Consider the following 115343-nt stretch of genomic DNA (forward strand, 5'->3'; position numbering starts at 1 on the left):
CCCTGGGGGGGGGTCATGTGTTGGGCCCCCGGCCCCCCCCGTTCCCCCTCCCCCCGCTCCCCGGGGGCCCCCCCGGGGGGGGGGGGGGGGCGCCCCGCCCGCCCCCCCCCCCCCCCCCCCGCCCCGCCGAACGTGGGCCGTTCCCCGTACCCGGCCCGGATCAGTAGCCGCGTGCCGGGTCCACGGCGAGGGCCGGGACGCGGCCCGCCGCGAGGTCGCGCAGGCAGGACGTGAAGTCCGTGACCACGTCCTCGTCCGCCGTGATGCCCGCCGAGTGCGAGGTGACGACCGTACGGGGCAGCCGCCAGCAGGGGGCGTCCGGTGCGGCGGGCTCGTCCGCCAGTACGTCGAGCACCGCCCGCCCCACCGTCCCCGCGTGCAGCGCGGCCTCCAGCGCCGCCAGGTCCACCGTCGCGCCCCTGCCCACGTTGATGAACGAGGCGCCGCCCATCGCCGCGAACCGGTCCGCCCCGAAGTAGCCCCGCGTCGCCCCGGTCAGCGGAAGCGCGGCGATCACCCAGCGGGCGTCCACCGGCTCGTCCGGTCCGGCCAGTGCGTCGAAGCCGGGCGGCAGCTCGCGCGGGGTGCGGGCCACGCCCACCGTCCGGATGCCACAGGCCCGGAGCAGCCCGGCGACGGCCGAGCCGATCCGGCCGGTGCCGTGGATCAACGCGGTCTGCCCGGAGATGAGTTCGGAGGGGATACGGCGCCACTCGGCCCGCTCGTGCTGCGCGGCGAACTCCGGAACGGACTGGCATTCGGCCAGCACCCAGGCCAGCACGTACTGCGCGATCCGCTCGCCCATCCGGCCCACCGTCCGGGTGAGCAGCACCCCCGGCGGCCACGGCCCGGCGTCCAGCAGGGCGTCGGTGCCGGCGTTCACGCTGTGGAACCAGAGCAGCCCGTCCCCGCGCAGGGCCTCGGGCAGCGTGGCCCCCACGTATACGCGGGGGCCGCCGCCGTTGGCCGCGACACGCTCCACGGGACGCCCGGCGGCCCGCGCCAGGGCGTCCGCCGCGGCGTCTGCCACCTCGGGCCCGGCCACCAGCCGGGCACGGGCCAGCTCGTCGGGCCGGGGCGGGGGGACGACGGTCACGGGATCAGGCCTCCGGGGCGAGACGCGCGGGGAAGCCGCCCGTGGCGACCGGGCTCCACCGCTCGGGGGTGATCCGGATGATGGACTTGCCCTGCTCGACCATCGCCGCCCGGTACTCGTCCCAGTCGGGGTGCTCGCCGGAGATGTTGCGGAAGTACTCGACGAGCGGCTCGACCGAATCCGGTGAGTCGATCACCTCGGCCGAGCCGTCGACCTGTACCCAGGGCCCGTTCCACTCGTCGGACAGCACGATCACGCTCACCCGCTCGTCCCGCTTGGCGTTGCGGGTCTTGGCGCGTTCGGGATACGTCGAGACGACGATCCGGCCCGCGTCGTCGACGCCGCAGGTGAGCGGGGAGCCCTGGGGACGGCCGTCGGACCGGGTGGTCAGCAGGATCGCCCGGTGCCGGGGCCGTACGAAGGCCAGCAGTTCGTCGAGTTCCACGGCGGTGTTGGTCGCGATGTTGGATGCCATGGAACAGACCCTACGGCCGTGAGGAGTCAGGCGGCCGGAACGGAATCGCCCTGCACGGCCTGGATGTCGAGCTCCACCCGCAGCGTCGTGCCGATCGCGGAGATCCCGGCCTGGACCACCTGGTTGTAGTTCATCGCGAAGTCGTCGCGGCGCAGTTCGGCCGTCGCCCGGAACGCCGCGCGCACGCCGCCCCACGGGTCGGGGCCGGTGCCGAGGTAGCTCAGGTCGAGGTCGATGGGGCGCGCGACCCCGTGCAGCGACAGCTCGCCGTGCACGGTCCACCGGTCGGGTCCCGCCGGGGTCAGCCCGCTGGAGCGGTAGGTGATCTCCGGGAACCGGTCCGTGTCGAGGAAGTCCGGCGACCGCAGGTGCTTGTCCCGCATGCCGTTGCCGGTGTCGATGCTGGTCGCGCTGATGACCGCGTCCACCCGGGACCGCTGTACGTCCTCCGCGATCTCGATCCGGCCGCCGAACTCGGTGAACCGGCCGTGCACGCTGGAGATGCCCAGGTGCTGGGCGACCGCGCCCACGGAGGAGTGCGCCGGGTCCAGCGACCAGACGCCCGGCGGCGGCAGTTCCACCCCGCCCTGGCGGGCCAGCACCACTGTCCCGGCCTCGACCCGGCCGCTCGCGGTGACGAGGGCGGTCGAGGCGGCGGGAGCGTACCCGACCGCCGTCACGATGACCGTGTACGCGCCCGCGGACAGCGGTTCCTCCGCCCGCACGGCCCCGTCCTCGTCGGCGGCGGCCCGCAGCACCTGCGTACCGGTCATGTCGGTGACCGTCACGACGGCGTGCTGGACGGCCCAGCCGTCCCGCGTCCGTACCTGTGCGCGAAGTCCCATCCCGTTTTCTCTCCTTGCCCGTTGCTCAGTGGCCCATCCGCTTTGACCGAACGGGTCACTCAATGAGTCGGGCCCCGGGGCGGGGACGGCAGGCCGTCCCCTGCCTGCCGTCCCCTGCCTCCGGGGCCCATTTCCACTGCCCGGACAGCCTCTCCGCTCGAAGCGCTGTCCCGCCAGGGGTCTTGACTACTCGCCCGGGTGGGCGAGCTCGATGTCGTGGCCGTCGACCCCGTGACCGGCCACGGTCAGGGCGCCCGCCACCGGGGGGTAGCCGGTCGCGATGACCGAGTACTCGCCCGCGTCCAGGTCGGTGAAGGCGTACGCCCCGTCCTCCCCGGTCGTCGAATTGGCGACCACGTTGCCCGCCGCGTCGATCAGCGTGACGCGGGCGTCCGGCAGCGGCCGCAGGGCCGAACCGGCCCGCACGATGCCCTGGACCAGCGCACCGGCCCGCAGCGCGGCGTCGACCCGGGTGACACCCTGGCCGCCGACCTCCACGGGCAGCGCCATCGGGCGGAACCCGGCCGCGTTCACCGCGACGGTCACCGAACCGGGGACCAGCTCACCGAAGGTGAACTCGCCCGCCTCGCCGGACTTGCCGGTGGCCAGCACGTCGCCGCGGACATCGGTCACGATGATCATGGCGCCCTCGACCGGCGTACCGCCCTCGGCGGCCCGCACGGTTCCGGCCAGCCCGCTCGTACCGGCGAGCAGGATGTCGTACGCGAGCGGCTCGTCGCCGACGACCACGGTGGACGCCTGCGGCTGGAAGCCGTCGGCGGACGCGATCAGTACGTACGAGCCGGCGCCCGGGGCGTCCAGACCGTAGGAGCCGTCGGCCTGCGCGGCCGAGATGCCCAGCTGCCGGCCGCCCAGCGAGATCAGCGTGACGGCGGCGTGCCCGACGGGCGCGCCCTCCGCGCCGCGCACCACACCGCGTACCGCGGTGCCCTGCACGGTCGCCGCCGGAGCGGCCTGGAGGGTGTCGACCGAGGTGACCCCGGCCGCTCCCTCCGAGACCTCGGAGACCAGTGCGGCGGAACCGGACGGGACACCGGCGAGGACCGCCGCGTCGACCGGGGCCGCTGCCTGTGCCGGGACCGTCTCGGCCGGTGCCGTCTCGGCCTCGGCCGGGGCGTCGTTCGCCGCCTTCGTCCGGAGCGCGACCTCCTTGATGAAGATCGTGATCAGGAAGGCGAGCAGTGCGGCCGGGGCCGCGTACAGGAAGACGTCACCGACGCCGTGCCCGTAGGCGGACTCGACGACCGTACGGAACGGCGCGGGGAGCTTGTCCAGGTCGGGGATGCCCCCGCCGCCGGTGCCCATGGACGCGCCCTGGGGACCGAGGTCGGTGAGGCCGTCCTTGACGTAGTGGGTGACGCGGTTCGCCAGGACGGCGCCCAGTGCCGAGACACCGATGGCACCACCGAGGGAACGGAAGAACGTGACGACGGAGCTGGCCGAACCGAGGTCCTTGGGGTCGACCTGGTTCTGGGTGGCGAGCACCAGGTTCTGCATCATCATGCCGATGCCGAGACCCATCACGAACATGAAGATCGCGATGTGCCAGTACGTGGTGTCGTACCGGATGGTGCCGAGCATGCCGAGTCCCGCGGTGAGCAGGAAGCCGCCGCTGACCAGCCAGGCCTTCCAGCGGCCCGTCTTGGTGATGATCTGGCCCGAGAGGGTCGAGGAGAGGAACAGACCCGCGATCATCGGGATCGTCATCACACCGGACATCGTCGGCGACTTGCCGCGCGCCAGCTGGAAGTACTGGCTGAAGAAGACGGTGCCCGCGAACATCCCGATACCGACGAACAGCGACGCCAGCGAGGCGAGCGTGATGGTGCGGTTGCGGAACAGCCGCAGCGGGATGATCGGCTCACTGGCCCGGGACTCGGTGAAGACGAAGAGCAGCGCGAGGACCAGGGAACCGGCCAGCATCACGCCGGTCTGCCAGGACATCCAGTCGTACTTGTCGCCCGCGAAGGTCACCCAGAGGAGCAGCAGCGAGACCGCGGCGCTGATGAAGAAGGCACCGGTCCAGTCGACCTTGACCTCGCGCTTGACGACGGGGAGCTTCAGGGTCTTCTGGAGCACGATGAGGGCGATGATCGCGAACGGCACGCCGACGTAGAAGCACCAGCGCCAGCCCATCCAGCTGGTGTCGGTGATGACACCGCCGAGCAGCGGACCGCCGACGGTGGCGACGGCGAAGACCGCGCCGAGGTAGCCGCTGTAGCGACCGCGCTCACGCGGGGCGATCATCGCGGCCATCACGATCTGGGCGAGGGCGGAGAGACCGCCGACGCCGATGCCCTGGACCACACGGCAGGCGATCAGCATGCCGCTGCTGGTCGACAGACCGGCGACGACCGAGCCGAGGACGTAGATGATCAGTGCTATCTGGACCAGCAGCTTCTTGCTGAACAGGTCGGAGAGCTTGCCCCACAGGGGGGTGGTCGCCGTCATGGCCAGCAGCGAGGCCGTGACGACCCACGTGTACGAGCTCTGGCTGCCGCCGAGGTCGGAGATGATCTCCGGCAGGGCGTTGGAGACGACGGTGGACGACAGAATCGCGACGAACATGCCGAGCAGCAGCCCGGTGAGTGCTTCCATGATCTGCCGGTGTGTCATCGGCGTGCCGTCGGAGGAATCGTTCCCTCCGTGCTTGGCGTGGCCGCCCCGCACACCGGTTGGTGTGGTCGTAGCCATTTAAATCCTTGTCTTTGCTTCTGTTACACGGGTGTACGGGTGTACGAGCCGTCGTCGCTGTCGGCCGGCCGGGTGCGGCATTCGCCGCTGTGCCGTCCGGGGGAGCACCCACCGGCTCCGCGGCAGGAGAAACTGTCGCGCAGCCGGGCCAACAACGTGTTGAGCTGTCCGACCTCTTCGTCGGACCAATCCTGGAGATGGTGGGCGAACATTTCGGTGGTCCGGCAGTTCAGGTCCGAGAGCACGTCCTCGCCCGCGGGGGTCAGCCGCAGGATCCGGGAACGCTTGTCCGCCGGGTCCGGGGACCGTTCGATCCAGCCGCGCTCCGCTACGTGGGCGACATGCCGGCTGGTAACCGACATATCGACGTCGAGCAGTTCGGCCAGACTGCTGATCCGCATCTCGCCGTGCCGGCTCAGCAGAGCCAGTACGGCCGCGGAGCCCGCAGGGCATTCGGCCGGCAGGATGCGCGCGAGCCCTCGTTTCACGGCGCCGATGGCGCTCAGCTGCCGGGCCAGTTCTTCGTACTGACTCCGCGCGGCCACGGGACCCCCAGACATCATCACACCGGTCATCTTGTTGCTTAGGGCAACCATAGAAGCCGTTGGTTGCTGCAGGCAAACGAAATGGGGCTTGCATAAGTAAAGGAACGCAAAAGGCTCGGTAGGGGTGAAGTCAAAGCCCCAGCGTCTGCGGTGTGTAAGTGGTCGATGTGTCTCCTGCCACACTTGAGGCATCCACGAGGAGGTCCGGAGCCCGGCTTTCCGCCGGACGTCTCCAGCCCGCGTCCATGCCGCCCTGTCCGCGCTCGGTGTGTGATCGCCCCTCGCGCGTATATACGGGAGGACGGGCTGACGGCAGCGGCAGTGATCCCCAAGTGGCCAGGAGAGCAACGGTGTTGTGCGTCGGCCTGGGAGCCGGGACCGGTGCGGGGCCCTGGCCGGGGCCTCGCGGCCCGGCGGATTCCGCACCGCACACCCATGCGGTCCCCGTCCCCCGCCCGGTCCTCCACCGACGCTCTCGCACCGTTTGCCCCGCTGCGCCCTCCCGCCTTCAGTGCCCCGGGGGTTGGGCGCCTGCGCCGAGTTCGCTAGGGTCCTGCGACATGGCACACAACCCCCACGCCCCGCAGGGTCCCGAGGGCACAAGCGACCCGGCAGGCAACACGCAGATGTTCCGCGCCTTCGTCGACGAGGGCGAGCCGCAGCGCCGGCAGCAGCCCGCGGCCGTGTCCTCCGGCCCGAGGACCGGACTGATCGCCGCGGTCGTCGCGGTGATCGTCGTCCTCGGTGCGGTCGCCTGGCTCGCGCTCGGCTGACCGGACCGGGCCAACCCGTCCCCGTCCCCGCCCCTGTCCCTGTCCGACGATTTCAGTCCGTCACTTCCGCTCCGTCACTTCCAGACGGCGGTGACGTCCCGGGTCTCGACGTGCATGCCCAGGGGCACTCGCCAGTCGTCCACACAGACGGTGTACGTCTTCTTCCGCGCCGCTCCCGCGTCGATCGGCGCGGGCAGCGGCGCTGTCGATTCCCGGGTCGCCCAGTCGATGCCCAGCCCGCCGATGATGTGCGTGGCGAAGGTGACGGTTCCCGAACGCACCGGTGATCCACCGGTGTTGCGGAACTCCACGGTGACCTTCTCGCACCAGCGCTTGTCCGCCGCCGCCCGGCCGGGCGCGCCCACCTTCAGCACGGCCGGCCCTGCGGGGGCGGTGGAGCCGGGCGCGGACGGGGTCGCGGGGGCGGTGGAGCCTCCTGAGCCTCCCGTAGCGCCTGAGCCTCCCGAACCGCCTGAGCCGCCGGAATCACTGCCTCCGGAGCCGTTGGTGCCGCTTGAGGGGGCGCGGCCCGCAGGGTGGGCGCCTCCGCCGCTGCTGCCGTCCGCCGTGTGGCCGGGCGTACCGGGCCGCCCGCCGCCCGCGCCACCGACGCCCCCCGTACCGCGCGCCGCAGCCGAGGAGCCAGGCGAGGCCGAGGCCGAGTCCGGGTTCGAGGCGCCCCCGGCTCTCCCGGCTCCGTCGCCGTCGCCGCCCCCGCGCCTGTCGCTGTCCCCGTCCCCGCCCTCGTTCCCGTCCAGGGGGACCAGCGTGACCTTCCCCGAGGGCGCCACCGCCCCCGAGGGGGTCCTGCCGGGGTCCGCCCGTGCCGCGCCGACCGCCGTGTAGCCGTCACCGCCGCCCGTACCGCAGCCTGCCAGGGTTCCGCCCAGGCACAGCACGGCCGCCGAGGCGGCGATCATGGTGCCCCGGCGGCCGTGCGGGCCGAATGTCTGACGTCGCATGGCGCCAGTGTGGCTGACGGTCCGTCAAATCGGAACCCGTGCGCGGCTGCACGCGGATCAGTCCGCGATGAGCCCCTCCCTGAGCTGGGCGAGCGTACGGGTCAGCAGGCGCGAGACGTGCATCTGCGAGATGCCGACCTCTTCGCCGATCTGCGACTGGGTCATGTTGGCGAAGAACCGCAGCATGATGATCTGCCGCTCCCGGGGCGGGAGTTTGGCCAGCAGCGGCTTGAGGGACTCGCGGTACTCGACGCCTTCGAGCGCCGAGTCCTCGTATCCCAGCCGGTCGGCCAGCGAGCCCTCGCCGCCGTCGTCCTCCGGTGAGGGCGAGTCCAGCGAGGAGGCGGTGTAGGCGTTGCCGACGGCCAGGCCGTCGACGACATCCTCCTCGGAGACTCCGAGCGCCTTGGCCAGCTCCGGCACGGTCGGCGAGCGGTCGAGCTTCTGGGCGAGCTCGTCGCTGGTCTTGGTGAGGGCGAGGCGCAGCTCCTGGAGCCGGCGGGGCACCCGCACGGACCAGGAGGTGTCCCGGAAGAAGCGCTTGATCTCGCCCACGACGGTGGGCATCGCGAACGTCGGGAACTCCACGCCGCGTTCGCAGTCGAACCGGTCGATCGCCTTGATCAGGCCGATCGTGCCGACCTGGACGATGTCCTCCATGGGTTCGTTGCGGCTGCGGAACCGTGCCGCGGCGTAACGCACCAGCGGCAGGTTGAGCTCGATGAGTGTGTCCCGCACATAGGCCCGCTCCGGGCTGTCCGTTCCATCCGGCCCCGGTGCGGGGCCGAGTGCGGCGAGCCGCACGAACAGTGAGCGGGACAGCGTGCGGGTGTCGATGGCTTCCGACGAGCTGGTGAGCACAACGGGTGCGGGTGCGCTCTTGGTGAGCGTGAGCACCTTCGAGCTGCCCTGTTCTGCGGACATGCCACCCCCTTGAGGTCGCGGACGGTCGCGGTGGCCGCGACCATCGGAGGAACGCAGCCTCCACCTGAATACCGGAAGCGAGGCGGCGGCAAACGCGGTTCCCGCAGAATGTCACATGTCGGCAACGCGCTGTAGTGACTTGTCGACAAGTCTTGGGTGAGTCTGTGCAGTTAACAAGCGGTATGCGGCATGTCATCCGGCGGAAATCCTCAAGGGGCGTTCTACCCGTTCCGGTTACGCCTCGATCCTGTTTGCGGATCGCAGTCGGGCGAAACTTCTGGCGAGAAGCCTTGACACGTGCATCTGCGAGACGCCCAGCTCCGCGCTGATCTGTGACTGCGTCAGATTGCTGTAGTAGCGCAGCAGCAGGATCCGCTGCTCGCGCTCGGGCAGCTGTACGAGCAGGTGCCGGACCAGATCGCGGTGCTCGACACCGGCCAGGGCCGGGTCCTCGTAGCCGAGCCGGTCCAGCAGTCCGGGCAGCCCGTCGCCCTCCTGGGCCGCTTCCAGTGAGGTCGCGTGGTACGAGCGCCCCGCCTCGATGCAGGCCAGCACCTCGTCCTCGGAGATCTTCAGCCGGGCGGCGATCTCCGCGGTGGTGGGCGAGCGGCCGTGAGCGGTCGTCAGGTCCTCGGTGGCGCCGGTGACCTGGACCCAGAGCTCGTGCAGCCGGCGGGGTACGTGGACGGTCCGCACGTTGTCCCGGAAGTACCGTTTGATCTCACCGACCACGGTCGGCATCGCGAAGGTCGGGAACTGGACACCCCGTTCGGGGTCGAACCGGTCGATGGCGTTGATCAGGCCGATCGTGCCGACCTGGACGACGTCCTCCATCGGCTCGTTGCGGCTGCGGAACCGCGCCGCGGCGTACCGCACGAGGGGGAGGTTCGCCTCGATCAGTGCCGCCCGGACCCGGCCGTGTTCCGCGGTGCCCGGCTCCAGCCCCTTGAGCTGCCCGAAGAGGACCTGGGTGAGCGCCCTGGTGTCCGCGCCGCGGGTCCTGGCGGGGCCGGCGGTGTCGTCGGGCGTCTCGGTCTCGATCGTCTGCACGGCTTGCTGCGGCCCTTGCTGCGGCCCTTGCTGTGGCGCTTGCTGCGGTGCCTGCTGCACGGCCTGGTGCGGTGTCTGCTGCGGCGGCTGGGCGGTCTGGGGAGGCACTTGAGGCGCTGTACTGGCCGGCACGATGACGCCACCCCTTTGCGGTCAACTTCGGTCAACTCATCCGTCAAAAGCGGTCATAGCATCACAAGACATGTCCACTATGTGCAAGCACCCTATTGCGCCGTGTTGACCGTGTTGACGTCGAATCGGTTTAAACACAAAGAAAAGCCCCTCACCGCTGTGGTGAGGGGCTCGCAGGGCCGAAGGGGTCAGAACGGGTAGTCGGCGATCACCCAGGTGGCGAATTCACGCCACTGACCGGCGGCCGCCTGGTGGGCCGGATGCTCGATGTAGCTCTTCAGCGCGGCCTCGTCGGCGACGGCGGAGTTGATGGCGAAGTCGTACGCGATCGGCCGGTCCGTGATGTTCCAGGCGCACTCCCAGAACTCCAGCCCGGGAACCTTGTCCGCCAGCTCCTGGAAGGCCCTGGCCCCGGCGACGACCCGCGGTTCGTCGCGCTCGACGCCATCGTTCAGCTTGAACAGGACCAGATGGCGGATCATGGGGATACTCCTAGTTCACGAGCTCGGACATGAAGTCACCGACGCTCTGCGCGGCACTCGAAACGCCCTCGAAGCCTACTTGGACGAGATCCGCGGCTCGGGCCGGGGACGTGATGATCGTGTAGAGCACGAAGACGACTATCAAGTAGAGAGCGATCTTCTTCGCTTGCACCATCGGCCCCTGACTCCCCTTCGATCCCCTGCGCGGTCGGGCGAGTCTATCCGCACGAATGGCCGTATCCACCTGGTGTTTCCGATCACTCATCCGGACTTTAGGGACCAAGGACCCGGCGAACCGGGCCCTTCGTCCGTCCGTGCGGTCCCCGGCGCGAGGCAGCATGGAGGGTGAGCCCGGCGGATGTGGCAGAAGATCCGCAGGGCGAGGAACAGGACCCCTCTGTGGGGTTCTCGCCGCGACATACCCCCCGATCGCGGCGAGGACCGTAAGGCCCTGTTCTCATCGGGGGGAGCGGCTTGTCCCCCCGATGCCGCTCCCCCCGACCCGACTCCTCTTCCACCCGCCGCTCAGCGCAGCGTGCCGGCGGTCTCCGGCGGCAGGTCCTCCGGGAGCAGCAGACGCAGGTCGTCCAGGTCCGGTGCGGGCATCCCACCGATCCGGCCGGCCTGCCGGGTCATCATCGTCTCCAGGATCTGCCGGGCCGCGCGGGCGTTGCCGAAGGCCTGGTCGCGGGGGATGCCGTCCAGGTAGCCGCGCAGCGCGGTGAGCGCCTCCGGGGCGCAGTCGTAGCCGTAGCCGGTGGCCTGCTTCGAAAGGATCTCCAGCAGCTCGTCCGTGGAGTAGTTCTCGAACTCCACCGTGCGCGAGAAGCGCGAGGCCAGACCCGTGTTCGAGTCGAGGAAGCGGCGCATCTCGCGCGTGTAGCCGGCGGCGATGACGACGACCTCGTCGCGGTGGTCCTCCATCAGTTTCAGCAGTGTGTCGACGGCCTCCCGGCCGAAGTCGGAGGTCGCGCCCTCCGGGGTGAGCGTGTACGCCTCGTCGATGAACAGCACACCGCCCAGCGCGCTCTCGAACGCCTCCTTGGTGAGCTGGGCCGTGTGTCCGACGTAGCGGCCCACCAGATCGGCGCGGGCCACCTCGACGAGCTGGCCCTTGGGCAGGACGCCCAGGGAGCGCAGCAGGTCGGCGTAGAGGCGGGCGATCGTGGTCTTACCGGTGCCGGGCGGGCCGGAGAAGATGAGGTGCTGGCTGATCTTCGGCGTGGGCAGTCCGGCGGCCCTGCGCTGCCTGGTCGCACTGAGCAGGTTGACCAGGGCGGTCACCTCGTTCTTGACCGCCGTCAGACCGATCATCGCGTGGAGCTGGGCCAGCAGTTCCTCCGAGCCCGGCCCGGTGTCCGCCGGGGCCCCGGCGTCCTGCCCCACGTCGTCGGGGAGCAGAAGGGTCAGGTCGCTCTCCGCCGGATTCTTCATGGAGCTCAGCCGCAGCGCCTGCCGGTCCACCATCTCCTCGAACACACGGCGCGCGGCGCGGCCGTTGCCGAAGGACGCGTCGCGCGGCATCCGCTCGTAGTGCGAGGCGAGGGTGTCCAGGGTCTGCGGGTCGAGGGAGTAGCGGTGGGCCGCGCACAGGTTCTCGGTGATCGTCACCAGCTCGCCGACCTCGTAGTTGGCGAATTCGATGGTGCGGGTGAAGCGGGAGGCCAGTCCCGGGTTGGAGGAGAGGAAGTCGGCCATCTCGCCCGTGTAGCCGGCGGCGATGACGGCCACCTCGTCGCGGTGGTCCTCCATCAGTTTCAGCAGCGTGTCGACGGCCTCCCGGCCGAAGTCGGCCCCTGAGCCCTTGCTGTCGGAGAGGAGCGTGTACGCCTCGTCGATGAACAGGACCCCGCCGATGGCCTCGTTGAACGCCTCGGTCGTCTTGATGGCCGTACCGCCGATGACCTGCGCGACGAGATCGGCCCGGGAGACCTCCACCAGGTGTCCGGAGCGCAGGACGCCCAGATCCGCCAGGATCCCGCCGTACAGCCGGGCCACCGTCGTCTTGCCGGTGCCGGGCGGGCCGGAGAAGACCAGATGGCGGCTCAGCTGCGGTACCGGCATGCCTAGTTGGGCGCGCCGCTCGTTGAGCTGGGTGAGGTTCATGAGCGTGCGCACCTGGCTCTTGACCTCGGCGAGGCCGACCAGTGACTCCAGCTCCTCCAGCGGGCCCTTGGGCTCCTTCGCCGACTCACCGGCCCCGCCGCTCGCGGCGTCCGGCGGGAGGGTGTCGCCCCAGGCGTCCGGGGCCACGTTGCCCGCGCTGTTGAGGTCCTCCACCGTGAGCCGCTCGTTCACCCTCGTCTGCCTGAGGCCGGCGCCCCGGTTGTCGCGGACGGTGCAGCCGGTGACGGTGATGGCCTCCGCGCTGTCGATCCGGATGCCGTCGCCGACGCTGCCGATGATCTGGGAGGAGGTGAGCGTGGCGCGCGAGCCGTTGGAGAGCATGACGCCGTGGGCGCCGCAGTCGGTGATGTGGGCGCGCACCACGGTGAGTTCGCCGCCGGAGTCCACCGTGACGCCGCCGGCCGCGGCGGACTCGATCCGGCAGTCCCGCAGGGCGCCCAGGCCCTCCGGGCCGACGGACACGGTGGTGTCGGTCGCGGCCCGCATGACGGTGTCGCGGATCTCGGGGTTGCCGCCGGAGGCGATCCGTACCGCGGAGCCGCCCGCCCGGTCGATCTCGCAGTGCTCAAGGCGGCCGCGCCCGTCCTCGGTGACCTCGACGCCGTTGCCGCCCGGCGAGGTGACCCGGGCGCGGCGCAGCAGCGGGTTGGCGCCGGTGAGTATCCGGATGCCGGCCCCGGCCGCGTCGGCGACCAGCAGGTCCTCGAACTCCGCGGTGGAGTCCTCCTCCAGCAGCACGGCGCCGCTCGTATCGGCGCAGTCACGTACCGCGCAGCCGGTCAGGGTGGGCGCGCTGGAATTGATCACCCGGATCGCGGGGGCGGCCGCGGAGTCGAACTCGCAGTCCTGGAAGGTGCCCCGGGAGCGTTCGGTGACGGCGAGACCGCTGCCGCTGGTGCGGGAGGTGCGGCAGTTCAGGAACTCGGGGTCGGCGCTCGCGGCCAGCATGATGCCGGGGCCCGAGGTGCTGGACACCGCGACGTGCTCCAGGACCGGGCGGGCGGAGCTGGTGATGTAGACGCCGACGGAGGTGTCGTGCACCGAGGTGCGCGTGACCCTGGTGCCGCTGCTGCCCTCCAGCGCGATGGACGGCTTGTCCGTGCCGGAGATGTCGCAGTCCTCCACCACGCCCTGCGCCTCGTCCGAGGTCAGCACGCCGTTGGCGCGGGCGTCCCGGATCCGGCAGTCGCGTACGGTCGTCCGCGCCTCGGCGCCGATGACGACACCGGAGGTACCGAGGTTCTCGATGAGGCAGCCGGCGATGACGCTGCCGGTGGGCGCGGAGTCCACCACCCCGGCACCCTTCGGGTTGCTGACCCGGCAGTCGCGCATCGCGAGCGAGCCCTCCTCACGGGCCAGGACGGCCGTCCAGCCGGAGCCGATGACGGTGCAGCCGTCCATCGCGACCTGGCCGCGCGGCACGTCGACCACCGGCAGGTCTTCGCTCCCGCCGCGCAGGGTCAGGTCGGTGAGCATGACGGCGTCGGCGACGAGGACCACGGCGGTGCCCCGGCGCGGGCAGATCTCGACGCTGCCCGGATCGCCGTCGGCGACGATGGTGACCCGCGTCCTGACGACGAGGTTCTCCGGGTAGCGGCCGGGGTGGACCCGGATCACCGCACCCGTGCGCGCCTTGTCCAGGGCATCACCGATCGTCCGGAAGCCGTCCGGCTGTTCCGACCCGACCCTGAGCAACTGCCGTGACACGCTCGGTCCTCCTCGCTGTGGGTGCCGCCGCCGCGTGCCTCTCCCACCCAGGGGACCGGCCGGGGACTGGTTCGCGTCCGGGGTACGTACGGCTGTGCGCACGCGGTGAAGGCTACGGGAATCGTGGCGCGATGTTCCAGGAGGGACGGGCCCGTTCGGACCGGACGCGCCGGTACCGGACCCGGCCCGCGCACCCGGTGGACGGCCGTTCGTCATGTCCCGCTCCGCGTGACGTGCTGTCAGGCGCCTATCATGCGCGCCATGCCCCCTGCCCGAGTTCGCCGCCGCCACCCCCGCGCATCGGCCGTGGCCGCCACCTTGCTGATGACCGTGATCCCGGCCGCGCTCGGCGTCGTCGGTGTCGTGCCGGCCGTGCCTGCCTCGGCCGACTCGGTGGGGCTGCCCGTCGTGCGGTCCGTCCTGGCGGACGACGACACCTGCGCGGTCGCCTCCGCCAAGAAGGCCGAGGCCGAGCCCTGGACGATGGGGGTCCTGGGCGCGTCCCGCGCCCGGCCGCTCTCCCAGGGCGCGGGGACGACGGTCGCGGTGGTGGACACGGGCGTCGCAGAGGCGGCGCCGGCGCTGGCGGGGCGGGTGAGCGCGCTCGGGGCGGCCGGTGAGGACTGCGTCGGGCACGGCACCTTCGCGGCCGGTCTGATCGCCGCGAAGCCCCACGGGGCCGGCGGCCCGGCGGGGCTCGCGCCGAAGGCCCGGATCCTGGCCGTGCGGGGCACGGACGAGCGCGGCGCCACCACGGCCGCCCAGGTCGCAGAGGCGATACGCCGGGCGGCGGACGAGGGCGTGTCCGTGATCTACGTGGCCGTGGCCCTGGACGGCGGCAAGGCGCAGCTGACGGACGCCGTCGCGTACGCCAGTGGCAAGGACGCGCTGGTAGTGGCCCCGGCGGCGCCGGACGCGCTGCCGAGGAACACGGAGCCGGCGCCCTGGTACTGGCCGGCGGCGGCGCCCGGCGCGCTGTCGGTGACGGACTTCGGCCCGGACGGGGGACGGCCCACCAACGCGCCGGTGGTGAGCGGGGTGGACCTGGCGGCGCCCGGCGACGTGGTGGTGAGCATCGGGCCGAAGGGCTCGGGCCATTTCATCGGCTCGGGCGCCTCGTTCGCCGCCGCGCACGTCGCGGGCGCGGCGGCACAGGTACGCGCCCGCTACCCGGAGCTGACGGCCGCCCAGGTCTCGCGACGGCTGACCGAGGCGGCCTATCCGGCGTTGCCGCCCCGGCTCGACCCGTACGCCGCGCTGACGTCCGTACTGACCGATGCCAGGGGCACGGCGCCCAAGCAGCAGCGGGCGGTCGTCCCGCCCCCGCCGCCCGCCCAGCCCCGCACCCGGGCCCTGGTCGTCGCGGGGGTGGGCGGCGGTCTGGTGCTCCTGGTGGCGGCCGGCGCGGTGGTCATCCCGCGCGGTCGGGCCCGCAACTGGCGCCCGGCGGGCAGCTGACGGGGCCGGCCGGGTGGCCGGCCCCGCGCTCGCGGGCCCGCTATGACGCGGTGTCGTCCTCCAGCAACGCCGTCTGCACCTGGATCTGCTTGCGCCGCGTCACCCGCGTACCCCGGCCGGGGGGCAGGTTGCGGCCCTTGACGCTGCCCATGATGAAACCCTCCGACGGGGGGCACGACAGCAGCAGTGTCGGGGTGTTGACCTCCTGCATGCGGCGCAGCATCTGTTCGCTCAGGCCCCGGCCCGCCCCGGCGGCGGAGCGGGCGACGACCAGGTGCAGGCCGACCTCGTACCCGAGGGCGAGGTGGTTCAGCAGCGGGTCGAAGGGGGCGTTCATCGCGCTGGTGCCCAGCATGTCGTAGTCGTCCACGAGGATGAACAGCCGTGGCCCGTCCCACCAGTCGCAGGTGCGCATCCGGGCCGGCTTGATCTCCGGCCCCGGCACCCGGGCCGCGACCGCGCGGGCGGCCCCCGCGATCAGATCCTTCAGGGCGTCCATCGACACCGCGTGGCCCAGGCGGTACTCGTCCGGGATCGCCTCCACCAGCTCGCGGCGGTAGTCCACGACCATGATCCGGGCCTCGGCCGGGCTGTACCGGTCCATGATGGCCTTGGCCGTCAGCCGCAGCATGTTGGTCTTGCCGCTCTCGGTGTCGCCGACCACGATCATGTGCGGGGTCTCGGAGAAGTCGTGCCACACCGTGGACAGCCGCTCCTCCTCCAGGCCGATGGGCATCTTGAAGTCGCCCTTGGGCGCCGGGAGGTCGGCCAGCTTGAGCTTGGTCGGCAGCATCCGCACCGGCGGGGCCGGCGGGCCCTGCCAGCTCTCCCGGACCGCCGCCACCAGGGCCGCCACGCCGTCGGACAGGTCGTCCGCCGACTCCGCGCCGTCGATTCTCGGCAGCGCGGTGAGGTAGTGCAGCTTGGCCTCCCGGGTCAGGCCCCGGCCCGGCAGCCTCGGCACGGTCGCGGCGCGCCGCATGTCGATCTCGGAGTCCATGGGGTCACCCATCCGCAGCTCCAGGTGCGTGGCGGCCTGGTCCCGGATGGACGAGGTCAGCTCCACCCAGCGGGCGGTGGTGACGATCAGGTGGATGCCGTAGTTGAGACCCCGGGCGGCGATCGCGCCGAACGTCTGGATGTAGCGGTCGAAGTCCTGGCGCACGGTCGACCAGCCGTCGATCACGAGGAACACGTCGCCGTGCCGCTGCTCGGGGAACTCCCCGGCGTCCCGGCGGCGCCGGAAGTTCGCCATCGAGTCGATGCCGTTGTCCAGGAAGAACCGCTCACGCTCCGCGAGGAGCGTGGTGACCTCGGCGATCGTACGGCCGACCCGCTCGGTGTCCAGGCGCGCCGCGACCCCGCTGACATGCGGCAGTCCGGCCAGCCCGGCGAGCGTGCCACCGCCGAAGTCGAGGCAGTAGAACTGCACCTCGCGGGGGGTGTGGGTGAGCGCCAGCGAGGCCATGATCGTGCGCACCATGGTGCTCTTGCCGCTCTGCGGGCCGCCCGCGACGGCGATGTGACCGCCCGCGCCCGAGAGGTCGAGGGTCAGCAGATCCCGGAGCTGGTCGAAGGGGCGGTCGATGATGCCGATGGGGATGGTGAGCCGGCCCCGGTTCGGTGATCCGGCGCAGGTCAGACCGAGTTCGGGGTCCGGGGTGAGCGGCGGCAGCACCTGGTCCAGGGTGGCGGGCAGATCCAGTGGCGGCAGCCACACCTGGTGGGCGGGCGGTCCGGCGGTCAGCAGCCGTTCGACGGCGACGGACAGCAGGGTGTCGGTGGTCTCCTCCTGGTCGGGGGCGGGCTCCGGCTCCGGGGCGTCCGGCAACTGGCGCGGCACGACGTAGCCGCTGGTCCACGGGACGGTCTGGCTGGCCACCCGCGCCTGGTTGGCGCTGCCCAGGCGCTGCTGGTAGGAGCCCGAGACGTACGCGGCCCGGAAGCGGGTCAGCGCCTCCACGCCCGACTTCAGATAGCCGCTGCCGGGCTGCGGCGGGAGCTGGTAGGCGTCCGGCACCCCGAGGACGCCGCGGCTCTCCATGGCGGAGAACGTGCGCAGCCCGATCCGGTACGAGAGATGGCTCTCCAGCTGGTGCATCCGGCCCTCGTCCAGGCGCTGCGAGGCGAGCAGCAGGTGCACTCCGAGGGACCGGCCCAGGCGGCCGATCATCACGAACAGTTCCATGAACTCGCGGTGTGCGGCGAGCAGCTCGCTGAACTCGTCGACGACGACGAACAGGCTGGGCAGCGGTTCGAGCGGCACGCCCGAGGCGCGGGCCTTCTCGTAGTCGAGCGCCGAGGTGTAGTTGCCCGCCGACCGCAGCAGTTCCTGGCGGCGCATCAGCTCACCGTGCAGGGCGTCCTGCATCCGGGAGACGAGCGCGGCCTCACCGGCCAGGTTGGTGATGACGGCAGAGGTGTGCGGGAGTTCGTCCAGCCCCAGGAAGGTCGCACCGCCCTTGAAGTCCACGAGGACGAAGTTGAGCGTTTCCGAGGAGTTCGTCAGGGCGAGCGAGAGGACCAGGGTGCGCAGCAGTTCGCTCTTGCCGGAGCCGGTGGCGCCGATCAGCATGCCGTGCGGTCCGGTGCCGCCCTGGGCGGACTCCTTGATATCCAGCTCCACCGGCTCGCCGTCCGCGCCGACCGCGATCGGCACCTTCAGCCGGGAGGTGCCGGTGTGCTGCTGCCACAGCGTCTCCGGTTCGTGGCGGTGCAGGTCGGGGATGTTGAGCAGGGTGGTCAGCTCGACGTTGGCGGACAGCGGTTCGGACGAGTCGGAGGCGGTGCCCAGGCCCATGCGGTACGGGGCGAGGCGCCGTGCGAGCGAGGCGGCGCCCGCCAGTCCGAGGCTGTCGGGGCTGCCGAGCGTGGTGGTCTGCTCCTTGCGCTCGCGGTCGGTGCGCACCAGGCCCAGGTCGTCCTCGGCGACGGTGAAGCGGAGCGTGCTGCGGCCGGGGCGCCAGGTGAGCGCGCCGCCCAGGTCCAGTACGACGGTGTTGCGGAAGCCGGCACCGTCCGCGCGGTGACCGGCCGGGACGGTGCCGCCGTCCACCACGATCACGGTGAACGGCTCCTCGCGCCCGGGTACGGCGTCCGGGTCGAACGGGGGCCGCTCCATGAACTCCGGGCCGAGCAGGTCCTCCAGCTCGCCCAGGGCGGATACCGTCATCCGGGTCGGGCCCGCTCCGTCCGTGTCGTGCGGGTGGAGGCTGTGCGGGAGCCACTTCGTCCACTCCCAGTCCGGGCGCCGCTCGTCGGAGACGCACAGCACGATCCACACGTCGTCCGGCGAGTGGAAGGTGGCCAGCTGGGCGACCAGGGACCGGGCCACGGACCGGGTCCGCTCCTCGTCGCCCCGGAACAGCACCCGGGCCCAGGCCCGCAGGTAGATCGCGATGGGCTGCTCGGGGACCGTCGAGTAGGCGCGGATGAAGCTGCGCAGGGCGTGCGCGCTGAGCGGCTCCAGGTCCTCGACGGGGTTGGTGGAGTTGGGGTTCAGCTTCAGGCCGAGCTTCTGCTCGCCGACCGCGACCCGGACCTCGCCGAAGTCCTCGTCGCGCGGGCGTCGTTCCCACAGCCGGGTGGTGCCGACCATCGACCACAGGGCGGCCGGCTCGGGGTGGCGCCAGGCCAGGGCCCGCTGCTGGTCCACGACGGCGCCGCGCACCTTGCGCCGGATCTGGGTGAGGTAGCGCAGGTAGTCCCGGCGCTCGCCCTTCAGCTTCTGTTTGCGTTCGCCGGCCTTGCGCATGAACTGGCCGATGAACATCGCGGCGGCGCCGAGCACCATCGTGCCCAGGGCGATGTAGATGAACCCGCCGCTGCCCCGCGTCATACCGGGCCGCATGAACATGAACATCATGGAGACCGACATCATCGCCATGGGGAGGTACGTCCACACCGCGGAGGTGTCGGGCACCGTCTCGGGGAGGACCGGCGGTTCCTGGAGATTCAGCTCCCCGCCGGGCATCTCCGGGCCCCGGCGTCGGGCAGGTCGGCGGAACAGGACCACACTCAAGGAACCGTCTCCTCACGGGGCAGGGGTGGAGCCGTCGTATCGGCGCGGCGCTCTGTCACAGTCTCGCCGCGACCCGTCCGGGCCGGACCACGGCCCCGCCGGGTCGCACGGCCACCGGCCGGCAGGCCCGCGCCACGTCGTACCGAGGGGCGCGGCACCGTCCGGACCACGCGGATTTCCGTGCCACGCGGCGAAATTGTCACGCGGCCTCCCGTGCCATGTCGCCTCGCCGAATTCAGCGTCGGACATCCGGTGCGCCGACGCTCACCTCACATTCGGTGCCACGGGCCACATCGCCCACAACAGGCGGCTGATACTACGATCATTGCGGCGACCGCCAATAACCGGCCCTTTCCCGGGAGTTTGGGACGCGTCCGGCACCAAGGAACAACGGCGGTCGGCCAGTCCGCGTTCCCCTGTCCGTTCTCAGCAGTAACCGGAGAAGCGTGAGCCATCCCGATGACTGACACTCAGGCCGCCGAGCTGTGCCGTCTGACGGTACGAGCCCCGGCCAGGAGCATCGATCTCGCCGTCCCCGCCGACGTACCCGTGTCGGACCTCCTGCCGGCGGTGCTCGGATACGCCGGCGACAACCTCGAAGAGGCCGGCATCGACCACGGCGGCTGGGTACTCCAGCGGCTCGGCGGCGAACCCCTGGACGAGGAACGCACCCTCGACTCCTACGGTCTGCGCGACGGCGACACCCTCTACCTCAGGCCGCGTACCGACGCCCTGCCCGAAGTGCATCTGGACGACCTGGTCGACGGCATCTCCACCACGATGCGGGACCACCCCTACGGCTGGGCCCCCAAGGTCAGCCGCTGGGTCCTGCTCGGCATCGCGGTCGCGGTGCTCGTCGGCGGCATGGTGGTGATCGCCTGGCCCGGCGGCTCCGCGCTGCCCCGGGCCGTGTTCGCCGTCGCGGCGGGCCTGCTGCTACTCGCGGGCGCCGGCGCGGCGAGCCGGGCGGTCGGGGACGCCGGCGCCGGTGCCGCACTGGGCTTCATGGTGGCGCCCTACCTGGCGCTGGCCGGCTGGCTGCTGCCGGGCGGCCAACTCAGCGGGCCGCACGCGTACGAGACGCTGGGCGCGCGGCTGCTCGCCGCGGGCGCCGCGGCGGCGGGCGGGGCGGTCCTCGCCCTCGCCGTCGTGGCCGCGTTCGCCGCGCTCTTCCTGGGCGTAGCGGTCGTCTCGGTGTTCGCGTCCCTCGTCGCCGTGCTGCTCATCGTGACGGACCTGGCACCCGTGCACGCCGCCGGCATCGTCGCCGTCCTGGCGGTCATCCTCGGCGCCTTCGTGCCCTCACTGGCGTTCCGGATGTCCGGGATGCGGATGCCACCGCTGCCGACCAACGCCCAGCAGCTCCAGGAGGGCATCGAGCCGCACGCCACGTCCGTGGTCTCGGCCCGCGCCGTCCTCGCCGACGGCTGGATGACCTCGCTGTACGGGGCGGTGGGCGTCGTCGGCCTCGGCTGCGTCGTCGTACTGGGCCGGGAGGACGGACTCGCCGAGATCATCATGACGGTGGCCCTGTCGCTGCTGCTCATCCTGCACGCGCGGGGACTGGGCAACATCTGGCAGCGCATGTCGCTGGTGGTCCCGGGCGTGACCGGGCTGATCCTGCTGGTGCTGGTCGCCGCCCCGGCCGCCTCGCCCGCCAACCGGCTGGTGACGGCCGCGGGGCTGCTCGCCGTCACGGCGGCGGTCGCGATCGCCGCCTGGACGGTACCCGGGCGCCGGCTCGTGCCGTACTGGGGCCGTGCCGGGGAGCTGCTGCACTCGGCGCTCGCGATCAGCATGCTGCCGCTCGCGCTCTGGGTGCTCGGCGTGTACAGCGCCCTGCGGTCCATCAACGGCTGACCGGAAGGGAGACACGCTGCGATGCAGTCCAAACGCGACCAGGTCCAGGCGCACATGTTCGTCATGGGCCGGCTGACCTCCGGCATGCTGCGCGCGGATCCGGACGCCCCGGAGAGCCCGCAGGGCCGGACGAACCGGGGCGTGGTGATCGGCATCGTGATCGCCGTCCTGCTGTCGGCGGGGTCGTTCATCCTCGGTCTGCTCAAGCCCGGCAGCTCGGACTCCTGGCGCACGCCCGGGACCCTCGTCGTGAACAAGGACACCGGCTCCCGCTACCTCTACCTGGACGGCCGGCTGCGCCCGGTGCGCAACTACGCCTCCGCGCGGCTGCTCGGGGGCGCCGACATGAAGGCGAAGTCCGTCGGCAGCGGCTCCCTGAGCGGTACGCCGCACGGGGCGCCGATCGGAATCAGCGGGGCGCCGGACGCGCTGCCCGCGAGCACGGACCTGGACACCGGTCCGTGGCAGGTCTGCTCGGGCGGTGCGACCGCCTCGACGGCCACCACCGTCGCGGTGGGCGTGGCGGCCGATGCCGCGGGGCTGCCCACCGACCGGGCGATGCTGGTGACGGGCCCGGACAAGGCCGGCTATCTGGTGTGGCGGGGCAGCAAGCTCCGGCTCGACCGGGAGAGCCGCGCCCGCGAGGCCCTCGGCTACGGCACCACTCCGATGATCCCCGTCTCTGCGCCCTTCCTCAACGCCCTGCCCTCCGGGCCCGACCTGAGCGCGCCCGACGTGCCCGGCAAGGGGCAGGACGGGCCCTCGCTGGGTGGCCGGAAGACCCGCGTCGGCGAGGTGTTCCGGGTCACCGTGCCCGGCTCCGCCGACCGCTACTACCTGCTCCGCAAGGAGGGCCTGAGCCCCCTCACCGCGACCGGCGCCGCGCTCGTGCTCGGCGACCCGGAGACCCGGCAGAAGGTGTACGGGGGCGGCGCGGCGAAGGTGACCGCGCTGGGCGCGGACGTGCTGAGCGGCCGGCTGGCCCCGGGCGCGGGCGAGCGCGCACAGGACCCGGACCTGCCCGCGGCGCCGCCGGAAGCGGTGGCCCTCGGCGAGGACCGCACCGTCTGCGTACGGGTCGAGCCCGGTGAGCGCGGCCCCCGGATCAGTGTGGCCATGACCGCTACGGGCACCCTGGGCCCGGCCTCGCAGGCACCGCCCGAGGGGCTCACCCCGGCGTGCATGCCGGTCGGCACGGTCACCGTGCGGCCCGGTGCCGGATCCCTGGTGCGCGCGCTCGGGGCGGGCGGGAGCCCGCTCGGCACCACGGTCTACCTGGTGACGGACACCGGGATGAAGTACCGGGTGGGGACGGCGGACGCGCTCACGGCGCTCGGCTACTCGCAGGCCCAGGCGCGCGGACTGCCCGCACCGCTGCTGGCGATGCTGCCGACGGGCCCGGACCTGACGAAGGAGGACGCCGCCATGGGCCGGAGCGCGAACACGACACCCCGCTGCGAGCGGAAGTGAGCACCCGGAAACGGGAACGTCGCACGGAGCACCGCACCGTGACGCGCGAGTGGCACATCGTGGAGGCGGGGGAGATGAACTCTGTGTGAAGGGAGAGAAAGTCCCCGCGGTGGTGAAACGGGACGTGCGCGAAGGGCGTCCTGGTAAGTGAAACCACAACTACGCCTATGTATAGGGACACCGCTGACGGCGAGGCCGAATCTCTCGCACGAATCGGGCGGAACACCGAGTTGGAGCAGAAAGGTGACTCAAGCCATTGAGCTGTCAACTCACCTTTCCTTAGGCTCCCTTTGTCCATCCCGTCCGGACGCCGGTCCTCCGGCCGCGTCCGTACACGCATCGCGCCGCCCGGATCCCACGATCGGCGGCGCGACACTCCAGGAGGCACAGGCATATGGCAGGTACAGGCGGACAGCAGTCACTGGCGTCAGCGACACAGAACGGTGTCACGGCTCTGGACATGGCCTTCAACGGCGTCCAGAACTGCCGTCAGGACGTGGAGAACATGAAGCACAACCTGTCATCCGGTTACGCGGGCAGTGACGGTGGCGCGTTCCAGAACCTGCTCGACCGGTGGGACTCGCAGGCGGAGATCATCTCCAAGAACCTCCGCGACATGATCGGAACGCTGGAGGAGACGATGCGCGCGCAGGGCATCCAGCAGTCCACCGCGAACGAGTCCATCCAGCAGGCGCACAGCCGCGCCGAGGAGATCTTCAACGCCCTGGCCGGCTCCACGGCCGGCAGCTGACGACCGCCCCCGCACCGGGCGTTGTGAACGGCACCCGGGCTCGGCAGGACCCCTTCCCCGAAGCAACCGCCGCGAGACGAGGACGATTATGACCCCCCCGCTTGATTTCACCGACGGCCAGATCTACGTCGACTACTCCCACATGCAGAACGCCGCCGACGACATGGTCCACCAGACCAAGGCGATCGACAGCATCCTCACCAACCTGGAGGCGGAGCTCCAGGAGCTCCAGCGCACCTGGGAAGGTGAGGACAAGGCGGTGTACGGCCAGAAGCAGGCGGCCTGGGACCACGCGGTCCAGGAGATGAAGCGCATCCTCGCCGAGAACTCGGCGTTGCTGAACGACGTATCCGACACCTACCAGTACAGCGAGAAGTCCCTGACCTCGCTGTGGGAGAGCGTGCGCATCGGCAGCTGACCGCCGGACAGGCCCCAGGGCCTGCCGTAGGGCGACACGCCCCCTGTGTCACTTCGGGCGGCCGCCCGCGTGTGCGTCACGCGAGCGGCCGCCCGCTTCCGTGGAGCGGCGCGCCGATGCCCCGCATAGAGCCGCGAACCGTCCCGAAGCCGGTGGAAACCCAAGGAAAACAGGAGTAGTGCGCAATGGCCGACAAACCCCCAGTCAATCTCAACAAGGCCTGGATGCAGAGCTTTCTCGACGATGACGTCGTTCCGTTCCTCGCCGCGGTCAAGAAGATGAGGCAGGACGGGAAGGCCCCGGACGGGACGCTGGTTCCGGGAATGCCCAATCTCCAGGCCGGGGACGACGGCGCCGACAAGGCGCCGGGTTTCCACGACGGGCAGAAGGTGCCGCTCGCGATCGGCGTGATGGCGGGGGACAAGGACGGCCGGACCAACGGCGGATACCTGATCAAGTCCCTGAACAAGATGGTCGACCAGATCGACGGCATCCTCAAGCTGCAGGTCGACCTCTTCGAGGAGATCGAGGACAACCTGCAGGACACCATCGACGAGATGTTCAAGACCCAGGGCGACAATCTGGAGAAGATCGACGGGAAGAAGTTCGTCGACTTCTTCGACGGTGTCGACGATGTGCTCTCCGAGGCCGGCGGCGGATCGGACGGCGGGGGATCGGACGGCGGCGGGGGCGACGACGACGACTGAGTCCGCGCGGCCGCCGGCCCTCCCGTGCCCGCCGCGGATGCTCCGCGCGGGCGCCGCGACCGGGTGATGCCCGGGGGCATCGCGGCGTAACGCCGTAAGGCGGAATCGCCCGGCCCGTTCTCCTCATCATCCGCCCTGACCGAAAAGGCATCCTGGCATGGCCCTCGACTCCAGCAAGATCACCAACAAACTCACCAGCAGCAACGACAAGTGGGCCGAGGCCGCCCACTTCTTCACCGGATACAAGCCACCGGCCAGGAGTGACCTTTTCGACACCCTGGTCGGCAACGAGGGCATTCCGATGATGAAGGTGGAGATATCCGACGTCGGCTACGTCGACTATGTCGATACCGAGGACATGGACTGGCTGACGGACAATGCCGGTTACAAGATCAACAGCACTGACTTCGTCATCCCCTTCTACCATTCCTCGGGTGGTGAGGGCGCCGATGTGACGATGCACAAGGCGCGGATCACGATGCTCGGCAACTCGGGCGACGGGAAGAGCCCGAGCCAGGGGTACTACGAGGGCGGGCAGTTCTCCAGCCATATCGACGGGCACCTGGGCATGGACGGCAAGCCCACCTGGGACACGGCACCGCTCACCCAGTACGCCTTCGGCGCCGGACTGGCGCTGGAGAAGCTGCGCAACGACGAGGCGGTGGGCACCTACGGCTTCGAGTGGGGCGGCATTCCCGTCGATGACAACGCCTCCGTCACCCTGGGCAACTTCGACGTGGTGGCCGGCAGCTTCGACCGGGTCGCCAAATTCTTCTCGGACCAGCAGAAGCTGGTCGAGGAGTGGCAGAGCAGGGTCGGCACGGAGAAGAACGATGCCTGGCGCGGCAAGGCCGCAGGCGTCTTCTGGGATCTCATCAACAAGGTGAACAAGCAGTACTCGGACTATGCGGACGACATGCATGCGGGTACCGGCTATTCGAAGCAGGGCAACGAGATCATGGCGGCGAAGAAGGACTTCAAGGACGCGGTGGGAGATCTCCATGACGCGTGGATGAAGTGGGAGTGGAGGTACGGGAACCCGCTGATCGTACTGAACCAGCTGCTCACCGCGGTGATGAACTATGTGTGGAAGCACAACATTACGAAGATCACTTATGAGATCGAGGGCGCTGGGGAGTCCTACTACACCAACTACATCGCCGAGACCGGGTTCGAGAACAAGGCCGCCAACGATGAGGTCTCTTCCTATGACGGGGAAATGGTCATTCCGAAGGGCGAGTTCGGTGATCTCAAAGAGCTCGGGACCTGGCTGAACATCGGCAACAAGGCTGTCGAGATGTGGCAGCAGACGGTCATCGACCAGCTCGACAAGGCCGCGATCGCCGCGATGGAGAAGGTGCGCAACGGCTGGAGCAACAGCGAATTCGATCTGGGAGACGTGAAGTCCCGGGGTACCAACGGCACCCTTGAGTCGGACTACAAGGACGACAAGGCCGATGTCGCGGCGGACAAGGCGGACAAGGACGCGGCCGATGCCAAGGCCGCCGCCGATGACGCCGCGGCCAAGCAGGCGGCGTTCATCCAGTGGCAGAAGGACCAGGCCGCGAAGGCGGAGGCGCAGCGGCTGAAGGACAAGGCCGATCAGGAGGCCAAGGAAGCCAAGGCCAAGGCCGAGCAGGAGGCCAAGGAGAAGGCCGCCAAGGAGGAGCAGGAGCGCAAGGAGAAGGAGGCCGAAGCCAAGGAGGCCGCGGCCAAGGCCGAGCAGGAGGCGAAGGAGAAGGCCGCCAAGGCCGAGCAGGAGGCCAAGGAGAAGGAGGCCGAGCAGAAGGCGGCCCAGCAGGAGGCCAAGCAGGAGGCCAAGGAGGAAGCGGCCAAGGCGGAGCAGGACGCCAAGGAGAAGGAGGCCGAGGCCAAGCAGGAGGCCAAGGAGAAGGAGCAGGAGGCCAAGCAGGCCGAGCAGGAGAAGAAGCAGGAGGAGATCCGCAAGGAGCAGGAGGCCAAGCAGGCCGCGGCGCAGGCTCGTTCGGAGAACATGCAGATTCTCCAGATGAAGCAGGCCAAGGCCGAACAGGAGAAGGCGAAGAAGGAGCAGGACGCCAAGGAGGCCCAGGCCAAGGCGGAGCAGGAGGCGAAGGAGAAGGAGCAGGAGAAGAAGGCGGCCGAGGCGGAGGCCAAGCAGGAGGCGAAGCAGGCCGAGCAGGAGGCCAAGCAGGAGGCGAAGGAGAAGGAGGCCGAGCAGAAGCAGGCCGAGGCGGAGAAGAAGCAGGACCGCATCCGCACCGAGCAGGAGCACCGCCAGGAGCAGCAGCAGGAGGAACAGGAGAAGAAGCAGGCGGAACAGGAGGCCAAGCAGGAGGCGAAGGAGAAGGAGGCCGAGCAGAAGCAGGCCGAGGCCCAGGCCAAGCAGGAGGCCAAGCAGGAGGAGCAGGAGGCCAAGCAGGACCAGATCCGCAAGGAGCAGGAGGCCAAGGAGGACCAGTACCGGTCCGAGCAGGAGCAGCGGCAGAAGGAGGCCGAGGCCAAGCAGGACGAGGTCCGGCAGGAGCAGGAGAAGAAGCAGGCCGAGGCGGAGGCCAAGTACGACAACACCCGCCGGGAAGCCCTGAACGGCGGCGATCTGCCCGATCTGTCGCCCACCCACATCTCCGGCCCCGTCAACGACGGCGCGCTGGACATTCCCGGCGGCGGCGAGTCGCACATCGACTCCAGTGGCCGGGTGATCACCGAGTTCCCGGACGGCTCCACCACCACCATCGACCCGGTCACCCACTCCTCGACCGTGACGGCCCCCGACGGTTCGACCAGCTCGGGACCGCTCAACACCGGTGACCTGCTGTCCAACCCCGGCGGCAGCACCACGCACCTGGACGCGGGTGGCAACGTGGTCACGGACTATCCGGACGGCTCCACCCAGACGATCAACCCGGACACCGGTACCACCACGGTCACCCACCCGGACGGCTCGACGACCTCCGGATACCTCGACGACGCCGGCTCGTCCTTCGGCTCGGGCCACCTCAACAACGGCTCGCTCGACTTCACGGCCCCCTCGTACGACTCCCACTCCTACGAGGAGGAGCTGTTCGACGAGAATCCCTACGAATCGCCCCTGGGCGGCGGCGGGAGCGCGGACGGGCCGGTCGCACCGAGCCACAACCGCCCGTTCCTGAACAGCGGCCCGTTCCCGGGTCCCACCTCCGACGGCATGGGCGGCGCGGGTGCGGCGGCCGGCGGCACGGGCGCGGCCGGCTCGCCGACGGGCGGCGGTGGCGGCGGCATGGGTGGCGGCATGGGCGGCGGAATGGGCGGCATGGGCGGCAAGGGAGGCGGCCAGTCCGAATCCGGCGAGCGCGTCCGTAACGTGATCGACGGCGAAGTGGTCAACAACCGCCGTCCCCGCCCCGGCGTTCCCGGCGGCGGCCGGTACGCGGACGACGAGGTGCGGGTGGCGGCGGGCGGCCCCACCGCGGGCCGCACCCCCTTCCTCGCGCCGATGGGCGGTGGCGCCGGAGCCGGTGGCGACTCCTGCCGGCCCCAGACCGAGAGCGGTGAGCGTGCCCGTGACTCGTGGGTACCTGAGGACGAGGACGTATGGGGCACGGACGAGGGCGGCGCTCCCGCGGTGATCGGACGATGACCGCTACGGGGGCGGGCCCCCGGCGCGCCCGTATCCGCAGGAGCATGAGGAGGGGTGTCCGTTGAGCGAGTCGATGGAAGCGAAGCTGGCCCAGGCCATGGCCGAACTGACGGCCGTGCAGGAGGCCGTCGTACGGGCCGAGGGCGAACTCGGCGAGGCCTCGGCCACCATCCGGTCACGGGACCGCGCGGTCGAGGTCACCGTGGGCCCGCAGGGTGAGCTGACGGCGCTGAAGTTCCCGGACAACAAGTATCTGAACATGACGGGGCCTCAACTGGCCTCCTCGGTAATGGAGGCGCTCCAGGAGGGGCGCTCCCGGATGGCCCGTAGAGTGATCGAGGTCTTCGAGCCGTTGACGCGGGCGAGCGGCGGCGCGAGCGGCATCAGGGGCATCGACATCGACTGGGGCCGGGCCTTCGGCTCGGCGCTGGACGATCCGGCCGGCGGGCGGAGGCGCTCCACGTCCCGACTGCACGACGAGATCCACGAAGACACCGACTGACTCCAGAAAGCGAACCAGGGAGGTACTCATGGCAACGGGCAAGTACGTGGCGAACCCCGGCGGTCTGCGACGGAGCGGCGAGATGATGGAGTCGCTGCCGGAGCGGACGAAGAGGATGGGGGAGAACTTCATCCGAGACGCACACTACTTCCGGGATTTCGCCGGAAAGACGGATGACTTCGCCCGCGGTGTCCTGCCGAAGTTCGACGCGAACAACGACTCGTGCCTGGAGATGGTCAGGGCCCTGGGTTCCGCGTTCGTAGGGCTCCAGGAGGCGGTGTGGGCCAACGGGCAGCACATCGAGGGCGTCCAGTCCTACGCGAAGGAACAGATCGGGCGCCAGACGTCCAGCCTGGACGGTCCGGGCGAGGACTCCGACGGGGGCGGCAAGCATTAGGGCCTCTCGTTTGGATCATGCTGGGCTCGCGGGGTCCGGCGCCGCACCTCGCCGCGTTGTCGTCAATCACCAACGCTCCGCGTTGCCTCAATCCTCCGCCTTGCGATGCACGACACCGGACCCCGCTCCCTGATCCAGCCTGATCCAAACGAAAGACCCTAAGTGGACGAGATCGACTTTCCACCTGACGTCCGGACGATGCTCTGGATCCTGCTGGGCGAGATGCCCCTGCAGGCCAGGGAGAATCTGGCGTGGGAAAGCCGTCATCTCTACCTTGCCCTGCAGAAGGGGCTGATGGACCTGCGCTCGGCCGCGCGGGAGACCATCCAGCTGGTCGAGGAGTCGTTGCCGCCGGAGGTGGCCCAGCCGTACATCGACAGCGTGCGCATGCTCACCGATGAGCCCGGCGGCACCGACCCCGTCCAGAAACTGCTCTTCCAGCTGGACGAGCTCGCCAACGGCCAGGTCAACTACTCGCAGTCGATCCAGGGATCGAAATGGGAGATCATCTCCGAGATCATCATGCTGCTCGCCGAACTGGCGCTGCTGGCGGCACTGATGGCGTTCACCGGCGGTGCGTCGGTCTCGCAGATGTTCCTGGCCAGGGCCCGCAGCAAGCTCGCCGTTCTGATGATCATCGACCGGCTGCTGCGGATGACGCACATCGCGCCGACCCTGAGCGAGGCGATCGAGGAGGCCATCCAGACGCTGGCGGTCCGCCTCGCCCAGATCGGCCTGAACACCGGTGGCCGCAGGCCCGGCGGTATCGACTGGAAGGACGTCGGGGTCGCGGGTGCGTTCGGTGCGCTCACCGGGGCCTTCATGGGGCTCTTCGACAAGTTCCTGAAGCCGTTCACGAACTACTTCAAGAACCTGCTCGACGACGTGTTCAACAAGTTCAAGTTCAAGCCGGACAGCCTGCTGTTCAAGGGGCTGGTGAACGGTCCGCCGACCGTCGTCACCGTCTTCGTGGTCTCGGGCGCCGCCGAGGGCACGGCCGAGGTCATCATCAACGGCGCCTTCTACAACAACTGGAACTTCAAGTGGGAGACCTTCGTCGGGTCGGGCACCAGTGGCCTGTTCGACGTGGGTGCGGGGCTTGCCATCGGCGGCGGGGCCGCGATCGTCTTCAACAAGTACTTCAACAACAACAACCAGTTCACCGATCTCAACAACCCGCCCGCACCTGACAGTCCGCTGGGCGGCGGCGGTTCGGGCCCCTCCGGGACCACGGGTCCCCAGGCGCGGTCGGCCGCCGGTCCGGGCCCGGGGGTCAACGGCCCGTCGACGGTGCGGAGCGTCGTCCCGTTCACCCCCGGTCCGGCGGTCCCGCCCAACACGACCGTCCCGTCCGTCTTCCCGGGCGGGATCGGCAGCGGAATCAACCTGCCACCGTCGCCGTCGTACAAGGCTCCGCCCCCACTGAACCCGACACCCACCGGGAGCTCCGGCAGCACCACGCGGTCGCCGGGCTCCACGAGCACCACGGGCGGCCCCGGCGGCTTCAACAGTCCTGGTGTCCTCGACGGCGTGACCGGCGTGACGGGCGTGACCGGCGTGACCGGCGTGACCGGCGTGACCGGTACGACGGGGTCGCAGGTGCCGTATCTGCCGACGCCCACCCCGTCCAGCTCCCCGTCGACACACTCTCCCTCCACCATCCCGTCCGCGTCCCAGCCCGACAGCACATCGCTGCCGCCCGGGTCGACGGCCGGGCCCACGTCGGGGCGCACGTCCGGGTCCCCGAACGGCACGGACACCGACCTCACGACGCCCGAGCTGACCCCCGACCTGTCGCCGGAGCAGACGCCGGACCTGTCGCCCGACCTCGCGCCCGGTACGACACCCGACGGGACTTCGGACGCGCCGGGTTCTCAGGGTGACCTCCCGCAGGGACTCACGACGCCGAAGGGTGCGCCCGCGCCGGAGGGCGCACCGTCGTCCTCCGACGCCGATGCCGATACCGATGCCGACGTGGATGCCGACGAGGGCGCCGCCCCGCAGGTGACGCCCGTGGGTACGCCCGCCGGTTCGAGCGCGCCCGCGCCCGGAGCCTCGCAGGGCACGTCCGGTACGGGTAACCCGTCGCAGCGGTCGTCCGGTCCGGCGGACCAGAACGGTCAGCAGCGCGGAACGGACCTGACGGAGCAGGACGGCAGCACGGAGCAGGAGGGCAGCACCGAGCGGGACGCCGGTACCGAGCAGGACGGCCGGAGGGGCCTCGCCGACGGTTCCGAGCAGCCGGGCACACCGCCGCAGACCGGTGCGGAAACGCTCTCCACCGATGCCGACGGTGACGCGGCCACCGCGCCCGGAGCGTCCGTGCCGACGCCGCTGCCCGCGGGGCCGGGCGGGTTCCGCACCTCCTCCGACGATCCTTCGCCGGCCACCGGACCGGCCGCACCCGCGGCGGCCGCGCCGCCCCCGCCCGCGACGGCGGCTCCGAACGCCCAGACGCCCGCCGCCGCGCAGCCGCCGTCGCCGTCGCCGGCCCGAGCCGGTGCCGACGCCGGTCCCGGGCGGGCCGACCGTCCGGCCCGGGGTGTCCCGGACGCACCCGGTCGGATCGCGCCGCCCGTCCCGGTCCGGACGACCTCGGGCACGGACGTCCCGTCGGTGACCGGTCAGGACGAAGGGCGGCCGGAGACATCCTCGTCACCGGCCCCTGAAGAGACCGTTACCGAGACCGAGACCGAGACCGAGACCGAGACCGCGACCAAGGGTGAGACCGAGTCCGCTCAGGCCCAGGAGTCCGGCCCCAAGGACAAGGGCAAGGGCGTTGACCGGGGCACGGTCCTCACCGGCGATCAAACCCCCGACGGCATCAGCGACATCTTCCCGGTCGCCCTCGCCATCGACGAGGCGCGCCGGGACCACGACGACGCGCTCACCGCCTTCAACCGGGCCGCCCGGAACGTGGACCGGCTCGCGCGACGGGTCGGCAGCGGCCGGGGCGGCAACAACGACGTGGTGAGGTTCCACGAGGCCCGGCAGGACGTCGAGCGGGCCCGGCGGCGGCTCGACGCGGCCGTGGACCGGCTGCGTGACCTCGGCGCGGACGCCGCCGCCGACGCCGCGCTCGCCGCGATCGTGCCCAGGGTCCCCCGTACCGACGCCGAACGGCGGAGCACCGCGGCGCTGATCACCACCGACGACCTGACCGCGGAGGCGCCCGGGCTGCCGTCCGACGGCACCGTCACCACCGCGGAGCTGGCCGCCGTCGGGGTGACGCTGGGCGAGGGCCCCGCACTCCAGGCCACCCTGAACGGATCCGTGCGGGTCCAGGACAGCGGCCTCGACCCCGTGGGCCATGTCCGGGTGCTGATGAACCGGCCCGGCCCCTGGAGCGGGGCGCTCGACGCCGTCGCGGCCCGCGCCGCGCGCCGTACCTGGGGCGCCGCCTACGAGGACTTCGCGCGGGCGACGTCCCGGGCGCCCGGGGTGCCGACCGGCACCGACCCGGCCGACGCCTGGCACCGCGCGGTGTCGCTGGTGCTGCCGCTGGAGCTGCACCCGGTACTCGCCGACTCCCGCCACGCGGACGCCGGACTGCGCGCTGCCGTGCGGCAGGTGGCCGAACACCTCGCCGTACACGGCACGGACGCCGTCTCGGGCGCGGACCTGGCGAGCCGGACACGGCGCAAGCTGGGGCTCGCGCCCCGGCTGCCCGGCGGCGCGCCCGGGTTCTCCCCGGCGGCGCCGGACCACTCCCGGGCCGCCGCCGAGCTGGAGCGGCTGGCGCTGCTGGACGATCCGAGCGGTGAGTTCGACGCGGACGGCCTGGTCCGGCGGGTGCTGCACGTCCCGGCTGGTGCCGAGGTGTCCGCCGGTCTCCACGCCGAGCTGTTCGCGCTGGTGGAGAACGCGATGGCGGCCGGATGGTCCTCCAGCGTGGATTCGTTGGGCGCCTACCACCTGGCGGCCGGGGGCGCCCTGGACCACGGGCGGCACATCGTCCTGGCGGACGGCTCGTACCAGGGTCTGAACCTGACGGACCAGGCGGTGGGCGTCGTGGACACCTCGCGGGTGTGGCAGCGGCGCGACGGCCGGTTCCAGGGCCCCATCGACCCGTTGTGGGACGCCGATTCGGGTGCGTACGTGATCGCGGCGAAGGGTGATCACGAGCAGGTGCTGATCCCCTGGGGCCAGGGTGAGCTGTCGGTCCCGTGGGGCGAGTTCGTCGAGCTGGTGGCCCGTGATCCGGGCCTTGCCGGGCTGCCGCCGGGCGTTCCGGTGGTGCTGGTGCTGGACCGCGGCGGTGACCAGGGACTTGTCATGCCGAGGACGTTGGCGTTCAGGACCGGCCGGAACGGGATCTGGGCGCACAGCGGTCAGGTCGCACTGGTCCACGACGCCGAGACCGGGTTCAGCAGGATCGTCGTCGAGAACCAGCGGGCGCGGAACGTGCCGCTGGGCGGCTGGTTCGGCAGTGACGCGGACGACCTCGGCCCCGACGGCATCGTGGACGAGGGCTTTGTGACCGCCCTGGACGGGACCGTGATCCCGGATCGTGCGGTCAAGTCGCGGACGATCGCCTACGAGGGCCGGCCGGTGGGCCGCGTCACGATGTCGGATGCCGACCTCGTGGTCAACGAGCCGGTCCTCGAAGCCCTCGACGAGGTCTCCGGGTTCTCGCAGTTCGATCCGGTCACCGCACGGGAGATCGGCAGCGCCGTGCCGCTCCTGGAGGACGGGCGGCCGGTCTACCGCTTCTCGCAGCACGGCATGCCGATGCGGGGCCTCATGGAGGTGACGGACGGCCGTCCGCCCGTCCAGGTGGACGGCGAGGAGACGGGCCGCTTCATCAGCCGCCGCCCGAGCATGCGCAAGCTCGGCGCCGGCGCGGTCATCGATCTCGGCTCGTGCTGGGCCGACGCGCAGGCGGAGGACCTGCCGTACCTGACGGACGCGGCGACACCGCCCTACGTCTTCGATGTGCTGGGCACGACGTCGTACGCCCAGGGCGTGGCGAACGGCAGCACCGCCGGCGTGCTGGCGGTGGACCGTGTCCACGCGTACCAGCGGACCGCCGCGGGCCCGAAGGCGGGCGTGATGGCCGGGCCCTCGGGTGAGCAGGGGACGCAGGTGCTGCTGCCCCCGGAGCCCCGGGGGGCCGATCTGGCGCAGACGGCGCGCTGGGCGGGACTGCACTCCGGGACGGGACCCCTGTCGCCGCAGGACACGGACGCGACGACGCGGCTGGTGCGGGCGCTGCGCAGGTCGTTCGGCGGGGAGGTGGCGGCGGACCCGGAGTTCCGGACGCTGCTGCGGGGCGCGGGCGCGCTGGAGAACATGCGCCGGGCCGATCGGCACCTTCGGGTGGCGGGCCCGTTCACCCTGCACCATCTCCACCTGGTGGTGCACGCGCGCCATCAGCGCACCGGCAACGACGCGCCGACACCCGACGAGATCCGTGCCGTGCTCCACGACGCGGCCGGCAGGGCGGACGAGGCCGCGGCCGGGCGGCTGACGTTGCACGGGTACACCCAACTGCCCTCGTTCGACTGGGCCCTGAGGCGGCTGAGCGGGCAGGACCTCTCCGCCCTCGCCGCCGACGTGCTGCGGCTGCCTCCCGGGCAGGCCGTGACGCAGGCGGACGTGAGCCGGCTGGTGTGGGGCACGGTCAAGGGCGCGGAGGCGCTGCGCGGTGTGCCGGACCCGGTGGCGTACGCGAGGAAGGTGCTGCACCTGCCGGCGTCGGCCGAGCTGTCGGCGGACGAGGCCGGGGACCGGCTGCTGTGGCTGATGGCGGGGGCGGCCGTCACGGGGTTCGACACCTCGGACCCGGCGGATCTGGCCGCGTGGGACCTCGTGCGCCAGGGCATGCTGGACGACGGCACCCGCCTCATGACGCACGATGTGCCGATGGGCCGCAACTGGACCCGCCGGCCGGTCGGCGGCGACGTCTCCACCCGGGGCTATGTGGTCTCGCCGGACGGTTCGGTGCACAACGGCACCGCGTACGAACCGGGTTGGCCGGGCGCCCCGTCCGGTTCCCCGGCAGCCGCGTACGTGATCTACGCGGACAGCACGAACGGCTACGTGTCGATGCCGTTCCCCGACGGTTCGAACCGGTGGGTGCCGGGCAGCGAGATCGCCGCGCTGCTGCGTCACGACCGGGTGCACCGGCAGCTCGCGCTGGCCGTCCCGCTGCTCATGGTCGGTACCCACACCAATCCCGTCGGGCTGGCCCGGCACGTCGCGGGCCGGTCGGGAACGGCGCGCACGACGGTGCTCTCCGAGCTCCCGAGCGCCCCGGTCCTCGACCCGGTGCGCAACGAGCACGTCATCGTCCTGGCGGGCGACCCGGCGCAGCCGGCGGCGCACTGGCAGACCGGCCGGCCCGCTCTCCTGCCCGGCACCTCCGCCGAACACGGCACCATGCACACCTTCTCGGGCCGGGCGCCGGTGCCCGCTGTCGTCGCCGAGGGCTCGCGCACCGCCGGGACGGTCGCGCCCGCGCCGGCGGTGGCAGCGCCGGCCGAGGTGAACGCGGACCGTGAGCTGTCGCCGTACCTGCGCGCGCACGGCACCCGGCACGACGGGCACATCGGTCTCGTCATCCACGAGCCGACCCCGGACGCCGTCCTGGACGGCCTGCACCGGCAGGTCGTCCGGGCTCTCGGGGCCGACCCGGACAGCGCGGCCGGCCGGGAGCTGCTGACCGGGCTGAGCGATGTGCTGAGCGCCGAGGAGGTCGAGCTGAACCGGCCCTATCTGCGCAGCCGGCAGGGCCACCGGATCACCGTCCGGCACAACGGCCGTGACCGCTCTGTGGACGTACGGCTCGCCTACTCCGGTGCCAGGCGGTCGGCGAAGTACGGGCAGAGCGACGACCAGCTCCCCGCGACGCTGCCCAGCATGCAGGTCGAGTTCCGGGCCTCGGGCGGACAGACGTCAACGGACGCGGAGGGCTCGGGCACCGTGCGTACCGGCTCGATCCCCTGGACCGCGGTCCTGCCGACCAACGGGACCGGACCGCTGCGCTGGCTGGACGGCACCTTCAGCCTGACCGCGACGCACAACCAGCTGGCCGAGTCCGTCACCGTCGGCGAGACGTTGCTCGTCCTGAACAAGCAGCAGGCCGAGGATCCGGCCCACCCGATCGACGTCGACGGGCGGTGGCAGGTCCAGGTGGGCACGGACCGCGAGGACGCGGTCGGCAACTGGCAGCCCGAGCAGTCGCACGGCGCCCTCACCATCTGGTTCCACGAGCACCTCGCGTTCGACGGCTCCGACACCGGCGACCTTCCGGAGCCCGGGGACTTGGGCGACCTGCCGCTGTGGGGTGTCGACAGCGTCGCCGAACCGCGCCGGCTGCTGACCGAGGTCCTGGCCGACGACAACTTCGCCGAGCTGCGCGACCTGCCCGCGGACTCCGAGCGGGCGCTGGAGAACTTCCTGCACGAGCAGATGCTGCGCGGCGCTCCGCAGCTCCAGATCGACGAAGGGGTGTACTCCTCGGCGTTTCTGGACAAGGACGGCAACGCGATCGGCATGCTCCAGCTCACCGCGCGGATCGAACCGGGTGAGCCGCTGCGCAAGAGCCCCGAGGGCAAGGCCCTGCTGGAGACGTGGATCACGCACACCTCCACCCTGGACCGGTCGGCGAAGTTCACCTCGGGCCTGGGGGCCGAGATCTCGGGCGGGCCGATGTTCACCGCCGACCAAGGCGCTGGACACCCCCGTGCCACGGAGTCGTTCGGCGGGAACTTCCTCGGCAGGGCCGGGGTCGCCTGGCAGGTGAACGAGGCGCTCAACACCGTCGAGAGCACGACGATGACGCACGGGCTGCGCTCCAAGAGCAGTCATGTGCTCACCTCGGGCCGCGTCACCTACTACGTGACGCTGCACCGGGCCGGCGGCGGGCGGGTCACCGGCACGTTCGGGCCGTGGGACGACGGCCTGCGGCTGCGGATCGCCCAGCGGACGACGATGCGCGGAACCGTGCCGTCGGCCGACGAACTCCGGGAACCTCCCGAGCACCTGGAGAACCTGGAGAACCTCGGATACGCCGAGACGCCCCTGAGGGTCGAGGGGGAGGATCAGATGTTCGCGCGGGCGGAGGCCTGGCTGCGCCAGGAAGGGTTCCTGCCGCCCGCCGAACCCCGCAGCAGGGCGAACCCGTTCCGGCTGGACGAGCCGCTGGTCCTGGCGCAGCTGGAGAACGTGCGGCGGCTGGCGCAGATGCGTTCACGGTTCGGCCTGGCCTCGGCGCTGGCGGACGCGGTGGACGGCGGGCATCCGGTGTGGTTCGAGCGGCCGAACGCGCTGACCGGCACCCGGCGGGTGCAGCTGCGGTTCTCCGCCACCGGGGACACCGCCCGCCCCTCGGTCCACGAGCGCAGGCTGTCCGAGGTCCACCACGTCGGAATCACTTCGCACGAGGCGTCCGGCGGGCGGCAGCGCGGCACCGCGCTGAGCGGCTCCCTGGGCGGCGGCGGAGCGCTCGGCATCCCCGTGGCGGACGGTGCCTGGGCGCTGAACCCGGGCCCGGAGTACCTGGGTACCAAGCAGCTCACGGACGCGTCGAACACCGGTGACTCGGTCGCGTACGACCAGTTCATCCTCACCAGTGCGAACGGCAGCGAACTCTTCCGAATACCGGCCAGGCTCGCCCTCGACCTGTACGAGGGCCCGAGCGACGACCCGCTCGTCCGCTTCGCCGACGACGGCGCCGACGCCGACGCCGATGCCGACGCCGCGGACGTGGAGGACGGCGCGGAGGGCATCGTGCTGCGTGCCCCGGGCGCCGTCCCGCACACCGTGCCGGGCACCGTCACCGTGCTGGTCCCGAACTACCGCACCCGCGTCCCGGCCCCGGCCCCCCTGCCCGCCGTGCCAAGGGCGGGACACGTGATCCGGCAACCGGTCACCGACGGCGGGGCGAGCGACGACTTCCGCCGCCTGGACCGGGTCGACAACGAGGGACACCCGCTGCCGGGGCTGACCAAGCTGCCGGTGGGCGCGCTCGTCGACACCTTCCGGGGCACCGCCGCCCTGACCGAGGCGCTGGGGCAGATCATCGCGGGGACCTACCCGGGCCACCCCGAACAGGGGCCGGTGGGGCGTGCGGTACGGCGTGCCTCCGTGCAGCTGAACGACCTCGCCACGGAGACCGCCAGGCGGGGATCGGCGGTCAAGGAGGCGCTGCCCGCGAGCCTGACCGGTGCCGTCAACCGGGTCGGGGCGGCGGTCGGCTGGGCCGCGACGCCGGTGACCTGGGCGGCCAAGACCTCCGCCGACGGGGCGGTGGCGACCTACAAGTGGACGTCCGTCGCCTTGGCGGGAGCCTCGCTGAACGACCAGGGCACCCTGGCGACCGAGGCCCGGCAGGGCGCGATCCGGCCGTCCCAGCTCATCGCCCGCGCCACGCAGATCCTGGACGGCGTGCAGGTGGTGGAGGGCCTGACCCTGCCGGGCATGGCGGCGAACCGGACCATGACGCTGGAGATCATGGGCTATCTGACCAACCCCCGGGTGCTGGGCTCCGGGTCGCTCTACTCCGAGCAGGACGTCAACTCCGGTGACACCGCCGGCCGGCAGCGCGCCGTCGGGCGCGTCCACCAGGGAACCTTCCAGGTCACCGCGGTGCAGGCGCCGCCTCCGCCGCCCCAGCAGCTGGTCCACCAGGCCAACCCGATCGGCCGCTACGCCTACTCCCGCCGGGCCGACGAGACCAGCACGGTGAGTTCCACCACGAAGGTCACGCACGCCGTGGAGGAGACGGGCGACAAGCTGTGGATCGTCAACGACGTGACGCTGCTGGTGACGGTCAAGTGGGGCGTGCGCAACGTGGCCGGGAACGCCGTGGGCCTGGGCAGCTTCGCCCCGGTGACGGTCGCGATCGACCTCGCCCGCGGCGTGACGTACGTGGCTCCCGCGCAGAGCGTGGCCCGCGCGGCGCAGTGGTTCCAGGGCATGGCGGGCATCCCGGCCCTGACGCCGCCGGGGCCCGGCGTCCCCCTGCCCAACCGCTTTGTCCGGAGCCGGCAGCTGGGCAAGGCGGGCGTGCTCTCCGTGACCCAGCTCGACGACACGACGAACCGCAGGGAGCGGCGCGACCGGCTGGGCCGGGAGCTGACCGTGCTGGCGGAAGAAGAGGCGTCGGGCTCCCTCCAGCCGGGACACAGCGCCCACCTGCCCGGTGTGCAGAGCCAGATCGCCCGCCGCACCGGTCCCGTGGGGCTGAGCGCCCTGTTCGGACGCGGCCCCGGCGGCCACTCGCGCCTGCACTTCCTGCACAGCGCGTTCGGCGGGCTGCGGCTGGTCGAGGTGACCCTGCGCTCCGAGCCGATCCTGCAGACGCCCGCCCTGCGCGCCGTACGCGGCCGGCCGGCCGGTGAGGGCGGCGGCCTGGAGCAGGTCGACACGCACATCCCGCAGGCGAGGTCCACGACCTCGGCCGTCACCAAGACACATCAGGTCGCGGTCAACATCAACTCCCGCTACCCGAGGCCCGGCACCACCGGGCGCACCGACCGCGAGGGCCCGGCCGTCGCACTGACCAACGTCAGGGCCCGCACCGCCCGGAACGATACGGCGACGGAGGACCGGTACTGGACGCGTACGGCACTCGGCGCCGACTTCGACCTCGACTACCGCGCCATCGGGACGGTCCGCTCCGAGCTCGTGAAGGCGTGGCCGGCCAACATCCCCGGCGGCATCTTCCAGGGCGGGCTCCTGAACCTGTCCGGCCTCGAAGGCGATGTGGCCCAGCGGGTGCGCACCTGGATCGACCGGCTGCTGAACGGCCGGCCGGAGCGCACGGTCACGGTTCCGGTCGCGATCGAGGTACGGTTCGTCGGCTCCGAGGCCACGGCGCCGCGTGAGCACGCCGGGCCGCGGCCGCCGGCCCTGCTCACGCGCCACCCGCTGGGGCTGACGGCGGCCGACGCCGCCGCTCTGGGCACCCTGCCGTTCGCGGGCGACGCGCTCCTGCTGCCGACCGGGCTGACGCCGGTGCACGAGGCCAACGCCGTACCGCAGCTGATGCAGGCGCTGCACCAGGTCGCCCCGCACCTGGCCGCCTCCTGGGGCCTGCCCGCGAGCGCCTCGGCGGAGGCCGTCGCCGTCCGCCTGGGCGAGCTGATCCAGACCGGGGAGGTCACCCTGGACCCGGCGCGCACGGCGGCCGGCCTGACCACGACGATGCCCGGCAGCTGGCCGCTGCAGGCGCCCGTCACCGCGCCGTCCCTGGGGATCGCCCTGTACAACCCGCGCTCGGCATCGGACTCGGGCGACGGCGCCGTCGACCGGGTCCGCAGGCAGGTCCGCACCTCCGGGACGAACTCGTCGGCCGGCAGCTCCTTCGCCCTGAACCTGAACCACCAGAGCAACTTCGGCCTGCCGAGCGGCAACTCCCAGTTGGTCGGCCTGAACTTGCCGCTGCTGGCGCAGCAGCCCCACACCAACACCTCCGGCGGCAACGCCTCCTCCTCCCGGTTCACCAGCGTGCGGACCGGCACCGCCGCGGCACCCGCCGACGGGCGTGGCACGCAAGCCCACGAGACGCTGGTCGACACCGTCATCACGGTGACCGGCCCCGAGGGCACCCGGTACGTGACCGGGAGCCTCACCGTGCGGCTGTGGGAACGCGATGTGCTGGGCTTCGGTGTCACCCGGCCGAGGCCGGGCCCCCGGATCTACGACGTGCCCGCGATGCTCGCCGACCAGGACGCGGACGATCTGCGGGACTGGTCGCGGCATCCGGTCAACGAGCTGCCCGGGGTGCTGGCGGACGGCATCGACGAGCAGGACACGACGGCGGAGCTGTGGCTCGCGCTCGGCCCCGATCCGGACGGCACCCGGCTGGCCCGCGCCCTGTTCGTCGGCTCCCGCACGGCCGCGCTGTCCGGGCGGCCGGTCGAACTGGTCGTCCGTACGGAACAGGGGCTGCGGCACTGGCCGTTCGCCGCCGACGGCTCCCTCGCCGACGCGACCGACGCCACCCGGGATGTCTGGGAGGAGATACAGGACAACGTCGGCGGCTACCTGGACGCGGTGCGGGTCGAGGCGACGGCACGGTACCGGGAAACCGTGGCAGCGGCACGGCGGCCCGGTGCGCTGCGGGCCCTGGAGTCCGTCGGCCGTACCGTGCACACCGCCACCACCGCGCACGGGGCCGCCGAACTGGCCGACGCAGACGCCGTCCGGACCGCTGAGGCCGCCCGCGCGGAGCTCGACGGCGTCCGGGCCCGGATCGCCGAAGCGCGGACGGAGATCGCGCGGCTTGAGCAGGCCGGGCGCGACGCGCGGACACTGCACGACGCCGCCGACGAGGAGGAGCGGGGGCTGCGGGAGCCGTGGCGGCGGGCGCTGGCCGAGGTGGAGCGCCTTGAGGGGCTCGACGAGACCTCCCCGGTGACCGGCCAGGCCGCCGCCGACCGGGAGAGCGCCCTGGCAGCGGCCGAGGAGCGCGCCGACGCCATCCGGGAGCAGGGGATCGCCGCCCGAGATCAGCGCCTGCGGTACGAGCGCGAGTTCACCGCCGCCCGCGAGGCTGCCGCCGAGGCCGAGGTCGCCCTCGACGCAGCCCGCGAGGAGGAGGGCCCCCTGGTATCGGAGCTCGCCCGCGCCGACGAGGACGTGGCCCGGACGGGGCATGCGCTGCTGCGGGCGGACGCCGCCCTGCGGAAGGCGACCGCGGCTCGCGAATCGATCCGGACCCAGGTCGGAGGCATCAGGCAGGACCTGACCGAGGCCCGGCAGGACCTGGCCGAGCAGGCGCGCCGTCACACCCAGGCCTGGCAGCGGCTGCCCGGCCTGGTGAGCACCCTGGAGGCCGGCCGCCGCGCGGAGGGCAGCGGCACGGAGCCGTCGCTGCTCAGCTCCATGTCCTCGGCGCCCGCCCGGCCGACCCGCTCCGGCCGGTTCAGTGGGCAGCCGCTGCCCGCGCCGCCGCCGCAGGAGCGGACGGCGGCCGCTGCCGCCGCGCCCGCCGTGACGCCGCCGCCCCCGTCCGGGACGACGGCGCGGCCCTCGCTGCCGGCGGCGGAACTGGCCGCCCTGGCCGGTCTGCTGCCCACGATGGCCGGGCCGGACCGGACGGCCCGGCTGCTGCCGCTGTCGCAGCGGGACCGCGAGGCCCTGGCCGCCGACCGGGAGCTGGTCGCGGAACTGCGCCGGGGCCTGCCCGCCGACGAGTTCGCGCGCACGGCCGCGCTGCTGATGGTAGATGTCCCGGCCGGTGCCGAGCTGAACGTCTCGGCGGGGATCGAGGCGCGGGCGCAGGTGGCGCGGATGCTGCGCTCCCCCGCGGCGGCGGAGCGGATGCTGAACGAGGGCGCGCGGATGATCGTGGTCCCGAAGGACGCGGCCCTGACCTCGCTGGAGGCGTTCCGCACCCTCCGGGGGGAGTCGACCGAGGACGCGCGCCCCTTCGACACCGAACGCGGTGTCCAGCTCGACGGGCGGGTCGCGGCCGCGGAGGAGAACCTGCTGGGAGGCACCACGAGCGTGCCGGGCGCGGGCCCGCACCACGGTGGCTACTCCACGACGACGCACGAGTTCGCGCACGCCGTCCACCGCTACGGGCTGACCGACAGCCAGCGGCGGCTGATCACAGAGGCGTTCGGCGAGAAGGTGCGAAAGGGCAGCTTCACGGAATGGCCCGACGGCTCGCTGTACGACGAATCCGGCACGCGACGCAACTACTCCTCCCGCGACGAGTACGAGTACTTCGCCCAGCTCACCAACGTCTACCTGTCGACGAACGCCGGGACGGACCCGTACACCGGCCTGCCCCGCAACAACGGGACCAAGTGGGTCCGCACGCACGAGCCGAAGCTGCTGCCGCTGCTGCGGGAGCTGTACGGCCCCGACCCGAAGGGCTTCCACCCCTGGCAGTCCAACCCCCGGCAGGAGGAGGACGTCTGGGCGGGCTTCCGGGCGATGTGGGACGCGGCCGAGGACGCGCTCGTGCCGCAGCCCCACGCCCCTGCCCCGGCGCCCGGCCACCCGGCCGGGCCCGCCGCCGCGACGGCGAGTGCCGAGGCACGGGAGCGTGCCCGCGCGGCCCTGACGGCTCCCCTCGTGCCCCTTCCGGTGCTCAGCCGTGCGGAGCTGACGCGGAAGGTGCGCGAGGTGGCGAGGCGGGAGCCGGCGGGACGCATGTCCTTCGAACGGTGCCTGACGCTGCTCGGGGACCTGCGGGACAGCCTGTATCCGCGGGGTGTGCGCCCGGCTGTCACGCTGGACGACTCGGCGATCCGCCCCGGTGCGGCGTCCTCGCTGGTGGCCGGGCCCGGATGGCGCGGGGTGCGGGCCTGGGGCGAGGTGGCGGACGCGGTCCGCGCGGCCGGGCCGGGGGCCGTGGGCCTCGTCCTGGCGCGCGGTCAGGGCGAGGTGCCGGGCCACGCGTGGGCGGCGTACCACCTCGGCGGGACGGACGGTGTGGTGTGGGTGGACGTGTCGGCCCGCGCCGACCGCCAGGTGTCGGCCTTCCCGCCCAGGGTGGTGCCCTCCGACGGGCAGGCGCTGGTGATCGACCCCGCCGGGAAGGTCGTGGAGGACGCGCTGCCGGTGTTCGCGCAGTCGTCGTCGACGGCGGCCGCGATGCTCGACCCGGCAGTCGAACGTCGTTACGGAGCCATCGGCCTGGAGGTCGAGAGGCGTCAGGTGTTCCTCATCGAGGAGGGCGGTGACCTGCCCGCCAAGCTGGTGCTGGCCACTGCCCCCGGCTTCAAGATCGTTACTGATCACGGCGGGGTCTGGCGGACCGCCGACGGGCGGCTGCACCTCACGTACCCCGCGCTGCCGCCGGGAGCGCCGATGCCCACCCAGACCTCCTATCTCATCGGCGAGATCGTCACCGAGCCGATGGCGGTGCTGCCGGGCGAGCGGAGGCAGCCCCAGGAGAGCGCGCTGGCGAAGCTGGGAAGGATGGAGCGGGCGCTGGACGCCAGGGACGATCCCGGCGCGCCCGAACAGATCCCCCTGGCCGATCTCTTCCCCGACGGCGACGGCTGGACCACCACAGAGCTGGGTGACCGCATCCTGGTCGGCCGGACGCCGGTCAGGTCCAACCTCGCCTACGTCCAGCCCACCACGGGACAGCCCGCCCTGGGCCTGAACATGCTCCAGGACCATGCGGCGGACCGGCTGCCGCCGGGACCCTTCGGGTCGGTGGACGCGGCGAGCCGGGAATTCGCGATGAAGACCCTCTCGGAGGTCCTGCGCACCTTCACCGGCCGCGCCGACGTGCCAGATGTGGCCGTTCCCGTCCTCGCGGCGATACCGGACGTCGAGGACATGTGGGGCTATCTGCGGTTCGGCTTCGTCCACACCGTGGCCAGGCCGACCGGCGTCATCCTCAACCGGGGCCCGGTCCCGTTCATGGTCAAGAACGCCTTGGCGGTGGCGTCCCGGCCCTCGCTGGACCGCGTCCTGCGGGCTCTGCGGCCCCGCAGCCGGCAATTCCTCGACCAGCACCACGACAACATCAGCGGAGGTCTCGCCGCCACCCTCGGCCGGCTCCTTGAGCTCTACCAGAAGGCCATCATGCCGGGGGAGCCGGTCTTCCCGGGGTTCTTCGACGCGAGCATCGGCGACGTGCCCTCCCCTCGCGAGCACCTGACCTCCGTACTGACGGGACGCACCTCCGAGGGACGGATCGTCACGCAGAAGCAGATGGTCGACATGGACGACGACCAGTACCCGACCCTGGACACCAACGACGGCTGGCTGGCGATCCCGCTGGTCCTCACGGAACTGCGGCACTTCGCCTACGAAGGTCAGCTGATGACGCCCGAGGACATCCGGCGTGCCGTCGCCGAGCTGTCGCGGCTCAACCGGGAGGCCTATCTGCGGGCGCAGACGTACGCGGCCCCGCTGCCCGAGGACGTCCTGCTCGAATCCATCGGGCGGATCGTGGACAACCCGGTGGTGCGGGGTCTGGCGGCCTTCGTGCAGATGGCCCTGATGATGGGTCTGCCGCGGCCGAGCGGCGGCGGAGCCAGGAGGCTGATGTCCATCGAGGACAGCCAGCGGACCGCCCGCGCGCTGGGCGCCTACGCCCTGGGCACCCCGCTGCCCGCCGACGACCCCGTGCACCGGGCGCTCCGGGAGGCCGTCGACGAGGCGTCCGACGCCATCGACGGCATGCCGCCGATGCATCAGCCGAGGCTTCGGAGCATGATCGACGCGGCCCGGGGCGCCCTCGCCATCCTGGCCGATCCCGAACAGACACCGCCGGTCCTGGAGTGGAGGGCGGAGCTTGTCGCGCTCGACGGGACCCGGGTCCTGCTGGAACGCGTGCTGACGGTCACCCACCGGGACGCGGACGGGCGATCGGTGGGGCTGTCCTCCCGCCCGGCGCAGGACTGGCAGGACGCTCACCGGCACGCCTACGGGGCGATGCCGGGAGCGGCCGGGTTCACGCTGGTGCGGCGGGAGCCGGAGCCCATGGAGAGCCCGCTGCAGCCGTTGCCGTTCGGCAAGGCGCGTCTGGTGGGCCTTCGCGGCGACGCCCGGGGCGCGGTGCTGGCGCTGTCGGACGGCAGCGACGCGACCTTCGACTACGCGCGGATCGTGGACCTCCTGTTCGCCGTGGACGGCGATCTGACGGCGGCCCTGCCCGAGACCGCGGTGGTGGTGGCGGGGGCCGATCTGGCGGGTCCGCCGGTGGCCGATCCGCTGGAGGTCCCGCTCCCGGGCCAGACGCTCTCCAACGGCTTCGACCGGTGGGTGTGGGGGACGGGAAGCGGGGCGGAGCCGGTCTTCGTCCCGGGTGAGGGAGGTGCGCCGGGGCGGTGGCAGCTGGCGGAGGGGGACTGGTGGGTCGGCTTCCGCCGCGAGCCGTCCACCGCCGAGCTGGCCCGCCTCGCGGAGCGGGTGACCGGCGACCGAGGGCGCGCTCCGGCGGTACGGCGCTGGGTGCGGGCGATCCGGCTCGTCTACGGTCCGCTGCTGGAGGACGACCGGGCGGCGTTCGAGGCGCTGCTGGGCGGGTTCTGGGCGCTGGACCGGGCACGGGCGGCCAATGGCTCGGAGTCCCTGCTGACCTGGGGCGCCCTGCGGGCGGCGGTCGGCTCGTACTTCGCCGACCTCGGGCAGCCGACGCCTCCGTTGTCGGTGGCGCTGCAGTTCCTGCTGGTCGGGGCGGCGGGTTCGGTGGGCGCCGATCTGGAGCTGTCCGGACTCCAGCTGACTCCCCGGTACCAGAGCGTGCGGGCCTGGGACGGAGCCGCCACCCCCGACGCTGTCGGCGGGGCGGCGCCTGACGCGGGGATGACCCTCTTCGGGCCGTCGCCGGAGCAATCCACGACGCAGGCCGCTCCGGCGGCCCCCGCCGAGTCCGCCGCCACTGCCGCGCCCACCGCGCCCGCCGCGACCGCCGAGTCCGCCGCTCCCGCCGCCGTGACGGGAGGCTTCACCGGGCCGGACGACGACATCCTCTCGGCGGGGACGATGATCGCCGGGCCTTCGCGGGGCCGCAGCTGGAAGAAGGCGTCCGTGCACCGGGTGCTGCCGGAGGTGCGGGTCATCGAGACCCGGGCCGGCGTGGTCCCCAAGATGGTGTCGACTGAGGCGGCACCGTGGCCGCAGGACGCGTACGTGGTGTCGGCGGACGGTGAGAGCGGGCGGGTGCGCCTGCCGGACAGCCGGGTGCTGGACGCCGAGGGGCTGGCCGACGCGCTGGAGGCCGACCCCGAGCTGACGAAGCTGGCGAAGAACGTGCCGGTGGTGCTGGCCGTGCCGTACGCGGGGGCGCAGTACCAGCGGACGCTGCGGGCGGTGGCCGACCGGCTGGGGCGGGAGGTGTGGGGTCCCAGCGGTGATGGGCGCCTGATCCCCGACGGTTCGGGGGACGCGCACGTCGTGGTGATGGTCGACCGCGACCCGGACGCGCCCGTCGGGTTGTGGATCTCGGTCGCCCCGTCCGGGAACACGTCGTACGAGGACCGTCAGTGGACCGCGATGGACGGGACGGTGTTCCGCGACAGCGACGTGGACACGCGGCCGCTGGCGGACGACAGCCATCGGCGGTACGGCCGGCAGGCGGTCGCCAGGGGGGACGCGCTGCGGTCCCGGGAGGAGCGCTTCCGGATCTTCCGGAAGATGAGCCGCCTGGTGCACCGGACACACGTCGACACCGGTTACCAGGACACCGGTACGGAGCCGGTGTCGATGGCTTCGGCGGTGTATCTCTTCGCCGCGCACGGCTATCCGGGCCGGATGCGGCTTCCGCTGCTCGACGGCCGGACGGTGCTGCTGGAGAAGCGGGACGCGGCCGCGTACATCGCGGGCCTGCGCGAGGTGCGGGAGCTGCCGCCGGGGCACCGGATGCATCTGGAGGTCTGCTGGAGCGCGACGGACGGCGACCCTCGGCAGCTGCAGAACTCGTACGCGCCCGCACCGCATATCGACGATCCGCTGGACGACCTCCCGCTCATCGGCCTCGTCGCGAATCTGAGCCGGATGGAGACGGAGGGCAGCACCAGGCAGACCGGCATGGACAACACCATGCGGGTGGCCCTGGAGGGCGCCGACGGCGAACGCGGCCGCCGGGTCGTCACCCGTCCCGAGCCGCTGGCCCCCGAGCTGGACCAGCTGGCGCGGGTGGCGGGACTGCACCAGGGTCCTGGTGAGGCCTCGCCGGAGGTCCGGGCCACGATGCTGCGGCTGGTCCGAGCGCTGCGGGCGGTGTTCACCACCGGGATCGAGGATCACCGCGGCGTGGGCGGCCGGTACGAGCGGGTGCTGAAGGGGATCGGCGCACTGGAGCGGATGCGGGCGAACGACCCGGCGATCAGCGCTCTCACGCCGTTCCGCCTGGACATGTGGGCCTTCTTCGTCCAGGAGCACAGCGGGAAGGCGCCGGCCCCGGCCGGGTACGTGGCGCTGCTCGACTTCGCCGCGGTCCGGATCGCGGCCGATCCGGACGCGAAGCTGACGGAGGAGATACCCGCGCCGCCCCTCGACCTCACCCTCCAGCACATGGGTGAGAACGGCATGGAGAAGATGCGGTACGTGCAGTCGCTGCCGCCCGGCGCGCCGTTCGTCCCGAGGCAAACGGCGTCCACGCTCTGGGCCATGACCCGGGTGGCCCAGATCTTCCGGTCGATGCCGCCCGCCGACCGGGAGGCGATGGGCCGCAAGGTTCTCCACCTGGATGTGGCCGCCGTGTGGGACCGGGCCGGGCAGGAGACCCTGTGGAAGCTGATGGCCAAGGCGATCGCGGAGGGCGCGGACGCCTCCGACCACGACCTGCTGGCCGCGCGTCATCTGAAGGAGGTCGGCGCCTTCGCCCCGGCTGCTCTGCTGCGGCAGGGCCCGAACGTCCAGGGTGTGAACTGGTCGGGTACGCCGGCGCCCGCCGGGATCGACTGGGGCCGGGTGCGGCGGATCGCGCAAGGGCCCAACGGGACGGTCACCCAGCCGGTCCAGCCGGTCTGGACCGGTCCGGACCGCCCCATGCCGCTGCTGAGCGTGGTCGAGGTCGACTGGGCCGGTTCCATCGTGGTGCATCTGCCGGGCCGGGCTCCCGCCGAGGTCTCGGAGGGAGAGTTCCTGGCGCTGATGGCGATGGACCCGGCGTTGGGTACGGTCCCGCTGAACATCCCGGTGCTGTTCCTGACCACCGGCCCCGGGGTGCTGCCGCCAGGGCTGTTCCAGCGGTTCTCCCAGCTCACCGGACGTCCGGCCTACGGCTACAACGCGCCGATGATGCTGAACGCGCCCGATGCCGAGACTCCTCGCGCGATCCTCGCTCTCCTCGACCCGGCGACCAAGGCCCCGGGCCGGTGGACCGGGACCGTCCGGCAGTTCGCCTCCCCCGGCATCACCACGGACGCCGCGCTCACCCTCTTCGGCACCGCGCCGGGCAGCTCCGCCCCGCAGGACGCCGGGCCGCTGCCGGGCCCCGAGGGCGCTGCCCCGGACCCGGCCTGGCCGGCGCCGCAGGCCCGGCGGTCCGGCGCCGGTACGTTCCACTTCGCTCCCGGAACCGTTCCGGGCGCCGCCGCCCGCACGGGCACCGGCCCCGGTGAGCGGGACGAACGGTCCGGTCTCGGCCACCCGTCCGCCGCCCGGATCAACGCCACTCCGGTGTCCCCGGCCGCCCCCGAAATCGCCCCGGAGACGGACTCCGGGACCGACCCCGGCTGGGCGGTGCGGTCCTGGCGGCCCGCCGGATCGCCGGGCGCGGTGCGGTTCGCGGGCATGTACCGGGACCGTGAGTGGCGTGGTCGCAGCGTGGCCCTGGAGCTCGCGTTCGCCGGGCACCTGGGCCGGACCGCCGGGCTCACCGAGACCGTCCGTGACGCGGTGCGCCGGATGTACGGGGAACTCGCCGAGCGCCACGGCGAGACCGCGGCCCGGCGGGCCTTCTCCGCCCCGGACACGGTCGCCGGGGACCCGGCCGCCGAGCTGGAGCGGCTGCTCGCGCTGCCCCCGGGACCGCTCGCCGTCGACGAGCTGATGAGCGCGCTCACGTACGCCTCGTACGCGGGCCCGGGGCTGCCGAGCGAGGTGGCGGAAGCCCTGTCCCGGCCGGTCGGCCGGCGTGCGCGCTTCGCGCCGGGCAGCGCGTACCGGGAGGTGCACGACAGCCGTGGCCTGCGTCGGGTGAGCGGGGACCGGGGGCCCGCGCTGCGGCTGTTGCGGACCTACGCCGCGCTCGGCGCCTCGCCCGCACAGCTGCTCGCGTTCCGCGACGCGGTCGTCGCCTGGGCGGTCCCGGCCGACCTGCAGTCGCTGCCCGAGATCCTGAGCGCCTCCCACCGGCTCGGCCTGGGAAGCGGCGGGGAACGCGACCTCGCGCTGCGCGACGGCGCCGCACTCCACAACTGGGCCGCGGACACCGCGGCGGCGACCGTCGCGCCCCTCACGGACCCGGACACCCCGCCCGCCGAGCCCCTCGTACCGCCGCATCGCGCCCTGTACGCCGAGCGGATGACGTTCGGCCGGGACATCACACGCAGCAGGCTCGACCTCCCCGGCGGCCTCGTGGCCCTGACCGGCGCCGCGCTCGCCGGGGACCCGCTCCCCGACACCGACCGGGGCCGGGCGCTCGGGACCTGGCTGAACCGGTACGGGGACGAGGGCCGGAAGGCTCTGGAGCGGCTGCACCCGGCCCATCTGACGGCCGTACACCTCTACAGCGGCGCCGACTACCGGCAGATGAAGGCGTTCCTCAACGGCGAGCGGTTCGGCCCCGGCATGGGGCGCCGGCTGGTGCGCCTCAACACCTGGACGATGACCCGGAAGATGGCCGAGGTCGGCGCCGCCGACCTGCTGCCGATGACCCTCCGCAAGCAGCCCGGCTTCACCGCCCTGTTCGACGCGATGTGGGACGTGGACGACCTCCAGGACCCGACCCCGGAGGTGGCCGGCCTGCGGCGACGCCTGGACGCGATGGCCGACGCGCTCTACGAGGACCTGCCGCTGCACGTCGACATGGCGATCGAGGCGCTGGAACTGCTGCCCCCGCTGAACCGGGACGTCTGGTGGGGCGACCGGGGGATGCCGGGCCCACTGGGCGGGCCCCCGGCGGACGGACCGGTGTACGGCAGGGACGGGATCACGATGCCGTTCTTCCGCAGCACGGCGCTGGTACGCGAGGAAGCACTCGGCTTCATGCACCGCAGCAAGGGCGTTCCCGGGGACGCGCACCGGGGGCTGGTGCACGTGGCGGGCTCGACGGCGCGGGAGGTCAGCCCGTTCGTGGTGCTGCCGCTGGAGACGGAGGCCCTGTACCCGCCGGGCGCCTCCTTCGGCATCTCCGGCCGGACGGTCGTTCCGGGCGGCCCGCGTACCGAGCCCTACGAGTCCGTGGAAGTCACGGAGATGACACCACGTCACCGGATGCCCGGAGCCACCCCGCAGATCGCGGAAGCCGGACCGGCGGACGAACTGTTCGGCATCGGCCCCGCGACCGGCGCCGCCGGGTCGGAGGAGCGGCCGGCGCCGGTGCAGCGGCCGGGGGAGGACACCTCTGTCGGTGATACGGCGACGGCGCGGACGGCTCCGGCCCAGGCTCCCCGCGGCTACCGGCGTACCGGACCGGACTCCGCCGAGTTCGGCTCCACCGCGTTCGCGCTCCACGAGTCGCCCGGAGAGGGCGACCGGACCGTCGACACGCTGCTGTTCGCCCTCCGGTACACAGCCACCGACGCGCTGAACGCGGCGGGCGTCGAGACCGCGGAGGACCTCCGCGACTGGCTGGACCGCACCCTCACCGCCGACGACGTGTCCGGGGAGACGGTGCCGCCGCTCGACGGGGGCCGGAGCCTTCCGCTGGGTCTCCTCGACCGGATCGGCATACCGCTCGCGACCGACCAGCGGGCGGAGGCGATGCTGCTGGGCGACCGGTTCCCGGCCGCACGGATCTCCCCGGATCCCGTTCAGCGTCTGCGGGCCCTGCTCAGCGACCCCTCCCACGGGGGCGACGGCGTGGCCGTGCCGATGGGCCCGCTCGTGGCGGCGGCGGCTCGCGGGCTCGGCGTCGCGGTGGCCGTGGCGGAGCCGGACGGCACGACGACGCTCCACGGCGAACCCGCGGCGCCCACCCCGGCCGCCCTCCTGGTCCGGGACGGGGACCGCCTGCTCGCCGGACTGCCGGACGGCCCGGACCCCACTCCCACCGCCCCCGGGAGCGAGGCACGGCTGCGCCGGGTGGCGGAGGCCCTGTCCGGCGCGCCGCTCCCGGTGCGGAACCTGCTGACGGCCCGTCCGGCGCCGGAGTGGGTCATGGCCCGCATCCGCTACGCGCGGGAGGCGAAGCGTTTCGAGCGCCGCCTCGGCCGGTACCTCGGCACTCACGAAGCGGCCAACGCCCAGCTCGGCGTGATGGTGCGCGAGCTGTGGGAGCGGGCCGCGGCGGCGGGCCGCTGGTCGGAGCTGGGCTCGGACGACCCCACCGTGGACGGGGCGGTGGGCACCGACCGGGACCGGCTCCTGGCAGTGGTCGAGTCGGGCAACCTGCGCGAGCGGATGGGAATGCTGTGGATCGGTGCCCAGTCACCGGACGGGCACGGCGGACTGATCGCGGACCTGTTGGGCAGCCCCGACCCGAACCCCGAGGTCATCACCGCCGAATACCGTGCGTCGAGGCCGCAGTCGGAGGCGATGACGGCCTACACGGCCCTCAGCGGACAGCCGTCCCGGCCCCCCGGCGAGCAGGCGCGGCTGGACGAGGCCGGGCGGACGCTGCGCACATCGGTGCGGCCCGAGGAGCTCTCACCGCCGCTGAGCGAGGCCGAGCGGGCCCTGACGGGGCCGGATGCCGTCCCGTGGATCCCGGGGGCGAACCGCTTCCACATCGCGATGAGCACCGGTCCGCAGTCCGACGCCGAAGCGAACGGCAGCCTGGTCCTGGCCGGTACCTCCGGTTCGGCCCACCGGTTGATGTCGCAAGCCGCGAAGATGCGTGACGTCTGGGGCCTGGACGTCGATCTGGGCCTGGTGCGGATCGGGATGATGGCCGAGATGCTGCAGGCGGAGCACCACTCGCTGGACGAGATCATGCGCGGTTCCCAGCTCGTCCTCGACCGCCTGCGGCGCAGCGGCAGGGCGGAGCCGGCCGAGCTCGACTACACCGACAACTGGGGCCGTTACTGGCGCATCGCCCCGCTGACCGAGGCGGAGCTGCGGGAACACGTGGCCACGGACGGCCGGTTCCCCGACGAACACGCGCTGGGGACGACGGGCGGACCGGCCGCCGCGGCGCCGGACCTGCCGGGCGACGCGGAGGTACCGGACCTCCCGGGCGATCCGGCCGTGCTCGCCTGGCTGGTTGCCCATCAGAACAGCCTGGAGGACGTCCTCCACATTCTGACGGCACTGAGCCCGGACATCCTGTCCGGCTCCGACGACGGGGTCCTGACCGACGACCGGCTGGAGCAGCTGGTCGACGCCTGGCTCCGCGCGCGGAGCCAGGACACGTCCGGCTCCCTGGCCGACAAGCTCCGCCGCATACTGGACGACCGCGCCTGACTTCCCGACGAGGAGCTCATGAACGACAACACCGCGCCGCCGGTCCCCGCGGAGATCGAGGAGGCCGCCCGGCTGGCCCCCGACCACTGGCTGGCCATGGTCGACCCCGCGTGGTCGGGGGAGGGCGAACCGCCGGACTGGGCGGTGGTGGGCCAGTGGCGGTCCGGCCCGGACGGTGAGATCGAGGAGTGGCGTGCCAACGAGGGGTACCGCCCCTCGCCCCAGGCGCTCGGCTGGCCCGCGCCGGCCGACCCGGTGGACGATGCGGTCCAGCTCGCGGCCACCGGGTACGGCCCGGGTGAGGCGGTGCCGAGGGCGCTGGCCGAGGCGGAGGTCGCCGTGCTGCTCGGACCCGGCGGCGGCCCGCTGTCGGCCACCTCTCCCGACGGGGCGTCGGTGGTGCCCGTCTTCACGTCCCCCGGGTACCTGCGGGCGGCCGGGCGCTTCGGTTACGAACTGGCGCCCGTGGCCGAGGTGGTCGACCGGATGCCGGACGGCCATGTGCTCTACCTCAACCCGTCGGCACCGGTCGGCATGACCGTGGAGACCGACGCCCTGCGGCAGGCGGTCGACGCGGCGGTGCGCGGGGCGGACGGTTCGCCGGACGGGACGGGCTCCGCGTGACGGGCCCCTCCGGCACCCCCGACGAGGGCGCGGTCCCCGCCGGGACCCTGGGCGGTCCGGCCGCCGTGCTGCGGGGCCGGCCGGGGTTCCGTGAGCCGCCCGAGGAGTACGTCAGGGCGGCCAGGGAGGCCCCCGGCCACTGGCTTTCCGTGGTCGACCGGCACTGGGACGGTGACGAGGACCAGCCCCCGCCCTCGTGGGCGAGGCTCGGACGCTGGCGGAGCGACGGCAACGGGGAGATCGTCGAGTGGGAGGAGAACCCCGGCTACCGCCCCTCGCCGGACGCGCGCGGCTGGGCCCCGCCGGTGAGCCCCGTGGACGCCGCCGCTCAACTCGTCGCCACCGGCTACGCGTCGCAGGAGCTGTTCGCCCTGGTGCTCGCCGACGCCGAGTTGGCCGTGTGCGTCGACGGGAACGGCGGTCTGACGGTGACCCGGGCGCAGGACGGTACGGAGGCGGTGCCGGTCTTCTCGGCGGCTCCGGATCCGGCCGCGGCCGAACTGCCCGCGCACGAGGTGATGTTCGTACCCGAACTCCTGGACCGGCTGCCGGCCGGGAGGGAAGTGCTGTTCCTCAGCTCGTCCGCCCCGGTGGGACAACTCGTCACGGTGACCGAACTGCGCGCGGGCAGGGCCGAACTGGAGGAGTACGAGGCGCAGGAGTCCCGCGATGAATGGCCTGCCTGAGTCGTTGTGCGGGTACGGTTGACCTTTGAACGGTGGAACGCGGGGGCGGAGCACGGCGTCTCTCCAGGAGTACGAACCGGGCGTCAGGGTGCCGTCGGCAGGCCGGGAACAACGTTGTCGTCGGGATGGGGGCCATGGTCCTGTCGGGTCCCTTCCTGCGATGCTCTGTGTGTCATGCGAGGTTCACACTTCGGACCCCGGTATGTCATCGCGGGGAAACCGGATTTGGGTGTCGGCACCAGCAGACTGTCAAGCGATGAGGATGAGTTCGAAGGGATGGACCGTGTCTTCTGCGTCGGGAGTGCCCGCCGGTGACTGAGTACGACAACGGGTCCCTCCCCACGACGCCCCCTCCGCCCGAGCCAGAGCCCTTCCCCGCCGACGAGGACGCCGGGGCGATACCGGCGCACGGCCGACTGGCCACCGAGTCCACGGACCTCACCGGCTCCACGGACCTCATCGCGTCCACCGGCGATACAGCGCCCACTGACGTCATCCAAGCCGTTGACGTCATCGAATCCGCTGACGCCACCACTGAGCCCTTCCCCGAACCGCCCCCGGAAGTGACCGAGGCGGCCCTGGGCCTTCCCGACCGGTGGCTGAGCGTGCCCGATCCCGCCTGGTCGGGTACGGGCGTGCCGCCGGACTGGGCGGTTCCGGGCCGGTGGCGTACCGACTCCACGGGCACGATCGTGGCGTGGAAGGACAACGCGGATTACCGCCGCTCCCCGGAGGCGCGCGGCTGGCCCAGGGCCACCGACCCGGTCGAGTCCGCCGTCCAGCGCGCCGTGACCGGCTACGGCCCGCCCGGCGAGGTGCTGCGAACGCTGGCCGCCGCGAAGGTCGCGGTGCTCCTCGGCCCCGACGGCGAGCCGCTGGCCGTGCGGTCGGCGGAGGGCGAACCCGTGGTCCCCGTCTTCACCGCCCCCGCCTACTACCGCGTCGTCGGGACGTTCGCCGCCCGGGTCGTCCCGGTGGCCGACGTCGTCGAGGGCCTGCCCGAGGGCCACTCGCTCTACGTCAACCCGACCGGCCCGGCCGGGATGGTCATGGAGACCGAGGCGCTGGCCGAGGAGATCGCGGCCCAGGAGCGCGGTGAGGCCCGGCCGGTGCTGCCCGAGGCACCGGGCGGGGCGGGAACGCCGCGCATCCACGCGACGCGGGCCGCAGGTCCGGCGGCCGTTTCGCCGGACCCGGACCCCGCCACGGCCGATGCGCCTTCCGGCGGAAGGCCGCAGGAGTGACCCGCTGGGGTGGTACCTTCGCGCGGCGCAGAGGCGGCCGCACCCCGGCCCCCGTCGAACGGGCCGCGGCCAACCTGCCGGAGGCGGCACCCGAGGGGGTCGTGGTGGAGGACCACGACGGCCTGCTGCTGCTCCGGACCCCGACGGACGCCACCCTCACCCCTGCGGATGTCGCCGATCTGTCGCGCGGCATGCGCACGGACGACGGGACGGTGACCGTCGTCGCGGGCGCCGAGAGTACGGAGGTCGGCAACTTCTGGCCGAGGCTGAGCGAACTGCTGGACTCGCTGCGCGACTCGGGCACCGAATCCGTACAGCTGGTCATGGCGGGTGCCGGGCACGATGCCGAGGACCGGCCCGCCACCGCCCGCCGGATCGCCGACGGCTGGGGGTTCGAGGTGAGGGCCCCGGACGGGCCTCCCCTCGTCGTACCGGGCGGTTCGCTCTTCGTCCCCGTCGCGTCCACCGCCAAGGGGGGTGCGGCCGCGGGCGGCTGGTGGCGGTTCGCCCCCGGCGCGAAGCCGCAGCCGCTGGGCCCGCGCAGCCCGGAGCCGTCCTGGCAGTCCGCGCTGCGCGGCGTGCCTTCGGGCACGGCCGGCGGCTGCGTGGTGGAAGAGATCCCGGCCGGGCTGCTGGTACGGCCCGCGGGGGCGGCTCCGGCCGAGCCGGGCGACCTCTACCACGCCGTGCCCGTCGACCCCCGGCGCGCGGCTGTGGTGGTCGGGGTGCCGTACGGGGAGGACGTCTCGGCCGAGGAGGTCGCCGAGGTCCTCGGTTCCCTGCCGCAGGAAGCCAGGTCGGCCGCGCGGCTCGTGCCCGGCGGGCGTCGTGACGTGCTGTCTCTGGCGCAGTCGGTGTCCGACCGGACGGACGCCGATGTGGAGGTCCTGACCGGCCTGCCGCTCGTCGCGGCGGGCGGCCCGCTGGGGACGTACTCCGTTCGGTCGGTCCTGGCCGCACCGGACGGTACGCCGACGTGGATGCCGTTCGTGGACGCCGTCGTGTGCCGGCCGCCCGACGAGAGCGGCCGTGCGCGGCCGCCCCGGGTGCTGCGCTGGACCCCGCCGCTGCCGGGTCCCGCGCGTCCGGAGGAGGGCGTGGTCGGACTGACCGACCGCTGGCAGGTCACCGTCACCAGGGCGGGCCTGTGGGTCGGCCCGCGCGGCGGCCCCTCGCTGTCTCCCACGGCACGTCAGGTGGACCCGGGCGGCCCGGTGATCGAGCTGGGCATGCCGGGCGAAGTCATGGACGCGTCGCTGTGGCCGGCCCTGTCGGGTCTGCTGGGCGCCCTGGCACCGGCCCTGCGTGCGCGCGCGACGCTGCACGTGCACGGCGTGTCCCTGGACGGCGGCCTCGAACTGCGCCGGCTCTCCGCCCAGCACGGTCTGCGCACCCTGCGCTACGCGGCCCCGGCGCCTGCCCCGGCCCGCGCCAGGCCGCCGGCTCCGGCCCGGCCGGCCCCCGCACCGGTGAGCCGGCCGGGCGCGGTGCCGGGACCGCAGACGCAGTCGTCGAGGCCCGAGCTGCCGCCCCAGCCGTCGCGACCGGGATCGCAGGGCCGGACCACGGGATCGGCTCCCGTCCGCCCGTCGGAGGGCGGCGGCCGGGCGGCGCGGGCCGAACGCGCCGGGCAGCTGCGCGAAGCCATGGCCACGGGGGCGGCGGCGACCGCCGGGGCAGGAGCGGGAGCCGGGGCGAGCGTCGGTGCACCCGGACGGCCTGCCGGTCCCGGTACGCCCGGAAGGCCCGCAGCCCGGCGGGCAACCGGGAAACCGGGGACGCCCCGGAGGACCGGTGCGGGCCCGGCGGCCGAGGAGCTCGACGGATCGGACGACGACGTTCCGATCGGCTCGCTCGGACGCGCCAGGAGGCGGGCCGAAGCGACCCGGGAAGCGGCGACCGGCACCACGCCGAGCTCCACCGCCCCCCTGCCGGACCAGAGCGAGCCCGCCGAGCCGCCGACAACCGAGCCGGACCGGCCCGAGGGTCCCGAGGGGCCGGAAGGTGCCGGTTCCGGTGGTTCCGGTTCGGATGGACCGCGAGAACCCGCAGCCGACACAGACGAGGGAAGCGACACAGGCGACGCCCGCGACGGCGCCGGCACAAGCGACGGAAGCGGCGATCAGGCAGAGCCCGCAGCGGAGGAGACCCCGGCAGCGTCGGACGGCCCGGAGCCGCTCGCCGAGCGGAGCCCGTCCGAAGAGCCCGCGCGTGAGCCCGCGCCGCGTGAGCCCGCGCCGCGCGTGGCCGAGGCGCCGGATCGCCCCGACGACGTACTCCCCGCGAAACCGTTGCGTGTGGAATCCGCCGCACCGGCCGACCCGGCTCCCGCCACGCCCCCCGCATCCCCGGGGTCCACGGCATCTCGCGACGTGACGGCCGGGGTGCCGACGGACCCGGACGGACCCGGAACCGAAGGCGACGAGGCGGCACAGGCCCCGAACGCCCCGGCGCCCCCGGACACCCCGGCGGCCCCCGTCGCTCCGGAGGCCCCGGCCCCGGCCGAGGTCCCCGACACACCCCTGGCGCCCGTCCCGTTGGATCCGGGACACCGCAGTACCGAAGCCGAACGGACCGCCTTCCGCGCGCTCGCGGACCGGGGTTGGGACCGGCACGGCGCGGCCGTCGCCAGGTCCCTGGCCCGCCTGCCCGCGCTGCGCGGCAAGGAACAGGAGGCGGCCCGCGCCGATCTGATCGCGCTGCGGATGTATCTGCTCACCCCCGAAGGCCCGTTGAGCCATGGGGCGGTGGTCCGGGCCCTGCGCGAGTACGAGCCCGACATGCTCCCGTACGGCGCCTGTGTGGCCTCGGCGCTGAACCGGCTGCCGTCCTACCGGGGTGCCGTGCTGCGCGGCACGGGCGGCGACCCGGCAGCCGGCGTGGCCCTGCCCCGCCCGGGGACGCTGCTGCGCGATGCCGCCCTGTTGAGCACCACGCCGCTCGACGCCACCCGCACGGCCGTGATGCCGGGCGGGAGCTACGTCATCTGGTCGGTGGCGGGCCGGCGCGTCCGGCAGCTGGCCGACCAGAGCCGTGGGCCCGAGGAGGTGGTGTTCGCCCCGGGGACCCTCTTCCGGGTGCTGGACGTCCGCCGCGACGGTCCGTCCGCACAGATCTTCCTGCGTGAACTGACCGGTCCTGCCAAGGCGGCCGTGCCCGATCCCGACGCGGATCGTGCCGTACTCGCCCGGCTGGACGAAGCCGTGCGCGGGCTCCCGACGGCACCCGAGAGCACCGGCCACTGGCCGGAGCGCTGCTTCGGAGCCGTGGGCGCCGGGCCGTGACACGACACCCACACCCATGGACGAGTAGGGGAATTGCATGGCGCGTGAGCATGATCCTTCCAACGAAATATCGTCACTGTCCGGCCGGTCCGCCGGCGCGTCCGGCAACTCGCCGGTGTCGGTCCGCCGGGCCGTTACGATGCGAGGAGCGGCCGGGGACCCGGGCGGGGCGCTGACACCGGGCGGCCGTACGAACGCCCCGTCCCCGTCGTCCTCGTCGTCCCCGTCCTCCGAGGGCACGGGCGCCGACGAGACGACGACCGGCACCGACGGAGCAGGCGCCGGCCCCGTCGTCGTCGCCCCGGCCCCATCGGCCACCGCCGAGCCCGACGCCACTTCCACGGCTTCCCCCGATCCCGCTGAGTCCGCGGGGTCCGCCCCGGAGACCGAAACGCCGCCGACCGTCAGAACGGCCGGCGCGGTACCCGACGCGCCCGACGCACCTGACGTGGCCGTGGCGGCGGCAGCAGCGGGCAACGGTGGTGCGGGCGCGGCGAATGCGCACGCGGAGGGTGAACCGCCCGGCCGCCGCCCCAAGAAGCCGATGCTGGCGGCTGCGGCGATCGCCGGCGTGATCCTGATCGCGGTCCCGTTCCTCGTAGCCGGACAGAACGACCGTGAGCCCGAGCGGACCCGGACGCAGAACGCGGCGGGCACGGTCCTGGGCAGCGAGCGTTCAGCGGTTCCGGACACGTACACGAGCGAGTCGCCGACCCCCTCCGTCAAGCCGAGCAAGAAGGAGAAGGAGAAGGAGAAGCCGAAGGAGAAGCAGGTCCTGTTGCCGGCCCCGCGGCAGACGCTCACGCCGTCGCCGAGCGCGTCCGAGGAGACCAAGCCCAAGCCCAAGAAGAAGCCGAAGCCGAAGCCCAAGCCCAAGGAGCTGACCGGGGCGGAGAAGCTCCGCCAGTGGGCCAACGGCCGTTCGGGTGTGCAGAACACGGTGATCAGGAACGCGTCGACCAGCCAGTGCGTGGACATCGGGTACTACGGCAAGGGCAAGCCGAAGGATCCGGTCAACCAGTACCCGTGCAACGCCACGACCGCCGACAACCAGCTGTGGAGCCTGGACATCGTGTACAAGAGCGGCGGGCCCCAGAACGCCCCCGTCTTCCTGATCCGCAACGACAAGGACGGGCTCTGCCTGGACATCGGCGAATACGGCGCGAGGCCGGCCGGCACGAAGGTCAGCGAGTTCAACTGCCGCGCGACCGGCGACAACCAGCTCTGGTGGCTCGACCCCCGCGGGGACGGGACGAACTGGATCCGTAACGTCGTCAGCAACGACATGTGCCTGCGCCCGACCGGCGGCGCCTCCGCCGGCAACGACGCGCGGCTCGAAATCGCCCCGTGCGGTGTCGGCGACCACTGGATCGTCTGAGCAACCAGAAATCGCCCCCGACCTGTAGTGACAGGTCGGGGGCGATTTCTGTGTGGCGGTAGCGGTGGGATTTGAACCCACGGTGACGGGTTACGCCACACTCGCTTTCGAGGCGAGCTCCTTCGGCCGCTCGGACACGCTACCGAGAGAGAGCTTAGACCATCTCGGCCGTGCGTCGAAATCCGATTCCCCGCAGGACCGTCCCGAGGCGGGGATGCCGGGTCAGCGGTGGCGGAAGAAGGCGGTGAGACGGGCCGCGCAGTCGGCCTCCAGGACTCCGGGGATCACCTCGGGGCGGTGGTTGAGTCGGCGGTCGCGGACGACGTCCCAGAGCGAGCCGGCCGCCCCGGCCTTCTCGTCCCGGGCCCCGTAGACGACCCGGGCCACCCGGGACTGCACCAGGGCGCCCGCGCACATCGTGCAGGGTTCCAGCGTGACCACCAGGGTGCATCCGGACAGCCGCCATTCGCCGAGCGCGGCGGCGGCCCGGCGCAGCGCGAGGATCTCGGCGTGGGCGGTCGGGTCGCCGGTGGCCTCGCGTTCGTTGTGGCCCGCGGCGAGCGGCGCGCCGTCCGGGGCGAGGACGACGGCGCCGACCGGCACATCGTCGGCCGCCGCCGCCCGGTCGGCCTCGTCCAGGGCACGGCGCATGGCCACCCGCCACGGGTCCCGTACGGGATCGTGGGGTGCGTCGGGCGGTTGGGGCGGGTCCTGCGGGTGCGGTGCTTCGGTCACCCGCGGACCTTAACGGACGGTCTCCAGGACCTCGGCCGCTCCCAGCGCGTCCGCGATCTCCACCAGTGCGTCCGTACGCAGCATCAGCAGCTCGGCCTCGGGGAGCCCGAGGTCGGACAGGAGCCCGGTGTCACCGAGCGGGCCTGCCGGTACGGCGTCGATTCCGTCGTCATCGTCGGCGTTGTCGTGGTCGGAGTTGTGGTTGGCGTTGTCCGGCTCGCCGTCCTCGGTACCGTCGAGGCCGACCAGCTCTTCGAGAGCGGCAATCGAGTCCTCGGCCCCGGGTTCGCGGCCGAGCAGTTCATCGGTGAGCAGGATCTCCCCGTAAGAGGAGCGGGTGGCGGCGGAGGCGTTCGAGACGTAGATACGCGGGTCCTCCTCACCGTCCACCCGGATGACGCCGAACCAGGCGTCCTCCTGCTCGATGAATACGAGCACCGTGTCCTCGTCCACCGAGGCTTCACGGGCCAGATCAGTCAGATCGGACAGGGTCTCCACATCGTCGAGATCCGTGTCGCTCGCTTCCCACCCGTCTTCGGTGCGCGCGAGCAGTGCGGCGAAGTACACCGTGACTCTCCCACTGGTCATAGGGGTGTCGGTCCGGCGGGAGGGCAGTCGGTGGTCCGGCTGCCCTGCGTCCCGCCCATCGGAATCGTGGCAGAAACGAGGGCCTCGCGAGAGCAGTTCGGACGTTGCGTCGGCCATCAGTTCTGTCCGGGGCCGCCACCAGGGGGTTCTTCCGCAGGCCGGACGGCTACCAGCGAAACGTCCGCATCCGCATGGCCTGGCGCATTCGGGCGGCCTTGACCCGCCGGGGCTGGACCCGGTCGCGCAGCGCCTTCGCCTCGTGAAGCTCGCGGAGGAACTGGGCGCGGCGCCTGCGACGCTGCGCGTCGGTCTCCCGCGCTTCGGTGTCGCGCGTGTCCGGTGCGTCCTGCGCGTCCTGTGGGTTCCGCGCATCCCTGAGGCCGGGAGGGTCCGCCCCGTCCCGCTTCCGCTGCGCCCCGTCCGGCATCGGCTCATCACCCCAAGGCTGGGTCCGTATGCCCCCACCTTCCCCCCGAACGTGTGGTTGATGCCAGCGCACGGGTCCGGGAGGCGCGGCTACTGTGGGTCCCATGCGGATCCACGTCGTCGACCACCCGCTGGTCGCGCACAAACTCACCACCCTGCGCGACAAGCGCACCGACTCCCCGACCTTCCGGCGCCTCGCCGACGAGCTGGTGACCCTGCTCGCGTACGAGGCGACCCGCGATGTGCGCACCGAGCAGGTCGACATCGAGACCCCGGTGACACCCACCACCGGAGTGAAGCTCTCGTACCCGCGGCCCCTGGTCGTGCCGATCCTGCGGGCCGGCCTCGGCATGCTCGACGGCATGGTGCGGCTGCTGCCGACCGCGGAGGTGGGCTTCCTGGGCATGATCCGTGACGAGGAGACGCTCCAGGCGTCCACGTACGCGTCCCGGATGCCCGAGGACCTCTCGGGCCGCCAGGTGTACGTACTGGACCCGATGCTGGCCACCGGCGGCACCCTGGTCGCGGCCATCCGGGAGCTGATCAAGCGCGGTGCGGACGACGTCACCGCCGTCGTGCTGCTCGCCGCCCCCGAGGGCGTCGAGGTGATGGAGCGCGAGCTGGCGGGTACGCCGGTCACCGTGGTCACCGCCTCGGTCGACGAGCGCCTCAACGAGAACGGCTACATCGTGCCCGGCCTGGGCGACGCGGGCGACCGGATGTACGGCACCGCCGACTAGGGCGTCCTGCCCCGGGCGCCCGCCGTCCGTCCCGCCCGTCCCGCGCGGTCCCTCAGCAGGAGGACGGCGCGGGGGCGGGCTTGAGCAGGGCGGTCAGGGCGGTGGAGGCCGCCTGGGGCGTGCTGAACGCCTTGAACTTCGTACCGATGATCAGATCGACGTCCGCGGTCTTGCGGGCGTCGGTCTTCGTCGCGGCGCCCGGCAGCTGTGTGCCGAGCACCGGGAAGGTGCCGTTGACCGCGGTCGGAGCGCCCAGCAGTATGCCGGTCCCGGCGACCTTCTTGTCGTACGCGGCCGTGGCGTTGCCGACCTTGCCGATCGCGAACCCGCGCTTCTTCAGCTCATCGGCCGCCGCCTTCGCGAGCCCGCCGCGCGGGGTCGCGTTGTAGACGTTCACCTTGATCTTCGCGGGTTTCGGCAGCGCCACGGCGTGCGCGGACGGCTCGGCGGACGGGCAGTCCGCCTTGCGGTCGGCCGCGCTGGCCGTCTTGTCGCCGCCCGTGAAGACATCGATGAGCTGCAGCGTGCCCCATCCGGCCACGCCTAGGGCGGCCACGGAGGCGACGGTCGCGAGGACCAGTTTGCTGCGGCGGCGGGGACGCCGCATGCGCGGGTACTTGTCACCCGTGATGCGGTACTTTCCGCCCATGCCTGGGGGAGTGAGCATGCTCATGGGCGCAGCGTAGTGCGACCCGGTGATGATGCCTACTAAATGATCAATGGATCGCACCCGTCCGAGTGGGAATGCACCCGAACGAACCCCGAACGGCGGTGAGCGGTGTGGTGTCTCAGCCGAGTTCGAGCACGCGGGCGTGCAGGACCTGGCGCTGCTGGAGCGCGGCCCGGACGGCGCGGTGCAGCCCGTCCTCCAGGTAGAGGTCGCCCTGCCACTTCACGACGTGCGCGAACAGATCGCCGTAGAACGTGGAGTCCTCGGCGAGGAGCGTTTCGAGATCCAGCTGGCCCTTGGTGGTCACGAGCTGGTCCAGGCGGACCGGGCGCGGCGCGACGTCCGCCCACTGCCGGGTGCTTTCCCGGCCGTGGTCGGGATACGGCTGCCCATTTCCGATGCGCTTGAAGATCACACGGAAAGCCTACCGGCCTGGAGCCTCCGGGCGCAGCCATGGAGCCGGACTGCACCGCCCGTCGCAAGGGCATATAAGCGGCTATGCCGGAATTCTGTGAGCGGGGCCGCCGCGCTTATTTGCCCTTGGCGGCGGCCTTCGCGGCCTTGGCGGCCTGTTTGGCCTCCTGCTTGTACGCCCGGACCTCGGCGAGCGACTCGGGCCCTGTGATGTCGGCGACCGAGCGGTGCGAGCCGTCCTCCCCGTACGGTCCCGCCGCCTCGCGCCAGCCCGGCGGCCGGACGCCGAACTGCTTGCCCAGCAGCGCCAGGAAGATCTGGGACTTCTGGGTGCCGTACCCGGGCAGCGCGTTCAGCCGCTTCCGCAGCTCTGCCCCGGTGGCGGCGTCGTCCCACACCGCGCTCGCCACCCCGTCGTACTGCGCCACCAGGTACTGGCACAGCTGCTGCACCCGCTTGGCCATGGAGCCCGGGTAGCGGTGCAACGCGGGTTTGGCGGTGAACAGCTCGACGAACGCCTCGGGGTCGTACGTGGCGATCTCGTGGGCGTCCAGATCGTCCCCGCCCATCCGCTGCGCCAGGGCGTACGGGCCGGAGAAGGCCCACTCCATCGGCACCTGCTGGTCCAGCAGCATGCCCACGAGGGCGGCGAGCGGACTGCGCGCGAGGAGCTCGTCCGCCTCCGGCTGCTGGGCGATCCGGAGGGTGATGTCTCGTCCGTTGTCGCTCTTGGTCATGGCCCGATCATCGCGAGAGCGGGGTGCGACGGCCAGCACCATCACCGTGGGCGGAGCGGTTCGCCGCCGATTGCAGCCGTTTGCCGCCGCTTTCGGCCGTTTCCCCGTCCGTTCCCGTCACCAGGCTCCTCGGTGGGCCACCCCCAGTACGAGGGAGCCGACGGCCAGCAGCAGGAAGATGCCGGGCAGCCAGTACCCGTGGTCGTGGGCGCGCAGATGGACGGCGATGGCTCCGACGAAGAACAGCGCGAGCCCCACCGCGGCGGCCGTGCCGATCAGCGGGACGGCGAAGCCGACGAGCAGCCCGGCGGCGCCCGCCGCCTTGAGCACGCCAAGACCGAACAGCGACGAGGCGGGGACTCCCGCCTTCTCCATGTTGACGAGGATCGGTTCGTAGCGGCGGAAGTCGAGTACCGCGGACATGGTGTTGAGGGCGGCGGTCACCACGGTGACCACTGTGTAGAGGACGAACAGCATGATCTCTCTCCGTTCCCGCGCTGTGTTCGCGCGCTCAGCTCTCGTGCTCCGCGGGCGGCAGCTTGTCGGGGTTGGCCACGTTGTAGATGTCGCTGATCCGCTCACCGCCGGGTGCCAGGTCGAGGACCATCACGGCGAACGGGGTGTCGCCGCTGAACAGCACCGCGGCCGGGTCGCCGTTGACCTGCCGGTAGGCGATCTCCAGGCCGTCGCGGTGCGAGGCGCGGGTGATCAGCAGCCGGGCGACGTTGTCGCGGCCGTGCACCGGGTGCGGTCCGGCCGCCGGGGACTTCCCGCCGCCGTCGGCCCAGAGGGTGACGTCGGGGGCGAGCAGCCGCATCAGCGCGGCCAGATCGCCGCCGAACACCGCGTCCAGGAAGCGCTCCGTGACCCGGCGGTGCAGCAGTGGATCGGGGCGGTGGCGCGGCCGGCGGGCCTGGACGTGGTCGCGGGCGCGGTGGGCCAGCTGCCGCACGGCGGCGGGGCTGCGGTCCAGGATCAGGGCGGTCTCCGTGTGTGCGTAGCCGAACACCTCGTGCAGGATGAAGACGGCGCGCTCCAGCGGGCTCAGCGTCTCCAGCACGACGAGCATCGCCATCGACACGGACTCGGCCCGCTCCGCCCGGTCCGCGGTCTCGTCGTCCGCGGGCGGCGGGGTCTCGCCGGTCGAGACGAGCGGCTCCGGCAGCCACGTACCGACGTACGTCTCACGGCGGCGGCTGATGTCCGCCCGGCGGGAGAGGGCCTTGTTCACGGCGATCCGTACGAGGTAGGCGCGCGGGCTCTCGATCCGCTCCGCGTCGGGCGCCTCGTGGCGGGCGGTCCAGGAGAGCCAGGTCTCCTGGAGGACGTCCTCGGTGTCGGTGACGCTGCCGAGCATGTTGTAGACGAGCGAGAACAGCAGCTCACGATGGTCGACGAACACCTCGGTGGCGTCGCCGGGGCCGGGGCCCGGCTCTTGTCCGGGCCGGGGGCCGGGGGCGGGCTCGTACATCAGGTGCCTCCTGTCGCGGTTACACCCTGAGAGTGCTGCCGGGGGCAGGAGTGTGACATCGGCACCGGCACGCGGCGGGGGAGCCGCCGCTCACCCGTCGAGCCGGTCCGCGCGGCCGTGCAGGTAGCGGGATTCGGGAAGGCTCAGGGTGGCGGCGGCCGCCGCGAGGTACGCGGCGCGGGCGCCCGCCGGGTCACCGGCCCGTTCCAGCAGGTGGGCGCGGACGGCGTCCAGCCGGTGGTTGCCCGCGAGCCGGTCCCGGAGCGCGTCGGCCTCGGCCAGCCCGGCCCGCGGCCCGTGCACCATCGCGACGGCGACGGCCCGGCCCAGTTCGGCCATCGGCTCGGGGGCGATGCGTACGAGTACGTCGTACAGCGCGAGGATCTGCGGCCAGTCGGTGTCCTCGGCGCGGGGTGCCTCGTCGTGCAGCGCCGCGATGGCCGCCTGCACCTGGTAGGGCCCGGCCGGGCCCTCGCGCAGTGCCTCCTCCACGAGTGCGATGCCCTCGGCGACGGCCGCCCGGTCCCAGCGGGTGCGGTCCTGTTCGTCGAGCGGGACCAGTTCGCCGTCGGGGCCGGTGCGGGCGGCGCTGCGGGCGTCGGTCAGCAGCATCAGCGCGAGGAGCCCGGCCACCGCGCCGTCCCGGGGGAGCAGCCGGCGCACGGAGCGGGTCAGCCGGATCGCCTCCCGGGCCAGCTCGGCGCGGTGCAGGGACCGGCCGGAGGTCGCCGTGTAGCCCTCGTTGAAGATCAGGTAGAGCACCTGGAGCACGGCCGCGAGCCGCCCGTCCCGGTCGGCCGGACCCGGCTGGACGAAGGCCGCGCCCCGGATCCTCCGCTTCGCCCGGCTGATCCGCTGGGCCATCGTCGCCTCGGGGACGAGATGGGCGCGGGCGATCTCGGCCGTGGTGAGCCCGCCGACCGCCCGCAGCGTGAGCGCGATCTGCGCGGCCGGGGCCAGCTCCGGATGGCAGCACAGGAAGAGCAGGGTGAGGGTGTCGTCGTCGGACGGTGCCCGGCTGCCGCCCGGCGCGACCTCGTCGGTCGGCGGCGCGGTGAACGCGTCCCGGGGCGTGAGCGCGGCCGCCGCCTCCTCACGCGCACGCCGGGCGTCGTCGCTGCGCAGCCGGTCCACCAGTCGCCGGGAGGCCACCCGGATCAGCCAGCCGCGCGGATTGTCCGGCACCCCCTGCTCCGGCCACTGCCGGGCGGCGGCGAGCAACGCCTCCTGCACCGCGTCCTCTGCCGGGTCGAAGTGCCCGTACCGGCGCACCAGCGCGCCGAGGACCTGCGGGGCGTGCAGCCGCAGCAGGTCCTCGACCTCGCTCGTACGTCTCACACATCGCCTCCGAGGTCGTCGATCGGCCGGATGACCACCGCGCTGCTGGGCGAACCGGCGGGCACCGGGCACTGCGCGACGCGCGCGGCGATCTCGGTGACCCGTTCCAGGCTCTCGCAGTCGAGCACCCAGTACCCGGCGAGCACCTCCTTGGTCTCCCCGTACGGACCATCGGTGACCACCGGACGGCCGTCCTCGCCCGCCTGGACGAACCGCGTCCTGGCCGGTTCGGTCAGCCCGTTCGCGTCGATGAGCTCGCCGCTCTCGGCGAGATCGTCGTTGACCGCGCCCATGAACGCGAACATGGCCTGCACGTCCTTCTCGCTCCAGGCCGGGGTACCGGCGCTCGCGTTGCCGCGCATCGCCTCGTAGCCGGCCTGCGAGCCCTGCACCATCACCATGTACTTCATCGTTTCCGCTCCCTCTGTCCGTTCCCGCCGCCCCTCGTGGGCGGCTTTCACAGGGGACGTCGGAACCGCCGGACGGTCCTCGACACCGCGCCGCAGATTTCTTCCGGAAACCCGAAAGGCTCCCGGAACAGCCCACACGCGTCGCGGTCCCCGGCCCGGCGGGCGTCGTCACACGGAGGCGACCACGATCGCGATCAGCACGGCGAGCAGCAGGACGGCGCACCCCAGCACGCAGCCCACGTTGTTCGCCAGTTCGGTGACCTGGCTCCACTGGCCCGGCGGTTTCCGAGGGGGCGACGGCGAAACCGCAACGGGGGCGGGGGCAGGGGCGAGGGTGGCAGTGGGAGCAGGGGAGGGGGAGGGGGAGGGGGAGGTCAGGTATGGCACCGGGGTGGTTCGGGTGTCCTTGGCGCGCAGGATGTGCAGCCACAGAGCGGGCGGCAGATCGGGCGCGCTGCCGCCGGGCGGGTCGGTGATGTGCTGCCAGAGCCAGTCGGCCGCCCGGGGGTCGCGGTCCCGGCTCGTGTGGTGCACCAGCTCCTGGAGGTCGAGCAGATAGCGCTCGTCCCGGGCCAGCGGAGCGACGGCCCAGGTGAACAGCGCGGCCGACTGTTCGGCCAGGGCCATCCGCGAGACGGCCTCCGCGCCCGGCCTGTTCGGTGTGAAGTACAGGCCGTTGCGGAGCACTTCCCCGCACAGCTCGTGGCGCACCGGATCCGGCCGGTCCGAAGTCCGGCCGGCTCTCCCCAGCTCGTTCAGCAACAGCTCCAGGGATGCCTGCGGCAGCCTCCCGGAACGCAGTTCGGCCAGCAGCTCCTCGTCGGGGACGGTGCGCAGGCGTTCCGCGAGCGCACGGTGTCCGGCGGTGTCGCCGCGCCGGAGAGCCTCGCGGAGCGTCGTCTCGCGGGCGGCAGCGGCGGGCGTGTAGCCGCCCGGGAGCCGCGGGTACCCGGATACGGGCGGCTCGCCGCGGTGCGGAGACGAAGGCGGAGGCTGCGTCCGGGGCGAGTGCGCCGGTGGCACCGCGGGGGGCGGCGGGGCAGCGGGTTCGGGCAGCGGCTCAGGGGGTTCGGCCGGTGGCAGCGCGTCGTAGCCCGGGTCCGGGTCCTGTTCCGGTTCCGGTTCCGGGTCGGGGGCGCGAGGAGGCTCCGGGGCGGCGGCGGGGCGGTCGCCGCGCCGGGGTCCGGGGAGGGAAAGGATCTCCTGAAGCAGGGCGCGCCGCCGGTGCCAGTCCAGTGCCGCGCCGTCCTTGAGCAGCTCGGTCAGCTGCGGCACCCCCGGGGCGGCGGTCGGGTGGGCCAGGAGGTGGTTCACCAGCTGGGCTGCCGCCGCGTGTTCGAACTTCTGCCCGCCCGTCAACCGTCCGGTGACCCGGGCCAGTGGACCGGAGCCTCCCGCGTCAGGCTCCCAGCGCGAGACGCACATCAGGCGCAGCTGATGGGTGTCGGACGTGTCGTAGGTGGCGAACGTCCAGTCCCGGCCCAGCCAGGAACCGAACAGCCGGTACAGCCCCAGGTACACCAGCGGCACATCGGCCCGGTCGAGCCCGCCGCCCGGGTCCACCTCGTCCGTCAGGAGCGACACCCGCTGCTCCGGATCGCGCAGCCACTCCGCGGCGACCAGGATCAGCGTGCGCCGTACGCTCGCCAGCTGGTTCGTCATACCGGGCAGCTGCTGCGACGCCAGCGGCTTCAGCCTTGAGAGCGGCACCAGTTTCAGGTCTCCGGAGGCCTGTTCCGCGGACTCCCGGGGGCTGATCCACTTGCCGTAGGCGAGCCCGAGGCAGATCTCCGTCCCCAGGCTCCGCGCGTCACCGATCAGGGCATGGCTGACCGTGCTGGGCCGGCCGCCCCGGTCCGTGGTGGGCCAGCGGCGGACGAGCATGATCCGGTCGTCGGCCGTACGGGTGCGCACGACGCTCGGGTACGGGGCCGCCGTGCCGGACACCCACAGCAACGGGCCCAGTTCCCGGCCCAGTTCGTCGGCGAGCTCGGCCGGGCAGGAGTGCGCGACGGCCTTCATGCCGGTGCCCTGGCGGCCCTGGTTGCCCTCCCAGCGGAAGACCGCCTGGTGCACCGTGCCCGGTCCTTCGCCGCGCCGCCGGGGCCGCTGCCCGCCCTGACCGCGCGGTCCGGCCGGGTCCCGGTGAGCGGGCCCCCGGTCGTGGAAGTCGCTCACTTCGTTTCCTCTCTCGGGGAGTCACTCGCTTCCGACAGCGGTACCGCTTCCAGCGCGGGCGCCTTTCCCACCGCGAACGCCTCGGCGCCGCCCGGTACTTCGATCAGTCCGTGCATCGCGAGCAGCGACAGCAGCGGTTCCAGCACCCGGCGCGGGCCGGAGCCGGCCGGGTAGCGGCCCTCGGCCTCCTGGCCGCCGGTGGCGGAGGAGACGTGCAGGGTGCACCGGCGGATCGTGTCGAACGGGCGCAGCCACGCCTGCCCGGCGAGCCGGCGCAGCAACGCGTAGACGTCCGCGCTCTCCTCGCGGGCCAGCGCGGGGTCGAGCGCGGTGGGCGCGGCCTCGCCCAGCCAGCGGTCCACGGGGGGCTGGAAGCGCAGCAGGTCGGCCTTGCCGAGCACCATCGCGGCCGTCACGTCCAGGTAGGGGCCGTTCTTCGGCAGCCGGTCCAGCACGGTGGCGAAGGCGAGGTCGCCGTCCCGGTTCACCTCAAGGCCCAAGTGCTGCCTGGCGTGGTCCAGTTGTGGCAGCGGGAGGGCGAGCGCGGGGTCGACGACGAAGACCATGGCGTCGACCCCGAGCAGGAAGCGGAGCGCGGAGTCGGTCCGCACGAGGTCCTCGCCGCCCAGGTCGAAGAAGGCGACCGGCCGTACCTGCCCCCGCGCGTCGGTGATCAGCAGGGACTCCACGAAGCGGGCGAAGCCGTCCAGGCCGACGCCGCTGGTGTGGTCGAGGACCTGGCCGTCGCGCAGCGGCTGGACCCGTTCCCGTACGAACCGCGCGTGCTGCGCCGGGTTGACGGACTGCCACTGCAGGCCGAACGGCTCAAGGCCGCCGTCGGTGATCGCCGCGATCATCTGGGTCAGCAGATGGCTCTTGCCGGTGGAGGACTGGCCGACCATCGCGATGGTCAGCGGCTTTCCGTACGTCAGATAGGGCACCGGGATGAAGTGCTCGGGGAACTCCGGATCGGCGGTGCACTTCTGTACGGCGCCGCGCATGATGTCCTGGCGCCGCAGCGGGTTGGCGATGCCCGAGGGGTTGAGCGGCTGGTACTGCATCCTGCTGTCGGTGACGAACAGCGAGCCGAGGTCGAGCTGGATGTTCTCCAGGCAGTACGGGCAGACCACCTCGCCGGCCGCCGCCGCGTCCTGCTCGTCGTACGGTTCGGCGGCGGGCGCCTCCCGCTTGAGGCGCAGCGTCTGCTCGAACGCCTCCCGGTGCGGGAGCGATTCGTCGGCGGGTGCGTCGAGCGCGAGGCGCCGGGACGCGCCGGGTTCCAGCAGGTCGAGCAGCGCGGCGGGCGTCGGCCGGTCCCGGGCGAGCGGGGCGAAGGCGCCCCGCAGCGTTTCGGCCAGCACCCGGTGCGAGGCGAGATCGGCGGGCGCCCGGTCCGCGGGGCCCGGCCGGCCGGTGACCAGCTGGTAGAGCACCTGGGCGGCGCTCCACACCCCGTCGCGGGGGTCTGTCAGCCCCTCCGCGCGGCGCTGTTCGGGCGAGCAGTAGGGCGTCCGGCCCCACCGGATCCTCGGCTGCCCGGTGCGGACCACCGCCTCCAGCCCCCAGAGCTGGAGCGAGGTGCCGTCCCACAGCACGGTGCCCGGCGAGATACCGAGGGGCACCAGGCCCTGGCCGTCCAGCAGGGACATGGCCCGCATCAGGCCGTGGGCGAGGGGCCGCAGATCGGTCGCGGACATCACGTGCGTGCGGGCGGCGGGCAAGCCGCGCGGCGGCTCGTACAGCAGGTACGGCTCCGGCGTGTCCAGCTCGTGGCCGATGATCCTCGGGAAGAGCGACGCGTTCGACGGTTTGCGGAAGTCGCGGAGGTCGCGGGAGTCGGGGAAGAGCCGGTACAGACGCAGGGCGGTGCCCGTCTCCCTGTCCAGCAGGGCGCGGGCCGCCGGGTTCTTGGCGTCGGCGGGGGTCAGCCACACCTGGACGCAGCTCTGGCCCACGTCGTCGAGGATGCCGCTGCGGATCCGCTGGGGCAGCTGCGCGTCGCGGCGGGACTCGCGCGCGGCGAGGCGGGCGGGCGCGGTGCGGCGCCCGCCATCCGGCGTGTTGAACGAGAGCACGGTCCGCCTCGGTCCCTCCGGATCCGCCGATTGCGAGTGAGAGGTGCTGGTCACCAGTCGTCGCCGTCCTTCGCTTCGTACTCCAGCCAGTCGCCCGCAGGGTTCCGGGGGCTCGGGGGGCTCTGGTAGGGCCGGATGTTCTCCACCACGCCGAAGCGCAGCGGGGTGAGCCGGACGAGTCCGGCGTAGCGGCCCGACGAGGTCCACAGCACGTCCTGCGGGTGCGGCGAGCCGATGGCCCGCCAGGCCGTCTCGACCTCGCCGCGGACGGCCTGCGGTGCGAAGCGGATCCATACCGAGGCGTCTGGGTCGCGGCTGAGGAGCGTCCCCTGCTCGGGCGAGGACAGCTGGACCACGGCCCGCCGCTCCGTCTCGGCGCCGACCAGTTCGGCGAGCCCGTGCGGGTCGGTGCCCAGCAGGTTCGCGGAGCTGGTGCGGTTGCGGTGTCCGGCGGCGAACGGGGGCGGTGCCAGTACTCCGTTGTGCTGGAGGTGGTGGCGGGCGGCGGAGAGCAGCTTGCGCACCCGCTCCTCGGTGCTGTGGACGGTGTGGGTGCCTGCCTGGCCGCGTTCCACGGCGCCCCAGTACGGGGTCATCGCGACCATCGCGGCGTCCGCCAGGTCGTCGGCCAGGGTGGCGACCAGCTCAGAGCCGCCCTCCCCGGTCTCGCGGTCCAGCCAGCGCGGGGTCGCGGCGGTGCTGTCCTTCCACGGGTCCGCGGGCATGGCGTCGGCGGGCGCCCCGCCCGCCGGCTCGTCCCAGGCGGGCTCGTCCCAGGCCCGCTCCTCCTGCCAGGAGTACTCGTTCGCCCAGTCGCCGTCCTCGTCGTCGGGCGCGGCGAGCACGTCGTCCTCCAGGGCCGACGAGCTGTCCAGCCAGTCGCCCTCTGCCGACGGGCCGGACACCGGCCCCGCGTGCGCCGGGGCCCGCGCCGGTACGGGTACCGCCTCGGCGTCCGCGGCGGCCGCCGTGGCCCGCAGCATCCCGGCGACGGACCGTGCCGCGTCCGCGCAGTACAGCCGCTCCTCGGCCGCCCAGTGCTCGCGGACCACCTCGGCCAGCAGCCCGTCGAGCCCGTCCAGGGCCCGGCGCAGCGCCGTCGCCCCCTGGCCCGCGGCCCAGTAGGCGGCCGCCGCGTCCCAGATCCTGCGGGCCGTCTCCACCGCGAGGACGGCCCCCACCAGCAACCCGGCGGTGCTCAGCCAGAGCGGCGGGTCCGTCGTGTACGCGACGACCAGCCCGGCCGCGGCGCCGCAGAGCGCCCCGATCCGGGGTCCTGCCGAGCGGTGGGCCGCCGGCTCGTCGCGGAGCCGGGACGCGCCGAGCCCCGCCCCGCCGAAGAACACCACCGGCACGATGACCGCGAGCAGCGCGAGGGGCCACTGCCACAGCGCGCCGAGCGCCCCCGCCACGGCCGCCAGGGCGGTCGCCGCCGGACCGGTGACGAAATCGGGCAGCGGGCCGCCACGCGTCCCTGACCGCCGTGCCACTGCCTCCGCGGAGTGGTCGGCCAGCTTCGGCAGCAGCGCGGAGCCGGGGACCGGTTCCACCTGCCCGGCCAGCCCGGTGAAGCGCTGGGCCACCGCGCGCAGGGCCAGCTTCTGGCCCATCAGCTTGCCCGCGAACTCCCGCAGCCCCTCACCGATCCGCTCGCCCACCCCCTCGGCCGACGGCACCCGCAGCCCGAGGGCCGAGAGCCGGGCCGCCGCCTCCGCGGCCGAGCGCGCCGTGCCCGAGCCGCCGTCGCTGTGCAGGGCGTTGGTGACGAGCTCCCGGTACTGGCCGAGCGCCTCGCGGGCCTGGTCGAGATCCGCCTCGAACGCCTCCCGGTGCGAGGCCCGCAACAGCCCGGTCAGGGAACGCAGTTCGGACAGGGTGCCGCGGGCCTGGTCCAGGGCCCCCGCGCACGAGCCGTACGCGCTGTCCGCCATCCCGCCCGGCTCCCGGTGCCGCTGGTCGCGGCCCGTCCGGCCGGTGGCGAGCCCCCGCAGCGGTTCCGGCAGATCGGCGCCGGACCACGCGGCCACCGGCAGCTCCGCCCCCGGCTCCGTGTCCTCGCCCGCGAACCGCCGCAGCGCGTCGCGCCAGGCCCTGTCCCGTACGTCCGGGGGCAGGTCCTGCTCCAGCAGCCGTATCCCGGGCGTCCCGACGGCCTCCGGCAGCGAGCCGAGGTCTTCGAGGACCCGCAGGAAGACGTCCGGGACCGACAGCAGGTCCACCAGGACGGCCAGGGCGTCCGGGTCGTCGGGCGCGGGCTGCTCCAGCGCGGTGCGGGCGGAGCGCAGATCGCCCGCCCACAGCAGGGCGATCCCGGAGGACCGCAGTATCGACGGCCGTGCCAGCCGCCGGTCCGGCTGGAACGCCTCGTCCTCACCGGCGTACGAACCGGGTGCGCTGCCCACCAGCAGGACGAGCATCCTGACCTCGCCCACGGCGCGGTAGGTGGTGAGCAGTTCGTACTGCCGCTGGTGGTCGAGCAGTCCGGCCGGGGTGTCGACCACCAGGAACAGCGGATCGTCGGGGTCGGGCAGCCCGGCCAGGCCCAGCTGCCGGGCGACCTTGGCCCGCAGCGCGGCGGCGTCGTCGAGCGCCGCCGCGCCGCTGCGCAGGTCGAGGTGGATGACGGTGGCGGCGTCCTCGCGCGGGATCACTCCGCATCACCGTCCAGGAAGCCGCGCCGGTAGCGGTCGCTGTCACTGTCGCGGTCGCCGTAGTCGTCGTGGTCCCGGTACGTGCTCCGGTCGCGGGGGTCCTTGTCCCAGGGCGCCGGCCTGTCGTTACGGTCCTGCGGCGGGGTGCGCCGGGAGCGGCCGCCGGACATCTCGTCGTCCGGGTCCTCCGCCAACGGGTCGTACGTCTCGCGGTCCCGGTACGTCTCGCGGTCCTGGTCCCGGTCCCGGTACGTCTCGCGGTCCGGGCGTGCGAACGGCTCGGGTTCGGGGGCGCGCCGGGGGGCGCGTTCGGGCTCGGGGTACGGCTCCCGTTCCCGGTACGCCGCACTGCCGCCACCGCCACCCCCGCTGCCGCCGCCGTCACCGCTCCTGGCGGCCGCGTAGCCGCTGGAGGCGCCCGGCGAGGTGCCCCAGTCGTCGTCATCGGCCACCGGGCGCCGGGGCTCCGGGAACTCCCTCTGTGCCCGGGGCTTCGGCGTACCGCCGCGCACGTGCTCCAGCAGGGTGCGCAGAGTCGGCTGCACCGCGCGCTGGTCCCCGAACTCGGCGTCCAGCGCGGCCGGCAGCGTCTCCGCCCAGAACTCCCACAGCGGCCGGACCCAGCCCTCGACCCGTTCGCCGCCCCGCTCCCTGCGCTCGGCCAGCAGCTCCAGCTGGCGCGGGGCGATCTTCTCGACCAGCTCGACGAAGAGAGGATGCGGATCGCTGCCGGTCCTGGCCAGACCCAGCGGCTGGGCGCCCATCAGCCCCTGGCAGTAGTCCTCCACGGTCCGCTCGTCGTCGAGAACGGTCCAGCGCTCGTACGCCCGCAACAGCTCCGCCCAGCTCGACACCCCGCCGGGGAAGTCACCGAGCCGCAGCCGGACCCCGGGCACGCTCGGACCCGTCTCCGGGAACAGCCGCAGCCGCACCCGGTCCGGCGACGCCGGGTCACCGTCCACGACGTCCACCTGGCCGTTCCACATGCAGCACAGCAGCCGGTGCAGGATCGTGCGGCGGTCCTCCTCGCTGCTCACCATCCAGCTGTCGCGGTAACCGAGCCGCTGACGCCAGCGCAGCACGTCCTGGGCCTGCTCGGACTCCTTGGCCCTGGCCCACTGCCGCAGCACCTTGCGGGCCTCCGGCACCTGGGTGAGGCTCATCTCGCTGCGGAACAGGACCACCGTGATGGAGTCGCTCTCCACGCCCCGGTAGTCCACCGAGTTCTTCGCGTCGGACGGCAGCCGCAGCGTCTTGCCGAGGTACTCCTTCACCTCGTCCACGGCCTGCACCCTGGGGTGGGTGACCAGCACCCGCAGCGGCCCGGTGCCCTCCGGGGTGAAGCCCACCGGAAGCAGCCCGGTGAGTTTCCGGCCGAACAGGTCGAGGGCCTCCTTGCTGACCTGGTCCGCGGCGTCCGCGTCACCCGCGGCGGCGGCCAGCAGGGTGCCCATCGGGGGCAACAGCGGCCGCTCCTCCAGCTGTTCGCCGCTCTCCGCGAACAGCCGGGTGATCCGCCCCTCCAGCTGCGCCTTGACGACGCCGACGGCGCTGTCCGGGCTGCGCCGGCTGAGCGTGTGGACCTGGCGCCAGGTGTCACCGTCGATCATCTTGAGCAGCAGCGCGGCCTCGTCGTCGTGCTCCCGCAGCCCCTCCCGGCGGATCAGCCGGGTGACCAGGTCCTCGTAGAAGTGGTTGAGGGTGCGCTGCGGCGGCAGCAGGTACGAGATGCCGGTGCGGTCCTCGTACAGTTCGAGGCCCTTCTGCGCAGAGACCTTGCGCTCCTGGTCGGAGTGTTTGCGGAAGGCGTTCACCAGGCGGCCCAGATCGGTGCCCGCGGTGTCCGCGTGGGACTGCCAGCGCTGCTGCTGCTCGCGCCAGGCCTCGTGCCAGACGGTCCGGCTGCGCCACTGGTACCACCGGTCCTGCGCCCGGAGCGCGTCCTGCACGTCGTCGTCGCCCCAGCGCGCCGGGGACATCCCCGCCAGCCGGCCCTTGATCCGGGGGTTCTTGGGCGGCTGCTCCGTCACCCCCTGCGGACGCGGGGGCGCGCCGGCCCGGCTGTTGAGCATGCCCAGGAAGCCGAGCCGGGCGATCCGCTCGTCGGCGCCGGGGACGCCCCGTACGACGCGTTCGGCCAGGAACGGGTCCACGGTCTGGAGGAGTTTGTCGATGGCGGGACGCGGCGAGAACCGGTCGGCCATCGAGGCGGCCTGCCGGTCGGCCTTGAACTGGAGGTCGGAGAGCAGCCGCTGCATGTCCGCGCTGCGCTCGGCCAGCGCCTGCTCGATGGCCTTGCTGCCGCGCGGCAGCGGATCGGGCTCCGGAACGTCCAACTGCTTGCGCTCCCACAGCTCTTCGAGCTGGGAATCGGTGAACAGCTGCCGGATCAGCGGCACCGCGCTCTCCCGCAGCGTGGCGCGCGGCCGTTCCACCAGGTCCGTGACCGCCTTGCGCAGCAGCCGGCCCGCCACCAGATCGGCCAGCTGGTCCATCGGCGCGGTCATGGAGGCCACCAGGCTGGTGGAGACGCCCTGTCTGCCGATCCCGGTCGGGGAGACGGCGCTGCGCTGCACCCCTCGGTTGATGAAGGACGCGGCGAACGTCTGGAAGTCGTCGTCCGCCGCCGTCGCCCGGCCCCTGGAGCGCCCGTCGCCCAGCTCGGTGCCGATCAGCGACATCACCAGGGAGACGATGGAGCGGCGCAGGTCGTCCTGGCGGATGCCCGCGGTCGGGCTGAACAGGAACGCGGTGGGCAGGATGCCGGTCCGCAGCCGGATCGGCGTCATGCCGGGGTAGCGGATGCCGTTCCCGGGGCTGTGGTCCAGGTCGCCGATCTCCTCGCCCTCCGTCGGCGCGTTCTGCCCGTCCACCAGCCGGAACAGGTCGACCAGGGCGCGGGCCGCGTTGAGTTCCGCCTCCCGGCCGCCACCGCCGGACGCGGAGAAGGAGGACGGCATCACGACCAGGGGGTAGATCTTCACCCCGTCGAACCGGCGCAGCTGGAACGCGTAGTTGATCAGGTGCAGATAGTCCAGGAAGATCCCGGCGCCGGTGCCCCCGGCCACCGAGAAGGCGACGAACACATCGCAGCCGGTCGCCTTGCCGCCGCCGAGTTCGGCCAGTTCGCCCCCGGCCCTGGCGATCGCGTCGATCGCCTGGAGCAGCGGTTCCAGGACCGGGGCGAGGCTGTGCCTGAGCGTCGCGAAGAGCGCGGCCCGGCCGACGGTGGGCAGCTGGCCCGCACCGTTGTGGAGCGGGGTGACCTTCGGTTCGTCGACGCGCGGCGGCAGCCAGTCGGCGACCTCGTCGCGCAGGCTGGCCCGCAGCATCTTGGTCACTTCGGGCGAACTGTCGAAGTTGGGCAGCAGGTTGTGGGTGGCCCGGGAGGTGCGGGCGTACGCGGCCCGCAGCGAGGGGTCCACATTGAACTGCGGCAGCCGTTGCAGATCGGTCTCGCTGTAGTCCGCGTAGACGAACTGCAGGCAGTCCGGCAGCTGGTAGGGGGCGTGGCCGCCCAGGTGGCTGAGCGCGACACCGTCCGGACCGCACAGTTCGGCGCGCAGTTTGCGCTCCAGCTCCGCGCCGACCAGGCCACCGGTGCCGCCCAGTCCGACGAAGAGCATCGGCTGGAAGATCTTCATGTTTTCCTCCCCGCTTCCGGCCGGTGTGACAGCCGGGTCGTCCTCGGTACGTCCGTACGTCCTCGATACGTCCATGGGCCCGTGTACGGGGGGCGGGGGTTCCGGCGCACCGGCCCGCCCCCGCGCGTCACAGGTACGTGTCGTCGTAGCTGTTCGCGCCCCCGTCCGCGGCCGGCGCGGCCGGACCCGCGGCGGGGCCTCCCGGCGGGGTACCGAGGGCCAGGCTCAGGGTCTCCGTGAGCTCGACCCGGCCCTGGACGGGCAGTCTGGTGCGCCCGCTGCCGCGCTTGCGCAGGACGGCTCCGCCCTCGGGGCTGCGCTGGACGGCGTACTGGCCGTGGGTGCGGCGCTCGATGCGCGGGCTGCGATGGGGTTCCACCACGGTGAACTCGTACCACTGCTTGTGCCCGTGCCCGGCCGGGTGCTCGCTGAGGATGTCGCCCTCCGGGGAGACCAGTTGGAGCAGCAGGCCGTACGGGTCCCGGTCGCGTTTGCCCTGCTTGCGCCAGGCGATGACGGCCACGGCTACGAGGACGAGCAGCACGGCCCCGGCCATGAACGCCCACCAGTACCTGGCCCAGATCCCGGGCTCCGGCGTCACCCGCACCGACAGCGGGGACTGCACCAGCGTGCGCCGGGAGTCCGTGTCGTCGACGACGGTCAGGGTGCCGCCCAGCGACAGCCCGTCGTCACCGAGCCGTTCCCCGAAGACGTCGGCCGGGGCGACCTCGACGCTCACCTTCCGGGTGCCGGTCTCGCCGGGCTTCAGCACGATCCGCGCCGGGTCGACCGTGAGCATGTCGCGGCCGATGTCGGCGACGGAGAGCCGCAGGGTGTGCGGGGCGTCGCTGGTGTTGTGCACCGACAGGGTGCCCTCGACGGTGGCGCCGGGATGGACGTCGGCGGCGGGCATGGTGAGCCCGGCGACGACGGCCGGCTCGCCCGGCGGGACCTCGCCGCTCTCGCTGCGGACGTCGGCGGTGAGCCCGGAGGCGGTCAGCGTGCCGGTCACCTTCAGCGCCCCGTCGGCCTCCTTCGGGATGCGCACGGTCCCGGTGAAGGAGCCGTCGCCCTTCTTGGGGTCGGCTCCCGTGCCGTCGTCGTTCAGCGTGAGCCCCACCGGCTCGAAGCCGTCACCGGTCAGCTCGCCGCGTACCCGCAGGCCCTCGTAGTCGCGCGGGTCCTTGATCTCGTAGCCCTCGCGGGTCTGCAGCCGGATGGCCACCTTCGTCTGCTGCCCGGCCTGCGGCGACGGCGGGTCCATCGCGATGGAGCCGCGCAGCTCTCCGTGCCAGAGCACGCTGACGCCGACGGGCAGCGAGCGGTGCCCCTCGGGCGCCTCGACCTTCACCTTCCAGACGCCGGGCACCGGGTCGGTGATCTTCAGCGCCTCCACGGGGGAGCCGGACCCCGCCAGCTCGAACTTCGACTTCCGGTACGTGCCGGAGGTGGGCACCTTGTGGCCGCTCGGGTCGAAGTAGGTCGCCGTCACCTCCGGATCGCCCTTGTCGACCACGATGCTGCCGACGGTCGCCAGCGGCGAGACGCCGATCTCAAGCGTGGTGGGCGGCCGGTCGCTGGGGCCCCGGCTGTAGCGCAGGCAGTGGGCCGCGGCGAAGATCTTCTCCAGCATCGGGCCGACGTCCTTCGCCCCGGAGACCTTGCCGGCCTTCGGGCGCGCGGAGGGCAGTTCGACGCAGCCCTTCTGGTAGCCGCCCGCCGCGATCCGGTCGAGCTGCGCCTTGTCGGGGGCGGAGCCGAAGCCCAGCGGCCAGATCTGGACCTGCTGGGCGGCGGCCTCCTTGAGCGCCGCGGTCAGCTGCCGCTCACCCTCGGCCGCGCGGTGCGCCTCGCCGCCGTACTTCTCGCTGTCGCTGACGTCCATCCGGCCGTCGGTGAGGAGGAACAGCACCCGGGGGACCGACGGGTCGGTGCCGGTGCTCAGATCGTGCACCCCCTGGCGTATCGCGCTCGGGAAGTCCGTACCGGTGCCCTCGCTCTTCTTCCGGCTGCGCAGCTTGCCGACGCACGCGCCGATCGACTCGCGCCCCGCCGCGTCGAGTTGGGTGCGCGGGCACACCGGGTCCACCGCCCGCTGGTCACCGGTCTCCGCGGCGGCGAAGCCGAACACGGTGACGTTCGAGGTCGCGGAGACGTCACCGATCGCGATCCGCGAGGCGGCGGCCTTCTCCGCCTTCATGTCGGAGGCCGCCAGGCTGGCGGACTCGTCCACGCCGACCGCGTAGTTGACCGCCGCGGAGGCCGGTTCGGACGCGGCCGCCGGCACCGGATCATGACCGGCGGGTGACAACAGGGACGCGAGCACCGCGGCGCCGCCCAGCGCGCAGCACACGCCCCGGCGCAGCCGGCCCCTTCCTGCCCGCCGTCCTGCCCTGACTCTTCCCACGGCCGTCCCCTTATTCAGTCTCTGTCGCTCTGTGGCTCTGCGTTCTGCGTGATGTGCGCCGCGCGGTGGCACGCACGTCGGTGGAGCCCGGTCAGCGTGCGATCAGGCTCCAGCCCATGGCGAGTGCCGCCGCCGGTGCCAGCGTGCCGACGCCCCAGCGGATCGCCCGGTACTTCGCGGCCAGGATCGAGCTGACGTCCACGGCCTGGACGAGCAGCCACCGGGCCGGATCGCGCCCGGCCTCCGCGACCTCCGAGGACAGCCGCACCAGGTCGTACGGGGCGAGCAGATCGCCGAAGTACGTCACCCCGCGCCCGCTGCGCACCGTGCCGGTACGCGGCATGAGCGCCCGGACCAGCGCGGTCACCGCGATGATCCAGAGCACCCCTGCCGCGATCAGCGCGGCGTCCGCCGGCCCCCGCCAGTCGGGCGCCCCGTGACGTCCGATCAGGAAGGCCGGCAGCGCCAGCGCCCCGGAGAGGAGCACCGCCGCCTTGGAGTCGGCCCGGCCGAGGTCCTCCCGGACCGTGCCGAGCAGCCGTTCGGCGATGCGTTCCCCCGTCCGGTCGTCGCCGTGCGGACCCCCGCCCTGCACGGTGACGACCGGATCGGGGGAGGTCCGTGCCCCGCCGTCGGCGGTCATCAGTCCTCCTCCGCCCAGGACCATCCGTCGTCCGCGTCCCGGCTGCGGCGGCGCGGCGGCTCAGGTGCCCGGTCCTCGGGCTCCCCCGTGGAAGACCGCCGCCCGCGCGGAGCGGGCGGCTCCTCCTCGATCAGCCAGTCGGGGGCGTACGGCTCCGCGTCCCCGGGCCCCAGCTCGGGGGGCGGGGGACGGCGGTGGGCGGGCAGCGTTCCGACCGGCCCCTGCACGGGGCGGCGGCCCTTGTTGAGGAGGGCGAGTGCCTGCGTCTCCAGCTCGTTGGACTGGATCTGGCCGCTGTCGACCATGTCGAAGAGCCGGTCGACGCGGTCCTTCTCGTCCTGCCTGCCCTCCTGGCGGATCTTCTCCAGGAAGTCCTTGGCCGCCTCGGGCTCGGCCGCCAGCATGTAGCTGAGCTGGTCCAGCTCGCCGCCCCGGAGCATGGCCCGGAACTTCTCCTGGTGCACCCGGGTCACCTCGGCGGAGGCGTGCGCCTCCCGGATGTCGTCCATGTGCGTGATCGTCCGGTCGTCCATCCGCATCCTGACGTACAGCCGTACGCGCAGGCCCAGATCGGAGCCCAGATCGGCCCAGCGCCCGCCGGCGCAGTGGCTGGTGATGGCACGGTTGGCCTGCTCCGCCTCGGCCACCGGGAAGTCGGACGAGACCTCGCGCAGCCGCTCCAGGATCGGGGCGGTGAGCCGTTTGGCGACATCGGTGACCACCTCGGTGGCGGCCAGGTGCGGATCCGTCACGGTCCAGTGGATGTCGATCTCGACCTGGAAGAACGCGGCGCCGCCCTTCGCGGGCAGCTCCATCTTCAGCGTCGTCTCGTACGTGCCGAGCGCGATCTCGCACACGGTGTGCGGCCGGGCCAGCGGCCGTTTGTCGAAGTGCTCGATTCCGGAGGCGGTGGCCACGCTGTAGCCGCCCTTCCGGTAGAACAGCACCGATGCCGTGCGGGCACTCATCTGCCGGAACACTCCGGTGGGCGCGTACTCCCGCAGCAGCGGGCCCGCCGGTGCCGGGCCGTCCTTCTTCTCAGCCATTCCTCTCCTCCTCGCCCGTCCGGCCCCGCGGCGGCGCGGCGAGCCACCACAGGTCGCGCGCCTTGGTGTCGGTGAGCCGGTTCTCGGGGTCGTTCATCATCCGGCGCAGCAGCCAGTCCAGCCGCCGCCTGTCCTGCTCCCCGGCCATGAGCACGGGCAGCAGTGCCGCCAGTCCCGGTCGTGCCCGTTCGGAGCCGTTCTCGCGGACGGCGGTGCGCAGCAAGGACTCCAGGGCGTCCATGGCCACGTCGCTCGACCGTGCGGTGTTCAGGGCCGTCCACATCAGGTCGGCCATTGGGCGCACCAGTTCGGGGCGCGAGGCGGCGAGGGCGAGCGCCAGCGGCCGGTCTCCCCGGTCCCGGAGGTCCCCGAGCGGGGAACCGGCGGCGTCGAACAGCACCTCGTCCAGGGAGGTGACCATCAGCCGGACGGCGGTGACCAGTCCGAGGTCCTGGTACGTCACCAGCTTGTGGCGCGTCCAGTCGGTCATCCGCCGCAGCACCCGCGCCCCGTCCGGGAGCGCCAGCAGCCGTACGACGTTGAGCGAGGCGACCGCCATCTGCTCGCCCTCGTCCCGGACCCCGATGCGGGCCAGGGCGTCCAGGGTGTCGTCGGTCGTGGCCGCGGCGTTGCCGTACCCGAGCGCCATCGCCGCGGACCAGCGCAGCGACTCCGTCCCGTGCTTGACCCAGTCGTCGACGAGCTTGCGGACCGCCTTGCGGTGCGAGGCGTGCCCGGCCGCCTGGTCCATCATGGTGGCCGCGAAGAACCTGCGGCGCGCGGTGGACGCCTCGGCCAGCGGCCCGACCAGCTCCGCGTAACCGTGGTCGAAGTCCTGTACGCACAGCTCCCCGGCGGCGACCGCCGCGCGCATCCACACCTGGGGCCTGGGGTCGTCCGCCAGCAGCCGCAGCCAGCGCACGATCGGTGCGCGGGCCGGGAAGTGCCGGTCCCAGACCTCGGTCAGCACCGCGCCGGGCAGGGCGGAGCCCCGATACCAGATCAGCCGGGCCGTCACCTCCGCACCCGCCACCTCCACCCGACCGGTCTTGAACTCGGCCCTGGAGAGCGCCAGATCGGAGTCCGGGTCGTCGCAGAACAGCGGCCTGGCCGGGGTGTTGTCCGGATCGCTCTGGACGGACAGCTCCCAGGTCAGCAGATGGGCCGCGGCGGCCACGGCGCTGTGCGAGGCGCCGCCCAGCACGGCGAGTGCGATACGGAACGCCACCGGGTGGAACAGCGCCGCGGCCCGCGCGGTGGAACCCTCCGCGTCGTCCGGCAGCGCGGCGAGTGCCCGGTCCACCCCGGTGAACCACTCCTGCGCCTGCTCGGCGGCCAGGCTCCGGCAGCCGGCCAGCAAATCCTCGTAGGAGACGCTCCCCAGTACGTGTCCGGCCAGCAGCGCGGCGTACAGCTCGGCCTCCGCGGGGCGCAGGTCCTTCAGCCCGACGGCGTCGCGGACCTCGTCGCGCTCCGTGAGTTCCTCGGCGCGGGCGAGAAGTTCGGAGGTGGACGGGGAGCCTTCGGCGGCCGCGTCCGCACGGTCCTCAAGCCGCTCCCGGAGCCGGGTGGTGAGGAGTTCCTGGGTGGGCGCGGGCGGGCAGAGCATCCCGTACCGGCCCGCCAGCAGCGGGTTCGCGGCGGAGCCGACCGTCACCACGACGACCGCGAAGGACCGGCAGCCGGCCAGGGCCGCGGCCAGCCGGTCCAGGTCGATCTCGTCGGGCGGCAGCACACCGGGCCGGGTGAGGGAGAGTTCCAGCAGGTACCCGGTGCCGGGACGCGCCTCCTCGCCGCCCAGGGAGTCGGCCAGCTGCCGCACCCCACCGTCCGGATCGACCCGGTGCACCCGGACGTCGGCCGGGGCCCCGGTGTCCGGGTCCGTGCCCGCGTCCGTATCCGGTTGCGTGGCAAGGGAGTTGGTGATGTCGTCGAGCAGCGAGAGAGCCGTACTGGTACGGCCCGTGCCGGGCGCGGCGCCGAGGACCAGCAGCCGCCGCGCGGTGAGCGCGTTGCGTAGCTGCCGGTATCCGTCCGGCACCACATGGGCCCGGCGGAGCCTGCGCAGTTCCTCCGCGGGTACGGGGCCGCTGCGCATGCCCGCACGACGCGGGTCCAACTGGACGTAGGTGTCGCCGATATGGGCGCGGCCGATGTGCGTACGGTCGAAGTTGTGCAGGTCCCGGCCACTGCTGAACATCTGCCGGGCGTCGCCGTGGGTCCGCGAGGCGGCGGCGAGGCTGGTGGGCCCGCCCTCGCCCTGCTCCTCCGCGAGCGGGTTGCGGGTGTGCTCCCTGAACCGCCCGGCGGCGCGCTCCCGTTCCGACTCCTTCTCGTCCGCGTCGTCGTCGGACTCCCCGTCGCCGCCGTCCTTCGGCTCGTCGGAAGAGGGCTTGCCGTCCTTGCCCTTCTCCTTCCCCCGGTCCCTGTCCCTGTCCCGCTCCCTGTCCCTGTCCCTCTCCTTGCCCCGGTCGCCGTCCTTGTCGGCGGCTTCGGGGGACGGGTTGTCCGGGGGGCCGTCAGCCTGTTCCTCGTCGCTCATGGGGGTCAGCCCTTCCGACGGCCGATGTGCACGGGCTGCTGGTAGACGTTGCCGGTGTGCTGGGACATGTCGCCCTGTACGTGGTAGCGGGCATCGACGTCACCGGAGTCGGTGGTGCGGGCTGCCTGTTCCACGCCGTCCACGCCGTCCACGCCGTCCACGCCGTCCACGTCGTCCACGCCGCTCACATCGCTCACATCGCCCGCGTCGGGGTGGGCTTCCGGGCGGGTGACCGGGGTGGCGACGGGGATCTCCGGGGCGGGCCGTCCGGGAAGGTGGAACCAGGCCGTGACCGGGCCCTCCTTGAGCTCCAGCCGGGCGGCGGAGTAGCGGGCGGGTTCGATGAACTTGCCGCCGCCGCTGACCACGTCCTCGTACAGCGAACCGGAGACGGCCAGTACGAGATCGGCCCGCTCGGCGTCCAGCACTTGCCGGGCGACGGTGGAGTCGGCGAGGCGGCAGGCGAGGTCGACGGCGCGTCCGGCGATGCCCCGGTCGTCGTGCCGGACCGGCCCGACGTGCATGCCGACGCGCAGCCCCAGCGGTACGCGCAGGGCGCGGTTCTCGTCCCGCAGCTTCTCGTGGACCTCCACCATCCACAGGCCGAGCAGCCTGGCGACCGGGACCTGTCCGGACACCGAGACCAGCACGCCGTCGCCCCGGTCCTCCAGGTGCAGGGAGTCCCGCGCGACCTTGGTGTGGGTGAACGCCGTCTCCAGAACCCGGTAGATCCGGGCACGCATCCGGGTCTTCTCGATGTCGTCGTACTCGCCGGAACGTCTGGCGTCGACGCTGATCACCAGCTCGTAGCGCGCTTCGGCGACATCCGTCACGTCGTGGTCCACCTCGTGCCCCTGTCCTGGTCGCTGTGCCGTCCCCCATCAGCCTCGGGCCCGGGACGAGGGCCGTCTGTAGTCGTTTACACACGACAGCCGGGGAGTTACTCCTGATGGCCGTCCGCGTGACCGTCCGCGAGCAGTGCGAGCAGCTCGGGATCGAGGATCTCGACCTGCCGGGTCCCGGTCCGCACGATGCGCTGGTCCCGCAGCAGCCGCAGCGCCTTGGCGACGGCCTCGCGGGTGGCGCCGACGGTGGCGGCCAGCTCGTCCTGGGCCAGGTGGACGACGGTGCCGGCGGGCAGCCGCCGTGGCGCGGACGGCGTGTAGGGACCGGCGGGTTCGGCCCGGGAGAGTTCGGTGAGCCGTACGGCCAGCCGCTGCAGAACGGTGAGGGAGGCGAGCGCGGACCGCTCCTGGTCGGCGCTGCGGAGCCGGAAGGTGAGCTGACGTATCACCAGACCGCTGACCCGGGGGTGCTGGGCGAGGAACCGGCGGAACGCGTCCCCCGGGATGACCTGCGCCGAGGCGGGCCCCAGTGCCCGCACGGTGGCGCTACGGGGATGGCTGTCCAACGCCGCCATTTCGCCCAGGAGTTCGCCGGGGCCGCGCAGGCCGAGTATCAGCCGGGTGGCGCCACGGTCCGTAGCCACGGAAACGGTCACCCAACCCTCAAGTATGATCATGACGTGACCGGACCGGTCCCCCTCCGACAGGAGATGGGTATCGGCCGCGTAGAGCTTGCGGTTGCCGAGGGCCATGACGTTCTCGTGCTCGTGGGCCGTCAGGGCGCGCGCGAACGCCAGATCGTTGCCGAGCAGCGCCATGGCCCCTCCCCCCGCGGCAGGTCCGGACGGCTGATTTTGATAGGCGTTGATGCTCCCAGAGCGCCGTCTTCAAGGGTGTGGTTCACGCCACATCGAACGTACCGGCCGGTAACGACAGAAGTGCCAGTTGGACGGCCTGGGTGGAGCCACTCTCTGCGGTGCACCTCGCACCTGCCCGGTGGGCCGTGCGCCCGCGCCGACTCCTCGGCGCGCGACGCCCACCCCGGACCATGAGGTCAGGGGCCACATACGGGCGGGGAAGGGCTCATTGGTGCGCGAGGGGGCGCGAGAGGCGGACTTGGCGAAAACTCGGGTTCCTGCCTGGAGCGAGGTTCTGGACCCGGTACGAAGGGAGGTCGCCCACAGGCGCCTGGCCCGGGGGCCCGCACGCGTCAGGGGCGGGTGGTGGGTGCGTCCTCGCCCAGCCGGGCGCGCAGGGTGCCGGCGAACTCCTCCGCCCGCCCGAGCTGCTTGCGCAGGTCGGCGACGCGCTCGGCGGCGGCCTGCTCGAAGTGGCGGACGCGTCCCAGGAGTTCCTCGCGCTCGGCACCGGCCGGGGGCGGGACCGCGTCGAGGTGATCGGTGGCGTCGAGGAGGTCCCGCATCTGGTCGAGGGTGAAGCCGAGGGGCTTCATGCGGCGGATCACCATCAGGCGGGCGACGTCGGTCTCGGTGTAGAGGCGGAATCCGCCCCGGGAGCGGGCCGAGGGGATGACAAGGCCGGTCTCCTCGTAGTGCCGGATGGTGCGCAGCGACAGCTCGGTCCGCGCGGCGACCTCGCCGATCTGCATGTGCTCGCTGCTCACGCGGGCGCCTTCCTCGTCTGGCGATCTCTACCGTAACGTTAGAGTAGAGTGTGCGGCTGTCGGGGGTTGATCCACTGTTGTCGCGTCCATGCGTCGCGTTCACGTGACGCGTTGATGCGTTGCGTCCATGCGTCGCGTTCATGCGTCGCGTGTTCATGGTGCGGGACGGATCCACCAGTAACCAAAAGCCGCTCCGGGGCGGAAGAAGCCCCGGAAGGACCGGCGCCGCACCGGGCCCGGCCCCGCACTCCGTACCGCCCCCTCGCACACACCCCCGCCGCCCCGCACGCCCTTGGTGACTCCGGGCGGGCCCGAGCACGACAGGTTCCGCTTCTCTTGACTTCCTCCGCACTGTCCCCGGCCGCGCGGTGGCGCGGGCCGCTTCCCGACTGGACGCACGACCCGAAGGTCTGGCGCACCGAGATCCTGGCCGGACTGGTGGTCGCGCTCGCGTTGATCCCCGAGGCGATCTCGTTCTCCGTCATCGCGGGGGTCGACCCGGCGATCGGGCTGTTCGCGTCCTTCACCATGGCCGTCACGATCTCGGTCGTGGGCGGCCGCCGCGCGATGATCTCCGCCGCGACGGGCGCCGTCGCCCTGGTCATCGCTCCGCTCAACCGCGAGCACGGCTTCGGCTACCTGGTCGCGGCGGTGATCCTGGCCGGCGCCTTCCAGATCGTCCTGGGCGCGCTCGGCATCGCGAAGCTGATGCGGTTCGTGCCCCGCAGCGTGATGGTCGGGTTCGTCAACTCCCTCGCCATCCTCATCTTCACGGCCCAGGTCCCCGAGATGCACGACGTGCCCTGGCCCGTCTATCCGCTGCTCGCCGGCGGCCTCGCCCTGATGGTGTTCTTCCCGAAGGTCACCAAGGTGGTACCGGCCCCGCTCGTGTCCATCGTCGTCCTCACCGTGATCACGGTCGCCGCGGGGATCGCGGTGCCGACCGTGGGCGACAAGGGCGAGCTGCCGTCCGCCCTGCCGGTACCGGGCCTGCCCGATGTCCCCTTCACCCTGGACACGCTGACGACCATCGCCCCCTACGCGCTCGCGATGGCGCTGGTCGGGCTGATGGAGTCGCTGATGACGGCCAAGCTGGTCGACGACATCACCGACACCCGCTCCTCCAAGACCCGGGAGTCGATCGGCCAGGGCATCGCCAACATCGTCACCGGGTTCCTCGGCGGCATGGGCGGCTGCGCCATGATCGGCCAGACGATGATCAACGTGAAGGTCTCGGGCGCCCGCACCCGCCTGTCGACGTTCCTGGCGGGCTCGTTCCTGATGGTGCTGTGCATCGTCTTCGGCCCGGTCGTCTCCGACATCCCCATGGCCGCGCTGGTCGCCGTCATGGTCATGGTGTCCTTCGCGACCTTCGACTGGCACTCCATCGCCCCGAAGACCCTGAAACGGATGCCCGCAGGGGAGATCGCCGTCATGGCCATCACCGTGGCCTGCGTCGTGGCCACCCACAACCTCGCGATCGGGGTCGTCGTCGGCACCGTCACCGCCATGGTCGTCTTCGCCAGGCGCGTCGCCCACCTGGCCGACGTCACCGCCGTCGTCGACCCGGACGGCACCCAGGTCGTCTACTCGGTCACCGGCGAGCTCTTCTTCGCCTCCTCCAACGACCTGGTCACCCGGTTCGCGTACGCCACCGACCCCGACAGGGTCGTCATCGACCTGACGGCCACCCACATTTGGGACGCCTCCTCCGTCGCGGCGCTCGACGCGATCGAGAGCAAGTACGCCCAGCGCGGCAAGACCGTCGAGATCATCGGCCTGAACCAGCCCAGCGCCCGGATCCACGACCGGCTCAGCGGCGAACTCACCGGCGGCCACTGACCCGTGGCCCGCCGCCGGGCGCGGTGACGGCGGCGCTCCGGTCCGCTACCCGGCTGTCGGTCCGCTATCCGGCTGTCGGTGTGCTGCCCGAGCGCAGGGTCAGCAGCGTGATCTCGCTCGGCGCGAAGACCCGGAAGGGCGGGCCCCAGAAGCCGGCGCCCCGGCTGGTGTAGAGCTGGGTGCGCTCCCCGTGCCGGCTCAGGCCGCTCACCACCGGCTGGTCGATCCGGACGAGGAAGTTGAACGGCCAGATCTGGCCGCCGTGGGTGTGCCCGGAGATCTGTAGGTCGATGCCCGCTGCGGCGGCCTGCGGGACGAACTTGGGCTGGTGGGCGACGAGCAGGACCGGCTGGTCCGGGTCCGTCCCGGCCAGCGCGCCGAGCAGGTTCGCGCTGTGACCGGCCAGGCCGGAGGACTCCGCGGTCACGTCGTCCACACCCGCCAGCACGAGGGCGTCCCCACCGCGCTCCACCACGACATGGCGGTTGTGCAGCGGCTCCCAGCCCAGTTCCGCCATCCGGTCCAGCCAGCCCTGGGCCTCGCTGCCGTACTCGTGGTTCCCGGTGACGTAGACCCTGGCCAGCCGCGACCGGATCGCCCCGAGCGGTGCGGACTGCTCCCGGCGCTGGACCGGGGTGCCGTCGGCGATGTCACCGGCGTGGACGACGACGTCCGCGTCGAGCGCGTTGACCGCCTCGGTCACCCGGGCCGACCAGCGCGCCCGGTCGATCGGCCCGTAGTGCGTATCGGCCAGCACGACGACCCGCGTTCCGTCCAGACCGCCGCCGAGCCGCGGGACGTGGACGTCCAGCCGCTTCACCCGGGGGACCCGCATGGCCTCGTAGTGGCCCCAGGCCAGCAGGGCGGCGGAGACCACGGCGACGGCAACGGAAACGGTCCTGGCCCGGCCGGTGCCGCCGACGCCGAACCCCATCAGCACGAGGTTCACCAAGCCGCCCAGCACGGACCAGGTGAAGAGCACCCAGATCATCCCGAGGCTGGTGTCAGCGATCCGGGCGGCCCGGTCGGAGCGCCGTCGCCCGTGGCCCGCGACCATCAGGAAGGGGAACGAGACCATCCAGGCGAAGAGGACGACGGTCCCGGCCAGGAAGACGGGGAACGGCCAGTCCGCCCCGGAGGCGAACAGTGACCACCAGGGCGGCAGACACAGAACGAGCAGGACGAGCAGGACCATCCCCACCCGCCGGACGGAGGAGCGCCCCCGCCGCGCCGAGGAACGCCCCCGCCGGACCGGAGAGGGTCCTGGCCGGCTCGCACCTTCGCCGGGGCCCCCGGCAGCCGCCCCGGCCTCGCTCCGGGGGCTGTCCCCGACACTTTCCGGCCCGCCGGATTCCGCCCGAAGGCCTGCCCGCTCCGACCCGATGGATCCACTGTCCGCCACTGCGCTGCCCCTCACGTCCGCTCCTCCCATCATCCGGCATGCGCCGGCCACCGGACCAGGGCGGCCCGCGACCGGGACGGACCGCGACCGGGCCAAGCCATTAGTTCGCGACGCGAAGTATAAATATCTCCGATGCTACTCTGGGTGAGTGGATAAGCGTGATCGTGATAGCGATATTGACCGGATCGGGATTGTGGCCGCGCTGGTGCGGTCGTCGTTCCTGGTTGACTCGGTGTACGCGGAGTCAGCCCGTGAGCACGGATTGACGCCGCAGCAGGGTCGGTTGCTGTGCGTGCTGATGCCGAAGCCGTACGGCATGGGCGAGTTGGGGGCGATGCTGGGGCTGGCCAAGTCGAGCCTCACCGGCCTCGTGGACCGCACCGAGCGCAACGGCCTGGTCCGCCGCGAGACGGACGCGCGGGATACGCGATCCGTACGTGTCGCGCTCACCGCCCAAGGCACCGGGCTGGTGCGGGGGTTCTACGACGAGACCTGCCGAAGGGTCGAGGAGCTGCTCCCGGGCCTGGGGCCGGCCGAGCGGGACGCGCTCGCCGGACTGCTCGGCCGCGTCGTGCTGGACAACGAGGTTCCGGTGGTCTTCGCGGCGCAGGAGGAACGGGCACCCGTCGACCGCGAGGACTGATAACGCAACGCCGCATTCCCCAGGAAGGGATTGCAGTTCGCACTACGAACTAATATTGTTCGTAGTGCGAACTGTGAACCTTCTCTCTGTGGAGTGTGCCGTCATGAGCCGTACTGTCGCGGTTGTCGGTGGAGGCTACGGGGGCGCTGCGGTCGCCAAGGCGCTGGAGTCCGAGGCGGACGTCGTCCTGATCGATCCCCGGGACGCCTTCGTCAACGCCGCCGCGTCGCTGCGGGCGCTGACCCGGCCCGACTGGGCGGCCAACATGTTCTTCCCCTTCGAGACCCTGCTCACGAGGGGCAAGGTGATACGTGACCGCGCGGCCTCGGTCGACGGCGGCGGCGTCACCCTGGCCTCGGGCGAGCGCGTCGCCGCCGACTACGTGGTGCTGGCCACCGGCTCCAGCTACCCCTACCCCGCCAAACCCGCCTCCGACTCGGTCAGCGAGGCCCTCGCCGACCTGCGGCGCACCCACAAGGAACTGAGCGGCGCCGAAAAGGTGCTGATTCTCGGCGCGGGTCCGGTCGGGCTCGAACTGGCCGCGGAGATCAGGGAAGTCTGGCCGGACAAGCAGGTGACCATCACCGACCCGTCCGATGAACTGCTCCCCGGCCTCCGGACGGACGTGGCCGAGGACCTGCGCGCCCAGCTGGAGGCGCTGAACATAGGCCTTCGTCTCGGTATCGCCCTCACGACGCCGCCGGGAACCGAGCCCGGCGTGGCCGGCGCCTTCACCGTCACCACCAGCGGTGGCGAGAAGATCACCGCCGACATCTGGTTCCGCGCCCACGGGACGCGCACCAACAGCGACTACCTCGCGGACGGCAGGCTCACCACCCGTACACCGCGGGGCCAGGTCCCCGTGACCGAATTCCTCAACGTCGAGGGGCACGAGAACATCTACGCGGTCGGCGACATCACCGACGTACCGGAGGCCAAGATGGCCGGCTACGCGATGCGGCACGCCGAGGTGGTCGCCAAGAACATCACCGCCCGCCTGAAGGGCGAACAGCCCACCACCACGTACCGGCCGCTGCCCTTCCCCGTAATCCTGATCCCCCTCGGCACAAAGGGCGGCGCCGGCCAACTACCCTCCCCCGACGGTCCGGTTGCCGCCTCGACCGCGATGGTCTCCGAACGCAAGGGCGCGGATCTCTTCACCGGCCGTTTCAGGGCTCAGTTCGGTCCTACCGCCTGAGTGTTCTCGTGGACCGGTCAGCCGGCGAAGCCCGGGACCATCAGGCCGGATTCGTACGCGATGACGACCGCGTGGGTGCGGTTCTGCGCGCCGAGCTTTCAGCGTGTTTCCGACGTGGGTCTTGACCGTCTCCAGGCTCACCGTGGGGGACTCCGTGATCTCCGGATTGGAGAGACCGGTGGCCATCAGGCGCAGCACCTCCTCCCGGCCGGACAGGTCACCTCCTGCCCCCGGCCCAGCCCGCCCGGATGCGCTCTACCGCCCCCGCCGAAGCGACCTTCGGCCCCGGCACCCGCCGAGCCCCATCAGGCTTCGGGACCCGATCATCAAGCTTCTCCGGAAGCACCAGACGTCCAGGTGTGGGAGCGGAGCCAAGCAGGGATCGCAGGGACCGTGCTCCTAGGAGTCCCCGATGCGGTGTCCGACGCGATCATGGACCGGTACCCCGGTGGCTCGGCACGGATGCGCGCCTGGCACCTGCACGTCGCCGGCCCCATGTTGGAGAACGTCGCCAAGTCCAGATGTTCGTACTGGGAAACGGGAACGGCCGCAGGCTTTCTGGCCTGCGGGGCAGTGGTTGTGGCGGTCATGTACGGACGTCCTCGGACGAGGTCGAATGAGACCTGGATCGCTGGTGCTCCGGGCTGCGGGAACTCAGTGGGCCGGCGTCAGCTCGTTCGTCCAAGGGTGAAGCCCATCAGCCAAGGTCCCTTCCTCTCAGCGATCACGGAACCCGTTCCCAGTGAAGTCGTGTCAGTTGAGGGACGGGTCGCCGGACGGTGCCCTCTTCGGGACCACCCGTATTGCCAGTGCGGTGCCGTCCGGCCGGAAGGAATTCGCTCCCCAATCGCCGATGTCGTCCGGCTTCGGCCAGCTCTTGCGCCGCTCGTATGCCCGTCGGCGGTACTCCTCGACCTTGCCGTCCGCGAGCAGGTCGTACAGATCCGCGGCCATGCCGGAAAACGCCTCCACTCGTGTGCCGTTGATGCGGAAGACCTGATCAGTACCCACGTATGGTTCCCCCGCAAAAGTGGCCTTCGCGTCGTGGACACTGGCGGTCCCGGCGAAGGTCTTCTCGCTGAAGTGCTTGCTGCCCTGGTCATCGATCAGGTACTGGCCAACCTTTCCCCCGCCGCCGGCCAGCGAGAGCTGCCCGGCGGCATGGGCGCGGGCGATCACTCGACCGAACCACGGGAACTCCTTCTCGGGGATCAGGAAGGCGTTGTGCCGACCACCCTTGCCCTGCGTCGAGTCGGCTACCGAGTTCACGTACGGCAGAGCCCGACGTCCGATGGCCGCATCGGCTGAATACACACCCGACGACGGCCGTACCGGGAGCCCGATGTCCCCTTCCGCGTGCAGGATGTGGACGGTCACACCGGCGGATGCCAGGAACTCGGTCGAAGTGATGAGCGCGGGGGTTTCGTTGCCCTGTCCCAGATGGATCCGCTGCACCCGCTCGCTGCCCCGGTCCAGTTGTCTGTACGTCGTGCGAGAGCTTGCGGATGTCTTCGGCTTCACGGCCTGGTGGTTGCCGTTCACGGTCACCACGAAGATCCTCGATCCCTCCCCGGGGCGCCATGCCTCCAGCAGGAAGTCCGGCCGCGCTCTCGCGCCGAGAGTTGCGGCCGGCTTGGTCCGCGCGAAGCCGGGGAGTAGCACGGTGTCCGTGTCGATGATGCTGATCAGATGGTCCGGATACCGCTCGCGCACCGTTCGTTCCGCGACAGCGAGCCCGAATGCCCGGCCCAGCTCTCTCGCCTGCATACCTCGGTAGGACAGTTCGGGTGCCGTCCCTTCCTCAGTGAGGCGCAGGCTTCCATGCCGGTCGGCGGCGAAGGCCCGGCAGTACTTCAGACCCTGCCAATGTTCCGCGAGCCCTCTGCCCCGACCCTGTCGAGCTAGGGTCGTAGCGCGTGCGAACGTCGCGAGGATGTCCCACGGAGTGATCTGTAGCGGGTCACGCTCGGTTCGGGGCAGGTGACAAATATCCGCCTTGCGGGGCCCGTGGCCCTCGCCCGTGGTCTTCCTCTTCGCCCGCTCGCGGTCGACGGCCGCGGCAGCCTTCCCCACTCCGACGACGAGCTCGGGTGACGAGCGCACCTGCACGGTCAGGGGGTCATCGAGACGCTTGATCACTCTGAAGGCCGTTGAATCCATGGCACAGGACGGTAGGAATCGCAGATAACGACGACAAGAGTGTGATTCAGGCCATGAGGGTGCAGATACCCTTCCTCGTTGGACGCTGAACTAGCCGCTCATGGCTGTCTGTCCACGGGGCGGGATGCGTGGTCGTCGCCATGGTCACGGAAGACGAACGGCACAAGGTCGAAGCGGCGAGTACGCCGAGCCCCAGTCGATGGCGAAGAAGCCGACGATGCGGCAGGGGACTTCGACGATCTGGGCGTCGGCAGCCTTGTCGTCGCTCCACGACGCCCACCACACCGGCGCGACCGCGCCCACGTGCCGCGGCATCGAGAACCCGGGCCTGTGGACAAAAACCAGGACAACAGGGCCTGAGGACGCGAAGAAGGGCCCCACCGCAAGCGGTGGGGCCCTTCGACGTATTGCCCGGTGAGAGCAATGGCGGAGGATACGAGATTCGAACTCGTGAGGGGTTGCCCCCAACACGCTTTCCAAGCGTGCGCCCTAGGCCACTAGGCGAATCCTCCGGGGCAAACAATACAAGACGTTGAGGAGTGCTCGCGAACCCGTTCCCCTTCGGTGGCCCCGAGGGGGTCTCGGTGGGGTCGGGAGGGGTGGGGAGGTGGACTTGTGGGGGCGGGGATCGGCTAAGGTGGGCGTCAGCCCCTCACGTGGCGCTATCTGACTGAACTCCCCCAGGGCCGGAAGGCAGCAAGGGTAGGTTGGCTCTGGCGGGTGCGTGGGGGGTCCTTACGTTTCCGGGGTCGTCCGGGGAGCCGGGTTTTCGGGGTGGTTGTGCCCTCGGAGCCGGTGGTGTGCCTGGCCCGGGGCCGGTTGTCGGTCCGCCCCTATAGCCTCGTAGGTGTGTCGTCCCTTGCGCTGTACCGCCGCTACCGCCCCGAGTCGTTCGCCGAGGTCATCGGTCAGGAGCATGTCACTGAGCCGTTGATGCAGGCCCTGCGGAACAACCGGGTCAATCACGCGTACCTGTTCAGTGGTCCGCGAGGCTGCGGCAAGACGACCAGCGCGCGCATCCTCGCCCGCTGTCTGAACTGTGAGCAGGGGCCCACGCCCACGCCCTGCGGGGAGTGCCAGTCCTGCCAGGACCTGGCGCGCAACGGGCCGGGATCGATCGATGTGATCGAGATCGACGCCGCTTCGCACGGTGGTGTGGACGATGCCCGTGATCTGCGGGAGAAGGCGTTCTTCGGGCCCGCGTCGAGTCGTTACAAGATCTACATCATCGACGAGGCGCACATGGTCACCTCCGCGGGGTTCAACGCCCTGCTGAAGGTGGTCGAGGAGCCGCCGGAGCACCTCAAGTTCATCTTCGCGACCACGGAGCCCGAGAAGGTCATCGGGACCATCCGGTCGCGCACCCACCACTACCCGTTCCGGCTGGTGCCGCCGGGGACACTGCGCGACTACCTCGCGGAGGTGTGCGCCAAGGAGAACAGCTTCGTCGAGGACGGGGTGTTCCCGCTGGTGGTACGGGCCGGCGCCGGCTCCGTGCGTGACTCGATGTCCGTCATGGACCAGCTGCTGGCCGGCGCCGCCGACGACGGTGTGACATACGCCATGGCGACGTCGCTGCTCGGTTATACGGACGGCTCGCTGCTCGACTCCGTCGTGGACGCCTTCGCGTCGGGCGACGGGGCCGCGGCCTTCGAGGTCGTGGACCGGGTGGTCGAGGGCGGCAACGACCCCCGGCGCTTCGTCGCCGACCTGCTGGAGCGGCTGCGCGACCTGGTGATCCTGGCCGCGGTGCCGGACGCCGGGGAGAAGGGGCTCATCGACGCCCCCGCCGATGTCGTCGAGCGGATGCAGGCCCAGGCCTCCGTCTTCGGGGCCGCCGAGCTGAGCCGCGCCGCCGACCTGGTCAACGAGGGGCTCACCGAAATGCGCGGGGCGACCTCGCCCCGGCTCCAGGTCGAGCTGATCTGTGCCCGGGTCCTGCTGCCCGCGGCCTTCGACGACGAGCGCTCACTGCAGGCGCGGCTGGACCGGCTGGAGCGCGGCGCGTCCTTCGCCACCACCGGACCGGGGCCCGCCATGGGGTACGTCCCCGGGCCCGAGGCGCTCGCCCACGCCCCCGTCGCACCACAGCCCGCACAGGCGCCACAGGCGCCGCAGCCCCCCGCTCCCGCCCCGTACCCCGCCGCGGCGCAGCCGGACCCCGGATCGGGACCCGCCGCCGCGCGTGCCGCCGCACGGGGGGACGCCCCGCCGCCCGCCCCGGCGCAGGCCGCCCCGCCCGCGGAGCCCGTACAGCCGCCGCCCACCGCGGCCCCGGCTGCCGGTCAGCGGCCCGGCGCCTGGCCCGCCGCGGCCGCGCCCGAGCAGGGGCGCCGGCCCGGAGGCTGGCCGACCGCCTCCACCCCCGGCCAGGCACCGGCCCCGCAGGCCGCCGCCCCCGCACCGGCCGCGCCGATGGCACCCGCTCCGGGGCCCGCCGCCCCGGAACCGGCCCCCGGCATGACGCAGGGCGCCGGACAGGTGCGCAACATGTGGCCCGACATCCTGGAGGCGGTCAAGGGCCGCCGCCGGTTCACCTGGATCCTGCTCAGCCAGAACGCCCAGGTGACCGGCTTCGACGGCACCACCCTCCAGATCGGCTTCCTCAACTCGGGCGCCCGCGACAACTTCACGAGCAGCGGCAGCGAGGACGTGCTGAAGCAGGCACTGGCCGAGCGGTTCAACGCCCAGTGGAAGATCGAGGCGATCGTCGACCCGTCGGGCGGCGCCGGACAGCCCCCGCCCACCGGGGGCGGCCGTCCCACGCCCCCGCCCGCGCCGCAGCGCCCGGCGCCGGCCGCGCCCCAGCAGCAGTACGAGCCCCGGCCGGCCCAGGAGCGGCCGCAGCAGCCGGGGGGTGGCGAGCCGGCTGCCCCGCCGCCCGCGTCGCCGCCGTACACCGCTCCCGAGCCGCCCCGTTCGGTCGCCCCGGAGGACGACACCGCAGAGGCCGACGACCCGGACCTGGTCGACTCCGCCCTCTCCGGCCACGAGCTGATCGTCCGCGAGCTGGGTGCCACGGTGGTGGAGGAGTTCACCAACGAGTAGGGCGCGGGTCCGGGGGAGACGGTGAGTGGGGGCGTGTGTCCGGGGGACGGTGAGCGGGGCGCGTGTCCGGGGAGACGGTGAACACGGAGCCTGCTCCGGGGAGGCGATGAGCAGGGCCCCTGTTCCGGGGAGACGGTGAGCGGGGCCCGTGCCCCGGTGTCCACAACCCGGCGTCCGTCGAGGCCGCCCCGCCCCGGCGGCTAGGCTCCACCCCGTGAAGGTTCTCGTCATCGGCGGCGGCGCCCGCGAACACGCCCTGTGCCGCTCTCTCTCCCTCGACCCCGATGTCACCGCTCTGTACTGCGCCCCCGGCAACGCCGGCATCGCAGAGGTGGCCGAACTGCACCCGGTCGACGCACTCGACGGCGCCGCCGTCGCGCGCCTCGCCACTGATCTGGGCGCCGAGCTGGTGGTCGTCGGCCCGGAGGCGCCGCTTGTCGCCGGGGTCGCCGACGCCGTGCGTGCCGCGGGCATCCCCTGCTTCGGCCCCTCCGGTGAGGCGGCCCGGCTGGAGGGCTCCAAGGCGTTCGCCAAGGACGTGATGGCCGGGGCCGGTGTCCCGACCGCCCGTAGCTACGTCTGCACCACCCCCGCCGAGATCGACACGGCGTTGGACGCGTTCGGTGCTCCGTACGTCGTCAAGGACGACGGTCTCGCCGCCGGCAAGGGCGTCGTCGTCACCGATGACGTGGACGTGGCCCGTGCCCACGCGCTGGCCTGCGACCGCGTGGTCATCGAGGAGTTCCTCGACGGACCCGAGGTGAGCCTCTTCGCGATCACCGACGGCACCACCGTGCTGCCCCTCCAGCCCGCCCAGGACTTCAAGCGCGCCCTGGACGGCGACGAGGGCCCGAACACCGGCGGCATGGGCGCGTACTCCCCGCTGCCGTGGGCGGACCCCAAGCTGGTCGAGGAGGTCATGCAGTCGGTCCTCCAGCCGACCGTCGACGAGCTCCGCCGCCGCGGTACGCCCTTCTCCGGGCTGCTGTACGCGGGTCTCGCGATCACTTCGCGCGGGGTGCGGGTCATCGAGTTCAACGCCCGCTTCGGCGACCCGGAGACCCAGGTGGTCCTGGCCCGGCTGAAGACCCCGCTGGCCGGTGTCCTGCTGGGTTCCGCCAAGGGCACCCTGGACGAGCTGCCGCCGCTGAAGTGGCGCGACGACGCCGCGGTCACCGTGGTCATCGCCTCCCACAACTACCCGGACACCCCGCGAACGGGTGACCCGATCGAGGGCCTCGGTGAGGTCGCGGCACAGGATGCCCCGCATGCGTACGTCCTGCACGCCGGAACCCGGCGGGACGGCGACGCGGTCGTCAGCGCGGGCGGCCGGGTGCTCTCCGTGACCGCGACCGCCAAGGACCTGGCAGGCGCCCGCGAGCGCGCCTACGCGGCGGCGGCCCGGATCCGGCTCGACGGCTCCCAGCTCCGTACGGACATCGCGAAGAAGGCGGCGGAGGAGGCCTGAGCGGCCCTCCGCCGTAGCGCACACGGCGCGGGTGCGCGTGCGCGTGCCGACACGGGCGAAGGGCCCGCGCCCTCCCGCCCCGGCCCCGGCTCCACCTACTCCGACGCGCCGCTGCCCCATGGACAGCGGCGCGTCAGCAGCTTTGCCCAAAGCCATTCCATCGAGTGACGGCTGAGCCATCCGGATGACGCCCGCCGAAGCCCCAACTAGGGTGCGGCGCAAGCTTTCCGGCACATGGCCCACCGGCATTGCGATGTCAGTGACGGGTGCCACAGTGGGGGAGTGAGCAACACCGTCGCGAGGGCAGAGGGGGTGACATCCAGCCGTGTCCGATACCGGTACAGGTGAGGAGTTGGGTGCGCAGGCCGCGCGCGCCCGTGCGCTGGCCCTGCTGCGCATCCGCAGCAGGGCGACGGCAGCGGCGCTGCTGCCCGCGGCCGTCGCCGTCGTGCTGTTCGCTGCGGGCGCGCGAGGAATCGTCGAAGGCGGTGGCTGGGACGCGGTGCGCTGGGCCGTGACGGCCTGCGCCGTCATCACCCTGCTGGTCGCGGCGGCCGTCGCCGTCGCGGTCGTACGGGCCAAGCCGGCGGTCAGCCCGACCGTCCCGCTCAGCGAGAAGGCGGCCCCGGATCTCTACCGGCTGGTCCGTGATCTCGCCGACCGCCTCGACGTGCCCGCGCCCTCGGCCATAGCGCTGACGCCCGACTGCGACAGCTGGCTGGAGGACCGCACCCACCCGGCCGCGGACCGTGCCGCCAAGGACGCCGCCCGCCGGGATCCGGGCGGACCGGGGCGCCGCAGGGTGCAGGCCGCGCCCGTGCTGGTGATCGGCTCGCCGTTCCTCTGGTGGATGCGGGTCGCGGAGCTGCGCGCCGTGCTCGCCCCGGTCGTCGCGGGCACCGGCCCCTCCGCCCACCCCGACATAGCCGCCGCCCGGCGCTTCGTCCGGGGACTCGACGGGGTCGTCGCCGACGCGGCCGCCCCTGCTCAGGGGGCGGTGCGCAGGGTTCTGCGGCTGCCGCACGCCCTCATCGGCCGGATCGCCCGGCTGCTGCTGCGCAGCTGTCACAGCCACGCCGCGGAGATGGAGCGCGGTGTCGCCGCCGCCGCGTCCACCCGCGCCCAGGCGGTGGACTACGGGCTGCGGATCGTCGCCCAGGAGCAGGTCGGGCTCGCCTACGCAGGCTGGGACCGGCTGCTCACCCGGGTCGCGCTGCCCGCCTGGCGGATGGGGCGCTGGCCCTCCCGGCTGGACGCCGGGGTCGTCTCCGCCCTCACCGAGCTGTCCCGGCGCGACCGGCTGGCCGACGGGTTCACCTCCCGGCTGGGCGAGCGGCCCGCCTGCGATCTCCTGGAGGAGCCGGGAGCGGCCGACGAGGCGGCGTCCCTGCTGGCCGCCCGGCTCTTCCACGGCGGCCCCGCGGAGGCGGGGCCCGGCTGGGCCCCGGTGGACTGGCAGCAGTATCCGGAAGAGGTCGTCGACCGGAAGTGGCGCACCGAGGCGGCCCGCCTGCACCGCGTCCTGGACGACATGGGCGTACCGCCCGCGGCCTCCGCCGGTGCGTCCGATGGCCCCGGTGCGTCCGACGGCGCCGGTGCCGCCGTGCCCACCCTGGCCCGTGTCGTCGAGCACCTCGTCGCGGGCAACGGCAGGGGTGAGGAGCTCGCGGCAGGCATCAGTGCCGCGGTGGCCCGCGACGACTCCGGAACCTCGGGTGGTTCCCCGAGCGCCGGTGGGGACGTGCTGGAATTCTGGGGGCCCGACCCCCTCCCGCTGTTCCCGCTCCAGCCGCCGCGTACGGGCACCGAGCTGCTCGCGGACCACGTCGCGGCGATGGTCTGCTGCGCGGCCGTCGACACGGCGGGCGCGGCCCCCGGGCTCGACTGGCTCGACGGGCCCACGCTGCTGGTCGACGGGGAGCGCCGGTCCGATCTCGGCACCCCGGTGCTCAGCCTCGTCGAGGACGGCGACGCGGGGCCCCTGCGCTCCTGGCTCTCCTCGGTCGGCGTGCGCACCGACAAACCCGTCCGTCTCGCCTGAACAGGTCCGAACCAGGAGCGGTCGAAGCGCGCCGGGATGGTCCAGGGCGATCCGGCGCGTCGCAGGGTGTTCCAGCGCGTTCCAGCGCGCGTTCAGGCGTGTTCCAGGGCGTTCCGGCCCGGTTTCGGGAGCTTCTCGTGCGAGTAACCCGGTTGATCTCGTGCACAACTCGGTTGATATTGAGGTAAATCGCCGGTCGGGAGTGCCCAATACCCGGAAGCTCAAGTTCCGTTAACGTTAATTCGCGACGAACGGTGACGGAGTGGATGCGTTATGTGATGTGCTGGGGACCGGCGCTGACAGTCAGCGCACCACATGTTGTTCCGGGGGCCGAGAGAGGGAAGCGCGTTATGGGGGCGGAGCAGATTCGTCGTTGGGAGTCAGGTGCCCTCGCGCACGCGGTCACCGACCCCTTCGGGCAGGGGCCGCTGCCCTGGCTGCGCGGCAGCGAGAACTACTTCGACGACACCGGCCAGGTCGTGCCCTGGTACGCCGATCCGACGCTGCCCCGCGGCTCCACCGGCGGCGGCACCCGTACCGCCGACGACGTGCACCGGCAGATCAAGGGTTTCAGCTCCACCGGCGCGGCGGCCCCCGGCGAGGCGATCGACTTCCACATCACCGTGGACCCGCCCCAGCAGTTCTCCGTGGACATCTACCGCATCGGCCACTACGGGGGCGACGGCGCCGCGAAGATCACCACGAGCCCGCGGCTCTCCGGCATCGTCCAGCCCGCCCCCCTCACCGCCGACCGCACGGTGTCCTGCCACCACTGGTGGCAGTCCTGGCGGCTCCAGATCCCCGCCTACTGGTCGATCGGCGCCTACGTGGCCGTGCTCACGACGGTCGACGGATACCGCTCCCACATCCCGTTCACGGTCCGCGACGACCAACCGGCCGATCTGCTCCTGATCCTCCCGGACATCACCTGGCAGGCGTACAACCTCTACCCGGAGGACGGCCGTACCGGCGCCAGCCTCTACCACGCCTGGGACGAGCAGGGCCGGCTGCTGGGCGAGGAGGACGCGGCGGTCACCGTCTCCTTCGACCGCCCCTACGCGGGCGCGGGCCTCCCGCTGCACGTCGGCCATGCCTACGACTTCATCCGCTGGGCCGAGCGCTACGGCTACGACATCGCCTACGCCGACACCCGCGACCTGCACGCGGGCCGGGTCGACCCGACCCGCTACCGGGGCCTGGTCTTCCCGGGCCACGACGAGTACTGGTCGGTCCCCATGCGGCGCACCACGGAGCGCGCCCGCGACAACGGCACCTCCCTGGTCTTCCTCTCCGCCAACACCATGTACTGGCAGGTCAGCCTCACCCCGTCGGCGTCCGGCGTCCCCGACCGGCTGCTCACCTGCCGCAAGCGGCACGGACCGGGAAAGCCCTCGCTCTGGCGCGAGGTCGACCGCGCCGAGCAGCAGCTCCTCGGCATCCAGTACGCGGGCCGGGTCCCCGATCCCCACCCCCTGGTCGTGCGGAACGCCGAGCACTGGCTCTGGGACGCGACCGGCGCGGGCGAGGGCGACGAGATCGACGGGCTGGTCGCGGGCGAGGCCGACCGCTACTTCCCGCGCACCACGCTTCCCGAGCACGACAACCGCATCCTGCTCGCCCACTCCCCGTACCAGGACAGCGAGGGCGTGACGCGGCACCAGGAGACGTCCCTCTACCGCGCCCCGTCCGGCGCGCTCGTCTTCGCCTCGGGCACCTTCGCCTGGTCCCCGGCGCTGGACCGCCCCGGCCATGTGGACCCGCGCATCCAGAAGGCCACGGCCAACCTCCTCGACCGCATCTGCAAGCGCGACTGAGAATCCGCGAAGCGACTCAGGACCCGCGAAGCGGCTCAGGACCACCGCACGCCTTCCCGAAGCCCGCAGCCCGAAGCCCGTGGCTGCCCGCAGCCCGTGGCACCGGCGCGCCCGTCGGCGTACCCCTCCGCAGCCGTCCGCACCCGGATACGGGACAATCGGAACGACTCCTGGATCAACCTACGCGGAGGCAGCGTGTCCGGATTTGTAGAAAAGCCCGAGCCCGTGCAGGTTCCGGGTCTCACCCACCTGCACACGGGCAAGGTGCGCGACCTGTACCGGAACGAGGCCGGTGACCTCGTCATGGTCGCCAGCGACCGGATTTCCGCGTACGACTGGGTGCTGCCCACTGAGATCCCGGACAAGGGCCGTGTGCTGACGCGGCTCTCGCTGTGGTGGTTCGAGCAGCTCTCCGATCTCGTACCGAACCACGTGCTGTCCACGGAGCTGCCGCCCGGCGCCCCCGACGACTGGGCCGGCCGCACGACCATCTGCAGGTCGCTGCGGATGGTTCCGGTCGAGTGCGTCGCACGCGGCTATCTGACCGGCTCCGGACTGGTCGAGTACAACGCCTCGCGCACCGTCTGCGGCATCGGCCTCCCCGAGGGCCTCAGCGACGGCTCCGAGCTGCCCGGGGCGATCTTCACCCCGGCCACCAAGGCGGCCGTCGGCGACCACGACGAGAACGTGAGCTACGAGGAAGTGGCCCACCAGGTCGGCACCGAGACCGCCGTGGCTCTGCGCCGGACGACGCTGGACGTGTACGGCCGGGCCCGTGACATCGCGCGCGAGCGCGGCATCATCCTCGCGGACACCAAGTTCGAGTTCGGCTTCGCGCCCACCGCCGACGGCGGCGAGGAGCTGATCCTCGCGGACGAGGTGCTGACCCCGGACTCCTCGCGCTTCTGGCCGGCCGCCACCTGGGAGCCGGGCCACGCGCAGCCCTCGTACGACAAGCAGTTCGTGCGCGACTGGCTGACGTCCCCGGCGTCCGGCTGGGACCGCAGGAGCGAGCAGCCGCCGCCGGCGCTCCCGCAGGAGATCGTGGACGCTACCCGGGCCAAGTACCTGGAGGCGTACGAACTCCTCACCGGCACGCCCTGGACGTAACCGTCCCGAGGTACGAAGAAGCCCCCGGCCGAGAGGCCGGGGGCTTCTTGCTTCTACGAGCGGACGACCAGGTTCGAACTGGCGACCTCAACCTTGGCAAGGTTGCGCTCTACCAACTGAGCTACGTCCGCAAGCGCCGAAGCGCGAGGACCACTATACCCAACCCCGCTCCCGTGCGAGACGCACCGCCGCATGACGGTTCTCCGCCCCGAGCTTCGAGGCCGCGGAGGAGAGGTAGTTCCGTACCGTTCCCTGCGACAGCGAGGCCCGCTCCGCGATCTCCGCGACCGGCGCCCCGTCCGCCGCCAGTTCCAGCACCTCGGCCTCGCGCACGGTCAGTGGCGAGTCCCCGGCCGCGATCGCGTCGGCCGCCAACTCCGGGTCCACGTAACGGTTGCCGGTGTGCACCGAGCGGATGATCCCGGCCAGCTGGCGGGCGCTGACGGTCTTCGGTACGAAGGCCCGCACGCCCGCCGCGAGGGCGCGCTTCAGATGTCCCGGCCGGCCGTGACTCGTCACGATCATGGTGCGGCAGCCCGGGAGTTCGGACCGCAGGGATGTGGCGACGCTCACACCGTCCGCGCCCGGCATCTCCAGGTCCAGGACCGCCACATCGGGGCGGTGCGCACGGGCCATGGCGAGCGCCTCGGGCCCGGTCGCCGCCTCCGCCACCACCACCAGGTCGTCCTCCAGCGCGAGCAGAGCGGCGAGCGCGCCCCGGATCAGGTGCTCGTCGTCGGCGAGCAGCACCCGCACCGTGGTCATCGTCTCTCCTCCAGAGGGGCGCTACGGGGCTCCGTGCGCGGGGTGTGGGTGTGCGGGGCATCCCGAGTGCTCGGGGTGCGCGTGGTACGCGTGGTGCGCGGAATTCTCGCCGTCAGCCGGAAGAGCCCGTCGCCCGCCGTCCCCGCGTCGAGGGAGCCGTCGAGCGAGCCGAGCCGTTCGCGCAGTCCGGGCAGCCCGGTCCCGCTTCCACCCGTCCCGCTCCCGCCGGTTCCGCGCTGCAAGGAACCGTGCTCCAAGGAACCCTGCTCCTCGGAGCCGCTGTCCGAGGACGCGGGCGTCATCGGCGCGCCGTCGTTCTCCACGTTCAGCACCACCTCGTCGGCAGCGGCGGTGAGCCGGATCGTGCAGCGTCGGGGGTCGCCGTGCCGCAGTACGTTGGTGGCCGCCTCGCGCACCACCCAGCCGAGGGCGGCCTGGACGGGCGCGGTCAGCTCCGCGCCGCTGTCGCCCACCACCGCGCATTCGATGCCGGCCGCCCGCAACACGCCCTTGGCCCCGGCCAGTTCCGTGGTCAGATCTGCCTCCCGGTAGCCCCGTACGACATCGCGCACCTCCTGCTGGGAGGCGCGGGCGATCCGTTGTACCTCGACCATCTGGTCCACCGCCTCCGGCATGCCGCGCCGGGCCAGTTCCATCGCCAGCTCGCTCTTGAGCGCGATCACGGCGAGATTGCGGCCCAGTACGTCGTGCATGTCCCGCCCGAACCGCAGCCGCTCCTCCGCGACCGCCAGCCGGGCCTGTACGTCCCGGGCCTCCTCCGCCTGCCACATCACGCTCAGGCTCCAGGCGCTCGGCCGGAAGGAGATCAGTACCAGCACACAGCCGAAGAGCGTGGCCGGCACCACTCCGGCCAGGACTCCGCCCCGCACCCCCGCCGCGGCGAGGACGCCGGTGGACAGGGCGACGAGGGCGAGCGACTGGACCAGGAACGTACGGACCGGGACCAGCAGGACCTGCGTCATCATCAGGGCCAGCGGAACGTTCATGGCCATCATCAGCAGCCCCGGCCGGCCGACGCCGTCCGCGGCGGCCAGCGCCGCGAGCAGCCCCAGCGCCGTCAGCAGCAGGGCCACGGGTGCCGTCATCCGACGCCGGGGGAATTCGGCGGTGCCGTGGTACGCGGCGTACGACGGCCGCACGTTGAGGTTGCTCAGCACGCACTGGGCCACGCAGACCACGAGCAGGGCCAGTGCCAGCGCCATCGGGAGCGGCGCGCGGCGGATCTCCGACGCGAACGGGGCCAGCTGCCACGTCAGGGTGAAGATCCAGGGGATCACCGACATGGTGAGCCGCGTGTACAGGTCGATCCGTTCCAGCTTGCTGCGTTCCTGCCAGCCGCGGCGCCAGCCACGTACGCGTGTCAACACGCCACCACACCCTTCAGCGTCGCGGATCCCAGCGGAACCACCGCTGAACAGCAAACACCGCGAGCACGGTCCAGACCAGCCCGGTCAGCGCGGCCGCCAGCAGCTCCGTGCCCCGCGCGCCGCCCAGCCAGCCCGCCCGTACGAGCGTCATCACACCGGTCAGTGGCAGCAGCTCACACACCGAAGCGAGCCGGTCCGGGAAGATCTCCAGCGGTACGAAGAGTCCCGAGCCCACCAACGAGGCGAAGAACAGCGGGAGGGTCGTCAGCTGAGCCGTCTGCACGGTGCGGGTGATCACCGAGGTGGCCGCACCCAGCGCCGTCAGCAGCACCAGCCCCATCACCAGCCCCAGGAGGAGCAGCTCGGGGTGTTCGGGGGCGCCGAGCCCGAAGAAGGCGGTACCGGCCGCGACGATCAACACGGTCTGCGCCAGGGCCAGCGCGCCCGCGGGCAGCGCGGTTCCGGTCAGGATCTCCCCGTCGGTGACCTCGCCCGTGCGCAGCCGCTTCAGCACCAGCTCCTCGCGCCGCGCCACATAGGTCGCGGCCATGTTCATGTAGACGGCCTGGATCAGCACCGTGCCGATGCCGCCGGTGAGCGCCGCTCCCGCGACGGTCAGCCCGGTTCCGTCCAGATCGATCTGCTCGAACGTCGATTTCATCGCCAGGACCATGGCGGCGGGCATGAACAGGGCTACGAAGACCGCCGTCCGGTTGCGCAGCAGCAGCGTCAGTTCTGCCCGGCCGAGGGCGGCCAGCCGGCCCCGGACCGTGGTGGTGGCCGGGGATCCGGCCGGCACGGTGTTCGCACGCGTTGTCGCCGTCGTCATGCCGCAGCCACCTCTTCCGTTTCGGTCCGGGCGTCGTTCCCGTCCCCGTTGTCCGCCTTGGTCCCGTTCCTGGTCCCGTTCCTGGTCCCGTTCCTGGTCCCGTTCCTGGTCTCGTTCTGCGCCGCGGACCTCGCGATGTCGAGGAAGGCCTCTTCGAGCGAGGCGGACCGGGCGTCGAGTCCGGTGAGCTGGACGTCGGACTCCGTGGCCCAGCGCAGCAGTTCGGCCAGCGATTCCTGGAGGCGGTGGGTGCGGATCTCGATCCGCTGCCCGTCGGCCGCGGCGCGCAGGCTCAGCGGCAGCTGCCCGGCCCCGGTTCCTGCGGGGAGCTCGAACCGGATGCGGGACGGGCGCTCGGCGGTCACCTCCGCGGTGGTGCCCGAGGTCACGATCCGCCCCCGGTGCATGATCGCCAGCCGGTCGGCGAGCGCTTCGGCCTCCTCCAGGTAGTGCGTGGTGAGCAGCACAGTGATGCCGCCCTCCTGGATCCGCCGTACCAGCGCCCAGGTGTCGCGCCGCCCCTCGGCGTCGAGGCCGGTGGTCGGCTCGTCGAGGAAGAGCACCTCGGGCCGGCCGAGCAGGGCCAGTGCCAGGTCCAGCCGCCGCCGCTCACCGCCGGAGAGCTGCTTGACCCGGACGCGCGCCCGGTGGCCGAGCCCGACCAGCTCCAGGGCCTCGCCGGTGGGCCGGGCCCCGCTGGTGCATCCGGCCCACATCCGTACGGTCTCTGTGGTCGTCAGGTCGGAGGGGAAACCGCCCTCCTGGAGCATCACCCCGATCCGGGGGCGGACGGCGGCGCGTTCCTGGAACGGGTCGTGGCCGAGCACCCGCACCGTGCCGGCGTCGGGGCGGGCCAGCCCTTCCAGCAGTTCGACGGTCGAGGTCTTGCCGGCGCCGTTCGTGCCGAGCAGGGCGAACAGCTCGCCTCGCGCCACGGAGAAGGAGACGCCGGTCACAGCCTCGAAGCCGCCCGCATAACTGCGTCGGACACCGGCCGCCTCGATCACGCACTCATGGGGAATTTCGTCGAAGGTCATGGTTCAAGGCTTCCGCCCGGACGGCGTCGGGAGCAGTGCGAGCTGTCACCACAGTGCATGACAAACGTCATGGGAGTGCGAACGCCATGGGGAGAGGGAAGAAGAGGGACCGGATTTGGCAGGGCCGAGCCAGAGCCCGAATACGAACATGCCCCGCGAGACACGAAGAAGCCCCCGGCCGAAAGGCCGGGGGCTTCTTGCTTCTACGAGCGGACGACCAGGTTCGAACTGGCGACCTCAACCTTGGCAAGGTTGCGCTCTACCAACTGAGCTACGTCCGCATTGCAACCACTCGGCTTTCACCGGTGGAGCGAGCACTACTCTACCCGATCCACCGGAGTGGTTGAGGAAGAGTGATGCAGAGCGGGTGACAGGAATTGCACACTGCGCCTTCCCCCTGGAAGGGGGATGTTCTACTACTGAACTACACCCGCACGCTGCTTGGGGCCCGGCTTTTCGGCCTTGCCCTTCGGCGTGCTCCAGACTCTAGCCGACCTGCGGGGGTGTCGCGCAAGTCGGCTCCCGCGAGGTGTCGTCGAAGCGGCCGGTGCGGGGCGGCGTGCGGCCCGCGTCCGGCACCGGCCGCCCGGCGCTTCCGCTCAACTGGCTTCCTGGAACGCCTCGTAGACCTTCTTGGGAATCCGGCCGCGGGCCGGCACCTCCATCCGGTGCGACCGGGCCCAGGCACGTACGGCCGCCGGGTCGGGCGCGAGCGAGGTGTGCCGGTACGAGACGGGAACCTTGCCGTGCTTGCTGGCGTTTGTCTGCTTTCGGCCGGCCGCCACGTACGGGGCCAGGGCCTTGCGCAGTTTCTTTGCATTGGACGGATTGAGGTCGATCTCGTACGACTTCCCGTCCAGCGCGAAGGTGACCGTTTCCGCTGCCGCTCCCCCGTCGATGTCGTCGGAGAGTGTGACCACTACGCGCTGAGCCACGGATATCGGTCCTTTCCTGCGGCATCTGCGCGTCTGACATGCGCGGATGCCGGCCTTCCGGCTGTGAGCGCGGATGAGGGCCGACTGTTGCCGGCCGTTCCGGGGCAATACTGCTTTCCCCGCTAATCATTTGTACAGCGATGAGTGCCGCATTGTGAAGCCCACCCAATTACGTGCGCGTGTCAGTCTGCTATCTGTGCGGCTGGTGGGGATTTTTGTCGCAGGATTTTCCGCATCGGCCGCGACAACCGCTGCCGCATCCGCTACCGCATCTGTCATGACATCGGTCATGACATCTGCCGCGAGATCTGCCGCGAGATCTGCCGTCCATATCCCGGCGTGATCCGGGCGTGATCCGGGCCGCTTCATATCTACCCGCGTAGAATTTCGGGACAGGTACGCTGAGAGGACCCGCGGGGGTCCTGGGGAACCCCCCGGAAAAACAGCCGCACCACACCACCACACCGGGAGTGCCAGTGGCACGCGTCGTAGTCGACGTCATGCTCAAGCCCGAGATCCTCGACCCGCAGGGACAGGCTGTGCAGCGTGCGCTGCCCCGTCTCGGCTTCGAGGGAATCGCGGACGTACGTCAGGGAAAGCGTTTCGAGCTGGAGGTCGAGGGGCCGGTCGACGAGGCCGCCCTCAGCCGTATTCACGAGATGGCCGAGACGTTCCTCGCCAACACCGTCATCGAGGACTTCACCGTGAAGGTGGAGAAGGCCGAGGAGTCGAAGTGACTGCTCGTATCGGAGTCGTCACCTTTCCGGGCACCCTCGACGACCAGGACAGCCTTCGGGCCGTACGGGTCGCCGGTGCTGAACCCGTATCGCTGTGGCACCGCGACAAGGATCTGCACCAGGTCGACGCGGTCATCCTGGCGGGCGGTTTCTCCTACGGCGACTATCTGCGGGCCGGATCCATCTCCCGCTTCTCGCCGGTCATGGAGACGGTGATCGAGCAGGCGAAGGCGGGCATGCCGGTTCTCGGCATCTGCAACGGCTTCCAGATCCTGACCGAGGCGCACCTGCTGCCCGGCGCGATGCTGCGCAACAACCACCTGCACTTCATCTGCCGCGACCAGAAGCTGCGCGTCGAGAACGCCGGTACCGCCTGGACCTCGGACTACTCCGAGGGCCAGGAGATCTCCGTACCGCTCAAGAACATGGACGGCCGTTACACCGCCGACGAGCACACGCTCGACGAGCTGGAGGCCGAGGGCCGTGTCGCGTTCCGCTACGTGGACGTCAACCCCAACGGCTCGCTGCGCGACATCGCCGGCATCACCAACGCCGCGGGCAACGTCGTCGGCCTGATGCCGCACCCGGAGCACGCCGTCGAGCCGCTGATCGGCACCGGTCGCACCGACGGTCTCGGTTTCTTCACCTCGATCATCAAGAAGCTGGTCAACGCATGAGCCTGGACACAGTCAAGCACGCGGCCGAAACCCCGGACACCGGGCAGCCCTGGAAGGAGCTCGGCCTCAAGGAGGACGAGTACGCCCGGATCCGCGAGATCCTGGGCCGCCGTCCCACCGGCGCCGAGCTCGCCATGTACTCCGTGATGTGGTCCGAGCACTGCTCCTACAAAAGCAGCAAGGTCCACCTCAAGCAGTTCGGCGAGAAGGTTCCGGCCAACGACGCGATGCTCGTCGGCATCGGTGAGAACGCCGGTGTGGTCGACGTCGGTCAGGGTTACGCGGTCACCTTCAAGGTCGAGTCGCACAACCACCCCTCGTACATCGAGCCCTACCAGGGCGCGGCGACCGGCGTCGGCGGCATCGTCCGCGACATCCTCGCCATGGGCGCCCGCCCGGTCGCGGTCGTCGACCCGCTGCGCTTCGGCGCGGCCGACCACCCCGACACCAAGCGCGTCCTGCCGGGCGTCGTCGCGGGCATCGGCGGGTACGGCAACTGCCTGGGCCTGCCGAACATCGGCGGCGAGGTCGTCTTCGACGCCTGCTACCAGGGCAACCCGCTCGTCAACGCCGGCTGCATCGGTGTGATGAAGCACGAGGACATCCACCTCGCGCAGGCGTCTGGCCCCGGCAACAAGGTCATCCTCTACGGTGCCCGCACCGGCGGCGACGGCATCGGCGGCGTTTCGGTGCTGGCCTCGGAGACGTTCGAGTCGACCGGTCCGGCCAAGCGCCCGGCCGTCCAGGTCGGCGACCCCTTCCAGGAGAAGCTCCTCATCGAGTGCACCCTGGAGATCTTCAAGGAGAAGCTCGTCGCGGGCATCCAGGACCTCGGCGGCGCCGGGCTCTCCTGTGCCACCTCCGAGCTGGCCTCCGCCGGTTCGGGCGGTATGCGCGTCGAGCTGGACACCGTGCCGCTGCGCGACTCCTCCCTCTCGCCCGAGGAAATCCTCATGAGCGAGTCGCAGGAGCGCATGTGCGCGATCGTCGAGCCGCAGCACGTGGACCGCTTCCTGGAGATCTGCGAGAAGTGGGACGTCATCGCCACCGTCATCGGTGAGGTGACCGAGGGCTCCCAGCTGGAGATCTTCTGGCACGGCGAGCAGATCGTGGACGTGCCGCCGCGGTCCGTCGCCCATGAGGGCCCGACCTACCACCGCCCGTTCGCCCGCCCGTCCTGGCAGGACGCGCTCCAGGCCGACGACGCCGGCAAGCTGGCCCGTCCGGCGAACGGCGCCGAGCTGCGCGAGCAGGTCCTCAAGCTGGTCTCCTCGCCGAACCAGGCGTCGAAGTCCTGGATCACGGACCAGTACGACCGGTTCGTGCAGGGCAACACCGTGCTCGCGATGCCCGAGGACGCCGGAATGGTCCGCATCGACGAGGAGTCCAACCTCGGCGTGGCCATGGCGACCGACGGCAACGGCCGCTACGCGAAGCTCGACCCGTACACCGGCGCGCAGCTCGCGCTGGCGGAGTCGTACCGCAATGTCGCCGCGTCCGGCGCCAAGCCGCTCGCCATCTCGGACTGCCTGAACTTCGGTTCGCCCGAGGACCCGGACGTCATGTGGCAGTTCGCCGAGGCCACCCGTGGTCTGGCGGACGGCTGCCTGGAGCTGGGCACTCCGGTGACCGGCGGCAACGTGTCGCTGTACAACCAGACCGGTGAGACGGCGATCCACCCGACGCCGGTCGTGGCCGTGCTCGGCGTGATCGACGATGTCACCCGGCGCACGCCGGTCGCGTTCAAGGAAGAGGGCCAGCTCCTCTACCTGCTGGGCGAGACGCACGAGGAGTTCGGCGGCTCGGCCTGGTCCGAGGTCGTCCACCAGCACCTCGGCGGCATGCCGCCCAAGGTCGACCTGGGCCGCGAGAAGCTGCTCGGCGAGATCCTGATCTCGGCCTCCCGCGACGGCATGATCGACGCGGCGCACGACCTGTCCGACGGCGGTCTGATCCAGGCGGTGACCGAGTCCTGCCTGCGCGGCGGGAAGGGCGCCCGGCTGGTCGTGCCGGACGGCCTGGACGCGTTCACCTTCCTGTTCTCCGAGTCGGCGGGACGCGCGGTCGTCTCGATCCCGCGCAGCGAGGAGCTCCGCTTCAACGACATGTGCGGGGCACGGGGCCTGCCCGTGAGCCGGATCGGTGTCGTGGACGGCGAAGAGACGGACGGCGCCGGGATCGAGATCCAGGGCGAGTTCAGCATTCCGCTGAGCGAGCTGCGTACGGCGCACGAGGGAACGATCCCCGCGCTGCTCGCGTAGGTACGCCGCACCGCTGCACGCAGGAGCCCCCGCCCGGTCCGACCGGGCGGGGGCTCCTGCGTGTCCGCGTGTTTTTACGTGCGCGCGTTTGCCGTTCGTTCTTGACGGGGATTACGTAGTTACGTAATTTGGATGGATGGAGCTGGAGGAACGGGTCACGGAGCTGGAGCGGCGGCTTGAGTCGCTCATGGGTGACCGCAGGGATGTGCCGCGTCCGACGGGGGCCGATTTCTGGGCCCTGGAAGGGCTCAAGCAGGAGCTGTCCGCGGCCGGGTCCGGGGCCGCGAACGGCGGTGTGCTGTACACCGGAGCGGTCCGACTGCCGACGGGTGAGCAGTACGAGTGGCAGTACGGCGCGCTCACGGAGCAGCTGCTGGGGGCCGCCGGGGAACCGGGGGAGCCGGGGGAGGCTGGTGGTTCTGGTTCCGGTGCCGACTGGTCGGACGCCGCCGAGTCGCTCGCCGCGCTCGGGCATCCGGTACGGCTGCGGTTGCTGCGGGAGATCCTCGGCGGCCGGCGCACGGCAGCAGAGCTCGCCGCGCTCGACGAGACCGGTACGACGGGGCAGATCTACCACCACCTGCGGCAGCTGACCGGCGCGGGCTGGCTGCACACGACGGGGCGGGGGCGGTACGAGGTCCCCGGCGTCCGGGTGGTGCCGCTGCTGGTGGTCCTCACGGCGGCCAGCCCCTGAGAGGCGGAGAGATCGGAGACGGAGAAGGGAACAGGGCCAAGGGCTGAGTAATTCGAGGAACGCGTAAGGCGAAACAGGAATCCGGCGAAACAGTCAATCCAGGGGGAAGTCGTGTCCGTCCGTAAAGCCGTCATGGTGTTGCACCGGGTGTGCTGGATCGCCTTCTTCGCGATGGTGGTCATCAGCCTCCTTCCCCGGCCACCGTTCCCGTACTGGCTGACCTGGGTACCAGCGGTCGCCGCTGTCGCCCTCGCCCTGGTGACAGGGCGCAGGGGCCGGGCCGCGGTCGCTGATCCGCCGCCCGCGGTGGAGGTCGAGCCACCGGTGACGGGGCGCTGGACGGCGCTGAACAGCCCGGCGGACAAGGTGCCCAGCCACGGAGTGCACGCCTATGGGCAGACGTACGCGATCGACATCGTGGCGGAGCCGGACCCGGAGCCGGACCCGGAGCCGGACCCGGAGCCGGGAGCGGAGCCGTCGCCCGGGGCGGAGCCGGAGCCCGGGGCCGAGCAGGTGCTGCCGTCCCGGCCGAAGTTCCGCGCCCTGTGGCCCGTCGCCCGGCGCAACCACCACTTCCCGGCCTTCGGGGCGCTGCTTCTCGCGGTGGGTGACGGCACGGTGGTGCACGCCTCGGACGGCAGCCGCGACCACCTCAGCCGCAATTCCCTCCCCGCGCTCGTCTACTTGATGCTGATCGAGGCGTCCGTACGGGACATGCGCGGTGCGGGTGCCGTCGTGGGGAACCACATCGTGCTCGACCTGGGCGGTGGTACCTATGCGATGTACGCGCATCTGCGGCAGGGGTCGCTCCGGGTGCGGGCGGGGGAGAGGGTCCGGACCGGGCAGCCTCTCGCCGAGTGCGGAAACTCCGGGAATTCCACCGAACCGCATGTGCATTTCCAGCTGATGGACGATCCGGACCTGGATGTGGCGGTCGGAATACCATTCACCTGGAGAGGGGCGGGTGTTCCGTCCAACGGCGAGATATTCACGGTCGGGGCAGCCGCTCATGGAACTCCCGCCGGGGAATAGGCCGGGCGGATCGGGAGGGGCTCAGGCCTCCTGAGCCCGGACGGCCCCCGGCAGCCGGGTGGCCAGGAACACCGCGACGATCATCACGCCGGTGGCGCAGCAGAACACCACGTTGGTCGACGAGGTGAAGGCGTGCAATGCCTGCTGGTGGGCGGCTCCCGTCAGCTCGCCGATCCCGCCGGACGGGCCGCCCGGTCCGCGGGACGCGTACACCCGGCTCAGCACGGTGCCGAAGACGGCAGCCCCGAGAGCGCTGCCGAGGGTCTGGAAGAAGCGGACTCCGGTGGTGGCCACGCCCAGTTGGTGAGCCGGGGCGGTGTCCTGGACCAGCTGGATGAGCTGCCCGACAAGCTGGCCGAAGCCCAGCCCCATCAACAGCATCGCACCACGCACCGTCCACAGGCTGGTCTCCGTGGTGAGGGTGGCGAGCAGGCCGAGGGCTGCGGAGGCCACGACCGTGCCACTGACGACGAAGGTCTTCTGCGACCAGCCGGCCGCGACGAGACGTCCGGAGACGAGACCGACCACCGCCATGCCGACGGCCATCGGGATCAGGAAGAGCCCGGCCGAAGACGCGGCGACACTCCGTACGACCTGGAGGTAGATCATGACGTAGACGATCGAGCCCATCATCGCGGCGCCGACCAGCCCCTGGATGGCGAAGCCGTTCCGCATGGCCCGGACGGTGAACAGGGAGAGCGGAAGGATCGGTTCGGCCGCGGTCGCCTGGCGCCACAGGAAGAGCCCGAGGCAGACGGCGGTGGCGGCGAGCAGGCCCGCGATCAGCGGCGAGGACCAGGCGTACCGCTGACCGCCCCACTCGGTGACCAAAAGCAGCGCGGTGGAGAAGGCGGCGGCGAGCCCGGCACCGAGGAAGTCGATGCGGCGACGCGTGGTGCGGGCGGGAAGC

General features: G+C 72.2%; 71 protein-coding genes, 5 tRNA genes, 1 other RNA gene and 1 pseudogene (1 of these 78 cut by a window edge). 31 read left to right on the forward strand and 47 right to left on the reverse strand.

The window, feature by feature from the left end:
• Positions 1–160: 160 nt before the first annotated feature.
• The 5 genes from ACFVQ0_RS16865 to ACFVQ0_RS16885 all read right to left on the reverse strand — a co-directional run bounded on the left by ACFVQ0_RS16865 (position 161) and on the right by ACFVQ0_RS16885 (position 5676).
• Complete coding sequence (locus tag ACFVQ0_RS16865) at positions 161–1096, reverse strand: NAD(P)-dependent oxidoreductase (RefSeq protein WP_390088652.1); 936 nt, start codon at positions 1094–1096, stop codon at positions 161–163.
• Between the two features lie 4 nt (positions 1097–1100).
• A complete protein-coding gene (locus tag ACFVQ0_RS16870) occupies positions 1101–1571 on the reverse strand; it encodes a PPOX class F420-dependent oxidoreductase (RefSeq protein ID WP_390088653.1) in 471 nt (156 codons plus the stop codon).
• Between the two features lie 26 nt (positions 1572–1597).
• Positions 1598–2416, reverse strand: coding sequence for a YceI family protein (locus ACFVQ0_RS16875; RefSeq protein WP_390088655.1), 819 nt, complete (start codon positions 2414–2416; stop codon positions 1598–1600).
• A gap of 186 nt (positions 2417–2602) precedes the next feature.
• The gene (locus tag ACFVQ0_RS16880) at positions 2603–5131 is read right to left on the reverse strand and encodes an MFS transporter (RefSeq protein ID WP_390088657.1); all 2529 of its coding nucleotides are present in this window, start codon (positions 5129–5131) and stop codon (positions 2603–2605) included.
• A gap of 23 nt (positions 5132–5154) precedes the next feature.
• On the reverse strand, positions 5155–5676 hold the full coding sequence (locus ACFVQ0_RS16885; protein WP_390088658.1) for a MarR family winged helix-turn-helix transcriptional regulator: 522 nt from the start codon (positions 5674–5676) through the stop codon (positions 5155–5157).
• Between the two features lie 560 nt (positions 5677–6236).
• On the opposite strand from ACFVQ0_RS16885, the gene ACFVQ0_RS16890 reads away from it, so the two are divergent.
• Complete coding sequence (locus ACFVQ0_RS16890; RefSeq protein WP_073736404.1) at positions 6237–6449, forward strand: hypothetical protein; 213 nt, start codon at positions 6237–6239, stop codon at positions 6447–6449.
• Positions 6450–6523: 74 nt separating this feature from the next.
• Here ACFVQ0_RS16890 and ACFVQ0_RS16895 read toward each other — a convergent pair whose 3' ends face one another.
• The 6 genes from ACFVQ0_RS16895 to ACFVQ0_RS16920 all read right to left on the reverse strand — a co-directional run bounded on the left by ACFVQ0_RS16895 (position 6524) and on the right by ACFVQ0_RS16920 (position 13833).
• Positions 6524–7411 carry a hypothetical protein gene (locus ACFVQ0_RS16895; RefSeq protein WP_390088659.1) on the reverse strand — a complete coding sequence of 296 codons (888 nt, stop codon included), beginning with the start codon at positions 7409–7411 and terminating at the stop codon, positions 6524–6526.
• Positions 7412–7468: 57 nt separating this feature from the next.
• Entirely contained in the window at positions 7469–8335 is an 867-nt protein-coding gene (locus ACFVQ0_RS16900) for an RNA polymerase sigma factor SigF (protein WP_024489092.1), read from the reverse strand.
• Between the two features lie 234 nt (positions 8336–8569).
• Complete coding sequence (locus ACFVQ0_RS16905; protein ID WP_390088886.1) at positions 8570–9385, reverse strand: RNA polymerase sigma factor SigF; 816 nt, start codon at positions 9383–9385, stop codon at positions 8570–8572.
• A gap of 320 nt (positions 9386–9705) precedes the next feature.
• On the reverse strand, positions 9706–9999 hold the full coding sequence (locus tag ACFVQ0_RS16910; RefSeq protein ID WP_311304325.1) for a Dabb family protein: 294 nt from the start codon (positions 9997–9999) through the stop codon (positions 9706–9708).
• A 10-nt stretch (positions 10000–10009) separates the two neighbouring features.
• Positions 10010–10174, reverse strand: a complete 165-nt coding sequence (locus tag ACFVQ0_RS16915) for a hypothetical protein (protein WP_199884435.1) — start codon at positions 10172–10174, stop codon at positions 10010–10012.
• Between the two features lie 350 nt (positions 10175–10524).
• A complete protein-coding gene (locus ACFVQ0_RS16920; protein ID WP_390088661.1) occupies positions 10525–13833 on the reverse strand; it encodes a right-handed parallel beta-helix repeat-containing protein in 3309 nt (1102 codons plus the stop codon).
• Between the two features lie 252 nt (positions 13834–14085).
• Here ACFVQ0_RS16920 and ACFVQ0_RS16925 point away from each other — a divergent pair, with 252 nt between their 5' ends.
• On the forward strand, positions 14086–15291 hold the full coding sequence (locus ACFVQ0_RS16925) for a S8 family serine peptidase (protein WP_390088662.1): 1206 nt from the start codon (positions 14086–14088) through the stop codon (positions 15289–15291).
• Between the two features lie 40 nt (positions 15292–15331).
• Here ACFVQ0_RS16925 and eccCa read toward each other — a convergent pair whose 3' ends face one another.
• Positions 15332–19306: a type VII secretion protein EccCa gene (gene eccCa, locus ACFVQ0_RS16930; protein WP_390088887.1), complete on the reverse strand. Its 3975-nt coding sequence runs from the start codon at positions 19304–19306 to the stop codon at positions 15332–15334.
• A gap of 465 nt (positions 19307–19771) precedes the next feature.
• Here eccCa and eccD point away from each other — a divergent pair, with 465 nt between their 5' ends.
• From eccD to ACFVQ0_RS17000, 14 genes are all read left to right on the forward strand, one after another.
• The gene (eccD, locus tag ACFVQ0_RS16935) at positions 19772–21172 is read left to right on the forward strand and encodes a type VII secretion integral membrane protein EccD (RefSeq protein ID WP_390088664.1); all 1401 of its coding nucleotides are present in this window, start codon (positions 19772–19774) and stop codon (positions 21170–21172) included.
• Between the two features lie 21 nt (positions 21173–21193).
• On the forward strand, positions 21194–22642 hold the full coding sequence (gene eccB / locus ACFVQ0_RS16940) for a type VII secretion protein EccB (RefSeq protein WP_390088666.1): 1449 nt from the start codon (positions 21194–21196) through the stop codon (positions 22640–22642).
• Positions 22643–23036: 394 nt separating this feature from the next.
• Entirely contained in the window at positions 23037–23393 is a 357-nt protein-coding gene (locus ACFVQ0_RS16945; RefSeq protein ID WP_390088668.1) for a hypothetical protein, read from the forward strand.
• Positions 23394–23481: 88 nt separating this feature from the next.
• Positions 23482–23811 carry a WXG100 family type VII secretion target gene (locus ACFVQ0_RS16950; protein ID WP_390088670.1) on the forward strand — a complete coding sequence of 110 codons (330 nt, stop codon included), beginning with the start codon at positions 23482–23484 and terminating at the stop codon, positions 23809–23811.
• A 185-nt stretch (positions 23812–23996) separates the two neighbouring features.
• On the forward strand, positions 23997–24518 hold the full coding sequence (locus ACFVQ0_RS16955; protein WP_390088672.1) for a type VII secretion system-associated protein: 522 nt from the start codon (positions 23997–23999) through the stop codon (positions 24516–24518).
• 157 nt (positions 24519–24675) lie between these two features.
• On the forward strand, positions 24676–28116 hold the full coding sequence (locus tag ACFVQ0_RS16960) for an AAWKG family protein (RefSeq protein WP_390088673.1): 3441 nt from the start codon (positions 24676–24678) through the stop codon (positions 28114–28116).
• Between the two features lie 61 nt (positions 28117–28177).
• A complete protein-coding gene (locus ACFVQ0_RS16965) occupies positions 28178–28618 on the forward strand; it encodes a YbaB/EbfC family nucleoid-associated protein (RefSeq protein ID WP_390088675.1) in 441 nt (146 codons plus the stop codon).
• A gap of 28 nt (positions 28619–28646) precedes the next feature.
• Positions 28647–29015 carry a hypothetical protein gene (locus ACFVQ0_RS16970; RefSeq protein WP_390088677.1) on the forward strand — a complete coding sequence of 123 codons (369 nt, stop codon included), beginning with the start codon at positions 28647–28649 and terminating at the stop codon, positions 29013–29015.
• Between the two features lie 162 nt (positions 29016–29177).
• A complete protein-coding gene (locus tag ACFVQ0_RS16975; RefSeq protein WP_390088679.1) occupies positions 29178–52952 on the forward strand; it encodes a lonely Cys domain-containing protein in 23775 nt (7924 codons plus the stop codon).
• 18 nt (positions 52953–52970) lie between these two features.
• Positions 52971–53576: a type VII secretion system-associated protein gene (locus ACFVQ0_RS16980; RefSeq protein ID WP_390088681.1), complete on the forward strand. Its 606-nt coding sequence runs from the start codon at positions 52971–52973 to the stop codon at positions 53574–53576.
• Positions 53573–54262, forward strand: a complete 690-nt coding sequence (locus ACFVQ0_RS16985; protein ID WP_390088683.1) for a type VII secretion system-associated protein — start codon at positions 53573–53575, stop codon at positions 54260–54262. Before ACFVQ0_RS16980 ends, ACFVQ0_RS16985 begins: the two co-directional genes overlap by 4 nt.
• Before the next feature lie 311 nt (positions 54263–54573).
• Entirely contained in the window at positions 54574–55506 is a 933-nt protein-coding gene (locus ACFVQ0_RS16990; protein ID WP_390088685.1) for a type VII secretion system-associated protein, read from the forward strand.
• Positions 55503–58790 (forward strand): hypothetical protein, encoded by a 3288-nt coding sequence (locus ACFVQ0_RS16995; RefSeq protein WP_390088687.1) that lies wholly within the window; start codon positions 55503–55505, stop codon positions 58788–58790. Before ACFVQ0_RS16990 ends, ACFVQ0_RS16995 begins: the two co-directional genes overlap by 4 nt.
• 139 nt (positions 58791–58929) lie before the next feature.
• Positions 58930–60168 carry an RICIN domain-containing protein gene (locus ACFVQ0_RS17000; protein WP_390088689.1) on the forward strand — a complete coding sequence of 413 codons (1239 nt, stop codon included), beginning with the start codon at positions 58930–58932 and terminating at the stop codon, positions 60166–60168.
• A 53-nt stretch (positions 60169–60221) separates the two neighbouring features.
• Here the strand turns inward: ACFVQ0_RS17000 and ACFVQ0_RS17005 are convergent.
• The 4 genes from ACFVQ0_RS17005 to ACFVQ0_RS17020 all read right to left on the reverse strand — a co-directional run bounded on the left by ACFVQ0_RS17005 (position 60222) and on the right by ACFVQ0_RS17020 (position 61918).
• Positions 60222–60312: transfer RNA gene (locus ACFVQ0_RS17005), tRNA-Ser, on the reverse strand.
• Between the two features lie 78 nt (positions 60313–60390).
• The gene (tadA, locus tag ACFVQ0_RS17010; protein ID WP_390088691.1) at positions 60391–60903 is read right to left on the reverse strand and encodes a tRNA adenosine(34) deaminase TadA; all 513 of its coding nucleotides are present in this window, start codon (positions 60901–60903) and stop codon (positions 60391–60393) included.
• Positions 60904–60912: 9 nt separating this feature from the next.
• On the reverse strand, positions 60913–61470 hold the full coding sequence (locus ACFVQ0_RS17015) for a hypothetical protein (protein ID WP_390088889.1): 558 nt from the start codon (positions 61468–61470) through the stop codon (positions 60913–60915).
• A 187-nt stretch (positions 61471–61657) separates the two neighbouring features.
• Positions 61658–61918, reverse strand: a complete 261-nt coding sequence (locus ACFVQ0_RS17020; protein ID WP_390088692.1) for a hypothetical protein — start codon at positions 61916–61918, stop codon at positions 61658–61660.
• Between the two features lie 103 nt (positions 61919–62021).
• Between ACFVQ0_RS17020 and upp the strand changes: the two genes are divergently transcribed.
• Positions 62022–62657 carry a uracil phosphoribosyltransferase gene (gene upp / locus ACFVQ0_RS17025; RefSeq protein ID WP_390088694.1) on the forward strand — a complete coding sequence of 212 codons (636 nt, stop codon included), beginning with the start codon at positions 62022–62024 and terminating at the stop codon, positions 62655–62657.
• Positions 62658–62709: 52 nt separating this feature from the next.
• Here upp and ACFVQ0_RS17030 read toward each other — a convergent pair whose 3' ends face one another.
• The 18 genes from ACFVQ0_RS17030 to ACFVQ0_RS17115 all read right to left on the reverse strand — a co-directional run bounded on the left by ACFVQ0_RS17030 (position 62710) and on the right by ACFVQ0_RS17115 (position 87352).
• Positions 62710–63306: a LytR C-terminal domain-containing protein gene (locus ACFVQ0_RS17030; protein WP_390088891.1), complete on the reverse strand. Its 597-nt coding sequence runs from the start codon at positions 63304–63306 to the stop codon at positions 62710–62712.
• 139 nt (positions 63307–63445) lie between these two features.
• Positions 63446–63742, reverse strand: a complete 297-nt coding sequence (locus ACFVQ0_RS17035) for a type II toxin-antitoxin system VapB family antitoxin (RefSeq protein ID WP_073736427.1) — start codon at positions 63740–63742, stop codon at positions 63446–63448.
• A 115-nt stretch (positions 63743–63857) separates the two neighbouring features.
• Positions 63858–64478, reverse strand: coding sequence for an HhH-GPD-type base excision DNA repair protein (locus ACFVQ0_RS17040; RefSeq protein WP_390088696.1), 621 nt, complete (start codon positions 64476–64478; stop codon positions 63858–63860).
• A gap of 117 nt (positions 64479–64595) precedes the next feature.
• Positions 64596–64955 carry a DoxX family protein gene (locus ACFVQ0_RS17045; RefSeq protein WP_390088698.1) on the reverse strand — a complete coding sequence of 120 codons (360 nt, stop codon included), beginning with the start codon at positions 64953–64955 and terminating at the stop codon, positions 64596–64598.
• A gap of 34 nt (positions 64956–64989) precedes the next feature.
• A complete protein-coding gene (sigJ, locus tag ACFVQ0_RS17050) occupies positions 64990–65949 on the reverse strand; it encodes an RNA polymerase sigma factor SigJ (RefSeq protein ID WP_390088700.1) in 960 nt (319 codons plus the stop codon).
• Between the two features lie 90 nt (positions 65950–66039).
• The gene (locus ACFVQ0_RS17055) at positions 66040–67287 is read right to left on the reverse strand and encodes an RNA polymerase sigma factor (protein ID WP_390088702.1); all 1248 of its coding nucleotides are present in this window, start codon (positions 67285–67287) and stop codon (positions 66040–66042) included.
• Positions 67284–67697 carry a YciI family protein gene (locus ACFVQ0_RS17060; RefSeq protein ID WP_390088703.1) on the reverse strand — a complete coding sequence of 138 codons (414 nt, stop codon included), beginning with the start codon at positions 67695–67697 and terminating at the stop codon, positions 67284–67286. Before ACFVQ0_RS17060 ends, ACFVQ0_RS17055 begins: the two co-directional genes overlap by 4 nt.
• Before the next feature lie 168 nt (positions 67698–67865).
• On the reverse strand, positions 67866–69875 hold the full coding sequence (locus tag ACFVQ0_RS17065) for a hypothetical protein (RefSeq protein ID WP_390088705.1): 2010 nt from the start codon (positions 69873–69875) through the stop codon (positions 67866–67868).
• Positions 69872–72004, reverse strand: coding sequence for a hypothetical protein (locus ACFVQ0_RS17070; protein ID WP_390088707.1), 2133 nt, complete (start codon positions 72002–72004; stop codon positions 69872–69874). Before ACFVQ0_RS17070 ends, ACFVQ0_RS17065 begins: the two co-directional genes overlap by 4 nt.
• Positions 72001–74601 (reverse strand): hypothetical protein, encoded by a 2601-nt coding sequence (locus ACFVQ0_RS17075; protein ID WP_390088709.1) that lies wholly within the window; start codon positions 74599–74601, stop codon positions 72001–72003. The genes ACFVQ0_RS17070 and ACFVQ0_RS17075 overlap by 4 nt, the downstream gene beginning before the upstream one ends.
• Positions 74598–78245 carry a tubulin-like doman-containing protein gene (locus tag ACFVQ0_RS17080; RefSeq protein WP_390088711.1) on the reverse strand — a complete coding sequence of 1216 codons (3648 nt, stop codon included), beginning with the start codon at positions 78243–78245 and terminating at the stop codon, positions 74598–74600. Before ACFVQ0_RS17080 ends, ACFVQ0_RS17075 begins: the two co-directional genes overlap by 4 nt.
• Before the next feature lie 127 nt (positions 78246–78372).
• Positions 78373–80652 (reverse strand): VWA domain-containing protein, encoded by a 2280-nt coding sequence (locus tag ACFVQ0_RS17085; RefSeq protein ID WP_390088713.1) that lies wholly within the window; start codon positions 80650–80652, stop codon positions 78373–78375.
• A gap of 91 nt (positions 80653–80743) precedes the next feature.
• The gene (locus tag ACFVQ0_RS17090; RefSeq protein ID WP_390088715.1) at positions 80744–81295 is read right to left on the reverse strand and encodes a Pycsar system effector family protein; all 552 of its coding nucleotides are present in this window, start codon (positions 81293–81295) and stop codon (positions 80744–80746) included.
• Positions 81295–82341 (reverse strand): hypothetical protein, encoded by a 1047-nt coding sequence (locus tag ACFVQ0_RS17095; protein ID WP_390088717.1) that lies wholly within the window; start codon positions 82339–82341, stop codon positions 81295–81297. The genes ACFVQ0_RS17090 and ACFVQ0_RS17095 overlap by 1 nt, the downstream gene beginning before the upstream one ends.
• Positions 82334–84883, reverse strand: a complete 2550-nt coding sequence (locus tag ACFVQ0_RS17100) for a hypothetical protein (RefSeq protein ID WP_390088719.1) — start codon at positions 84881–84883, stop codon at positions 82334–82336. The genes ACFVQ0_RS17095 and ACFVQ0_RS17100 overlap by 8 nt, the downstream gene beginning before the upstream one ends.
• Positions 84884–84888: 5 nt before the next feature.
• Positions 84889–85728 (reverse strand): hypothetical protein, encoded by an 840-nt coding sequence (locus ACFVQ0_RS17105; RefSeq protein WP_390088721.1) that lies wholly within the window; start codon positions 85726–85728, stop codon positions 84889–84891.
• Positions 85729–85823: 95 nt separating this feature from the next.
• Positions 85824–86546: a Crp/Fnr family transcriptional regulator gene (locus tag ACFVQ0_RS17110; protein WP_390088723.1), complete on the reverse strand. Its 723-nt coding sequence runs from the start codon at positions 86544–86546 to the stop codon at positions 85824–85826.
• A 392-nt stretch (positions 86547–86938) separates the two neighbouring features.
• A complete protein-coding gene (locus ACFVQ0_RS17115; RefSeq protein WP_390088725.1) occupies positions 86939–87352 on the reverse strand; it encodes a MerR family transcriptional regulator in 414 nt (137 codons plus the stop codon).
• A 336-nt stretch (positions 87353–87688) separates the two neighbouring features.
• Here ACFVQ0_RS17115 and ACFVQ0_RS17120 point away from each other — a divergent pair, with 336 nt between their 5' ends.
• Positions 87689–89194, forward strand: coding sequence for a SulP family inorganic anion transporter (locus ACFVQ0_RS17120; RefSeq protein WP_390088727.1), 1506 nt, complete (start codon positions 87689–87691; stop codon positions 89192–89194).
• 64 nt (positions 89195–89258) lie between these two features.
• Here ACFVQ0_RS17120 and ACFVQ0_RS17125 read toward each other — a convergent pair whose 3' ends face one another.
• Positions 89259–90389 (reverse strand): metallophosphoesterase, encoded by a 1131-nt coding sequence (locus tag ACFVQ0_RS17125; protein WP_390088729.1) that lies wholly within the window; start codon positions 90387–90389, stop codon positions 89259–89261.
• Positions 90390–90780: 391 nt separating this feature from the next.
• Here ACFVQ0_RS17125 and ACFVQ0_RS17130 point away from each other — a divergent pair, with 391 nt between their 5' ends.
• Both ACFVQ0_RS17130 and ACFVQ0_RS17135 read left to right on the forward strand, forming a co-directional pair.
• Positions 90781–91239: a MarR family winged helix-turn-helix transcriptional regulator gene (locus ACFVQ0_RS17130; protein WP_390088893.1), complete on the forward strand. Its 459-nt coding sequence runs from the start codon at positions 90781–90783 to the stop codon at positions 91237–91239.
• Between the two features lie 103 nt (positions 91240–91342).
• Positions 91343–92437 carry an NAD(P)/FAD-dependent oxidoreductase gene (locus ACFVQ0_RS17135; RefSeq protein ID WP_390088731.1) on the forward strand — a complete coding sequence of 365 codons (1095 nt, stop codon included), beginning with the start codon at positions 91343–91345 and terminating at the stop codon, positions 92435–92437.
• A 17-nt stretch (positions 92438–92454) separates the two neighbouring features.
• Here ACFVQ0_RS17135 and ACFVQ0_RS17140 read toward each other — a convergent pair.
• The 3 genes and pseudogenes from ACFVQ0_RS17140 to ACFVQ0_RS17150 all read right to left on the reverse strand — a co-directional run.
• Positions 92455–92653, reverse strand: a pseudogene (locus tag ACFVQ0_RS17140) (response regulator transcription factor); the annotation flags it as partial.
• A 537-nt stretch (positions 92654–93190) separates the two neighbouring features.
• The gene (locus ACFVQ0_RS17145) at positions 93191–94597 is read right to left on the reverse strand and encodes a hypothetical protein (protein ID WP_390088733.1); all 1407 of its coding nucleotides are present in this window, start codon (positions 94595–94597) and stop codon (positions 93191–93193) included.
• 424 nt (positions 94598–95021) lie between these two features.
• Positions 95022–95109 (reverse strand) — tRNA-Ser (locus ACFVQ0_RS17150).
• A gap of 131 nt (positions 95110–95240) precedes the next feature.
• Here ACFVQ0_RS17150 and ffs point away from each other — a divergent pair.
• The 6 genes from ffs to ACFVQ0_RS17180 all read left to right on the forward strand — a co-directional run bounded on the left by ffs (position 95241) and on the right by ACFVQ0_RS17180 (position 104078).
• Positions 95241–95337, forward strand: an RNA gene (gene ffs, locus ACFVQ0_RS17155) — signal recognition particle sRNA small type.
• A 109-nt stretch (positions 95338–95446) separates the two neighbouring features.
• Positions 95447–97645: a DNA polymerase III subunit gamma and tau gene (locus ACFVQ0_RS17160; protein WP_390088735.1), complete on the forward strand. Its 2199-nt coding sequence runs from the start codon at positions 95447–95449 to the stop codon at positions 97643–97645.
• Between the two features lie 214 nt (positions 97646–97859).
• Positions 97860–99113 carry a phosphoribosylamine--glycine ligase gene (purD, locus tag ACFVQ0_RS17165; protein WP_390088737.1) on the forward strand — a complete coding sequence of 418 codons (1254 nt, stop codon included), beginning with the start codon at positions 97860–97862 and terminating at the stop codon, positions 99111–99113.
• Positions 99114–99438: 325 nt separating this feature from the next.
• The gene (locus ACFVQ0_RS17170; RefSeq protein WP_390088738.1) at positions 99439–101154 is read left to right on the forward strand and encodes a hypothetical protein; all 1716 of its coding nucleotides are present in this window, start codon (positions 99439–99441) and stop codon (positions 101152–101154) included.
• 350 nt (positions 101155–101504) lie between these two features.
• Positions 101505–102968, forward strand: a complete 1464-nt coding sequence (locus tag ACFVQ0_RS17175) for a N,N-dimethylformamidase beta subunit family domain-containing protein (protein ID WP_390088739.1) — start codon at positions 101505–101507, stop codon at positions 102966–102968.
• 195 nt (positions 102969–103163) lie between these two features.
• Positions 103164–104078, forward strand: a complete 915-nt coding sequence (locus tag ACFVQ0_RS17180) for a phosphoribosylaminoimidazolesuccinocarboxamide synthase (RefSeq protein ID WP_390088741.1) — start codon at positions 103164–103166, stop codon at positions 104076–104078.
• 58 nt (positions 104079–104136) lie between these two features.
• On the opposite strand, the gene ACFVQ0_RS17185 is transcribed toward ACFVQ0_RS17180, so the two are convergent.
• From ACFVQ0_RS17185 to ACFVQ0_RS17220, 8 genes are all read right to left on the reverse strand, one after another.
• A tRNA-Gly gene (locus ACFVQ0_RS17185) sits at positions 104137–104209 on the reverse strand.
• A gap of 22 nt (positions 104210–104231) precedes the next feature.
• Complete coding sequence (locus ACFVQ0_RS17190) at positions 104232–104843, reverse strand: response regulator (protein WP_390088743.1); 612 nt, start codon at positions 104841–104843, stop codon at positions 104232–104234.
• Positions 104840–106231, reverse strand: coding sequence for a sensor histidine kinase (locus ACFVQ0_RS17195; RefSeq protein WP_390088745.1), 1392 nt, complete (start codon positions 106229–106231; stop codon positions 104840–104842). Before ACFVQ0_RS17195 ends, ACFVQ0_RS17190 begins: the two co-directional genes overlap by 4 nt.
• Positions 106232–106244: 13 nt before the next feature.
• Positions 106245–107060, reverse strand: coding sequence for an ABC transporter permease (locus tag ACFVQ0_RS17200; RefSeq protein WP_390088747.1), 816 nt, complete (start codon positions 107058–107060; stop codon positions 106245–106247).
• The gene (locus tag ACFVQ0_RS17205) at positions 107057–108097 is read right to left on the reverse strand and encodes an ABC transporter ATP-binding protein (RefSeq protein ID WP_390088749.1); all 1041 of its coding nucleotides are present in this window, start codon (positions 108095–108097) and stop codon (positions 107057–107059) included. The genes ACFVQ0_RS17200 and ACFVQ0_RS17205 overlap by 4 nt, the downstream gene beginning before the upstream one ends.
• Before the next feature lie 208 nt (positions 108098–108305).
• Positions 108306–108378: transfer RNA gene (locus ACFVQ0_RS17210), tRNA-Gly, on the reverse strand.
• 81 nt (positions 108379–108459) lie between these two features.
• Positions 108460–108531, reverse strand: a tRNA-Gly gene (locus ACFVQ0_RS17215).
• Between the two features lie 165 nt (positions 108532–108696).
• A complete protein-coding gene (locus tag ACFVQ0_RS17220; RefSeq protein WP_199884437.1) occupies positions 108697–109032 on the reverse strand; it encodes an Lsr2 family protein in 336 nt (111 codons plus the stop codon).
• Positions 109033–109502: 470 nt separating this feature from the next.
• Between ACFVQ0_RS17220 and purS the strand changes: the two genes are divergently transcribed.
• From purS to ACFVQ0_RS17245, 5 genes are all read left to right on the forward strand, one after another.
• Positions 109503–109769: a phosphoribosylformylglycinamidine synthase subunit PurS gene (gene purS / locus ACFVQ0_RS17225; RefSeq protein ID WP_073736460.1), complete on the forward strand. Its 267-nt coding sequence runs from the start codon at positions 109503–109505 to the stop codon at positions 109767–109769.
• Positions 109766–110446: a phosphoribosylformylglycinamidine synthase subunit PurQ gene (gene purQ / locus ACFVQ0_RS17230; RefSeq protein WP_390088751.1), complete on the forward strand. Its 681-nt coding sequence runs from the start codon at positions 109766–109768 to the stop codon at positions 110444–110446. The genes purS and purQ overlap by 4 nt, the downstream gene beginning before the upstream one ends.
• Positions 110443–112707, forward strand: a complete 2265-nt coding sequence (gene purL / locus ACFVQ0_RS17235; protein WP_390088753.1) for a phosphoribosylformylglycinamidine synthase subunit PurL — start codon at positions 110443–110445, stop codon at positions 112705–112707. Before purQ ends, purL begins: the two co-directional genes overlap by 4 nt.
• A gap of 136 nt (positions 112708–112843) precedes the next feature.
• Positions 112844–113401, forward strand: coding sequence for an ArsR/SmtB family transcription factor (locus tag ACFVQ0_RS17240; RefSeq protein ID WP_390088755.1), 558 nt, complete (start codon positions 112844–112846; stop codon positions 113399–113401).
• 111 nt (positions 113402–113512) lie between these two features.
• Complete coding sequence (locus ACFVQ0_RS17245) at positions 113513–114433, forward strand: M23 family metallopeptidase (protein ID WP_390088756.1); 921 nt, start codon at positions 113513–113515, stop codon at positions 114431–114433.
• Positions 114434–114454: 21 nt separating this feature from the next.
• Here ACFVQ0_RS17245 and ACFVQ0_RS17250 read toward each other — a convergent pair whose 3' ends face one another.
• Positions 114455–115343 carry the 3' portion of an MFS transporter gene (locus tag ACFVQ0_RS17250; protein WP_390088758.1) on the reverse strand. The gene runs 737 nt beyond the window's last position, so the window shows 889 of its 1626 coding nt (coding positions 738–1626); the start codon falls outside the window, past its right edge; it ends in the stop codon at positions 114455–114457.

The sequence above is a fragment of the Streptomyces sp. NPDC057900 genome (assembly GCF_042887885.1).
Lineage (GTDB): Bacteria > Actinomycetota > Actinomycetes > Streptomycetales > Streptomycetaceae > Streptomyces.

Coding starts and splice junctions, on each gene's coding strand:
- ACFVQ0_RS17110 (WP_390088723.1), bottom strand. CDS start 86,546: ATGGCGCTGCTCGGCAACGATCTGGCGTTCGCGCGCGCCCTGACGGCC.
- ACFVQ0_RS17100 (WP_390088719.1), bottom strand. CDS start 84,883: ATGAGCGACGAGGAACAGGCTGACGGCCCCCCGGACAACCCGTCCCCC.
- ACFVQ0_RS16895 (WP_390088659.1), bottom strand. CDS start 7,411: ATGCGACGTCAGACATTCGGCCCGCACGGCCGCCGGGGCACCATGATC.
- ACFVQ0_RS17060 (WP_390088703.1), bottom strand. CDS start 67,697: ATGAAGTACATGGTGATGGTGCAGGGCTCGCAGGCCGGCTACGAGGCG.
- ACFVQ0_RS17205 (WP_390088749.1), bottom strand. CDS start 108,097: ATGACCTTCGACGAAATTCCCCATGAGTGCGTGATCGAGGCGGCCGGT.
- ACFVQ0_RS16880 (WP_390088657.1), bottom strand. CDS start 5,131: ATGGCTACGACCACACCAACCGGTGTGCGGGGCGGCCACGCCAAGCAC.
- ACFVQ0_RS17090 (WP_390088715.1), bottom strand. CDS start 81,295: ATGACCGCCGACGGCGGGGCACGGACCTCCCCCGATCCGGTCGTCACC.
- purL (WP_390088753.1), top strand. CDS start 110,443: ATGAGCCTGGACACAGTCAAGCACGCGGCCGAAACCCCGGACACCGGG.
- ACFVQ0_RS16980 (WP_390088681.1), top strand. CDS start 52,971: ATGAACGACAACACCGCGCCGCCGGTCCCCGCGGAGATCGAGGAGGCC.
- ACFVQ0_RS17135 (WP_390088731.1), top strand. CDS start 91,343: ATGAGCCGTACTGTCGCGGTTGTCGGTGGAGGCTACGGGGGCGCTGCG.
- ACFVQ0_RS17030 (WP_390088891.1), bottom strand. CDS start 63,306: ATGGGCGGAAAGTACCGCATCACGGGTGACAAGTACCCGCGCATGCGG.
- ACFVQ0_RS17145 (WP_390088733.1), bottom strand. CDS start 94,597: ATGGATTCAACGGCCTTCAGAGTGATCAAGCGTCTCGATGACCCCCTG.
- ACFVQ0_RS16945 (WP_390088668.1), top strand. CDS start 23,037: ATGGCAGGTACAGGCGGACAGCAGTCACTGGCGTCAGCGACACAGAAC.
- sigJ (WP_390088700.1), bottom strand. CDS start 65,949: ATGTACGAGCCCGCCCCCGGCCCCCGGCCCGGACAAGAGCCGGGCCCC.
- ACFVQ0_RS16890 (WP_073736404.1), top strand. CDS start 6,237: ATGGCACACAACCCCCACGCCCCGCAGGGTCCCGAGGGCACAAGCGAC.
- ACFVQ0_RS17095 (WP_390088717.1), bottom strand. CDS start 82,341: ATGGCTGAGAAGAAGGACGGCCCGGCACCGGCGGGCCCGCTGCTGCGG.
- ACFVQ0_RS17175 (WP_390088739.1), top strand. CDS start 101,505: ATGGGGGCGGAGCAGATTCGTCGTTGGGAGTCAGGTGCCCTCGCGCAC.
- eccD (WP_390088664.1), top strand. CDS start 19,772: ATGACTGACACTCAGGCCGCCGAGCTGTGCCGTCTGACGGTACGAGCC.
- ACFVQ0_RS16870 (WP_390088653.1), bottom strand. CDS start 1,571: ATGGCATCCAACATCGCGACCAACACCGCCGTGGAACTCGACGAACTG.
- ACFVQ0_RS16915 (WP_199884435.1), bottom strand. CDS start 10,174: ATGGTGCAAGCGAAGAAGATCGCTCTCTACTTGATAGTCGTCTTCGTG.
- ACFVQ0_RS17200 (WP_390088747.1), bottom strand. CDS start 107,060: ATGACGACGGCGACAACGCGTGCGAACACCGTGCCGGCCGGATCCCCG.
- ACFVQ0_RS16925 (WP_390088662.1), top strand. CDS start 14,086: ATGCGCGCCATGCCCCCTGCCCGAGTTCGCCGCCGCCACCCCCGCGCA.
- ACFVQ0_RS16910 (WP_311304325.1), bottom strand. CDS start 9,999: ATGATCCGCCATCTGGTCCTGTTCAAGCTGAACGATGGCGTCGAGCGC.
- ACFVQ0_RS16960 (WP_390088673.1), top strand. CDS start 24,676: ATGGCCCTCGACTCCAGCAAGATCACCAACAAACTCACCAGCAGCAAC.
- ACFVQ0_RS16955 (WP_390088672.1), top strand. CDS start 23,997: ATGGCCGACAAACCCCCAGTCAATCTCAACAAGGCCTGGATGCAGAGC.
- ACFVQ0_RS17190 (WP_390088743.1), bottom strand. CDS start 104,843: ATGACCACGGTGCGGGTGCTGCTCGCCGACGACGAGCACCTGATCCGG.
- upp (WP_390088694.1), top strand. CDS start 62,022: ATGCGGATCCACGTCGTCGACCACCCGCTGGTCGCGCACAAACTCACC.
- ACFVQ0_RS16900 (WP_024489092.1), bottom strand. CDS start 8,335: ATGTCCGCAGAACAGGGCAGCTCGAAGGTGCTCACGCTCACCAAGAGC.
- ACFVQ0_RS16970 (WP_390088677.1), top strand. CDS start 28,647: ATGGCAACGGGCAAGTACGTGGCGAACCCCGGCGGTCTGCGACGGAGC.
- ACFVQ0_RS17125 (WP_390088729.1), bottom strand. CDS start 90,389: ATGGTCCTGCTCGTCCTGCTCGTTCTGTGTCTGCCGCCCTGGTGGTCA.
- ACFVQ0_RS17045 (WP_390088698.1), bottom strand. CDS start 64,955: ATGCTGTTCGTCCTCTACACAGTGGTCACCGTGGTGACCGCCGCCCTC.
- ACFVQ0_RS17000 (WP_390088689.1), top strand. CDS start 58,930: ATGCGAGGAGCGGCCGGGGACCCGGGCGGGGCGCTGACACCGGGCGGC.
- ACFVQ0_RS17040 (WP_390088696.1), bottom strand. CDS start 64,478: ATGACCAAGAGCGACAACGGACGAGACATCACCCTCCGGATCGCCCAG.
- ACFVQ0_RS16875 (WP_390088655.1), bottom strand. CDS start 2,416: ATGGGACTTCGCGCACAGGTACGGACGCGGGACGGCTGGGCCGTCCAG.
- eccB (WP_390088666.1), top strand. CDS start 21,194: ATGCAGTCCAAACGCGACCAGGTCCAGGCGCACATGTTCGTCATGGGC.
- ACFVQ0_RS17020 (WP_390088692.1), bottom strand. CDS start 61,918: ATGCCGGACGGGGCGCAGCGGAAGCGGGACGGGGCGGACCCTCCCGGC.
- ACFVQ0_RS16950 (WP_390088670.1), top strand. CDS start 23,482: ATGACCCCCCCGCTTGATTTCACCGACGGCCAGATCTACGTCGACTAC.
- ACFVQ0_RS17240 (WP_390088755.1), top strand. CDS start 112,844: ATGGAGCTGGAGGAACGGGTCACGGAGCTGGAGCGGCGGCTTGAGTCG.
- ACFVQ0_RS17080 (WP_390088711.1), bottom strand. CDS start 78,245: ATGAAGATCTTCCAGCCGATGCTCTTCGTCGGACTGGGCGGCACCGGT.